Annotated in this window: 92 protein-coding genes, 1 pseudogene and 1 riboswitch (1 of these 94 cut by a window edge); of the genes and pseudogenes, 39 read left to right on the forward strand and 54 right to left on the reverse strand. The window is 56.8% G+C overall.

Annotated elements, in window-relative coordinates:
• The 8 genes from AC2FJE_RS05700 to dnaK form a co-directional block, all read right to left on the reverse strand.
• A protein-coding gene (locus AC2FJE_RS05700) for a HesA/MoeB/ThiF family protein (RefSeq protein WP_496760749.1) crosses the window boundary here: on the reverse strand, positions 1-464 show its beginning. It extends 499 nt beyond the left edge of the window; the window shows 464 of its 963 coding nt (coding positions 1-464); its start codon is at positions 462-464; its stop codon lies beyond the left edge, outside the window.
• Positions 461-1057 carry a thiamine phosphate synthase gene (locus AC2FJE_RS05705; RefSeq protein ID WP_496760750.1) on the reverse strand — a complete coding sequence of 199 codons (597 nt, stop codon included), beginning with the start codon at positions 1055-1057 and terminating at the stop codon, positions 461-463. The genes AC2FJE_RS05700 and AC2FJE_RS05705 overlap by 4 nt, the downstream gene beginning before the upstream one ends.
• The gene (locus AC2FJE_RS05710; RefSeq protein WP_282119762.1) at positions 1054-1818 is read right to left on the reverse strand and encodes a thiazole synthase; all 765 of its coding nucleotides are present in this window, start codon (positions 1816-1818) and stop codon (positions 1054-1056) included. Before AC2FJE_RS05710 ends, AC2FJE_RS05705 begins: the two co-directional genes overlap by 4 nt.
• 3 nt (positions 1819-1821) lie before the next feature.
• Positions 1822-2016, reverse strand: a complete 195-nt coding sequence (gene thiS, locus AC2FJE_RS05715; protein ID WP_282119763.1) for a sulfur carrier protein ThiS — start codon at positions 2014-2016, stop codon at positions 1822-1824.
• On the reverse strand, positions 2000-2977 hold the full coding sequence (locus AC2FJE_RS05720; RefSeq protein ID WP_496755485.1) for an FAD-dependent oxidoreductase: 978 nt from the start codon (positions 2975-2977) through the stop codon (positions 2000-2002). Before AC2FJE_RS05720 ends, thiS begins: the two co-directional genes overlap by 17 nt.
• Entirely contained in the window at positions 2974-3777 is an 804-nt protein-coding gene (gene thiD, locus AC2FJE_RS05725) for a bifunctional hydroxymethylpyrimidine kinase/phosphomethylpyrimidine kinase (RefSeq protein ID WP_496755486.1), read from the reverse strand. Before thiD ends, AC2FJE_RS05720 begins: the two co-directional genes overlap by 4 nt.
• Before the next feature lie 45 nt (positions 3778-3822).
• Positions 3823-3928, reverse strand: a riboswitch (TPP riboswitch).
• Between the two features lie 129 nt (positions 3929-4057).
• Positions 4058-5212, reverse strand: coding sequence for a molecular chaperone DnaJ (gene dnaJ / locus AC2FJE_RS05730; RefSeq protein ID WP_282119766.1), 1155 nt, complete (start codon positions 5210-5212; stop codon positions 4058-4060).
• 74 nt (positions 5213-5286) lie between these two features.
• Positions 5287-7197, reverse strand: coding sequence for a molecular chaperone DnaK (gene dnaK, locus AC2FJE_RS05735; RefSeq protein WP_058275103.1), 1911 nt, complete (start codon positions 7195-7197; stop codon positions 5287-5289).
• A gap of 212 nt (positions 7198-7409) precedes the next feature.
• On the opposite strand from dnaK, the gene AC2FJE_RS05740 reads away from it, so the two are divergent.
• A complete protein-coding gene (locus tag AC2FJE_RS05740; RefSeq protein WP_496760751.1) occupies positions 7410-8012 on the forward strand; it encodes an alpha-ketoglutarate-dependent dioxygenase AlkB family protein in 603 nt (200 codons plus the stop codon).
• Here AC2FJE_RS05740 and AC2FJE_RS05745 read toward each other — a convergent pair.
• The gene (locus AC2FJE_RS05745; protein ID WP_282170611.1) at positions 8009-8830 is read right to left on the reverse strand and encodes an ABC transporter permease; all 822 of its coding nucleotides are present in this window, start codon (positions 8828-8830) and stop codon (positions 8009-8011) included. The two genes, AC2FJE_RS05740 and AC2FJE_RS05745, sit on opposite strands and share 4 nt — an antisense overlap.
• A gap of 123 nt (positions 8831-8953) precedes the next feature.
• On the opposite strand from AC2FJE_RS05745, the gene cysQ reads away from it, so the two are divergent.
• The 7 genes from cysQ to AC2FJE_RS05780 all read left to right on the forward strand — a co-directional run bounded on the left by cysQ (position 8954) and on the right by AC2FJE_RS05780 (position 16952).
• Entirely contained in the window at positions 8954-9751 is a 798-nt protein-coding gene (cysQ, locus tag AC2FJE_RS05750) for a 3'(2'),5'-bisphosphate nucleotidase CysQ (protein ID WP_496755488.1), read from the forward strand.
• The gene (locus tag AC2FJE_RS05755) at positions 9751-10551 is read left to right on the forward strand and encodes a 3-deoxy-manno-octulosonate cytidylyltransferase (protein ID WP_472722525.1); all 801 of its coding nucleotides are present in this window, start codon (positions 9751-9753) and stop codon (positions 10549-10551) included. Before cysQ ends, AC2FJE_RS05755 begins: the two co-directional genes overlap by 1 nt.
• Before the next feature lie 68 nt (positions 10552-10619).
• On the forward strand, positions 10620-11603 hold the full coding sequence (gene galE, locus AC2FJE_RS05760; RefSeq protein WP_496755489.1) for a UDP-glucose 4-epimerase GalE: 984 nt from the start codon (positions 10620-10622) through the stop codon (positions 11601-11603).
• Between the two features lie 7 nt (positions 11604-11610).
• Positions 11611-12669, forward strand: coding sequence for a glycosyltransferase family 2 protein (locus AC2FJE_RS05765; protein WP_496760752.1), 1059 nt, complete (start codon positions 11611-11613; stop codon positions 12667-12669).
• Between the two features lie 147 nt (positions 12670-12816).
• Positions 12817-13803, forward strand: a complete 987-nt coding sequence (locus AC2FJE_RS05770) for a glycosyltransferase family 2 protein (RefSeq protein WP_496755490.1) — start codon at positions 12817-12819, stop codon at positions 13801-13803.
• Positions 13800-15500, forward strand: coding sequence for a DUF5927 domain-containing protein (locus AC2FJE_RS05775; protein ID WP_496755491.1), 1701 nt, complete (start codon positions 13800-13802; stop codon positions 15498-15500). Before AC2FJE_RS05770 ends, AC2FJE_RS05775 begins: the two co-directional genes overlap by 4 nt.
• Positions 15501-15506: 6 nt before the next feature.
• On the forward strand, positions 15507-16952 hold the full coding sequence (locus AC2FJE_RS05780) for a nodulation protein NodH (RefSeq protein ID WP_496755492.1): 1446 nt from the start codon (positions 15507-15509) through the stop codon (positions 16950-16952).
• Here the strand turns inward: AC2FJE_RS05780 and AC2FJE_RS05785 are convergent.
• From AC2FJE_RS05785 to hslO, 8 genes are all read right to left on the reverse strand, one after another.
• A complete protein-coding gene (locus AC2FJE_RS05785; RefSeq protein WP_058275258.1) occupies positions 16936-17454 on the reverse strand; it encodes a L,D-transpeptidase family protein in 519 nt (172 codons plus the stop codon). The genes AC2FJE_RS05780 and AC2FJE_RS05785 overlap by 17 nt on opposite strands.
• 57 nt (positions 17455-17511) lie before the next feature.
• Positions 17512-18297, reverse strand: coding sequence for an ion transporter (locus tag AC2FJE_RS05790; RefSeq protein ID WP_496755493.1), 786 nt, complete (start codon positions 18295-18297; stop codon positions 17512-17514).
• Positions 18298-18318: 21 nt separating this feature from the next.
• The gene (locus AC2FJE_RS05795; RefSeq protein WP_496755494.1) at positions 18319-19542 is read right to left on the reverse strand and encodes a class I SAM-dependent RNA methyltransferase; all 1224 of its coding nucleotides are present in this window, start codon (positions 19540-19542) and stop codon (positions 18319-18321) included.
• Between the two features lie 39 nt (positions 19543-19581).
• Entirely contained in the window at positions 19582-21414 is a 1833-nt protein-coding gene (locus AC2FJE_RS05800) for an ABC transporter ATP-binding protein (protein WP_496755495.1), read from the reverse strand.
• On the reverse strand, positions 21411-23249 hold the full coding sequence (locus tag AC2FJE_RS05805; protein WP_496760753.1) for an ABC transporter ATP-binding protein: 1839 nt from the start codon (positions 23247-23249) through the stop codon (positions 21411-21413). Before AC2FJE_RS05805 ends, AC2FJE_RS05800 begins: the two co-directional genes overlap by 4 nt.
• Before the next feature lie 190 nt (positions 23250-23439).
• A complete protein-coding gene (locus tag AC2FJE_RS05810; protein ID WP_496755497.1) occupies positions 23440-24594 on the reverse strand; it encodes a CCA tRNA nucleotidyltransferase in 1155 nt (384 codons plus the stop codon).
• Complete coding sequence (locus AC2FJE_RS05815) at positions 24591-25196, reverse strand: CoA pyrophosphatase (RefSeq protein ID WP_282170600.1); 606 nt, start codon at positions 25194-25196, stop codon at positions 24591-24593. The genes AC2FJE_RS05810 and AC2FJE_RS05815 overlap by 4 nt, the downstream gene beginning before the upstream one ends.
• Positions 25180-26157 carry an Hsp33 family molecular chaperone HslO gene (hslO, locus tag AC2FJE_RS05820; protein WP_496755498.1) on the reverse strand — a complete coding sequence of 326 codons (978 nt, stop codon included), beginning with the start codon at positions 26155-26157 and terminating at the stop codon, positions 25180-25182. The genes AC2FJE_RS05815 and hslO overlap by 17 nt, the downstream gene beginning before the upstream one ends.
• 76 nt (positions 26158-26233) lie before the next feature.
• On the opposite strand from hslO, the gene AC2FJE_RS05825 reads away from it, so the two are divergent.
• Positions 26234-26677 (forward strand): NUDIX hydrolase, encoded by a 444-nt coding sequence (locus AC2FJE_RS05825; RefSeq protein ID WP_058275119.1) that lies wholly within the window; start codon positions 26234-26236, stop codon positions 26675-26677.
• Here the strand turns inward: AC2FJE_RS05825 and AC2FJE_RS05830 are convergent.
• Entirely contained in the window at positions 26674-27945 is a 1272-nt protein-coding gene (locus AC2FJE_RS05830) for a PP2C family protein-serine/threonine phosphatase (RefSeq protein ID WP_496755499.1), read from the reverse strand. The two genes, AC2FJE_RS05825 and AC2FJE_RS05830, sit on opposite strands and share 4 nt — an antisense overlap.
• A 151-nt stretch (positions 27946-28096) precedes the next feature.
• On the opposite strand from AC2FJE_RS05830, the gene AC2FJE_RS05835 reads away from it, so the two are divergent.
• Complete coding sequence (locus AC2FJE_RS05835; RefSeq protein WP_058275121.1) at positions 28097-28420, forward strand: Hpt domain-containing protein; 324 nt, start codon at positions 28097-28099, stop codon at positions 28418-28420.
• A gap of 109 nt (positions 28421-28529) precedes the next feature.
• Here the strand turns inward: AC2FJE_RS05835 and ilvA are convergent, their stop codons facing one another.
• Together ilvA and AC2FJE_RS05845 are read right to left on the reverse strand one after the other, a co-directional pair.
• The gene (ilvA, locus tag AC2FJE_RS05840) at positions 28530-29756 is read right to left on the reverse strand and encodes a threonine ammonia-lyase IlvA (RefSeq protein ID WP_496755500.1); all 1227 of its coding nucleotides are present in this window, start codon (positions 29754-29756) and stop codon (positions 28530-28532) included.
• A gap of 58 nt (positions 29757-29814) precedes the next feature.
• The gene (locus AC2FJE_RS05845) at positions 29815-30519 is read right to left on the reverse strand and encodes a hypothetical protein (protein ID WP_496755501.1); all 705 of its coding nucleotides are present in this window, start codon (positions 30517-30519) and stop codon (positions 29815-29817) included.
• Between the two features lie 177 nt (positions 30520-30696).
• On the opposite strand from AC2FJE_RS05845, the gene AC2FJE_RS05850 reads away from it, so the two are divergent.
• From AC2FJE_RS05850 to msrA, 3 genes are all read left to right on the forward strand, one after another.
• Complete coding sequence (locus AC2FJE_RS05850; RefSeq protein ID WP_282119786.1) at positions 30697-31923, forward strand: argininosuccinate synthase; 1227 nt, start codon at positions 30697-30699, stop codon at positions 31921-31923.
• Positions 31924-32071: 148 nt separating this feature from the next.
• Positions 32072-32353 carry an SCP2 sterol-binding domain-containing protein gene (locus AC2FJE_RS05855; protein ID WP_496755502.1) on the forward strand — a complete coding sequence of 94 codons (282 nt, stop codon included), beginning with the start codon at positions 32072-32074 and terminating at the stop codon, positions 32351-32353.
• Positions 32354-32451: 98 nt separating this feature from the next.
• A complete protein-coding gene (msrA, locus tag AC2FJE_RS05860; RefSeq protein ID WP_058279255.1) occupies positions 32452-33123 on the forward strand; it encodes a peptide-methionine (S)-S-oxide reductase MsrA in 672 nt (223 codons plus the stop codon).
• Here msrA and AC2FJE_RS05865 read toward each other — a convergent pair.
• Both AC2FJE_RS05865 and AC2FJE_RS05870 read right to left on the reverse strand, forming a co-directional pair.
• Positions 33120-33992: a ribokinase gene (locus AC2FJE_RS05865; RefSeq protein WP_496755503.1), complete on the reverse strand. Its 873-nt coding sequence runs from the start codon at positions 33990-33992 to the stop codon at positions 33120-33122. The genes msrA and AC2FJE_RS05865 overlap by 4 nt on opposite strands.
• Positions 33993-33995: 3 nt before the next feature.
• The gene (locus AC2FJE_RS05870) at positions 33996-36251 is read right to left on the reverse strand and encodes an NADP-dependent malic enzyme (RefSeq protein ID WP_496755504.1); all 2256 of its coding nucleotides are present in this window, start codon (positions 36249-36251) and stop codon (positions 33996-33998) included.
• Between the two features lie 161 nt (positions 36252-36412).
• On the opposite strand from AC2FJE_RS05870, the gene mutS reads away from it, so the two are divergent.
• Positions 36413-39028: a DNA mismatch repair protein MutS gene (gene mutS, locus AC2FJE_RS05875; protein ID WP_496760769.1), complete on the forward strand. Its 2616-nt coding sequence runs from the start codon at positions 36413-36415 to the stop codon at positions 39026-39028.
• A 58-nt stretch (positions 39029-39086) separates the two neighbouring features.
• On the opposite strand, the gene AC2FJE_RS05880 is transcribed toward mutS, so the two are convergent.
• Positions 39087-39650, reverse strand: coding sequence for a nucleotide exchange factor GrpE (locus AC2FJE_RS05880; protein ID WP_058275130.1), 564 nt, complete (start codon positions 39648-39650; stop codon positions 39087-39089).
• Between the two features lie 10 nt (positions 39651-39660).
• The gene (gene hrcA, locus AC2FJE_RS05885; RefSeq protein WP_282119790.1) at positions 39661-40725 is read right to left on the reverse strand and encodes a heat-inducible transcriptional repressor HrcA; all 1065 of its coding nucleotides are present in this window, start codon (positions 40723-40725) and stop codon (positions 39661-39663) included.
• Between the two features lie 112 nt (positions 40726-40837).
• On the opposite strand from hrcA, the gene rph reads away from it, so the two are divergent.
• Genes rph through AC2FJE_RS05905 form a run of 4 tightly spaced genes read left to right on the forward strand, consistent with a single transcriptional unit; the run spans position 40838 to position 43663 of the window.
• Positions 40838-41551 carry a ribonuclease PH gene (gene rph, locus AC2FJE_RS05890; RefSeq protein ID WP_058279370.1) on the forward strand — a complete coding sequence of 238 codons (714 nt, stop codon included), beginning with the start codon at positions 40838-40840 and terminating at the stop codon, positions 41549-41551.
• Positions 41548-42162 carry an RdgB/HAM1 family non-canonical purine NTP pyrophosphatase gene (gene rdgB, locus AC2FJE_RS05895; RefSeq protein ID WP_282170591.1) on the forward strand — a complete coding sequence of 205 codons (615 nt, stop codon included), beginning with the start codon at positions 41548-41550 and terminating at the stop codon, positions 42160-42162. Before rph ends, rdgB begins: the two co-directional genes overlap by 4 nt.
• A complete protein-coding gene (hemW, locus tag AC2FJE_RS05900; RefSeq protein ID WP_109313872.1) occupies positions 42155-43306 on the forward strand; it encodes a radical SAM family heme chaperone HemW in 1152 nt (383 codons plus the stop codon). The genes rdgB and hemW overlap by 8 nt, the downstream gene beginning before the upstream one ends.
• 3 nt (positions 43307-43309) lie before the next feature.
• Positions 43310-43663 (forward strand): YbaN family protein, encoded by a 354-nt coding sequence (locus AC2FJE_RS05905; RefSeq protein WP_496760754.1) that lies wholly within the window; start codon positions 43310-43312, stop codon positions 43661-43663.
• Here AC2FJE_RS05905 and AC2FJE_RS05910 read toward each other — a convergent pair.
• The 7 genes from AC2FJE_RS05910 to AC2FJE_RS05940 form a co-directional block, all read right to left on the reverse strand.
• Positions 43653-44549: a ParB/RepB/Spo0J family partition protein gene (locus AC2FJE_RS05910; RefSeq protein ID WP_058275136.1), complete on the reverse strand. Its 897-nt coding sequence runs from the start codon at positions 44547-44549 to the stop codon at positions 43653-43655. The two genes, AC2FJE_RS05905 and AC2FJE_RS05910, sit on opposite strands and share 11 nt — an antisense overlap.
• 20 nt (positions 44550-44569) lie before the next feature.
• Positions 44570-45373 (reverse strand): ParA family protein, encoded by an 804-nt coding sequence (locus tag AC2FJE_RS05915; protein ID WP_058279264.1) that lies wholly within the window; start codon positions 45371-45373, stop codon positions 44570-44572.
• The gene (gene rsmG, locus AC2FJE_RS05920) at positions 45366-45980 is read right to left on the reverse strand and encodes a 16S rRNA (guanine(527)-N(7))-methyltransferase RsmG (protein WP_058275138.1); all 615 of its coding nucleotides are present in this window, start codon (positions 45978-45980) and stop codon (positions 45366-45368) included. The genes AC2FJE_RS05915 and rsmG overlap by 8 nt, the downstream gene beginning before the upstream one ends.
• Positions 45977-47845: a tRNA uridine-5-carboxymethylaminomethyl(34) synthesis enzyme MnmG gene (mnmG, locus tag AC2FJE_RS05925; protein WP_496755506.1), complete on the reverse strand. Its 1869-nt coding sequence runs from the start codon at positions 47843-47845 to the stop codon at positions 45977-45979. The genes rsmG and mnmG overlap by 4 nt, the downstream gene beginning before the upstream one ends.
• A 12-nt stretch (positions 47846-47857) precedes the next feature.
• On the reverse strand, positions 47858-49144 hold the full coding sequence (mnmE, locus tag AC2FJE_RS05930; protein ID WP_496755507.1) for a tRNA uridine-5-carboxymethylaminomethyl(34) synthesis GTPase MnmE: 1287 nt from the start codon (positions 49142-49144) through the stop codon (positions 47858-47860).
• Between the two features lie 30 nt (positions 49145-49174).
• Positions 49175-50446 carry a transcription termination factor Rho gene (gene rho, locus AC2FJE_RS05935; protein WP_058275260.1) on the reverse strand — a complete coding sequence of 424 codons (1272 nt, stop codon included), beginning with the start codon at positions 50444-50446 and terminating at the stop codon, positions 49175-49177.
• 122 nt (positions 50447-50568) lie between these two features.
• Entirely contained in the window at positions 50569-51018 is a 450-nt protein-coding gene (locus AC2FJE_RS05940) for a CopD family protein (RefSeq protein ID WP_282170586.1), read from the reverse strand.
• 403 nt (positions 51019-51421) lie between these two features.
• Between AC2FJE_RS05940 and AC2FJE_RS05945 the strand changes: the two genes are divergently transcribed.
• From AC2FJE_RS05945 to dnaQ, 4 genes are read left to right on the forward strand one after another with little or no spacing between them, the layout of a single operon-like run.
• Positions 51422-52021 carry a Maf family protein gene (locus tag AC2FJE_RS05945; protein ID WP_496697593.1) on the forward strand — a complete coding sequence of 200 codons (600 nt, stop codon included), beginning with the start codon at positions 51422-51424 and terminating at the stop codon, positions 52019-52021.
• Entirely contained in the window at positions 52018-52851 is an 834-nt protein-coding gene (locus AC2FJE_RS05950; RefSeq protein WP_496760755.1) for a shikimate dehydrogenase, read from the forward strand. The genes AC2FJE_RS05945 and AC2FJE_RS05950 overlap by 4 nt, the downstream gene beginning before the upstream one ends.
• Entirely contained in the window at positions 52848-53441 is a 594-nt protein-coding gene (coaE, locus tag AC2FJE_RS05955) for a dephospho-CoA kinase (protein WP_496760756.1), read from the forward strand. Before AC2FJE_RS05950 ends, coaE begins: the two co-directional genes overlap by 4 nt.
• The gene (gene dnaQ / locus AC2FJE_RS05960) at positions 53434-54156 is read left to right on the forward strand and encodes a DNA polymerase III subunit epsilon (protein WP_496760757.1); all 723 of its coding nucleotides are present in this window, start codon (positions 53434-53436) and stop codon (positions 54154-54156) included. The genes coaE and dnaQ overlap by 8 nt, the downstream gene beginning before the upstream one ends.
• A gap of 27 nt (positions 54157-54183) precedes the next feature.
• Here dnaQ and secB read toward each other — a convergent pair whose 3' ends face one another.
• Together secB and AC2FJE_RS05970 are read right to left on the reverse strand one after the other, a co-directional pair.
• On the reverse strand, positions 54184-54681 hold the full coding sequence (gene secB, locus AC2FJE_RS05965; protein ID WP_058275145.1) for a protein-export chaperone SecB: 498 nt from the start codon (positions 54679-54681) through the stop codon (positions 54184-54186).
• A 54-nt stretch (positions 54682-54735) separates the two neighbouring features.
• Positions 54736-55236 (reverse strand): FxsA family protein, encoded by a 501-nt coding sequence (locus AC2FJE_RS05970; protein WP_282170582.1) that lies wholly within the window; start codon positions 55234-55236, stop codon positions 54736-54738.
• Positions 55237-55343: 107 nt separating this feature from the next.
• Between AC2FJE_RS05970 and AC2FJE_RS05975 the strand changes: the two genes are divergently transcribed.
• From AC2FJE_RS05975 to AC2FJE_RS05985, 3 genes are read left to right on the forward strand one after another with little or no spacing between them, the layout of a single operon-like run.
• Entirely contained in the window at positions 55344-56003 is a 660-nt protein-coding gene (locus tag AC2FJE_RS05975; RefSeq protein WP_282119801.1) for a Tim44/TimA family putative adaptor protein, read from the forward strand.
• On the forward strand, positions 56000-57034 hold the full coding sequence (gene mltA, locus AC2FJE_RS05980) for a murein transglycosylase A (protein WP_282119802.1): 1035 nt from the start codon (positions 56000-56002) through the stop codon (positions 57032-57034). The genes AC2FJE_RS05975 and mltA overlap by 4 nt, the downstream gene beginning before the upstream one ends.
• The gene (locus AC2FJE_RS05985; RefSeq protein ID WP_472722492.1) at positions 57034-57621 is read left to right on the forward strand and encodes a Smr/MutS family protein; all 588 of its coding nucleotides are present in this window, start codon (positions 57034-57036) and stop codon (positions 57619-57621) included. Before mltA ends, AC2FJE_RS05985 begins: the two co-directional genes overlap by 1 nt.
• Here AC2FJE_RS05985 and AC2FJE_RS05990 read toward each other — a convergent pair.
• The 3 genes from AC2FJE_RS05990 to hslU form a co-directional block, all read right to left on the reverse strand.
• On the reverse strand, positions 57618-58838 hold the full coding sequence (locus AC2FJE_RS05990; RefSeq protein ID WP_496755510.1) for an MFS transporter: 1221 nt from the start codon (positions 58836-58838) through the stop codon (positions 57618-57620). The two genes, AC2FJE_RS05985 and AC2FJE_RS05990, sit on opposite strands and share 4 nt — an antisense overlap.
• The gene (locus AC2FJE_RS05995; protein ID WP_282119805.1) at positions 58835-59935 is read right to left on the reverse strand and encodes an alpha/beta hydrolase; all 1101 of its coding nucleotides are present in this window, start codon (positions 59933-59935) and stop codon (positions 58835-58837) included. Before AC2FJE_RS05995 ends, AC2FJE_RS05990 begins: the two co-directional genes overlap by 4 nt.
• 98 nt (positions 59936-60033) lie before the next feature.
• Positions 60034-61341 (reverse strand): ATP-dependent protease ATPase subunit HslU, encoded by a 1308-nt coding sequence (gene hslU / locus AC2FJE_RS06000; RefSeq protein WP_108860507.1) that lies wholly within the window; start codon positions 61339-61341, stop codon positions 60034-60036.
• 197 nt (positions 61342-61538) lie between these two features.
• On the opposite strand from hslU, the gene AC2FJE_RS06005 reads away from it, so the two are divergent.
• Positions 61539-61940 carry a DM13 domain-containing protein gene (locus AC2FJE_RS06005; RefSeq protein ID WP_058279372.1) on the forward strand — a complete coding sequence of 134 codons (402 nt, stop codon included), beginning with the start codon at positions 61539-61541 and terminating at the stop codon, positions 61938-61940.
• 116 nt (positions 61941-62056) lie between these two features.
• Positions 62057-63298 carry an MFS transporter gene (locus AC2FJE_RS06010; protein WP_058275153.1) on the forward strand — a complete coding sequence of 414 codons (1242 nt, stop codon included), beginning with the start codon at positions 62057-62059 and terminating at the stop codon, positions 63296-63298.
• A gap of 19 nt (positions 63299-63317) precedes the next feature.
• Here AC2FJE_RS06010 and AC2FJE_RS06015 read toward each other — a convergent pair whose 3' ends face one another.
• Positions 63318-63671, reverse strand: coding sequence for a hypothetical protein (locus AC2FJE_RS06015; protein WP_496755511.1), 354 nt, complete (start codon positions 63669-63671; stop codon positions 63318-63320).
• Positions 63668-64225, reverse strand: coding sequence for an ATP-dependent protease subunit HslV (hslV, locus tag AC2FJE_RS06020; protein WP_496755512.1), 558 nt, complete (start codon positions 64223-64225; stop codon positions 63668-63670). Before hslV ends, AC2FJE_RS06015 begins: the two co-directional genes overlap by 4 nt.
• A gap of 197 nt (positions 64226-64422) precedes the next feature.
• On the opposite strand from hslV, the gene AC2FJE_RS06025 reads away from it, so the two are divergent.
• On the forward strand, positions 64423-64617 hold the full coding sequence (locus AC2FJE_RS06025) for a DUF1127 domain-containing protein (RefSeq protein WP_496760758.1): 195 nt from the start codon (positions 64423-64425) through the stop codon (positions 64615-64617).
• Positions 64618-64678: 61 nt separating this feature from the next.
• On the opposite strand, the gene AC2FJE_RS06030 is transcribed toward AC2FJE_RS06025, so the two are convergent.
• The 10 genes from AC2FJE_RS06030 to regB form a co-directional block, all read right to left on the reverse strand.
• Positions 64679-65041, reverse strand: coding sequence for a Lin0512 family protein (locus AC2FJE_RS06030; protein WP_496760759.1), 363 nt, complete (start codon positions 65039-65041; stop codon positions 64679-64681).
• Positions 65038-65388: a Lin0512 family protein gene (locus tag AC2FJE_RS06035; RefSeq protein WP_496760760.1), complete on the reverse strand. Its 351-nt coding sequence runs from the start codon at positions 65386-65388 to the stop codon at positions 65038-65040. Before AC2FJE_RS06035 ends, AC2FJE_RS06030 begins: the two co-directional genes overlap by 4 nt.
• Before the next feature lie 91 nt (positions 65389-65479).
• The gene (trxA, locus tag AC2FJE_RS06040; protein ID WP_058275159.1) at positions 65480-65800 is read right to left on the reverse strand and encodes a thioredoxin; all 321 of its coding nucleotides are present in this window, start codon (positions 65798-65800) and stop codon (positions 65480-65482) included.
• Between the two features lie 59 nt (positions 65801-65859).
• On the reverse strand, positions 65860-69219 hold the full coding sequence (gene addA, locus AC2FJE_RS06045) for a double-strand break repair helicase AddA (protein ID WP_496755515.1): 3360 nt from the start codon (positions 69217-69219) through the stop codon (positions 65860-65862).
• A complete protein-coding gene (gene addB, locus AC2FJE_RS06050; protein WP_496760761.1) occupies positions 69216-72143 on the reverse strand; it encodes a double-strand break repair protein AddB in 2928 nt (975 codons plus the stop codon). The genes addA and addB overlap by 4 nt, the downstream gene beginning before the upstream one ends.
• The gene (locus AC2FJE_RS06055) at positions 72136-72822 is read right to left on the reverse strand and encodes a nucleotidyltransferase family protein (RefSeq protein ID WP_496760762.1); all 687 of its coding nucleotides are present in this window, start codon (positions 72820-72822) and stop codon (positions 72136-72138) included. Before AC2FJE_RS06055 ends, addB begins: the two co-directional genes overlap by 8 nt.
• A complete protein-coding gene (locus AC2FJE_RS06060) occupies positions 72819-73823 on the reverse strand; it encodes an aminoglycoside phosphotransferase family protein (RefSeq protein WP_496760763.1) in 1005 nt (334 codons plus the stop codon). Before AC2FJE_RS06060 ends, AC2FJE_RS06055 begins: the two co-directional genes overlap by 4 nt.
• A complete protein-coding gene (tsaE, locus tag AC2FJE_RS06065) occupies positions 73820-74293 on the reverse strand; it encodes a tRNA (adenosine(37)-N6)-threonylcarbamoyltransferase complex ATPase subunit type 1 TsaE (protein ID WP_496760764.1) in 474 nt (157 codons plus the stop codon). The genes AC2FJE_RS06060 and tsaE overlap by 4 nt, the downstream gene beginning before the upstream one ends.
• Before the next feature lie 41 nt (positions 74294-74334).
• On the reverse strand, positions 74335-75843 hold the full coding sequence (locus tag AC2FJE_RS06070) for a PAS-domain containing protein (protein WP_282119814.1): 1509 nt from the start codon (positions 75841-75843) through the stop codon (positions 74335-74337).
• 85 nt (positions 75844-75928) lie between these two features.
• Positions 75929-77326 (reverse strand): sensor histidine kinase RegB, encoded by a 1398-nt coding sequence (regB, locus tag AC2FJE_RS06075; protein WP_058275166.1) that lies wholly within the window; start codon positions 77324-77326, stop codon positions 75929-75931.
• Between the two features lie 92 nt (positions 77327-77418).
• Here regB and AC2FJE_RS06080 point away from each other — a divergent pair, with 92 nt between their 5' ends.
• From AC2FJE_RS06080 to AC2FJE_RS06100, 5 genes are all read left to right on the forward strand, one after another.
• A complete protein-coding gene (locus AC2FJE_RS06080; protein WP_496755520.1) occupies positions 77419-78039 on the forward strand; it encodes an SCO family protein in 621 nt (206 codons plus the stop codon).
• An 86-nt stretch (positions 78040-78125) separates the two neighbouring features.
• On the forward strand, positions 78126-78680 hold the full coding sequence (locus AC2FJE_RS06085; protein ID WP_496755521.1) for an ActR/PrrA/RegA family redox response regulator transcription factor: 555 nt from the start codon (positions 78126-78128) through the stop codon (positions 78678-78680).
• Positions 78681-78819: 139 nt separating this feature from the next.
• The gene (locus AC2FJE_RS06090; protein WP_058275168.1) at positions 78820-79314 is read left to right on the forward strand and encodes a lactoylglutathione lyase family protein; all 495 of its coding nucleotides are present in this window, start codon (positions 78820-78822) and stop codon (positions 79312-79314) included.
• A 92-nt stretch (positions 79315-79406) separates the two neighbouring features.
• Entirely contained in the window at positions 79407-79802 is a 396-nt protein-coding gene (locus AC2FJE_RS06095; RefSeq protein ID WP_282119815.1) for a DUF805 domain-containing protein, read from the forward strand.
• A 275-nt stretch (positions 79803-80077) separates the two neighbouring features.
• Positions 80078-80449: a VOC family protein gene (locus tag AC2FJE_RS06100; RefSeq protein ID WP_058275170.1), complete on the forward strand. Its 372-nt coding sequence runs from the start codon at positions 80078-80080 to the stop codon at positions 80447-80449.
• On the opposite strand, the gene AC2FJE_RS06105 is transcribed toward AC2FJE_RS06100, so the two are convergent.
• Positions 80446-81039, reverse strand: coding sequence for an HD domain-containing protein (locus AC2FJE_RS06105; protein ID WP_496760765.1), 594 nt, complete (start codon positions 81037-81039; stop codon positions 80446-80448). The two genes, AC2FJE_RS06100 and AC2FJE_RS06105, sit on opposite strands and share 4 nt — an antisense overlap.
• Positions 81040-81243: 204 nt before the next feature.
• Between AC2FJE_RS06105 and AC2FJE_RS06110 the strand changes: the two genes are divergently transcribed.
• From AC2FJE_RS06110 to AC2FJE_RS06120, 3 genes are all read left to right on the forward strand, one after another.
• Positions 81244-81558 (forward strand): hypothetical protein, encoded by a 315-nt coding sequence (locus AC2FJE_RS06110; RefSeq protein ID WP_282170565.1) that lies wholly within the window; start codon positions 81244-81246, stop codon positions 81556-81558.
• Positions 81559-81661: 103 nt separating this feature from the next.
• Positions 81662-83050, forward strand: coding sequence for an adenosylhomocysteinase (ahcY, locus tag AC2FJE_RS06115; RefSeq protein WP_496760766.1), 1389 nt, complete (start codon positions 81662-81664; stop codon positions 83048-83050).
• A gap of 14 nt (positions 83051-83064) precedes the next feature.
• Positions 83065-83814, forward strand: a complete 750-nt coding sequence (locus AC2FJE_RS06120) for an extensin-like domain-containing protein (protein ID WP_496755524.1) — start codon at positions 83065-83067, stop codon at positions 83812-83814.
• Between the two features lie 17 nt (positions 83815-83831).
• On the opposite strand, the gene AC2FJE_RS06125 is transcribed toward AC2FJE_RS06120, so the two are convergent.
• Positions 83832-84479, reverse strand: a complete 648-nt coding sequence (locus AC2FJE_RS06125; RefSeq protein ID WP_496755525.1) for a DUF899 family protein — start codon at positions 84477-84479, stop codon at positions 83832-83834.
• 198 nt (positions 84480-84677) lie between these two features.
• On the opposite strand from AC2FJE_RS06125, the gene AC2FJE_RS06130 reads away from it, so the two are divergent.
• Positions 84678-85019 carry a DUF2853 family protein gene (locus tag AC2FJE_RS06130; RefSeq protein ID WP_282153670.1) on the forward strand — a complete coding sequence of 114 codons (342 nt, stop codon included), beginning with the start codon at positions 84678-84680 and terminating at the stop codon, positions 85017-85019.
• A gap of 213 nt (positions 85020-85232) precedes the next feature.
• On the opposite strand, the gene AC2FJE_RS06135 is transcribed toward AC2FJE_RS06130, so the two are convergent.
• From AC2FJE_RS06135 to tsaD, 4 genes are read right to left on the reverse strand one after another with little or no spacing between them, the layout of a single operon-like run.
• On the reverse strand, positions 85233-85655 hold the full coding sequence (locus tag AC2FJE_RS06135; protein ID WP_109313844.1) for an EVE domain-containing protein: 423 nt from the start codon (positions 85653-85655) through the stop codon (positions 85233-85235).
• Positions 85655-85924, reverse strand: a complete 270-nt coding sequence (locus AC2FJE_RS06140; RefSeq protein WP_058275177.1) for a YciI family protein — start codon at positions 85922-85924, stop codon at positions 85655-85657. The genes AC2FJE_RS06135 and AC2FJE_RS06140 overlap by 1 nt, the downstream gene beginning before the upstream one ends.
• Before the next feature lies 1 nt (position 85925).
• Positions 85926-86888: an NAD(P)H-dependent glycerol-3-phosphate dehydrogenase gene (locus tag AC2FJE_RS06145; protein ID WP_472722472.1), complete on the reverse strand. Its 963-nt coding sequence runs from the start codon at positions 86886-86888 to the stop codon at positions 85926-85928.
• Entirely contained in the window at positions 86885-87982 is a 1098-nt protein-coding gene (tsaD, locus tag AC2FJE_RS06150) for a tRNA (adenosine(37)-N6)-threonylcarbamoyltransferase complex transferase subunit TsaD (RefSeq protein ID WP_496755527.1), read from the reverse strand. The genes AC2FJE_RS06145 and tsaD overlap by 4 nt, the downstream gene beginning before the upstream one ends.
• Before the next feature lie 96 nt (positions 87983-88078).
• On the opposite strand from tsaD, the gene AC2FJE_RS06155 reads away from it, so the two are divergent.
• Entirely contained in the window at positions 88079-88792 is a 714-nt protein-coding gene (locus AC2FJE_RS06155) for a uroporphyrinogen-III synthase (protein ID WP_496755528.1), read from the forward strand.
• 54 nt (positions 88793-88846) lie between these two features.
• Positions 88847-89056, forward strand: a pseudogene (locus AC2FJE_RS06160) (hypothetical protein); the annotation flags it as partial.

Raw genomic sequence — 89056 nt, forward strand, 5'->3', positions numbered from 1 at the left:
CCGCCGACATAACCAGACAACCCCAGGACCGAGGCACTTATCAACGGTTTGCCCAGCGCGTGACACGTATCCGACAGCGTATAGCTTGCGGCATAACTGTCCGCGCAATCGAGAATGACGTCGGCTTGTGAGACAAAACGTTGCGAATTTGAATTAGTTAGAGCTTGATTATTCGTAGAGATCGTAATTTCAGAGTTTAAGGCCTGACAACGCTCTGCCGCGACTTCGGCTTTGGGGCGGCCACAGTCCCCTTCGGCAAACAAGGTCTGGCGATGGAGGTTCGACAGGGCGACTTCATCGGGGTCTACGATGGTCAAATGTCCGACCCCTGCACCAGCCAGCAGAGGCAAAACCGGTGCTGCCAGCCCCCCGGCCCCCACCACAAGAACCCGCGCGCCGGACAGGCGGGCCTGTCCACGCGCGCCGACCTCCGGCAGGATCATCTGACGGGCGTAGCGGCTCATGTGGTGACCTCGATCCACGCACGTACGCGGGCTTCTGGGTCTGCATTCAAGGTGATGTCTGTCACGACTGAGACAATGTCCGCCCCGGCCTGCAACACACCCGGCACGCGCTCGACACTCATCCCGCCAATACCGACCAAAGGGACTTCCCCCACGCGCGCTTTCCATTCAGTGACACGCGGCAGGCCCTGTTGTTCCCATTTCATCTTTTTCAGGATCGTCGGGTAGACGGGACCAAGCGCGACATAGTCGGGGTTCATGGCCAAAACACGCTCAAGCTCGTCATCGTCATGGGTCGAGACACCCAGTTTCAGCCCTGCGCGTCGGATTGCCTTTAGATCTGCGTCATCCAGATCCTCTTGTCCCAAATGAATCCAGTCGCAGCCCGCCTCAATGGCAACCTGCCAATGGTCATTCACCACCAGAACAGCCCCATGCGCACGGCACAGATCCCGCGAAACCGCGATCTGTTCGCGTACCACCGTGTCCGGTTGATCCTTGATCCGCAACTGCACCAGTTTCACGCCCAAGGGCAGCATCCGGCGCAGCCAGTCGGAATGGTCGAAGATTGGATAAAACCGGTCGAGGTTCATGACAAAAACGCCTTTCCAATAACAGGGGTCGAGGGTTCGGCCATATCGCGCGCTTCGATCGGGTCGGCCTGATAGGCCAATCGCCCGGCCTCGATGGCCAGCTTCATCGCCTTGGCCATTGCGGCGGGATCGCCGGCCCGTGCCACCGCGGTGTTCAGCAGAACGGCATCATACCCAAGCTCCATCGCATGTGCGGCGTGGCTGGGCAGGCCGATACCAGCGTCAATCACCAGTGGTATTTCGGGAAACTCAGCGCGCATTGCGCGCAGGGCGTATTCGTTGTTCAGACCGCGGCCCGAACCAATCGGGGCCCCCCAAGGCATCAGAACTTCACACCCTGCCGCCAAAAGGCGCTCACCCACGATCAGGTCGTCCGTGGTGTACGGAAAAACCTCGAACCCGTCTTCGCTCAGAATGCGCGCGGCCTCGACCAATTGGAACACGTCGGGCTGCAGGCTGTCGGTATGCCCGATCAGTTCCAGCTTGATCCATTTGGTGTCAAACACCTCTCGCGCCATATGAGCGGTGGTCACAGCTTCTTTCACCGTATGGCAACCTGCTGTGTTGGGCAGGACAAGAACGCTCAGATCGCGGACCATCTGCCAGAAGGTTTGTCCTGCGCCTGCTTCGCGTCGCAAAGATACGGTGGCCACCCCGGCCCCGCTGTCCCGAAATGCCTCTTCCAAGATTGCGGGGCTTGGATATTGCGCGGTGCCCAGCATCAACGGGTTCGGCAGTGATGTGCCGTAGAAGGTCTTCATCGCTCAGCCCCCCTGCATCGGGGCGACGACTTCGATCCGATCGCCATCCTTGATATTGCGAGCTTTGCGCAGGCTTGAGGGCACAAAACCCTCGTTCACAGCCGTCGCCACCCGGCCCGAAAACCCACATTCCTGCAAAAGATCGGCAAGAGTTTCGGCCTGCACCTCGCGCTTTTCGCCATTAAGTACAATCTTCATCAACCATCTCCGAATGTTTGTTGTCCAACGCCAGGTCAGCCACGCCCTTTGCCAGTGCAGGGGCCAGCAGGTAGCCGTGGCGGTAGAGGCCGTTGGCGTAGATTGTCGGTCCCAGTCGCCGAATACGCGGCAGGTTGTCGGGGAAAGCGGGACGCAGATCGACGCCGATTTCCAACACTTCAGCCTCGCCAAAGGCGGGGTTCAGGGCGTAGGCTGCGCTCAGCAACTCAAGCATCGAGCGTGCGGTAATTCGGCTGCTGTCCTCGGATTCGATCATTGTTGCGCCCAGCATGTAGACGCCGTCGCCGCGTGGAACGATATACAGCGGCACGCGTGGATGAAGCAGTCGTATAGGCCGGGTCAGTGTCACGTCTGGGCACCGGATCACCAGCATCTCACCCTTTACGCCGCGCAAGTCCTGCAGGTTTTCGCGCGCGTGCAGACCTCGGCAATCAATAGCGTTGTCCAATCCCGTCGGAGCGCGCGCATGATGGAATTCAACACCGTGATCCTGAAGCTGGTGTGACAGATCCAACAAGGCTTGACGCGGGTTCAAATAGGCCTCGGCATCAAAGTAGAGACCCTTTCCGAAACCGTATAAATCAGGCTCTAATGCAGTTATTTCGTCGGCATCAACTTCGGAAAATCCCTCAGTCCTGCGGGCAAAGCGACGTAGATCCGGCAGGTCCCTTGGGTTAGCAACAACCAGTGTGCCACGCCTGTGGACCTGAGTACGCTTGGCCCACCAGTCGATTGCCAATTGCCCCAGACGCAGGACAGGTTCCTCGGCGTTTTCATACTCGCACCAAGGTGCCAACATTCCGCCCGCCCACCAGGAGCAACCATGCGGCCCCGGTGCACCGCCGGGATCAAACACCTGAACCTTGGCCCCGCGCGCGACAAGTTCGGACGCGACGGCCAACCCGGCCACACCTGCGCCTATGATCGACCAGACGGTCACGCGGGCCAAACCTGATGGAAGTGATGAACAGGTCCGTGACCTTGCCCGATGTTTAAAGCATCGGCCTGAGCGATGGCGCCCTGCAGATAGTCATGTGCTTGCGCTACGGCCTGGGGCAGCGAAAGGCCCTTAGCCAACCCGGCCGCTATGGATGAGGACAGGGTGCATCCGGTTCCGTGGGTGTTGCGGGTCTGTCGGCGCGGCGCTTGAAACTGAGCAATCACGCCCGAATGTGAGATCAATATGTCATGGCAGATGTCACTCTTGCCGTGACCGCCCTTCATCAGAACCGCACCAGCGCCAAGTGCACACAGATCTTGCCCTTGTGCGATCATCTGTTCGAGGCTGCCCGCAGACTCAGAGCCCAGCAGACAGGCTGCTTCGGGCAGGTTTGGCGTTAACACGGTCGCGCGTGGCAACAATACGTCGCGCAGGGTTTGCACCGCCTCTTCTGCCAACAACGCATCGCCGGATTTCGCAATCATGACCGGATCCAAAACTACCGGCCCGTCAAACTCGGCGATACTGTCTGAGACACATTGGATGATCTGAGGGGTCGCCAGCATTCCAATCTTGATCGCGCCAACATCGAGGTCGGTCAGAACAGCCTCGATCTGGGCTGCAATGACGTCCACAGGGATGCCATGCACCGCCGTAACTGCGCGAGTATTCTGCGCCGTCACTGCGGTAATCACACTGGCACCATAGACGCCAAGCGCCGACATGGCCTTGAGGTCTGCCTGAATTCCGGCCCCTCCGCCGCTGTCAGATCCTGCGATTGTTAAGGCAATGGGTGCCATGTCGTTGCTCCGGTTCAAAATGGGCAACGGGCATGGAAAACGTCTAAGCACTATAAGACCGTTCCCTACGCCGGTATTGCCCGGATCAGGTTCGATGGGTTAGCGCATTCACGCCTCTCAGCCCCCAAACAGGGCACCCCAACGGTTGGGGCGACACTCTCAGGGGATGGCGGGGGAATCAAGGGCCAATTTTGATGCAGATTACGGTCAAACTGGCCTTATGAAATGCAAAAGCCGGCCTCAACGGACCGGCTTCTGTTTGATGTTCAGGTGTGCAGGTTCAGCCCTTCATACCGTCCCAAAATGACTTGACTGACGAGAAAAAGCTTTTTGATTCCGGATGGTTATCTTCGCCCAGATCGTCGAACTCACGCAGAAGCTCTTTTTGACGGCTGGTCAGATTGACCGGGGTTTCGACGGCCAGTTCGATGAACATATCGCCAACGCCACCGCCGCGAAGGGCGGGCATGCCTTTGCTGCGCAAGCGCATCTGACGTCCTGACTGACTGCCAGCCGGAATTTGCACGCGACCACGGCCACCGTCGATGGTGGGCACTTCGATCGAACCGCCCAGCGCTGCCTTAGCCATGCTGACCGGAACGCGGCAATACAGGTTTACGCTGTCGCGCTCGAACAGCTTGTGGTCCGAAACTTCGACAAAAATATACAGGTCGCCCGGAGGACCACCGCGCATCCCGGCCTCACCTTCGCCCGCAAGACGGATGCGTGTGCCGGTTTCGACACCAGCTGGAATGTTGACCGACAGCGCGCGTTCTTTTTCGACGCGCCCGGCGCCGCCGCATGATTTACAGGGGTTCTTGATAATTTGACCCAGACCCGAACAAGTCGGACACGACCGTTCAACTGTGAAAAAGCCCTGTTGCGCCCGCACTTTTCCCATGCCCGAACAGGTCGGGCAGGTTGTGGGCTCAACCCCGCCTTCCGCACCCGAGCCGTCACAGGCCGAGCAGGCCACGGCAGCAGGCACGTTGATCGTCTTTTGCAGGCCAGAGAATGCTTCTTCCAAGCTTACACGCAGGTTGTAACGCAGGTCTGACCCGCGCGCGGCCCGTCGACCACCCCCGGTAGCACCGCGCTGACCACCCATAAAATCGCCGAACAGGTCATCGAACACGTCCGAGAAGGCACTGGAGAAATCGCCCTGTCCGCCAAATCCGCCGCCGGGACGGCCACCGCCGCCCATACCGTTTTCAAACGCGGCATGACCAAAACGGTCATACGCGGCCTTTTTTTCGGCATCGCGCAAGACGTCGTAAGCTTCGTTCGCTTCTTTGAACTGAGCCTCGGAATCCGGGTTGTCCTTGTTGCGGTCGGGATGCAATTCCTTGGCTTTCGTGCGAAAGCCCTTCTTGATCTCGTCCGCTGATGCGCCCTTGGACACGCCGAGCACATCATAGTAGTCGCGTTTTGACATCAGTATTTCCTTCTGCCGCAACGTAATCGGGCCGGCCCGGTGACCGGACCGGCCCGAATTGGCCCGGTTTCCCGTTACTTACGCTTTTCGTCGTCAAGATCTTCGAATTCGGCATCGACGATATCGTCTTCACCAGCCGGAGCGGCATCCGCCGCCGCTGGCTCATCCTCGGTCTCTTCAGACTGCGCCTTGTAGATGGCTTCGCCCAGCTTCATGGCGGCTTCGGTCACGTTCTGAATGCCTGACTTGATCTTGTCGGCATTCTCGGTTTCCAGCTCGTCCTTCAGCGCGACAATCGCCAGCTCGATGGCTTCGATGGTGGTCGGGTCGACCTTGTCGGCATGCTCTTCCATCGACTTCTCGGTCGAGTGGATGAGGCTTTCCGCCTGGTTCTTCGCCTCGATCAGCTCGCGGCGTTCCTTGTCCGCCTCGGCGTTCTCTTCGGCGTCCTTGACCATCTTGTCGATATCTTCGTCCGACAGACCACCCGATGCCTGGATGGTGATCTTCTGCTCTTTGCCGGTACCTTTGTCCTTGGCCGAAACCGAGACAATGCCGTTGGCGTCGATGTCAAAAGTCACCTCGATCTGAGGCATGCCGCGCGGTGCGGGCGGGATATCTTCAAGGTTGAACTGACCCAGGATCTTGTTATCCGCAGCCATTTCGCGCTCACCCTGGAAACAGCGGATGGTCACAGCGTTCTGGTTGTCCTCGGCGGTCGAGAAGACCTGAGACTTTTTCGTCGGGATCGTGGTGTTACGGTCGATAAGACGAGTGAACACGCCACCCAACGTCTCGATACCCAGCGAAAGCGGGGTTACGTCCAGCAGAACCACGTCTTTGACGTCGCCTTGCAGAACGCCGGCCTGAATGGCGGCACCCATGGCAACAACTTCGTCCGGGTTCACACCCTTGTGCGGTTCTTTACCGAAGAATTTGGTGACCTCTTCGATCACCTTCGGCATGCGGGTCATACCACCGACCAGAACAACCTCATCAATGTCGCCCGCCGACAGACCTGCGTCTTTCAATGCGGCCTGACAGGGTTTCATCGATTTCTTGATCAGATCGCCGACCAGCGATTCCAGCTTGGCACGGGTCAGTTTCATGACCATGTGCAGCGGCTGACCGTTGGCGCCCATCGAGATGAACGGCTGGTTGATCTCAGTCTGCGAGGTCGAGGACAGTTCGATCTTGGCTTTTTCCGCGGCTTCTTTCAGACGCTGCAGGGCCATCTTGTCGCTGGACAGATCGACACCGTGTTCCTTTTTGAACTCATCCGCCAGGTAGTTGACGATGCGCATGTCAAAGTCTTCACCACCCAGGAAGGTGTCGCCATTGGTCGATTTGACTTCGAACAGCCCGTCGTCGATTTCCAGAATGGTCACGTCGAACGTACCACCACCAAGGTCATAGACCGCGATGGTTTGGGTTTCTTCTTTGTCCAGACCATAGGCCAGCGCAGCCGCTGTCGGTTCGTTGATGATCCGCAGCACTTCTAGACCGGCGATTTTGCCTGCATCTTTGGTGGCCTGACGCTGAGCGTCATTGAAATACGCGGGAACGGTGATGACCGCCTGCGTAACTTCTTCACCCAGATAGCTTTCTGCGGTTTCCTTCATCTTGCCCAGAGTGAAGGCCGAAATCTGGCTTGGAGAGTATTTTTCACCGCGGGCTTCCACCCACGCGTCACCGTTGCCGCCATCCACGATGGCGTACGGCACCATTTTCTTGTCCTTCTGGACTTCTGCATCATCCACGCGACGACCGATCAGACGCTTGACGCCAAAGATCGTGTTGTCGGGGTTGGTGACCGCCTGACGTTTTGCAGGCTGACCGACCAGACGCTCATCTTCGGTGAAGGCGACGATCGAGGGCGTGGTCCGCGCCCCTTCTGCGTTTTCAATGACCTTTGGCTGAGAGCCGTCCATGATGGCCACACACGAGTTGGTGGTGCCGAGGTCAATACCGATTACTTTTCCCATATGTTCAATCCCTTTCTCTTCAAGGCGATGTCTCGAGGTCCGGACCCGTTATGGCATCCGGTCCCGATCTGGTTTGCGCAACAGCACTACACCATCGCGCGTCCCGGCGTATATAAGGGCGAGATCAGAGGCCTGCAAGCGGTGTAAAAGGCAGGTTTTCGGGAATCTGCGGCCTTTTTGGCAAGGTTTTGGCAAGGATTGGGGAATCTTCAATGGCGCGGCTGCTCTTGCGCGGATTTGACATCAGAAAATCCTATCTGGACGTTGCGGCACAAACGCAACTGATTGAGGCGTTGCGCCCGATTCTGAAATCGGCGCCGCTGTTCCGGCCGGTTACGCCCTCGGGCAAGGAAATGTCGGTGCGCATGACCTCAGCCGGAGCGTTTGGTTGGGTCACTGACAAAGGGGGCTACCGATATCAGGCGCGGCACCCTAAAGGAATGGTGTGGCCCGACATTCCTGATACGATACTGGGCATCTGGCGCAAGCTTGCCAGCATCCAACGCGATCCGGATTGCTGTCTGATCAACTATTACGGCGAAGGTGCGCGCATGGGGCTGCATCAAGACAAGGACGAGGCCGATTTTTCTTGGCCCGTCTTGTCGATATCCCTGGGCGACGACGCCCTTTTCCGCATCGGAAACGAAAGCCGGGGCGGCAAGACCGAGTCGATCTGGCTGAACTCCGGCGACGTTGTGGTCATGGGCGGCCCCGCCCGTCTGACCTATCACGGGGTAGACCGCATCCGTTTCGGATCATCCAAGCTGTTGCCCAAAGGCGGGCGGATCAACCTGACCCTACGGGTGGCGAGTTAGCGGCGCGCCCCCCAACTGGCCGACACATGCTGGCGGGTGTAAAAAATCCCCAGCAATCCAATTGTCAGCAAGGCCAACCCAACCCAAAGCGCGTATTCCCAACTGGAGTTACGTGGATAGTAGTTACGAAAGACAAAGCCACGGCATTGGTCAATTATGTGAAACAACGGGTTCCAGGCAAAGAAACTCAGCAAGAAGCCACCCAGCGCATTCCCTACAACCATTTTGCCCGAAAAAATCATGTTCATGCGTCGGTACAAGTTTCTGAGAATATCAGCAGTCCCGGGGAACCACGGTTTGAGCGCCATGAAAACAACACCCACCGCACATCCCGTAAACCAGGCCAGGATCAGCATATAGAACGCGCCGCCGGGCTCTTGGATCTCCAGCGGCTCAATTATGACGCTGTAGGCGAAGAGGATCACAAGGATCGAAACCAATTGCGTATAAAGCGATCCGAAGGCGGTCGCCAACAACGCGACCATCATATTCATCGGAGAGTGCAGCATCATCGGGTTGTTTCCTGTAGCCACGCCAGCGACGGTCGAGACGGCTTTGATGTGAGTCAGGAACAGAAAGACACCTGATAAGAGAAACAGGATAAAGTTACCCCGGATCTTGGCCACTCGTGTGCCCAACATCGACAAGATCAGATAAAAAACGGTCACAAGTGCGAGAATTTGCACGATATTGATGATGATCGCGATCACGGCATTCGCGTGTTTTGATCGTATCCCGTGCACAACCGCATGATAGATAAGCTCAGCGGTCGTGAAAGCGCTGCCCAAAAGCGTCTGTTTTCGCTTAAAATAAAACACTCAGTACACTCTTTCCCGCTGAACTGCCTGCAAACTGCCACGAAATTCTTGCCGTTCCGTAACCGCCGCATCATAAGGCCCACAAGGATTTCGATCAACAAACTACAGCAACGGAGCATTTTTGTGACCTACGACGCCCTTATTCCCGTAATCAGACGTCTGGCGCTGGAAGCCGGGGACACGATCATGCGGATCTACGAGGCGGATGATTTCGACGTCAAAGTCAAATCCGACGCCAGCCCCGTGACCGAAGCGGACGAGGCAGCCGATGCCCTGATATCGGCAGGCTTGCGCGCCGCGTTCCCGGATATTCTGCTGGTGACCGAAGAACAGGCCGCATCACATTCCGTAAAAGGCGACACATTCCTGATCGTCGATCCGCTGGACGGCACCAAGGAATTCATCAACCGGCGCGGTGATTTCACGGTGAACATCGCATTGGTCGAAAACGGAGTGCCAACTCGGGGCGTTGTGTATGCACCGGCCAAGGGGCGCATGTTCTACACGCAAGCAGACGGTCAATCGGTTGAAGAAACCGGCGCGCTGAACAAGGCACAGGCCGGTGACGTAACCCCGATTTCGGTGTCTGAACCAAACAATTCGGCACTTTTGATCGTCGCGTCAAAATCACACCGCGATCAGGCGACCGAAGATTACATCAACAAATATCAGGTCAAGGACAGCAAAAGCGCGGGCTCGTCCCTGAAATTCTGTCTGGTCGCAACAGGGGAAGCGGACCTCTATCCCCGCGTCGGGCGCACGATGGAGTGGGACACAGCCGCCGGTCACGCCGTTTTGGCGGGTGCGGGCGGCAAGGTTGTTCGTTTCGATGACCACTCGTCATTGACCTACGGCAAGGACGGCTATGCAAACCCGTTCTTTATCGCCTACGCTCCGGGCGTTGACCTGAAGGAGGCCTGATGTCCGTATTGATTGCCATCCCCGCCCGCTATGCCTCGACCCGCTACCCTGGCAAGCCGCTGGTTCCGCTGACCGGGGCAAGCGGCAACGCGATGACCCTGATCGAACGATCGTGGCGCGCCGCCTGTTCTGTGTCAGGTGTGGACAAGGTGGTTGTCGCCACCGATGACGACCGAATCCGCGACGTGGCCGAGCGGTTCGGGGCCGAGGTGGTAATGACATCCGAGACCTGCGGTAACGGCACCGAGCGCTGCGCCGAGGCCCATACTGCGCTGGGTGCGGGCTACGAGATCGTGGTGAACCTGCAAGGGGATGCACCACTGACACCACATTGGTTTGTCGAAGACCTGATCGCCGGTCTGCGCGCCGCGCCTGATGCCGGGGTCGCAACGCCAGTTCTGCGTTGTGACGGAGATGCTTTGAACAGCCTGCTGAATGATCGTAAAAACGGACGGGTCGGCGGCACAACAGCCGTATTTGCCACCGATCACAGCGCAATGTATTTCTCGAAAGAAGTCGTGCCTTTTACTGCCGAAACTTTTGCTGGCCCCGAACCGACACCGGTGTTTCACCATGTCGGCGTCTACGCCTATCGCCCCGATGCGCTGTCAGCCTATCCAACCTGGCCAGTGGGACCTTTGGAGCAATTGGAAGGGCTGGAACAGCTGCGCTTCATGGAAAATGGTCGCAAGGTTCTGTGCGTTGAGGTGGAGGCGAAGGGCCGCCAATTCTGGGAATTGAACAACCCACAAGATGTGCCGAAACTCGAAGAGATGATGGCCGCTATGGGGTTAGATTGACCCATTTTCACCTTAACCCCTTGCAAGACGGCGTCTAACCGGGCGTGGCACCGCAATTTGGAACGATCATGAAAAATATTCTTGTCACTGGCGGTGCCGGGTACATTGGATCTCATGCCTGTAAGGCGCTTTCTCAAGCCGGTTACACGCCTGTGACCTTCGACAATCTCGTTACCGGCTGGCAGGACGCGGTGAAGTTTGGTCCGTTCGAACAGGGCGATCTGCTGGATCGTGCTCGACTGGATGAGGTGTTCGCCAAATACGAACCCGTGGCCGTAATGCACTTTGCTGCCCTCAGCCAAGTGGGTGAGGCCATGTCCGAGCCCGGCAAATACTGGTCCAACAACGTGACCGGTTCGCTGAATTTGATCGAAGCCACGGTGGCCGCCGGATGTGAGAACTTTGTATTCTCGTCCACCTGCGCCACCTATGGCGAGCATGACAATGTGGTGCTGGACGAAGACACGCCGCAACTGCCGCTGAACGCATACGGCGCCTCAAAACGTGCCATCGAAGATATCCTGCGCGATTTCGAGGCCGCGCACGGGCTGAACCACGTGATCTTCCGGTATTTCAACGTGGCCGGTGCCGATCCCGATGGCGAGGTGGGCGAGTTCCACCGCCCGGAAACCCACCTTGTGCCGCTGATGCTGGACGCCATCGACGGCAAGCGCGACGGGCTGACCGTTTTTGGGACGGACTACGAAACACCAGACGGCACCTGCATCCGCGATTATGTGCATGTTTGCGATCTGGTCGATGCCCACGTTTTGGGATTGAACTGGTTGGAACAAGGCAAAGACAGCCGCGTCTTCAACCTGGGCACCGGATCGGGGTTTTCGGTGATGGAGGTGATCAGCCACTCCAACGCCGTCACCAACCGCGACGTGCCTTATGCAATCGGACCGCGCCGGGCTGGGGACTGCACAAAGTTGGTCTCTGGTTCTGTGCGCGCTGGCGAGGAACTTGGATGGTCGCCCAAAAGGTCCACATTAGAGACGATGATTGCCGATGCGTGGCGCTGGCATCAGAACGGTCACTACGAAAAATGAGCTTATTGTGACTGGTACAGGGGAAGATACGCTTCCGCCCATCTCATGGGTGCAAATGTACAAGTTGCGGCTAAAACGACAGCGGTTGTTGTGGCGGTCCTTTCGCAGCCGCCATCTATTGTCCAGTCTGAGCGACCGCACGGCGAACATTAAACCCGGTGGTATCCTGGCCTTCACCACGCTGCGCAATGAAATCACCCGCCTGCCCTGGTTCCTGCGCCATTATCGCGCATTGGGGGTTGATCACTTTCTGATCGTCGACAACGACAGCGACGATGGCTCGGCGCCCTTTCTCAAGGAACAGCCGGACGTGTCACTGTGGCAGACCCGGGGCAGCTATCGCACGTCGCGCTATGGGTTGGATTGGCTGACTTGGTTGCAAATGCGCTATGGGCACCACCACTGGACTCTGATGGTCGATGCGGATGAGTTGTTGATTTACCCCGATCATGACACCCGGCCCCTACCGGACCTGACGAAATGGTTAGATGATCAGGGACGTGTAGCGTTTGGCGCGCTGATGCTGGATCTTTATCCCAAAGGCCCGTTGGGGGAACAAGGCTACGATCCTGAAACCGACCCGACCGAGGTGGTGAGTTGGTTTGATGCCGCGCCTTACCGGACACAACGGCAAAGCCCGCTCGGCAACCTTTGGGTGCAGGGCGGCGCGCGCGAGCGTATGTTCTTTGCCGACGCCCCACGCCGATCCCCGACGCTTAACAAAATCCCGTTGGTCCGGTGGTCGCGGCGCTACGCCTATGTGAATTCGTGCCATTCCGCATTGCCACGACATCTGAACGCCAGTTACGGAGGGCCCGGCGGCACAGCACCATCTGGTGTCTTGTTACACACCAAATTCCTGCCCGAAGTTGTGGAAAAATCAAAGATCGAGAAAGAGCGTCGGCAACACTTTCACGATCCCGAACAGTTTGCAGACTACTATGACGGCATCACGGATCACCCGGTCATGTGGGCGCCAGAGTCCAAGCGATACACCGGTTGGAACTCATTGCAGCAACTGGGTCTGATGGGAACAATTGATTGGGAAAGCCACAACTCAAACTAACGGTTTTTAAAGTCGTTGCTTCGAAAGATGGAAAAATGGCATAAAACGGCAATTGTCCGGTACCACTCTGGCTTGTACAGCCTCCGGGCACGCTCGCGTAAATAACAAAGGTTGGGCAGTCGCGTGGGCCTATTGGATTCATACCGAATGAGATTGCGGCGCAAGCGCCGTATATTGCGTTGCCTTCGAAAGCGGCGCGACCTTGTTCCCGTTTCCGTAAATACAAATTCGATAACACGGAAAGACGTCCTGCTAGTCAGCGTCATACGGAATGAGAAAATTCGCCTGCCATATTTTCTGACCTACTACCGGCAGCTGGGCATCAACCATTTTCTGTTCGTTGATAACGCCAGCAATGACGGGTCACTGGAATATCTGGCGGGTCAACCCGATGTGTCGGTCTGGCGCGCTGATGCAAGCTATAGGCGTGCGTCGTTTGGGGTGGACTGGACAAACTATCTGTTGCGCAAATATGCGCACCGCCACTGGGTTCTGACCGTCGACCCGGACGAATTCTTCATCTATCCATTCTGCGATACCCGGCCGATCCGCGCCCTGACTGACTGGCTGGACGGCTGCGCCGTGCGCAGCTTCAGTGCAATGCTGATCGACATGTATCCCGAAGGGCCGGTCGAAGACGCCATCTATTCCGAGGGGCAAAACCCGTTCGAAATCGCCAAATGGTTTGATGCAGGAAATTATACTATCACAAAGAACCCGACCTACGGAAATCTCTGGATTCAAGGCGGACCCCGCGCGCGCGTGTTCTTTAAGGACACGCCGAAAAAAGCGCCTGCGCTGAACAAGATTCCGTTGGTGAAATGGGACAAGCGCTATGTCTATGTCAGCTCGACCCATGCGCTGCTGCCACGCGGGTTGAACCAGGTGTTTGATGAATGGGGTGGCGAAAAAGCAAGCGGCGCGTTGTTGCACGCCAAACTCATCAGCACATTGGGCGAGAAGGCCCAGGAAGAGATGGAGCGCGGCCAGCATTACCGCAGCTCTGGGGAATATCGCGCCTATGCCGAACATTTGGCGGACATGCCCGAGTTCTGGTGCGACAAGTCCGAAGCTTATATCAATTGGCGACAACTTGAGATTTTAGGCCTCATGTCAAAAGGAAACTGGGCATGAGTAATCTGGGCATCATTATGCTGGTTCACACCGCGCTGAACCGTGCCGGGCAAGTGGCCCGCCACTGGACGTCTTCGGGGTGCCCGGTGGTGATCCATGTGGACCGCAAAGTGCCAAACAATGTCTATGCGGAATTCGTTGCCGCCTGTGCGAATGACCCGCTGATCCGGTTTTCTGACCGTCATGTCTGCAACTGGGGGGGGTGGGGCATCGTTGCCGCCTCGCAGTCTGCCGCCGCACTGATGCTTGAAACATTTCCCGATGTCCGCCATGTTTTCCTGACTTCAGGATCCTGTCTTCCTTTGCGGCCAGTGGATGAACTGGTCAATTACCTCTCGGACAGGCCGCGCGTGGATTTCATCGAAAGCGCCACTACCTCTGATGTAAGCTGGACCATCGGAGGCTTGGATCAGGAACGCTTTACCCTGAGATTTCCGTTCTCGTGGCGAAAGAACCGCAAACTGTTTGACGCCTATGTGAAACTGCAACGCGCGTTGCGCATTCGACGCCACATACCCGAAGGGCTTGAACCGCATATGGGTAGCCAGTGGTGGTGTCTGACCCGCCAAACCCTGTCGGCTATATTGCAGGATCCAAAGCGCGAGACCTATGATCGGTATTTTCGGCGCGTCTGGATACCTGACGAAAGTTACTTCCAGACGCTGGCGCGCCTGTATTCCACCCATATCGAAAGCCGGTCTCTGACACTGTCCAAGTTCGACTATCAGGGTCGTCCGCATATTTTCTATGACGATCACCTGCAGCTACTGCGCAGGTCCGATTGTTTTGTTGCCCGCAAAGCCTGGCCCAACGCGGATCGACTGTATCAGGCTTTTCTGACCGATCAGGCAGGCGCCATGAAACCCACAGAGCCCAACCCAAGCAAAATTGACCGGGTGTTTTCCAAAGCGGTCGAACGGCGCACACGTGGGCGTGACGGGTTGTACATGCAAAGCCGGTTTCCACGGCACGGCAACGAAAACGGGCTGACGTCCTCTCCGTATTCGGTTTTTCAGGGCTTTTCCGAAGTGTTCGAAGATTTTGAACCCTGGTTGAGCAACATCACTGGCGCGCGTGTCCACGGGCATCTGTTTGACCCGAAGCGCGCTGAATTCGCCGGCGGAGAAACCATCGTCAACGGCGGCCTCAGCGATTGCGCAAAGCTGCGGGATTACAACCCAACGGCTTTCCTTTCGAACCTGATATGGAACACGCGTGGCGAAAAACAGTGTTTTCAGTTCGGCCCCGCTGACACGCAAGAGATCAACTGGCTCTTGGCTCGGGACAAGAATGCGCTGATTTCCGTCATAACCGGGGCCTGGGCAATCCCGCTGTTTAGGTCAAACCTGAACTTTGCCGATATCCGCGCCGAGGCCGCCCGGCTGCAGCAGATCGAAACCAAACAACTGGAAATCCTTTCTTCTGTCTGGACCAAGGCGCGGGTTCGCAGGTGGACGTTGGCAGAATTCGTTGAATCTCCGGTCGAGCCTTTACAGACCGCGGTCGAGGATACCGGAACCACCCAAACCAGCCACCTGACCGAAGCGCCAAAAATGGTGGATCTGTCCGGGTTTGGCCAGTTCCTGCAAAACCTGAAGAACCAGGGCATGCACCCTTACCTCATGGGCGATTTCCCACCGGACGACAGCTTTGCGGACCGGGTCCGGCCATATCGAAAACCCTATCTGGTGCAGTAAAGATAAATGACGCCCCAATTTGACTACTTTATCATTCTTGCAGCCATGCGGACCGGTTCCAACTTGCTAGAGGCGAACCTGAACGCCATCGAAGGGGTCACCAGCTATGGCGAGGCGTTCAATCCCCATTTCATCGGGCGCTTAAAATCCGACACTCTGCTGGGCATCTCGGTGGAAGAGCGGGATCGTGACCCTTCTACATTGCTTGAGGCAATCCGGCAGGCACCAGGAGAACTGAACGGGTTTCGCCTTTTTCAGGGACATGATCCACGTGTGTTAGAGCCTGCTTTGGGCGATCCGCGTTGCGCCAAGATCATTCTAACCCGAAACCCTCTGGACAGTTTCATCTCGTTGAAGATTGCGCGCGAAACCAAGCAGTGGCAGCTGAAAAACATTAAGCGTCGTCGTGAAGCACAGGTCGAATTCGATGCCGAAGCGTTCATGAAATACCTGAACCGGCAGCATGAATATCACCTGATGCTGTCGCAGCGTTTGCAGCAAAGCGGCCAGACCCCATTTTACATTGCTTATGAAGACCTGAACCAGGTGCACTTGTTGAATGGTCTTGCCGCTTGGCTGGGTGTGTCCGGCAGGCTGTCGGCAATCGACGAAACACTCAAACCGCAAAACCCCGAGCCGGCGCTGGCAAAGGTGACGAACCCTGATGAGATGGAGCAGACGTTGTCACAAATCGACAGCTTCAACCTGCACAGCACTCCGAATTTTGAGCCACGCCGACGTCCATTGGTGGCGAATTACGTTGCCGCACCAAAGACGCCGCTGATGTACATGCCGATCCGCGGGGGAATGGAAAGCCCGATAACAAGGTGGATGGCCGCGCTGGACCATGTTGATGTCGATCAATTGCTGACCAATCAGAACAGAAAGCAGACACGTCAGTGGTTTTTATCCAATCCCGGGCATCGAAAGTTCGCCGTGCTGCAACACCCAATGGCGCGCGCGCATCGGGCCTTTTGCAGACATATCCTCAACACAGGTTCCGGCGCCTATCCGAAAATCCGACACGTCCTGCGCAACCGGCTAAAGATTCCGATCCCCGGGCAATTGCGCGAAGGCAATTACCCGGTTGAGCAGCATTACGAGGCGTTTTCGGCGTTCCTGACATTCCTGCGTCAGAACCTTGCCCAACAGACCGCCATACGCGTGGATGCGGCATGGTGCAGTCAGTCGCATGCCCTTGAGGGGATGGCGCCCTTCGCATTGCCCGACCTGATCCTGAGGGAGGATGAGGTCACGACAGCCCTGCCCGATCTGGCGCGCCGGATGGGGCACAGCACACCGCCCCTACCCGAACTCAGTGAACCGGATACCCCGTTCACTCTGGCTGAGATTTATGACGACAAACTGGAAACGCTGGCCGCCCAGACCTACCAGCGTGACTATATGCAGTTCGGATTTGAGCCCTGGAAACCGATTAGGGACGCAGAGTAATCAGCGTTCCCCGGTTTACCATTGAATAGATCTCTTCGATCTCGTCATTCTTGACAGCGATGCAACCCGCAGTCCAATCCGACGTCTTTTTGGCGCGCTTACGCTCTTTGCGACGGTTCGGTTGTCCGTGGATAAAGATATCGCCGCCCGGATCGACACCCATAGCCTTCGCTTTCGCAACATCTTCAGAATTCGGGTACGAGATCCCCAGCGACAAATGATAGCGGCTGTTGGGATTGTGCCGATCAATCAGGTAGCTGCCTTCCGGTGTACGCCCGTCACCGCGCTTTGCTTTGGTGCCGTTGGGCGCAAATCCAAGATCAACCCTGTATTCTTTCAGGATCTTATCATTGTGCAGAAGATATAGTTTCCGCGAGCCCTTGTTGATGACCAGAGAGGTCACTTCGGGTCCGTTGTAAGTTAGAATTCTGGGGTTGGCCGAGGCACAAGCTGAGAGGCTCAGCGTTGCCATTGCACCCAATCCAAATGCTCGACGATCCATGTTCACTGCCTGCTGCTCTTTTTTTCTGTATTATGCCAGAAAATGTGAAAACTGAAATCACTTTTTGATGTTTTGCTGCTCTGTCAGGCGACGTTCGATGCTTTCAAGCCGCTCCAGCACTTCGTCACGATAGGCATCGGTTTTGACTTCGTCCTCGGCATGATGCGCATCCTGCATCGAATTTACGATCAAACCGACCAGCAGGTTTACCACCGCAAAAGTGGTCACCATGATGAACGGCACAAAGAACAGCCAGGCGTAAGGATAGATCTCCATTACCGGGCGCACGATCCCCATGGACCAGCTTTCCAGCGTCATGATCTGGAACAGCGTATAGGCTGAAAGGCCCAGATCGCCGAACCAGTCCGGGAAAGTCTGCGAGAACAGTTTGGTTGAAATCACCGCACCGATGTAAAACAGGATCGCCATAAGAAGGAACACGCTGGCCATGCCGGGCAAGGCCGAAATAAAACCCTCAACCACGCGGCGCAGGCGTGGCGCGACCGAGATAACGCGCAGCACCCGCAAAATCCGCAATGCCCGCAGCACCGAAAGGCCGGACCCACCCGGTACAAGAGCGATGCCGACAATCACAAAATCAAAGACATTCCAGCCGTTGGTGAAAAACCTGCGCCCCGTGGCCAGCAGTTTAATCGCAATTTCAACAACGAAAATGGTCAGGCAAAGGCTGTCCAGTGTTACGATCAATGGACCTGCAGCTTCCATAAGGGTGGGCGATGTCTCCATCCCTAGCAGCACGGCGTTGAAGATGATGACACCGGTAATGAACTTCCCGAAAGCTGGTGCTTCGATAAGGGTCAGCAGGCGTTGGGTGATCCCCATTCGGGTAGTCTCCTGTAAGTCTTAAGGGTTCAGTGTGAACCGTGCCGCAAGTTCGGTGTGTGACGACCATCGAAATTGGTCAACAACCTGTACCCATTCAAGGGTGTAGCCCGCATTAACAAGAATTTTCGCATCGCGGGCGAAGGTCACCGGGTTGCAGGACACATAAGCAATCACCGGGCGCAGGGCTTGCGCCAGTTCGGTCACTTGCGCCTCGGCCCCGGCGCGTGGCGGGTCGATCACCACAGCATCAAAAGACTTTAGCTCATCCGGCATCAGCGGTCGCCGAAACAGGTCCCGTGCTTCGGTCGTTATCCGTTTGAGGCCCTGCGCCCTACGCCATCCTTGATCCAGCGCTTGCGTCATCTCTGCTTCGCCCTCGACGGCGTGAACCTCGGCCCCCTCTGCCAGGGGCAAAGAGAATGTGCCGCTGCCAGCAAACAGATCCACAACGCGTTTGGATCCACCCACAGCTTCGGAAACCGCCTTTAATAGAGCCTGTTCTCCGTCCTTTGTCGCCTGTAGAAACGCGCCGGGCGGCGGAACAACATTTGCCTGGCCAAAACGCTGAACGGGTGGCTGGCGCATGGCAATTACTTCACCATCCCAGCTGAGCCGGGCAAGGCCGTGTTTCTCGGTCGCTTGTGCCAAAGCCAGCTCTAGCGGGCCGTCCAGCGGTTTGCCGCCTTTGACCGCCACATCAAGCCCGGCTTCGGACAAGGTTAGCGTCACCGCCAACTCGCCTTTACGGCTGCCACCCAGAATCGCCAGTGCTTCGGCCACCGGAATGGCCGCGATTAGGGCCGGGTCGAGCAAATGGCAATCCGGGATCTCAGTGATCGTGTCTGACGCACGGCCATGGAACCCGGCCAGAGTGCCCTTTTTGGTCCGTCGTACCGCGATCGTCGCGCGACGGCGGGACCGTTCTGGCGACGTATGGATCGGGCGCATCAACGCCTCCAACCCTTGCGCAGCCAGCGCGGTACGCACCACTTCGACTTTCCAATCTGCGACGAATCCATCTGCCGCGTGCTGCAACTGGCATCCACCACAGGACTTGTAGTGACGACACGGTGCCTTGATCCGCTGGTCCGAGGGCGTCTCGACGCGGATATCTGTCAGAAATTGATCCAGCAGCGTGCCGCTGACGACCTCACCCGGCAAGGTGCGCGGAGCGTAAACGGGGCCATCAGCGATGCCGTCGCCTTGATGACCAAGGCGGGTAATAGTGTAGGTTTGCGTCATGGGGTGCCTGATACCGGGGCTTGGCCGGCAACAAAACCCTTATTCCGCAGCTTCAGCCTGAATGAACCCGCCTGACTGACGATGCCAGAACCGGGCATATAGCCCGCCCTGGTCCAACAACGCGTCATGTGTGCCGGTTTCCACGATACGCCCTTGGTCCAGGACAATAATCCGGTCCATCTCGCTGAGTGTGGACAGACGGTGCGCGATAGCCAGAACCGTCTTGCCTTGCATCACCCGATGCAAAGCCGTCTGGATCGAGGCCTCAACCTCGGAATCCAGTGCCGAGGTTGCCTCATCCAGCACCAATATAGGCGCATCCTTCAAAATGGCGCGCGCCAGAGCAATCCGCTGACGCTGACCACCGCTAAGCTTCACTCCGCGCTCGCCCAGATGTGCGTCATAGCCGATGCGGCCGTGGGCATCCTGAAGGCTGAGGATGAATTCATGCGCCTCGGCCTTTTTGGCCGCCTCAATCATTTCCTCTTCCGAGGCGTCAGGGCGGCCGTAAAGAATATTCTCCCGCGCCGACCGATTGAACATTGCGGTTTCCTGCGTGACCATGCCGATCTGACGGCGCAAGCTGTCCTGCGTTACTCCGGATACGTCCTGACCATCTATCAAGATCGTGCCCTTTTCACCATCGTACAGGCGCAACAGCAGCGAAACCAAGGTTGATTTCCCTGCCCCCGAAGCGCCGACAATGCCCAGTTTCTCGCCGGCGTGCACGGTCATGTTCAGGCCTGATACACCGCCAACATCCCGACCGTAGGCAAAGCTGACATGGTCAAAGGTGATCTGGCCTTCGGGCACGGACAACTCCGCCGCGCCCGTTTGATCCTCAACCCGTTCACGCTTGGCCAGCGTATTCATGCCGTTCTCGATCTCGCCAACATTGGCGTATAGACCCATGAGGGTGAAACTGACCCAGCCAGTCATCTGGGCAATGCGGATCGAAATGGCACCCGCGGCCACAATGTCACCGGCTGTCGCAGACCCCGCTTGCCACAGCCACAGCGTTGCACCTATCAGCAAAACCGGCAGAACCCCGGCCAACAACATCAAGATAAAGCGGAAACTGGCCGACAGGCTTCCGAACGCCAACATCTTTTCTCGCAGATCAACCATGGAATTCCGCGCAGCATGATCTTCGAATTCCGAATGGGCGAACAGTTTAACGGTTTTGATATTGGTGATCGTGTCGACGACTTGCCCGGACACCATCGCGCGAGCGCCTGCCCGCGCCGCTGAGCGTTTACGGATGCGCGGCAGATACCAACGGACAAGCAGGAAATACACAACCAGCCAAGCCGCAAATGGCAACATAACCAACGGATGAATAGACCCTAACAAAAGCAATGAGCCCGCCAGCGAGGCCAAGGCAAACACGATCGCACTGATCGTCTCGGATACCACCGACGCCATCGCGTTGGATGTTTGCATCTGCTTCTGCGCGATCCGCCCGGCAAAATCGTCGTCGAAATATGTGACCGACTGGCCCAACGTCCACCGGTTCAGCTTGGCCAGAACCAACGGCGTGATATTAGGCATGACGATATAGTTGTTGGTCAACGACGAAAGCCCGAACAGGGTTGGCCGCAGTAGCATGAAAAACGCAACGACCCCAAGGATCATCCAGACGTTGTTGGCGGTCAGAAAGTTCTCGGGTCCGCTTGTGGTTGCTGCGTCAATGACCAGGCCCAGCATCCACGCAGTGCCCGCCTCCATCGCACCCGCAGTAGCCGAGAAAAACGCTGCGACGAAGATCATTGGCCATGCGCCAGACAGGCACCAGCGAATGAACGCCCCCAGCGTTTGCGGCGGGGGCGTTTCGATGTTTTTGAACGGGTTTATGAGGTCGGCAATCCTCATTCAGCGGCCTCCGGGTTCAGGAAGCCCCCAGATTGCCGTGCCCAGAACTGGGCGTAAAGCCCACCTTGCGCCAGCAGTTCCGAATGCCCGCCCTGTTCAACGATCCGACCACCATCCATGACCAGAATACGGTCCATCTGCGCGATGGTGCTCAGCCGGTGGGCGATGGCGATCACGGTTTTTCCTTGCATCATACCGTAGAGAGTTTCCTGAATTGACGCTTCGACCTCGGAATCTAGAGCGGATGTCGCCTCGTCCAACAGCAAAATGGGTGCGTCCTTCAGGATCACCCGCGCCAGCGTCACGCGCTGTCGCTGACCGCCGGACAGTTTCACACCCCGCTCGCCCACATGCGCATCATACCCCGTGCGCCCTTCTGGGTCTTGCAGATCAAGGATGAACTCATGCGCCTCAGCCTGTTTGGCGGCGGCGATCATCTGTTCTTCGGTGGCATCGGGGCGACCATAGAGGATGTTGTCACGCACCGACCGATGCAACAGGGCACTGTCTTGCTGAACCATACCGATATGGCTGCGCAAACTGTCCTGCGTGACCCTGGAAATGTCCTGATCGTCAATCAGGATTGCGCCCTGTTCAACGTCGTAAAACCGCAAAAGCAACTTAACTAGGGTCGATTTTCCTGCACCGGACCGCCCGATTAGACCGATCTTTTCGCCCGGATTGAGGGTCAGATTGATGTGATCCAGCCCGCCGGTCTTGCGACCGTAATGGTGTGACAGATCACGGATGTCGATCTGGCCCTTGCTCAGCTGCAAGGATTTGGCATTCGGTACATCCAACAGGTCAACGGGCTGGGCAATGGTCTGCATGCCTTCGGCCACGACACCAAGCTGACGGAAGAAGCTGGTCAGCGCCCACATGATCCATCCAGTCATCGCGTTCAGTCGCAGGGTCAAAGCAGTCGCCGCCGCAACGACACCCACAGATGCACTCCCTTGCATCCACAGGGAAATGGCCCAACCAACAACGCCGACGATCAGCAAACCGTTCAGAGCGACCAGAACCGCATCCATTATGGTGAAAATCCGCATTTCGACCTGAAAGGTACGACGCGTTTCTTCAATGGCTTCGCGGGCATAGTCCAACTCTTGTTCGTTATGGGCGAACATCTTGACCGAATGGATGTTGGTATAGCTGTCCACCACCCGACCCGTCACGGCCGAGCGCGCATCGGACGCAGCCTGCGAAGCCGGACCGACCCTTTTCACCGTCCAGCGCACCAGAATGGCGTAAAGCGCAAACCAGATCAGCAGTGGCAACAGCAACCGTGGATCCGCCGCCATCAACAGAATCGCAGCGCCAATCAGATAGGCAATCGAAAATGAGATGGCGTCAAACACCTGAAACACAGCCTCGCCTGCGGCAGGCGGCGTTTGCATGATCCGGTTGGCAATCCGACCGGCAAAGTCATTTTCGAACCACCCAACGGATTGGCGCAGAACGTGTTTGTGGGCACGCCAGCGGATCAAGGTGCCAAAGTTCGGCAGGATCGTGTTGTTTAACAACAGCACATCCACGACATGCAGTATCGGGCGCAGCAGCAGGACAAACGCCGCGACCAGGATAAATTCGGTGCCGTGGTTCTGCCAGACCTCGGCCGGAGGGCCCGACAGCAGGTCAACCACCCGGCCCATGTAGTAAATCAGGCCAACTTCAACTGCCGCAACAACGACAGAGATTAAACCAGCCCAGAAGAACACCCGCATGAAAGGTTGCGAGTAATCCAGCATGAATGGCCACAACCGCGTCGGCGGCGTGTCGGTTTCCTTGTAGGCAACAAAAGGGTCAACGAGGTTTTCGAAATAGCGAAACATGGAGAGTGCTCCGGTTGAGCAAAAAGTAAGTCATGCGAAGAAAGATGGCGCCAGAACACCACCCCTACGGGTCAAAGTGTTCCAGCCTTAGCTGTCCCAGATCCCGTAATACATTCGCATCCCTCCATTCATGTGACAGGGGCAAATAATCATAAACTCTTTTACTTGTCATCCCCTTTTGAGACTTCCTTTATCCGCCAAGCAGATCTTCGCGGCCCAGTGTGAACCCCGAGGCGATCCATTGCGCCTCAAGATCGGCCAGTTTCTGGCCCAGCGCAGGGCCGGTAAACTCGGGGATCAGATCGGTTGCCTTGATCGGGAAGGTCGCGCCCGCACCAACGTGGAGATCGTGCGTTATCGAGTCTAACCAAGGCTGTTCCAGAAAGGCACACCGCAATAGCGCTTCATGAAGCCCGTCTGCTTCACCGTACCGAAATCCCAATTCGGCAAAGCTAGCCGGGCTGGACGCCTCATCCCGCATTCGGGTCAGGCGCTGCAATTGCGCGCGACTCAGGCGCAGGGTTTTTGCGACTTCTGGCGGCGCAATCGCCGCCAGTCGCCGCACCGGTTCCGGATCAGCGCCTGCCTGCTGTTCCAATGCAATCAACGGGGCCAATGCACGATCATCAGCACCCGGCAATAGTTGCACCAGTACTCCGGCGCTGCGCATTGCGGCAACGGATGGCGCGGGGTCTGGTGCGCCCAGAAGCTTTAAAAGCTCAGCGCCCACGCGTTCGCGGGACAAGCCGGCCAGACCTTCCAAGTTGGACGCAATGGCAGCCAGAGCGTCGGGATCGAACCCTGCCTCGACATCGCCATACCAGGCGTGAAACCGGAAATAGCGCAGCGAACGCAGATAATCCTCGCGAATGCGGTTCGCGGCAGTGCCGATAAATCGGACGCGGCGCGCTTGCAAGTCTGGCAAACCGTTCAGAGGGTCCAAGATTCTCCCGTCGGGCCATGCATATATCGCGTTCATCGTGAAATCGCGACGTGCGGCATCCTCTTCGACCTTGTCCGAAAAGGCGACGACGGCGCGACGGCCATCCGTTTCAACATCACGGCGAAAGGTAGTGATCTCATGCGGGATACCCTGACTAACCACGGTGATTGTGCCGTGATCAATCCCTGTGGGTATAGCCTTAAGCCCTGCTTTCTGCGCCAGCTCGACCACTGTGTCGGGCCGCGCATTTGTGGCGATGTCGATATCCGATACCGGAGCGCCTAACAGCGCGTTGCGCACACATCCACCCACAAACAAGGCTTGGTATCCGGCATCGGTCAGGGCAGCACAAACCCGTTGCGTTGCAGGTTCCGTCACCCAGTCTTCTGAAATTTGCGTCATTCGTTGATCCGTGATGCCAATCCCCGCAGAATTCGGGCTGTTGCGCCCCAGATGTAATAAGGGCCGAATGGTACCGTGAAGTAATACCGCCTTTGTCCGCGCCAGCGGCGCGATTCAACGATATAATTCGCAGGGTTGAGCACATGTGCAAGTGGAACTGAAAACACCTCGGCCACTTCGCCCGGCTCAGGCACGGGTTGGAAAGGTTTCCGCAGGATCGCCACCACAGGTGTGACGGTGAATGAGGTCACTGTTTCATGCGTCGGTAGGTGGCCAAGAATTTCCGGCATTTCCTGCGGCAGTCCGATCTCTTCGCGCGCCTCACGCAATGCAGTGGCAGTCACGTCCGCATCGCCGTTATCCTGCTTACCACCTGGGAACGCTATCTGCCCCGGGTGATGCTTAAGCGCCGAGGATCGCTTGGTCAAAATCAAGCGCGGGGCACCATCTGCTACTGAAATCGGAACCAAAACACCGGCAGGGCGCAGTTTGCGACCCTCAGGTAGGGCAAAATCGGGATTCAGGTCAAAATCACTGGACCCGTTGCCGGGGCGACGCAAGGCCGCCCGCAGCTGATCAGTTGGATCAGGCGTTGTCAGCATCAAATCCGACCGTAGTAGGATCCAGCACGTAATGTGCACCGCAGAACTGACAATCAGCCGTCACGTCGCCTTCGGGCGTGGTCATCTTTTCGATGTCCTTGGCCGAATAGATCGACAGGCTCTGACGAACACGGTCTTCTGAACAGGTACAGCCGAATTGCACTGACTGCGCATCGTATACCCGCGGCTGTTCCTCGTGAAACAGCCGGACCAACAGATCCGTGGGTGCAATCGACGGACCGATCAGTTCCAAATCGTCGACCGTATCCAGCAGGATGTTGACGCGGCCCCAGTTTTCACCTTCTTCACCATCGACAAGGTCATCCGCCGTCAGGATGTTTCCGTCGCCCTCGCTGGATGCCACGAAGGGCGAAGCCTTAGGCATGTGCTGCAGCATGACACCACCGGCGCGCCAATGCTCGCCAACGCCGGGTTCGGTCGATTTGCCAAAGCTCAGCGAAAACCGGGTCGGTAACTGTTCCGACTGGGCGAAATACGCCTCGGCACAGGCACTCAGCGACCCACCGGCCAGGGGGGTGATCCCCTGATACGGCTGGGTCCCCTCACCCTGATCGATCATGATGGCAAAATACCCCTCACCCACTTGATCGAACGGCGCACCATCGGTCAGACGGTCGCGGTCAAAGCTGGCATAGGCGCGAATGCGGGCCGGCTCCCCCTCTTGCTGAGGCGCATAATAGTCGGTCGCAATCATGCGCACCGGACCTTTAGACTGAACCTGCAGGGACAGCTTCCAGCGCAGCGCAACAGTCTGGCCGATCAATGCAGTCAGCAGGGCCATCTCAGCCACCAGAGCCTCGACCTTTTCTGGATAGTCATGCTGGCTCAGGATGCCATCAAGCACACCATCCAGACGGGCCACGCGGCCGCGCATATCCGATACATCAAGTTGAAAGGGCAGGACGGTGTCGTCCCACGCGATTTTTGTTCCAAGAGACATGGGGTTTCCTTACACGCCACAGGTTGGCATACCGCCAGCATATAGGTCGAACTATTCGGGTTTTAAGGGGCCATACATGATCAGACGGTTTGGTGAAACCCCTCAGGCCGGGCGAACATATACACGCCGGGTGGGTGTTTATGCGTTGCTGCCCCGAGGCCGCAGCCTTTTGCTGACCTGTCAGACAGAACCCGGACCCGATCTGCAATTGCCCGGCGGCGGAATTGATCCGGGCGAATCACCCATCACTGCCCTGCACCGAGAAGTGTTCGAGGAAACCGGCTGGTTGATCGCGTCGCCCCGCCGCATCGGCGCTTTTCGTCGGTTCACTTATATGCCCGAATACGATTTGTGGGCCGAAAAGCTGTGCCATATCTATCGCGCGCGTCCCATCCAGCGCATGGGTCCACCGTCTGAGCCGTTCCATGAAGCCATATGGATGGACACCGCCGATGCGGTCCAATTGCTGGGCAATGACGGAGATCGCCACTTTGCCGGGCTGCATGAACAGCGGCTTTAGTGTCCATTGTATTCAAAGAAAACAGCCGAAACATCATCATCCATACCTCGGCCAGGTGCCATCGCTTGCGTCAGCCGCCAGAACATATCGTCCAGGAATTCCGTTCCGATCCGATCCGGCCCGCAATCCAGCGCCATCTGCCGCAAGCCATCCTCGTCCAGCAGGCCACCGTCGGCGAGACTGCATTCTGTGAACCCATCAGAATACAGCAATAGCCTGTCGCCGGGTTGCATGTAGAATTCGGTCCGCTGAAACGTGACGTCCGGCAGCAATCCAATAGGCAACCCGCCCTCGCCCAGAAATTCCGTTCTGCCGTCCTGACATAACAACAGCGGATGAGGGTGCCCGGCCTGCACCATTTTCACATGCCCGTTGCGCAAGTCTACGATGGCATAGACCATCGTGAAGTACTCTTCGATCCCCGTATCCGCCATCAGTCGCGAGTTCAGGGTTTCGGCAACTTCTTCCGGTGGCAGCAGAGCATAAAACTTGTCGAACCTCCGTGCCATCGCCACGTTCTGATCAAAATGATTGCTGGACAGATAGCCTCCCAAGCGTGCAGTCATCATCGCAGACGTGATGCCATGCCCGGACACATCGATACTGTAAAACCCAAGCCTGTTCACACCCGGAGAGAACATCCCCACCAGATCGCCGCCGATATGGCCGCAGGGTTTCAGCAGCATGCTGACCCGGGACTTGCCGAAATCGCGCGTCAGATCGGGTACTAGCGATTCCTGTATCTTGCGTGCCTGGATCAGGTCCTTGTCGATCGCGTCATGGGCGACGCGCAGTTCTTCAAGCGCGGTTTCGATCATCTGATTTTTCTTGGACAATTCACGCTGCATATCCAGAATACGCGCACCAGCTGATATACGCGCTCGCAGCTCATCTGCCTCAAGCGGTTTGATCAGAAAATCATCCGCACCGGCATCGAGACCACGCGCCACCTCTTGCTTTTCGCTTTTGGAGGTCAGAAGGATAAAATAGCTGTATTGCTTGTTGTCCAAGGCGCGGAACGCCTTGCAGAAATCCAGCCCGCTCATCCCCGGCATAACCCAATCGCTGAGGACAAGATCCGGCGCGTCCGCCCCGCACATTTCAATCGCAACGTCGCCGCTATCGGCCTCAAGCACGTCGAAGCCCCATTTTTTGAGCGAGGCGACCAGAATACGGCGCTGCAGGCGGCTGTCATCGACAACTAGCACCTTTTGGATCACACCAAAATCCAGATCTGATCCACTGTCTGCCTGACTGACCCTTGTCACCTTAACCCTCTACCCAGCGGCGCCTATCGGAATGGGAAGACCCTATCGCGCCGCAGTTTAACAATGGGTGAAAGCCGAAATTCATTCCGCTTAACCTGCTCTTTACCGGTTCCGCGGTACCAAATCCCCGGGCAGATAAAGCGAGGATGGCATGATCAACTGGTCCAGGGTCCGGCAACTAAGGGACGAGGTTGGCGCCAATGAGTTTGATGAAGTGGTGCAGATCTTCCTTGACGAGGTGAACGAAGCCCTTACCCGGCTTCGGAACGACACCGCCCGCACAGAGTTTGAACAAAACCTGCATTTCGTAAAAGGTAGCGCGCTGAGCCTTGGATTCGAGGCTGTGGCCAAGCTGTGTCAGGACGGGGAACGACAATCGGCACAAGGGGACAGCAAGGCGGTCGACTTTGCCAATATCCTCAGCATTTTTGAACGCTCAACCGCCGAATTTAAGGCGGGGCTCGGCAGTCTTTAGCGAATGTCAGCGTGGCTTCTTCCTGTTCGCGACGCTACATTTCCCGGCAATTCCAGAAATCGAAATGAGAATTGAACAGGCCGGAGAGACACACAAATTGATCGTGGCTTCAAATCACGAACTGCGCCAGCGTTTCGTCTTCGGTGATGTCGGTATAGGTAAAACCCGCATCATCAAGATGCGCAAACAGGCGCACAAAATTTTCAGGCTTTCGCGTTTCGATACCGATCAGCACAGACCCGAAATTGCGCGCCGACTTTTTCATGTATTCAAAGCGGGCAATATCGTCTTCGGGGCCCAGGATGCCCAGAAACTCTTTTAGTGCACCCGGACGTTGTGGCAGGCGCAGGATGAAGTATTTCTTGACGCCGGAATAACGCTGCGCCCGTTCCTTGACCTCAGGCAAGCGTTCGAAATCAAAGTTGCCGCCTGAGGTGACGCACACCACGGTTTTTCCCCGGATAAAACTCTGCACGTCGCCCACAGCCTCGACCGCCAAGGCCCCCGCTGGTTCCAGAACGATGCCCTCGACGTTCAGCATTTCGATCATGGTGGTACAGATGCGATCTTCGGACAGAACCAAGACGTCGGACAAATGGCGGGATTTCAACAGCTCAAACGGCTTTTCACCGATCCGACCTACTGCCGCGCCGTCGACAAATGTATCTACGTGATCCAGAGCCACCGGATGGCCCGCCGCCAAAGCCGCGCGCAGACAGGCGCCACCCGCCGGCTCCACGAACAGACAATGCGTCCGATCCCCGAACCATGCGGCCACGCCAGACGACATGCCACCACCACCCACTGGCAAGATGACATGATCGGGAACCCGTCCAAGCTGTCCTTCAATCTCAACCGCTAGGGACGCCTGACCTTCGATCACGTCCTCATCATCAAAGGGCGACAGAAAGTACCCACCTTGCCGGGCGCACCAGTCTTGCGCGGCGGCCAGCGTGTCATCGAAATAGTCTCCGGTCAGGTGAATCTCGATGTTGTCGCCGCCGAAAATCCGGGTCTTCTGGATTTTCTGCTGCGGCGTGGTCACAGGCATGAAAATGACACCGCGTACGTTCAGATGTTTGCACATATAGGCAACACCCTGCGCATGATTGCCCGCACTGGCGCAGACGAACAGATCCTGCCCTTGCTGCTTGCGCATGGCATTGAACGCGCCGCGGATCTTATAAGACCGCACCGGGCTGAGATCCTCACGCTTAAGCCAGATATCGGCGCCATAGCGGTCGGACAGATGGGCATTCCGTTGCAACGGCGTTGCCGGAAAAACAGAACGCATCACCTGTTCGGCGGCGCGGGCGCGGGTCATGAAATCGGTCATGAACGTTTCAGTGCCGCATCACCGCCGAAAGGGCAAGGAGTACATATGTGTACGCGAGTCAGGCGAGTTCGCGCTTTTCGACACAAAGACCGTACATGGTTGTCAGAACGCTCAGGCTTACCATTGCGATCATCCAATTTACGATGGCCTGAAGCGCATACCCTAATAGTGCCGAGAAGACCCCTAAGAACCCTACAACAAGACCAATAGCAAAACCAAACGCGCCCAAAATCGGGAAAACGATAAGAATTGCTGTCGCAATAGGCCGCGTAGCACGCCACGAGTCATCAAATCTGATCGGCTTTCCCACAGCGCTTGCGGGAAGAACCAGGCTCAGACGCTGAGTGACCCAAATAGTAAAAATCAGCCCGACACCCAATAGAACGCCGCCAAACAATGACAGCGATCCTGCTATAAAACCGCCGGCGGCGTAAACAACGGCGAACAATAGGGCTACCATACCTAAGAGGATCAACCCTAACAAAAGACCCCACCCGAAATACCCTAAAATGCGTGAAACATTAAAATCCGGGATTGTCTTTTCTGGATACTCTTCCATCAGACAGTAGCGATGCCAAGAAACAGCAACCCATAAGGTGGCAATGTAACTCAGAAGCCCAAGCAGCAAGACACCCTCGAACTGACCCTGTCCTCCGGTGACGTATTCCGACCCTTTTACGATGAAAAGCACAACCCCGAACAGGGAAACCGCTATTAACGGGGACGACACTCGCAACGCAGTACCAAAATCATTAAAAATCATGTTAAGCGCGTGCTTAAAAATTCTCCAACCCAACATCCGAAAACTGCCCTCTCAACCAATCCTTGTTTTATAGACGAACGTTTCACCTCAATTCCGGCGCCGGGTCAACGCAGATAACTTGCCCCCGCTCACAAAACCCGTTAGGGGCCAATCGTCTTATGAATAAGGGGAAGTCAGATGTCCGCGCCCAAGAAAGTTGTTCTGGCCTATTCCGGTGGCCTTGATACTTCGATCATCCTGAAATGGCTGCAGACCGAGTATGGTTGTGAGGTCGTAACCTTCACTGCCGATCTGGGTCAGGGTGAGGAACTTGAGCCAGCGCGCCAAAAGGCCGAGATGCTGGGAATCAAGCCCGAGAATATCTTTATTGAGGATGTCCGCGAGGAATTCGTCCGCGATTTTGTCTTCCCCATGTTCCGCGCCAATGCGCAGTATGAGGGCCTGTATCTGCTGGGCACCTCGATCGCGCGCCCGCTGATTTCGAAACGTCTGGTTGAGATTGCCGAAGCAACCGGTGCCGACGCGGTTGCCCACGGCGCAACCGGCAAGGGCAATGATCAGGTGCGGTTCGAACTCGCGGCTTACGCGCTGAACCCCGACATCAAGGTGATCGCGCCCTGGCGCGAATGGGACCTGACCAGCCGGACCAAGCTGTTGGAATTTGCCGAAGCGAACCAGATCCCGATCGCCAAGGACAAACGCGGCGAGGCACCCTTCTCGGTTGATGCCAACCTGCTGCACACCTCGTCCGAGGGTAAGGTTCTGGAAGACCCTGCCGATATGGCGCCCGACTATGTCTATCAGCGCACGGTTCACCCCGAGGATGCGCCGACCGAGCCTGAATTCATCGAGATTGGTTTCGAAAAAGGCGACGCGGTCAGCATCAATGGCGAAGCGATGAGCCCCGCAACCATTCTGACCAAGCTGAACGAATATGGCGGCAAACACGGCATTGGCCGTCTGGATCTGGTCGAGGGTCGCTTTGTTGGCATGAAATCGCGCGGCATCTATGAAACACCTGGCGGCACCGTCCTGCTGGAAGCGCACCGTGGTATCGAGTCGATCACCATGGACCGTGGCGCGATGCACCTGAAAGACCAGTTGATGCCGCAATATGCGGAAGCAATCTATAACGGCTTCTGGTACTCACCCGAACGCGAAATGCTGCAAGCTGCGATCGACAAGTCGCAGGAACACGTCACCGGCACCGTCCGCGTGAAACTGTACAAAGGTCTGGCATCGACCGTTGGCCGCTGGTCGGATCACTCGCTGTATTCAGAGGAACACGTGACCTTTGAAGACGATGCCGGGGCATATGATCAGAAAGACGCAGCCGGATTTATCCAGTTGAACGCCCTGCGGCTGAAATTGCTGGCCGCGCGCGAAAAGCGTCTGTCCAAGTAAGTCACGCCATTGTTGGATGACGAACCCGGTGTCCAAGAGGGCGCCGGGTTTTTCTTTGTCTTCGCTGACCAGTCAGTTCCAGTAGCGTCACCCTTGCCTGTTTCGTCCCTTTTTCTTTACGCAAGGGTCAACAGGGAAAGGGTAGACCATGCTTCAGGACATCGCTGACGGGATTCAAAAAGGTCTGAAAGACAAGACGTTTGACGGCTCTCTCAAGTTCGATTGCGGTGATGACGGGGTGATCGTGCTGATCGACAATCAAGCGACGACGCAAGATCAGGATACAGACTGCACAATACGAATTTCACAGGAAAACCTGACCAAACTGCTGACCGGCAAGCTGAACCCAATGACCGGCGTGGCATTGGGCAAGCTCAAGATCTCGGGCAATATGGGTGTGGCGATGAAACTGGGACAGTTGCTGGGGTAAGCGCCGATAAACTCGTCTCACCAGCGCGTGACAAACCATGTCAGCGGATTGCAACGGCAGAAAAGTAGGGGCAGCCTGATCTCAGAAGGAGATCTGCCATGACCCGGACCACATACCTCTGTTTCGTTAAACCGTCGCTTCTGTTTGTCCTGATCACACTGGCCGCGATGCTGCGTGCCCTGCCCGCGCCAGCTGCCGGCACTGAAACCCTGACCGTCGCCGGAGGGTGTTTTTGGTGTGTTGAATCCGATTTTGAATCGGTTCCCGGCGTGATTGGCGCCGTATCCGGCTTTACCGGCGGTAAGACAGCCAATCCGACTTATGACCAAGTGACGAAAGGTGGCACCGGACATTACGAGGCTGTTCAGATCACCTTCGACTCTTCGCGGGTTTCCCGTGAAACGCTGCTGAGCATGTTCTTCCGTTCCGTTGATCCAACCGATGCGGGTGGCCAATTCTGTGATCGCGGCAACAGCTATCGCACTGCTGTTTTTGTCTCTAACACAGGCGAAAAGGCGTTGGCGCAGAAAGCCAAAGCCAATGCGCAGCAGGCGCTGGGTCAAACCGTAGTTACCCCCATCTTGAACGCGGGCACCTTTTACCCGGCCGAAGCTTACCATCAGGATTACTATAAGGGCGACAAGCTGGTGCTTACCCGCTTTGGTCCGAAACGCCAGAAAAACGCATACAAAGCCTACCGCAAAGCCTGCGGTCGGGATGCGCGCGTCAAGCAGCTCTGGGGTAGCAACGCACCATTCGCCGGGTCCTAACCGAACCGGGCTTCCAGCACCTCTTTGAGGTCGGGAATAACATCTGCCGTGCCGTGCCGCGTGACCATCAGGGCCGCGGCACGATTTGCTTGTGCAATCGCCTGCGGCATCGGCAACCCGCGGTCCATTCCGGCCAGAACGTAACCGGTGAAGGTATCGCCTGCGCCGGTCGTGTCCACGGCTTTCACCTTGTGTGCCGAAATCTCAAGTGCCTCACCATCCTTGGGTAGGTAGCGCGCGCCTTTAGACCCCAACGTGACCAGTACATGCTTAACAGGTAATTCAGCGATGGATTGGCCCGTACTTTCGCGCAGCTGTTCTGCTTCGACTTCATTCAGGATCAGGAAGTCCAGATAAGGCAGCACCGCCTGCACGGCATCAGCCTGAAACGGCGCGGCGGCATAGCAGACGGTCAGTCCAAGATCACGGCCCATACGCGCGGCTTCGACCTGCGCGTTGGTCTCGTTCTGCATAACCAGCAGATCACCGGGAACAGCCTGCGATAAGGCCTGTCCCAGCTGATCCTGTTCGATGGCGTGGTTCGCGCCGGGATACAGAATGATCTGGTTCTCACCCAGCTCGTCCACCGCAATGATCGCGTGACCTGTAGGTACGTCGACCTCGGTAATGAACCGGGTGTCGACGCCATATTCGGTCATGCGATCCAGGGCCCAGCGCCCGTCCGGCCCAATGCCGCCGATATGCGCCACACGCGATCCGGCACGCGCCGCTGCAACGGACATGTTGGCCCCTTTGCCACCCAGAAACCGCTCCAAGTTCGAAGCGGCCAGGGTTTCACCGGCAGTGGGCAGATGCGGCAGGGCATAGACCATGTCCGCATTGATCGAGCCTAGGTTCCAGATCGTCACGGTTTATCCAATATCGCAAGAGGCCAGAATGGCCATGTTCAGAATGTCATTTGCTGTCGAGCCAGTCGAACAGATCTGAATCGGCTTATCGACACCGGTCAGGATCGGGCCAATGACGTTCGCGCCGCCCATCTCTTGCATCAGCTTGGTCGAGATCGAGGCCGAATGCCGTGCGGGTACAATCAAGATATTGGCTGGGCCCGTCAGACGCGAGAAGGGATAAGCCTCTTGCTGTTCCACGTTCAGCGCCACATCCACGGTCATCTCGCCATCATATTCGAAATCGACGCCGCGCTTATCCAGAATCTCGGGCGCTACGTGCATTTTCTCAGCCCGTTCAGATACCGGATAGCCGAAGGTGGAAAAGCTGACAAAGGCAACGCGTGGGTCTAGCCCCAAATGCCGCGCGACCGAGGCCGAACGTTCGGCGATATTGGCCAGATCATGCTCATCCGGCCATTCATGGACCAGCGTGTCACCAATCAGAACGATTTTACCCTTGTGCAACAGCGCCGTCACACCAACGGCCCCATGTTCGGCATCAGCGTCAAACACATGATTGATGCGTTCCAGCACATGTGCCGATTTCCGCGTTGCACCGGTGACCATGCCGTCGGCGTGACCATGCGCCAACATCAGGCAAGAGAACACATGGCGATCCCGCGCGGCCAGACGATGGATATCCTTGCGATCAAAACCACTGCGCTGCAGACGCTTGTAAAGGAAATCCTTATAGGCTTCGAGATGCGTGGTTGTGGAGGCGTTAATCACCTCCAGCTCGCGCACTGCGTCCTCCAGACCGGCGGCTTCCAGCTTTTCCTTCACATCGTCTGGACGACCAACAACCAGCGCCTTGCCAAAGCCCGATCGCTGATACATCACCGCCGCGCGCAAGACGCGTGGATCGTCGCCTTCGGCAAAGATCATCCGGCTTTGCGCCTGACGTGCGCGGGCGTTCAGGCCGCGCAGGATGCTGGCGGTCGGGTCCATGCGGGATTTCAGGCTCAGCTCATAGGCGTCCATATCAATGATCGGGCGTCGAGCTGCTCCGGTGTCCATCCCGGCCCTCGCCACGGCGGGCGGAATACGGTGGATCAGGCGTGGGTCGAACGGCGTCGGGATAATGTAATCCCGGCCAAAGGTCAGAGATTTGCCGTAGGCCATGGCAACCTCATCCGGCACATCCTCGCGCGCCAGATTGGCCAGTGCATGGGCGCAAGCGATCTTCATCTCGTCATTGATAGCGCGGGCGTGAATGTCCAGCGCGCCGCGGAACAAGTAAGGGAAGCCCAGAACGTTGTTCACCTGGTTCGGATAATCGCTGCGCCCGGTGGCGACGATGGCATCAACACGAACCTCATGCGCCTCTTCTGGCGTAATCTCCGGGTCCGGGTTTGCCATGGCGAAAATCACCGGATTGTCCGCCATGCTGGCAACCATATCCTGCGTCACTGCCCCTTTGACCGACACACCAAGGAATACGTCCGTGCCCCTCATCGCCTCTTCCAATGTGCGCAACTCGGTGGTGATCGCGTGGGCCGATTTCCACTGGTTCATGCCCTCGGTCCGGCCTTGGTAGATCACGCCCTTGGTGTCGCAGACGATGCAGTTCTCGTGTTTTGCGCCCATCGACTTGAGCAGCTCGATACAGGCGATACCCGCCGCACCCGCGCCGTTCAGCACGATTTTCACGTCTTCGATCTTTTTGCCCGAGATACGCAGCGCGTTCAGCAGACCCGCCGCACAGATCACCGCCGTGCCGTGTTGGTCGTCGTGGAAGACGGGGATGTCCATCTCTTCCTTCAGGCGCTGTTCGATGATGAAACACTCGGGCGCCTTGATGTCTTCCAGGTTGATACCGCCAAAGGTCGGTCCCATCAGACGCACAGCACGGCAGAATTCGTCCGGGTCTTCGGTATCCAGCTCGATATCGATCGAGTTCACATCAGCGAACCGTTTGAACAGGACTGATTTGCCCTCCATCACCGGTTTCGAACCCAGCGCACCCAGATTTCCAAGGCCCAGAACGGCCGTGCCGTTCGAGATCACCGCAACCAGATTGCCCTTGTTGGTGTAGTCGTAAGCAGTCTCTGGGTTTTCGGCGATAGCTTCACATGGAACAGCGACACCGGGGCTATAAGCCAGCGACAGATCGCGCTGCGTCGTCATGGGAACGGTGGCCTGAACCTCCCACTTGCCGGGTGTCGGGTCGAGGTGAAAGGCCAGCGCCTCTTCTTTGGTGATCTTCGCTTTGGGCATGTGATGGGTCGTTTCTTTACATCTGCGGGACTTTTGCCTCATAGCGCAGGCAGGCGCGCGCCTCAACGAGAATACTTTTCACCTTTCGTCGAGATGGGTGGATTTGTAAGGTCGCGACCGGAATACGCCAAAAGGGGTCAGCCTTGTCCACAGTCACGCCGATGATGGCGCAATATCTCGAAATCAAAGAGGCGCATGCCGATGCCTTGCTGTTTTACCGCATGGGCGACTTTTACGAGATGTTCTTTCAGGACGCCGTCAACGCCGCCGAAGCGCTGGACATCGCCTTGACCAAACGCGGAAAGCATAACGACACCGACATTCCGATGTGCGGCGTACCGGTCCATGCGGCCGAGGGGTATCTGCTGACGCTGATCCGGAAAGGGTTTCGCGTGGCCGTCTGCGAACAGATGGAAAGCCCGGCTGAAGCGAAGAAAAGAGGCTCTAAATCAGTCGTAAAGCGCGATGTCGTGCGCCTCGTAACGCCTGGCACTTTGACCGAAGATGCCCTGCTCGAGGCTCGCCGCCACAACTTCTTGGCCGCCTATGCCGAGGTTCGCGATGAGGCCGCGCTGGCTTGGGCCGATATCTCAACTGGCGCGTTTCACGTTATGCCTTTGACCTCAGTGCGCCTCAGTCCCGAACTGGCCCGGCTGGCACCATCCGAGTTGATCGTGGCCGATGGTGTGCAGGACAAACTGAACGAACCCGTTATGGATCTCGGTATCTCGCTGACCCCAATCGGGCGTGCCAGCTTCGACAGCACTGCGGCGGAAAAGCGCATATGCGGGCTGTTTCACGTGGGCGCACTGGACGCGTTTGGCAGTTTCGGCCGGGCTGAGATTTCCGCCATGGGCGCACTGATCGACTATCTGGAAATCACGCAAAAAGGCAAACTGCCGCTTCTGCAAACCCCACTGAAAGAATCTGAGGACCGAGTCGTTCAGATCGACGCTGCCACACGGCGCAATCTGGAACTGACCCGATCCCTGTCCGGTGGCCGCGCTGGTTCGCTGCTATCTGTGATGGATCGCACCGTCACACCGGGTGGCGCAAGGCTGTTGGATCAACGGCTTTCCAGCCCATCCCGCAATCTGGACGTCATCCATGGGCGGCTGGATGCTGTAACTTTTGCGGCCGAAGACAGCATGATCACATCAGACCTGCGCGAGGCTTTGCGCAAAACCCCGGATCTGGACCGGGCGCTGTCCCGCCTGTCACTGGATCGGGGTGGCCCACGGGATCTGACCGCCATTCGCAACGGTCTGACACAAGCCGCTGCAATCGCCGAACTCTGCGCGGGTCAAGACCTGCCGGTTCTTCTAGCCACCGCCCTGCAAAATCTGGTCGGTTTTGACGACCTGCTGAACCTGCTTGACGAAGCGCTTGTGGCCGAACCCCCATTGCTGGCCCGGGACGGCGGGTTCATCGCCCCGGGTTATGATGCCGAACTGGACGAAGCCCGCACCCTACGCGACGAAGGTCGTTCCGTCATTGCCGGGTTTCAGCAGAAATATGCGGAACACACCGGCATCACGTCACTGAAGATCAAGCATAACAATGTGCTGGGCTATTTCATCGAAACTACGGCCACCCATGCCGAGAAAATGCTGAACCCACCATTTTCTGAGACCTATATCCACCGTCAAACAACCGCCAACCAGGTCCGGTTCACGACCGTGGAGCTGTCCGAGATCGAGACCCGCATTCTAAACGCCGGAAACTTGGCGCTTGAGATCGAAAAACGGCTCTATGCAACGCTTTCTGGCGAAATTCTGGATAAGGCCGCACGTCTCAACCAAGCAGCGCGCGGTTTGGCTGAACTGGATCTGACCACTGCTCTGGCCGATCTGGCGCGTGGTGAAAACTGGTGTCGCCCGCAAGTTGATGCCTCACGCGCGTTCGATGTTCAGGGCGGAAGACACCCGGTGGTCGAACAGGCATTGCGCCAGCAAAACGGCGACGCCTTCATCGCCAATGATTGCGATCTCAGTGCTGACAAAGGCGCGGCGATCTGGCTGCTGACAGGTCCCAACATGGCCGGTAAATCGACCTTCCTACGCCAGAATGCCCTGATTGCCCTGCTTGCCCAGATGGGCAGTTACGTGCCTGCGGAACAGGCGCATGTCGGGCTAGTCAGCCAACTGTTCAGCCGCGTCGGAGCGTCGGATGATTTGGCTCGCGGACGCTCGACCTTTATGGTCGAAATGGTCGAAACCGCCGCCATCCTCAATCAGGCTGATGACCGCGCTCTTGTTATTCTTGATGAAATCGGTCGCGGTACGGCCACCTATGATGGCCTCTCCATCGCCTGGGCCACGCTGGAACATCTGCACGCCTCCAACAAATGTCGCGCCCTGTTCGCAACCCATTACCATGAACTCACCGCACTTGCCGGCAAACTGGAAGGCGTGGAAAACGCCACCGTTGCTGTCAAAGAATGGGAAGGCGAAGTGATCTTCCTGCACGAAGTTCACAAAGGCGCGGCTGACAGGTCCTATGGTGTCCAGGTCGCCCAATTGGCAGGACTGCCAGCTTCAGTCGTTGAACGTGCTCGTATCGTGCTGGACCAACTTGAAAAAACCGAACGTGAAGGGGGGAAGCAAAAGACCCTGATCGACGATCTGCCTTTGTTTTCAGCCGCCCCGCCACCGCCGCCACCAGCGCCCAAAGCTTCTCCGGTAACCGGCATGCTGGACGATATTCTGCCGGATGAGCTTACCCCGCGAGAAGCACTCGACCTGATCTACAAACTGAAAGAGGCGGCCAAAACCTGACCGCCCCTTCATCTTTTCAAAAATACTCTCGCCCAAGGCTTGGCTTCAACGAAGCCAATTAACTTGCCGGAGTAGACGACACCCCAACCTGCGCCGGCCGCAGCAGGCGATCATGCAACATGAAGCCTTCTGCGGACACCTGTATTATGTCACCTGCACGGGTACCCGGCACCGGGGCCTCGAACATCGCTTCATGCACGTTGGGATCAAACCGGTCGCCAACTTCGGGCGTGATCACTTCCATCCCATGCTTTTGGAACACGTCCTTCAGCGCACGCATGGTCAGTTCCACGCCTTCCAGAAGGGGTCCTGCCACTTCTTTCTGCTCATCGGTCGCGGCTTCAAGCGCACGTTTCATGTTGTCGTAAACCGGCAGCATGTCGCGGGCCAGTTTCGATCCGCCATATTGTTCCGCATCGCGGCGCGCCCGGTCACCCCGCTTGCGCGCGTTTTCCGCATCCGCCAGCGCGCGCATGAACTTGTCTTTGAAATCATCCCGCTCAGCACGCAGCGCATCAAGTTCCAGCGCTTCTTCACTGATCTCAGCAAATTCCTCGGCCAGCTCTTCCGCCTCGGCGGCTGCGATATCGTCCAGAAATTCTTCGTTTTTGGGCTCTGCCATCTCTTACCCTCTAGCTCCGGTCGGAAATCAGTTTGCCGACCAGTTGCGCCGTATAATCCACGATCGGCACGATCCGCCCATAATTCAGACGAGTGGGTCCGATGACCCCAACCGCACCAATTATCTTTCGATCAGCGTTCATATATGGAGACACCACCAAAGAGGAACCCGAAAGTGAGAAAAGTTTGTTCTCTGAGCCGATAAAAATGCGCACACCCTCGCCTTCTTCGGTCAATTCGAGGAATTCAGCAATGTCTTGCTTTCGCTCCAGGTCGTCAAACAACGTTCGGATTCGGTCCAATTCCTCGGCTTCGCCTGGCTCCCCCAGCAGATTCGCCCGCCCGCGCACGATCAAACGGGCCGAGTCTGTCCCGTCCCCATCCCAGGCCGCCATGCCGCTTTCGACCATCTCGCGCGCCAATACATCAATTTCCTGCCTGCGCGCGGTAATCTGGGTCTGCATCTGACGCAACACTTCGCTGAGCGTTCGTCCTTCGATCAGAGAGTTCAGAAAGTTCGCCGCCTCGCGCATCGAACTGGGTGTCTGTCCCGGCGGAGGCGTAAATAGCCGGTTTTCCACATGCCCGTCCGCAAAAACCAGAACCACCAAAGCGCGGTCATGGGCCAGAGACACGAACTCTATATGCTTGATCTCGGACTCTTGCTTGGGGGTCAGAACCAGCGATGCGCCATGTGTCACGTGTGACAAGGCCGAACCAACTCGGTCCAGCATCCCGCCCACATCACCCGCGTTAGAGCCTAGTGTTTCATCTAACTTCTGCCGATCGTCTACACCAAGATCACCCACTTCCAGCAACCCATCGACGAACATCCGCAGACCCATCTGCGTGGGCACCCGGCCTGCACTGACATGCGGGCTGTCGAGAAGACCCAAAAATTCGAGATCCTGCATTACATTGCGTACGGTGGCGGCGCTGACCTTTTCCGACAATGTGCGGGTCAGCGAGCGGCTTCCGACCGGTTCGCCGCTGTCCAGATAGCTCTCGACGATCAACCGGAACACCTCGCGTGACCGGTCATTCATTTCGTCCAGAACTCTACTTGCTTCGCTCATCGGCAATCCTCTGCTGGATTGGCATTAAATCGCAGACATCTGAAAGGTCAATCGGGGTTGCATCCTAAGGCACGGGGACGTTATCCCCAACCCAGCAAACAAAGGATTTTCCATGCGACCCTCAGGACGAGATTTAAGCGAAATGCGCGCCGTTTCAATCGAAACGGGGTTTACCAAACATGCCGAAGGTTCCTGCCTGATCAAAATAGGCGATACCCATGTCCTGTGCACCGCCACGATTGAGGATCGCGTGCCACCGTTCATCAAAGGCTCGGGCCTGGGATGGGTTACTGCCGAATACGGTATGTTGCCCCGCGCAACAAACACCCGCATGCGGCGCGAGGCGGCCAGTGGCAAGCAAGGCGGCCGTACCGTAGAAATTCAACGCCTGATCGGTCGTTCGCTACGCGCAGGCGTGGATCGGGTTGCGTTAGGTGAGCGTCAGATCACCGTGGACTGCGATGTTATCCAGGCTGATGGCGGCACCCGCTGCGCCTCGATCACAGGTGGTTGGGTGGCGCTGCGTCTGGCCGTGAACAAACTGATGAAAACCGGTGACGTCATTTCCGACCCGCTGGTCGATCCCGTCGCGGCCGTATCCTGCGGCATCTACGCGGGCCAACCTGTCCTGGACCTGGACTATCCCGAAGACAGCGAAGCTGGTGTTGACGGTAACTTCATCATGACCGGATCAGGCAAACTGATCGAAGTGCAGATGAGCGCCGAAGGCTCTGTTTTCAGCCGTGATCAAATGAACCAGCTGATGGATCTGGCAGAAAAAGGCGTGGGTGAGCTGGTTGCGGCCCAAAAGGCAGCCACGGCATGACCCGCAAGTTCGACGGCGACAGGCTGCTGGTGGCCACGCACAACAAAGGCAAGCTTGAGGAGATGACCCATCTCCTTGAGGCCTTCGGCGTGAAGGTTGTTGGCGCGGCAGAGATGAACCTGCCGGAACCGGAAGAAACCGAAGATACATTCGTCGGTAACGCCCGGATCAAGGCCCATGCGGCGGCACAAGCTACCGGCCTGCCTGCCCTGTCGGACGATTCCGGAATCACGATCGACGCGCTGGACGGCGCGCCCGGTGTCTACACCGCCGATTGGGCAGAAACCGGCAATGGCCGCGATTTCCTGATGGCGATGACCCGCGCACATGATGAGCTCGAGGCCGCACAGGCGCCTCATCCCCGCACTGCACAATTTCGCTGCACGCTGGTCCTGGCCTGGCCTGATGGTCATGACGAAGTGTTTGAGGGCGTCATGCCCGGTCAGCTTGTCTGGCCCATCCGTGGGGAAAACGGCTTCGGTTATGACCCGATGTTCCAACCGGACGGGCACGATGTGACCTGTGCGGAAATGGTTCCGGCGGAAAAACACAAAATCAGCCATCGCGGACGCGCCGTAAATGCCTTTGTTCAAGGCTGTTTCGGTGGATGACTGGCGGCATGGAGGTTTCGGCCTCTATGTGCACTGGCCTTTTTGCGAGGCTAAGTGCCCCTATTGCGATTTCAACAGCCATGTTTCGAAAAATATTGATCAAAAACAATGGCTTAAAGCTTATTTAGCTGAACTGCACCGCTCGGCATCTGAAACCCCAGATCGGGTTTTAAGCACGATCTTCTTTGGTGGCGGCACGCCGTCCCTTATGGCACCAGAAACGGTGGCAGCCATTATCGACGAGGCGCGCAAGCTTTGGCGCCCTGCAAATGACATGGAAGTCACGCTTGAGGCCAACCCCGGATCGGTCGAGGCAGGCCGGTTTGCCGCCTATCGCGATGCAGGTGTGAACCGAGTTTCCATGGGCGTTCAGGCCCTGAATGACGAGGACCTGCGCCGATTGGGTCGTATCCACACGGTCTCCGAGGCCCGCGCCGCATTTGATATCGCCCGCGACTGCTTTGACCGCGTCAGCTTTGACATGATTTACGCACGTCAGCATCAAACCCCGAAGGCCTGGCAAGCAGAACTGACCGAGGCGCTGTCGATGGCCATCGATCACCTCTCGCTCTATCAATTGACGATTGAGGAAGGCACCGCCTTTGGGGACCGGTATGCAGTTGGTAAGCTGCGTGGACTGCCCAAGGATGACCACGCCGCCGACATGTATCTGGCCACACAAGAGATCTGCGAAGCCCACGGCCTGCCCGCCTATGAGGTTTCCAACCATGCCCGTCCGGGGGCAGAATCCCGGCACAACTTGATCTATTGGCGTTACGGAGATTACGTCGGTGTCGGACCCGGCGCGCACGGGCGTATTACGCTGGACGGCCAGAAGATAGCGACAGAGACCTATCTGTCACCCAACGCCTGGCTCAGTGCTGTTGAAAAAGGAAACGGCGAGAAAGAAAGATCATTGCTATCTACGCAAGATCAGGCAAGTGAATACCTTATGATGGGTATGAGAATTTCTGAAGGACTAGATGTTGATCGTTTCAATGCACTTTCCGATCTCACACTGCCAGAAAACAAACTGAGAGACCTGGAAGAGCTGGGTATGATACACCGATCAAACGGCCGATTGATCGCCACCAAAGATGGTCGCGCAGTCCTGAATGCGGTCATTCGAGAGTTATTGGGATAAGCGATGCAGTACCTCTGGGCCGCAATGGGATTGATCTGCGTCGGGTTGGCTGTTGTCGGCATTGTGTTGCCGCTGCTGCCGACGGTCCCGTTTCTTTTGCTAGCCGCGTTCTTTTTTGCCCGATCTTCCTCCCGACTGCACACTTGGCTGGTCAGTCATAGAACCTTCGGGCCGATGATCTTGGATTGGCAACGCTCGGGCGCCATTCGTCCGGCCGCAAAAAAGGCGGCCACCCTGTCGGTTGCCGCCGTTTTTGGATTGTCTGTCGTTCTTGCGCTTCCAAGCCACGTCCTGATCATTCAGGCAGTTGTCCTTAGCGGGGTTATGATTTTTATCTGGACCCGCCCTAACGGCTGAGCTTGGCGCAAAGATCGTCCAATTGATCAAGGTTTTCGTAGGTCAGCACGACCTGCCCCGTTTCCGATCCCGCTTTGTGGTTGATGGCTACTTTCATCGCCAGAATGGCCGAAAGATCCTTCTCCAACGCGCGCGTATCCGCATCCTTGCCAGCATTCAGATTTCTGGACCGCGGCGCCGCCTGAGGAGCATCCCCCTGCTGTTGTTTTTTCACCAGCGCTTCAGTCGCACGCACGCTCAGCCCGTCCTTGACGACGATCTTCGCCAACTCAGAGGGGTCTTCAGCTGTGATTAGCGCCCGGGCATGACCGGCAGACAGTTTTCCTTCAACAACAAGCTTCTGAACGTCCATAGGCAATGACAGCAAACGTAAAAGGTTCGCAATATGGCTGCGACTCTTACCCAATGCCTCGGCCAGCTTTTCCTGTGTATGACCAAAACGGTCCATCAACTGCTTGTAACCCGCGGCCTCTTCGACAGCATTCAGGTCTGCGCGTTGAATATTCTCGATAATGGCGACTTCCAGAACTTCGGTGTCGTCAAAATCCCGCACGATAACCGGGATATCATGCAGCTGCGCCATCTGAGCCGCTCGCCAGCGGCGTTCGCCCGCCACGATTTCATAGTCGCCGCCGCGAACCTCACGCACGATCAGCGGCTGAATGATGCCCTTTTCCTTGACCGAGGCCGCAAGTTCATCCAATCGCTCTTGCTGAAAGGTTCTACGTGGCTGGTTCGGGTTCGCTCGCAGTTTTTCAATCGGGACTTTCATATCCGGACGGCGCGGGTCTGTGGGCATAAGCCCCCCGGTATCCTGCGTCACATCCGCCATCAAAGCGGAAAGCCCCCGGCCCAAACCTCTGGGTTTTGTTTTTTTGGCGGCCACGGTGCCCTCCTCACTGTCGCTTAGGCGGCGACTTTCTTGTTCTTGTGCATGACTTCCCGGGCCAGGTGCCGGTAAGCCATCGCCCCCAGTGATCCCGAGTCGTATTGCAAAACCGGCAACGCGTAAGACGGAGCCTCGCTGACCCGCACATTTCTGGGTATCTTGGTTTTAAATACCATCTCGCCCAGATTGTCACGCGCGTCTTTTTCGACCTGACGGGACAAGTTGTTGCGGTTGTCATACATGGTCAACACAACACCTTCGATTCTAAGGTCCGGATTCGCGGTTTGGCGCACCTCTCGGATGGTCAGCATCAATTGCGATAATCCTTCCAACGCAAAGAACTCACTTTGCAACGGAACCAGGACAGAATGTGCAGCAACCATAGCGTTGACGGTCAGAAGGTTTAGTGAAGGCGGGCAGTCGATTAGCACGAAATCCAAGTCAAACTTGTCGATTGCGGTTTGCCGCAGTGCGTCATGCAACAGATAGCTGCGTTTTTCATTGGATATCAGCTCAATATCCGCCGAGCTTAGATCAACCGTCGCCGGGACAACAAACAACCCCTCGATTTCGGTTTCCTGAACGACCGCCTCTAAAGGCGCGTCATCCAGTATCAGATCATACGTCGTCCAATCCCGATCTTCGACCCCCAATCCGGTGGACGCGTTCCCCTGAGGATCAAGATCGACAACCAGCACTTTGCATCCAGCCTCAGCCAGGCCGGCCGCAAGGTTGATCGCTGTTGTGGTTTTCCCAACCCCGCCCTTCTGATTGGCTACCGCAATAATCCGGGGCCCTGAGGGACGAGACAAATCAACCACGTGATACTCCTTTGATTTTAAGGATAACGGCCTGAGGCTCAGTTAAACTTGTAATCGGGTCAACGTCGAAATTCCATTCTTCCTGCGCCTCTTCCAGCTCTTTTTTCCACCTTTCGCCTTTCGGCAACAGCGCCAGCCCCTTTTTGCTCAAATGTCTGTCGCAAAAGGACAATAGCGTAGGAAGATCAGCAAGAGCCCGCGCAGAAAGGATATCAGCGCTCAACGGTTCAACCACTTCGATTCGCTTGGAAACAACAGTGCATTTCGCGCCGCACTCGCGTGCAACGTTGCGCAGAAAGGCGGACTTTCGTTGGTCACTTTCAATAAAGGTGAACTGGGCATCTGGTGCGTCTTCAATGGCCATTATGGCACAAACCATCCCGGGGAATCCGCCTCCGCTACCCAAATCCACCCAGTTTTCGAATGGGCCTGCGCTTTTATAAACTTGTACGGAATCCTTTATGTGTCGAACCCAGATGTCATCCAAGCTTTTCCGTGAAACAAGATTAATCTTCGGGTTCCACCGCTTCACAAGCTCTACATAGGTTGTGAGACGCTCGAATGTTTCACGTGAAACATCCAAATCATCAATAGTGGTCCCATTCATACCTTGCGGACCTTCTGATCGCGTCGAAGCTTAGCCAATAACAACGTCAGTGCCGCAGGGGTAACTCCTTCGACACGCCCCGCCTGTGCAATGTTCTCCGGCTTTGCATTTGAAAGCTTTTGCTTCATTTCAGAAGATAGCCCTTCCATCGAAAAATAGTCGAAACCCCGTGGAATCTCATATGATTCATCGCGTTTCATTGCCTCAACATCTTTTTGTTGCCGGGCAATGTAGTTTGCGTACAAAGCGTCCCGCTCTACTTGCAGACGGATCTCCTCCTCAACACTCTCAATCTCGGGCATCAGAGGAACAAGATCACCAAAGTGAACATCCGGGAATGCCAGAATAGCCATCCCGTCCCTGCGGTTTCCATCTTGATTGACATTGATACCAGCTGCTCGAACTTCTTTTGGAGTATAGGTTTTTTCTGTCAGCTGGGACTTTGCGGCGGACAACCTCTCCATCTTGCTTGAAAACATGCTGCGCCGCTCACCGCCAACACAGCCGATTTCCAGCCCAATTGGCGTAAGGCGCTGGTCTGCATTATCCGCACGTAGTGACAAACGGAATTCTGCGCGTGACGTGAACATGCGATAAGGTTCCACAACACCGCGTGTTGTCAGGTCGTCGATCATCACGCCGATATAACTGTCAGCACGTGTAAAATGCAGCGGTTCCCGGTCAAGCACCTTTAGCGCAGCATTCAACCCCGCAACCAAGCCTTGCGCAGCTGCCTCCTCATATCCTGTGGTTCCGTTTATTTGCCCTGCTAGATATAGTCCTTCGACATCTGGTAGTGCGAGAGTCGATGTCAAAACACGCGGATCCACATAGTCATACTCAATCGCATAACCGGGCTGCAGGATCTCTGCCACCTCGAGACCTTTGATTGAACGCACATACTCAAGCTGCACGTCCTGAGGTAAAGAGGTCGAAATCCCGTTCGGATAGATCGTGTGATCATCGACACCTTCGGGCTCCAGGAAAATCTGATGTGATTCCTTATCAGCAAAACGTACGATCTTATCTTCGATGGATGGGCAATACCTGGGGCCCACCCCATCAATATGTCCGCCATACATCGCCGATCGAGACAAGTTTTTTTCAATGATTTTGTGCGTCCGCGCGTTTGTATGCGTGATTCCGCAGGAAATCTGTGGGGCTATCACCTTTGTTGACAAGAATGAAAACAAGGTTGGGTCATCATCCCCGTCTTGCTGTTCCAGATCACTCCAATCAATCGTCCGACCATCCAGCCTCGGCGGTGTTCCTGTTTTCAAACGCCCCAGGGGTAGCTCGAAACTGTCGAGCCGTTCTGCCAATTTGACTGACGGGCGATCACCCATACGACCGCCGGGCCGAGATACATCACCAATATGAATGACACCGCGCAAGAAGGTTCCCGACGTCAGGATAACCGTTTTACTCTTGATTTCAGAACCGTCGGCCAGTTTCACACCTGAAACTTGGTTCCCGTCCATCAGGAAATCGACAACTTCCCCGGTAACGACGAAAAGATTTGTCTGTTTTTTCGTCTCTTTCTGCATGGCCGCGCGGTATAGCGCACGATCTGCCTGTGTTCTGGGACCTTGAACGGCTGGTCCTTTGCGTCGATTAAGCAAGCGGAATTGAATGCCGGCCTGATCGGCAACACGTCCCATGACACCATCCAGGGCATCAATTTCACGGACCAAATGGCCTTTACCCAGCCCACCAATTGCCGGGTTACAAGACATGACGCCTATATCTGACGCGGACAATGTGACCAGTGCTGTCTTAACACCCATACGCGCTGCCGCATGAGCTGCTTCTGTACCCGCATGGCCAGCGCCAATTACAATCACGTCGAAATCTGAATGTTTCACGTGAAACACTCCTTACTTACCCAGGCAGAAACTCGAGAAGATCTCATCCAAAAGGTCTTCAACACCGATTCTGCCAACCAAGGTTTCTAGGGCACGGATCGCCGTGCGTAATTCTTCTGCTGCGATATCATACAAGTCTGGACCTGATTCCAGAACCGCCATAGCAGAACTCAGGGATTCTCGCGATTTGATCAAGGCAATCCGGTGCCTTTCCCGCGTCGCAATACCACTGCTTGTAGTTCGGGTACTAAGTACATCCGAAATCTGGGAAATGAGTTGATCAATACCCTGCCCGGTTTTTCCGGATATTCCACCTTCGGATGGATCTCGAAGATCAGATTTCGGCAAAACCTGTATATCGCCATTCATCATCTGAACACCCAGGTCCTTCGGGTCATCTGTCAGAAACACACGCAAATCAGCTAAATCGGCGCGCTTTCTTGCCAGTTCGATTCCCAAGCTTTCGACGTGATCCTCAGTTTCCCGCAATCCTGCGGTGTCCAGCAACGTGACCGGAAGTCCTGCAAGATCCATTCGAACCTCGATCACATCGCGAGTAGTTCCGGCATATTCCGAAGTAATCGCTGCCTCTCGCCCTGCCAAAGCATTTAGCAAGGTTGATTTACCGGCATTCGGAAGACCAACAATCGCGACTTCAAACCCTGTTCGAATGCGCTCTGCAATCTTTACGCCATCTGCTTCACGTTGCAGATCAGCCATGACACCCGTCACAAGGGATTTAACCTCGGGTGTAACATCTGTTGGAATGTCCTCATCCGCGAAATCAATGACGGCTTCCAGCAAGGATGCAGCACGTATCAGATCGCGTCGCCACCGTTCCGCCAGTACACCCAAATCACCAGCCAGAATTGTTTGCGCTTGTTTGCGCTGCGCCTCGGTTTCTGCATCAATCAGGTCGGCAAGACCTTCGACCTGCGTCAGGTCCATCTTGCCGTTTTCCAGCGCGCGTCGGGTGAACTCACCAGGCTCCGCCAGCCGCAGCCCGTCCATATCGGACAGGCACCGCATCACTGCGTTCACCGAAGCAGTGCTACCATGGATCTGCAGTTCGGCCACGTCTTCGCCGGTAAAACTGGCCGGCGCCTGAAAGGTCAGAACCAGCCCGTCATCCAACCTTGCGCCATCCGCGGCATATAACGACCGGACCCGCATACCACGGGACGGCAGCGGGCTTCCGGTTAAGCTGGCAGCTGCGGAATGCGCGTGTGGTCCCGAGAGGCGGATGACCGCCACCCCGGCTTTGCCCTGCGCGCTGGCCAAGGCGAATATCGTATCCATTCGAAGGCCTCGCGTCGTTTAAGACCTGTGTCAGGTGTTCATCGAATCGAAGAACTCACCGTTCGTCTTGGTCTGTTTCAACTTGGACAACAGGAACTCGACCGCGTCGGTTGTGCCCATCGGATTGAGGATACGACGCAAGACGAATGTCTTGGCCAGATCGCCCTTGTCGACCAGCAGATCCTCTTTCCGGGTGCCGGACTTGAGGATGTCGATGGCCGGGAACACGCGCTTATCTGCGATCTTGCGATCCAGAACGATTTCCGAGTTACCGGTGCCTTTGAATTCTTCAAAGATCACTTCGTCCATCCGGCTACCAGTGTCGATCAGCGCTGTGGCGATGATAGTCAGCGAGCCACCCTCTTCGATATTCCGCGCAGCACCAAAGAACCGCTTGGGCCGTTGCAAAGCATTCGCGTCCACACCACCGGTCAGAACTTTACCCGAAGATGGTACCACAGTGTTGAAGGCCCTACCAAGTCTTGTGATCGAGTCGAGAAGAATAACAACATCTCGTTTATGCTCGACCAAACGCTTGGCTTTTTCGATCACCATCTCAGACACGGCCACGTGGCGCGTTGCGGGTTCGTCGAAGGTTGAAGATACAACTTCCCCCTTCACCGAACGCTGCATGTCGGTCACCTCTTCGGGGCGTTCGTCGATCAGCAGAACGATCAGATAGCACTCTGGGTGGTTCTGTTCGATCGAATGCGCGATGTTCTGCAGGATCACAGTTTTACCGGTCCGCGGCGGCGCCACAATCAGCGATCGCTGGCCTTTACCGATCGGGGCCACCAGATCGATCACACGCGCCGACTTGTCCTTGATGGTGGGATCCTCGATCTCCATCTTCAGGCGTTCATCGGGATAGAGCGGCGTCAGGTTGTCAAACGCGATCTTGTGTCTGGCTTTTTCCGGTTCTTCAAAGTTGATCTTGGTGACCTTGATAAGCGCAAAGTAACGCTCATTGTCATCAGGCGCTTTGATATCCCCTTCGACCGTATCACCGGTGCGCAAGGAATGCTGGCGGATCATGTCGGGTGAGACATAGATATCATCCGGACCTGGCAAATAGTTCGCCTCGGGCGAGCGCAGAAAGCCAAAGCCGTCTTGCAGCACTTCCAGCACGCCGTCGCCGCCAACGGTCCAGCCTTCATCCGCGCGTTCGCGCAGAATCTGGAACATCATTTCGCCTTTCCGCATGGTCGAGGCGTTTTCGATCTCCAGCTCTTCGGCCATCGCCAGAAGGTCTTTGGGGCTTTTGGCCTTCAGGTCGGCCAGATTCAGGGATTCAGTGGACATGATATATACCTTCGCCGCTGACATTGCGGCACGAAGTGGAATTTCAGTACGGAAGATACGCCGCCCGGACGGGCGTGTTGATCCCTACATAAGCGCGCGGGCCGTCGGAGTCAAACAGGCCCTCAGAACTTCACAACGACCGCCAGAACGATGATAACCATCAGAACGGTGGGAACCTCGTTCATCATGCGAAACTGCCGTCCAGTGAGCTTGTTTCGGCCTTCCAGGAAATCCCTACGTCTCGCCATCAACCAATGATGGAACCAGGTCATGCCAATTACGGCAGCACCCTTGATCCAGGGCCAGGACCAATCCCACCCGACAATGCCGGGCGTGAACACCATGATCAACCCGCAAAGCCAGGCTACATACATCGCGGGTCGCATGATCACACGCAGCAGCTTCTCTTCCATCTCAAAGAAGATGGTTTCTGCGCCTTCGACCTTTTGGGCTTTCTCAACGTGATAGACGTACAGTCTGGGCAAATAGAACAAACCTGCCATCCATGAGATCACAGCCATGATGTGCAATGACTTCACCCACGGGTAAATCGTGAAAAGAAGATCGGTCATTCTGGCTCCGGACGTTGGTTGGAACCCTCCCTAATAAAAAAATAGGAAAAGAAAAAGGATGATGGTTTTGTAGGGTGAGTAAATTCCGTGGATTACTTTTTTACGCAAGTGTTTTCCCCAGGTGGATAGAATTGTGCCGCGAATGGGTGATTCTGTTGATTTTAATTTTTATGATTTAAATTCAGTGTCTTAGGCAAAAATCATTCAAATTTATCTGGGGATAACTCGTTGGGTAAGACAGGAAATCCCAGTTTTCCCGCGCAGCAAAGTTATCCTTGTCCCAAAAGGACGGTCTTCGAACGACTCAGGGAAGTTTCAGGCGAAATTCCCGGGGTTGCGTGTCAACCGGAAAACCATACAAACCATCCTAGAACGCTCAACGATTTGCTCAGGGGTTTTCCACATGTCTGTCCCCATCATCCTTGCCTCGGGGTCATCTATCCGTGCGCAGCTTTTGCGCAATGCGGGCGTGCCGTTCACGGTGGAAACCGCGCGCGTGGATGAGGATACTGCCAAACGCGCCCTGTTGGCCGAAGACGCTCCCCCTCGGGATATCGCAGACACTTTGGCCGAAATGAAGGCCCGCAAGGTTAGCGACAAGAACCCGGACGCGATGGTTCTGGGCTGTGATCAGGTGCTGGACTTCGATGGCCAGCTTTTGTCGAAACCAGAAACGCCCCAAGACGCGCTGGCGCAGTTGAAGGGAATGCGGGGCAAGCGACATATGCTGTTGTCTGCGGCCGTGATTTATCAGAACGGTGAACCGATCTGGCGCCATGTTGGTCAGGTACGTCTGCGCATGCGGATGAGTTCCGATGCCTATCTACGTGACTACATAGATCGCAACTGGGACAGCATTCGCCATGCGGTCGGGGCTTATAAGCTTGAGGAAGAAGGTGTGCGCCTTTTCGCGACCATTGACGGCGACTATTTTAATGTTTTGGGTATGCCCCTGTTGGAGTTGCTGAATTTTCTAGCTGTTAAAGGGGTGATTGATCAATGACGGATAACCAAATTCCTTTGGCCGGCGTAATTGGGCATCCGATTGGACATTCAAAATCCCCTAAACTGCATGGACATTGGCTAAAGACCTATGGGCTGCCCGGGCACTATGTCCCTATGGATGTCGCACCCGAGGATTTGGAGAGTGTTCTGCGGACCCTGCCCAAAGCCGGGTATGTCGGTGCAAATGTAACCGTCCCCCATAAAGAAGCCGCCTTGCAGATTGCGGATCACGTGTCAGATCGGGCGGCAAAGATTGGTGCGGCGAATACACTTGTCTTTCAGCCTGATGGCTCGATCCATGCAGATAACACCGACGGCTACGGATTTATGGAAAACCTGCTTGCAGGGGCGCCCGACTGGAACCCGCAGGACGGGCCAGCCGTGGTTTTCGGCGCGGGCGGTGCTGCGCGCGCCGTTTTACAGGCCCTGGTAGATGCCGGAGTGCCCGAGATTATGCTAACCAACCGCACGTGTGCCCGGGCCGACCAATTGAAAGAAGAATTTGGGCCGCGCATAACCGTGATTGATTGGGTCAAGGCCGGCAATGTGATCGAGAATGCGGAACTGGTGGTGAACACCACATCGCTGGGTATGCAGGGACAGCCCGAATTGCGGGTGCCGTTAGATGGGTTGCAGCCGGGCGCTGTGGTTACCGACCTTGTCTACGCCCCTCTGAAAACCAAACTTCTGCAAGCGGCCGAAGAGGCCGGGTGCACAACAGTCGATGGTCTGGGCATGTTGTTGCACCAGGCGGTTCCGGGCTTTGAGCGTTGGTTTGGTAAGCGACCCGAGGTAACGGATGAGTTGCGCGCCACGGTGCTGGGATGAGTTTTGCTCTTGGCCTGACAGGCTCGATCGGAATGGGCAAAAGCACCACGGCGCAAATGTTCGTGGACGAAGGCTGTGCGCTGTGGGATGCGGATGCAGCTGTGCATCGGCTGTATTCAGCGGGCGGCGCTGCGGTAGAACTGATGCGCGATGCGTTTCCTGAGGCAATTGTTGATGGCGCGGTCAGCCGGGATGCCGTGAAACAAGCCATATCCTTGGATCCGGCGGCATTGAAAGTGATCGAAAGCATCGTGCACCCTTTGGTGGCCACCGACCGGGCGGGTTTTCGGGATAGCGCCACGGCGGACATTCTGGTTTTCGACATACCCTTGTTGTTTGAAACAGGCGGCAATGCGACGATGGATGCGGTTGCTTGTGTTCAGATCCCGGCGGACGAGCAAAAGCGACGTGTGATGGAGCGCGGAACGATGACTGAGGCGCAGTTCGAACAGATCCGCGCCAAGCAGATGCCCAATGACGAAAAATGCGCGCGGTCGGACTTTGTGATCGTGACGGACACACTGGACCACGCCCGCGCACAGGTGCAGGATGTGGTCAGGCAGATACGGGCGGGGATGGCTAATGCGTGAAATTGTACTCGATACCGAAACCACGGGGTTTGATCCCGAAAGCGGTGACCGGATCGTAGAAATCGGCGCAGTCGAACTGTGGAACCATATGGCCACGGGTGAGACCTATCACGTCTACATCAACCCCGAGCGTTCGATGCCCGAAGAGGCATTTGGTGTGCACGGTATCGGTCCCGACCTGCTGGACATTCCGCGCCCCCCGGAAAAGGGTGAGGTCACGCTGAAAGACAAGCCGGTTTTTGCCAAGGTGGGTCAGGGCTTCCTTGATTTCATTCAGGATTCCAAACTGGTAATCCACAACGCATCCTTCGACATGAAATTCCTGAATGCGGAACTCAGATGGATGGGATTGCCCCAGCTGCCGATGGATCAGGCAATGGACACGTTGGCAATTGCGCGCAAACGGTTTCCCGGCTCACCCGCGTCTCTGGATGCATTGTGCCGTCGGTTCAACATCGACAATACGAACCGGGTGCTGCACGGGGCGCTGCTCGACTCGGAAATTCTGGCCGAGGTTTACCTGGAACTGATTGGCGGGCGACAGCCAGACTTTGGCCTGTCCACCAGCGCGGCTACTGCCGGTGGCGGAGGGAGCGATTGGCGGCCAACATCGCGCCCGACGCCGCTGGCGTCGAAAATCACCGCGGAAGAACGCGCGGCACATGAAACATTTGTGGAGAAGCTGGGCGAAAACGCCCTGTGGACCCGCGCCTGAGCCCCTGCCCGGCGCGGGTCGTACCGATTAGGCTTCGGTTTTTTCGGTTTCGGCCTGACGGCGCATCAGCTCGTTGCGGTACAGCGCAACAAAGTCGATATTGTCCAGGTTGACCGGCGGGAAACCACCGTCACGGGTGATGTCGCTGACAATGCGGCGCAGGAACGGGAACAGCATGCGCGGGCATTCGATCATCAGGAATGGGTGCAACTGGTCTTCTGCCACGCCTTCGATGTGGAACAGGCCGCAATAATCAAGTTCGCACAGGAACAGAACGTCTTCCATGCCCTTAGCTTTGGAGGTCAGGTTCAGTTTGACGGCAACTTCGTACTGATGCTCGGTCGGGCGCTTTTTGGCGTCCAGGTTCACCTGAACGGCAATCTCGGGCTGAACGTCACCAGACACGCCTTTTTGCGCCATCACGTTTTCAAAAGACATATCGCGAATGAACTGTCCCAGAACGCGCATCTGGATCTGAGGGGCGGTCTGTGCCGCGGTGTTTTCTGCAGGGCTTTCGTCAGCCATGGATCTACTCCGAAAATGAAATTTGCCACTGCTTAGCAAGTTGGGCGCGGCACCTCAATGCTGGGGTGGACCTTCGACCCATTTGGATGGCTTTGAGGGGTTCTGACGCGGGCGAACTTCGGTAAAATCTCCGTCGATCACGTCATCCTGATCAAACGGGGTGGGACCAGTGCGGAACTGCGCGCCGGTGCCCATCTGGAACTGTGTGATGGTCGCCTTGGATTTCAGGTATTTGAATACGGCCACCCGAATACCCGGAACAAGCAGTGCAAAGCCAACGGCATCGGTGAAAAATCCCGGCGTCAGCAGCAAAACACCAGACAGCAAGATCATCGCGCCATGGGCCAAAGGCTCGGTCGGGTCATCCAGTTCAGAAAAGGATCGCTGCAAATTGACCAGTGCCATGCGACCTTGTGTCCTGACCATAAAGGTGCCGATAACGGCCGTCAGAACGACGATCGCCAGCGTAGGCCACAGGCCAATCAGGCCGCCGACCTGTATGAACAGGGCGATCTCGATGATCGGCACCAACAAAAATGCCAAGAACAGGTACATCTGCGTTATCCTTTCCCTTAGGCCGGGCTGTGGACTTGCCACGATCTGTCACCTACATAGTGGCATGAGGCCGCGTATACAAAGTCGCGGTCTGAAAAGAGGATGAAATGAACGAACCGATGATCCAGTTGCTGGTCCTGGCCGGAATTGCCGTTTTCCTGATCCTGCGCCTGAAAAGCGTGCTGGGTACACGTGAGGGTTTTGAGAAACCCCCTGTTCAACAGCAACCCGAGGCGGACAAGTCGCGTCGCGGCTTCGAGGTGATCGAAGGCGGGCCGGATCATGACATCACAGACCATGTCGCCGAAGACAGCGAACAGGCGAAAACGCTGGCCGCGATGAAGCGGGTCGAGCCCGAATTCTCTGTTGGTGAATTCGTGCAGGGTGCCCGCGGAGCCTATGAGATGATCGTCATGGGGTTCGAAAAGGGCAATCTGGATGAAATCCAGCCCTTCCTGTCCGAAGAGGTGTTTGACACATTCGTTTCAGTCGTGGCGGCCCGCGAAGATCAGGGTCTGACCATCGAGGCTGAGTTTGTCGGCGTGCGCGAAACCGCGCTGGCGGATGCGACCTTCGACAAAGACACAAACCAGGCGGAAATCACCATGCGGTTTGTGGGTGAGCTGACCTCGGTCGTGCGTGATCGTGGCGGTGATATCATCGAAGGCAACCCAAACACTATTAAACGCCAAAAGGACAGCTGGACCTTTGCCCGTGTCATGGGCGCTGATGATCCAAACTGGCTGCTTGTTGCCACGGACGCATGATTGGCGCGCTCCGGTCGCTATTTCTGGTGGCAGTTATGACCACTGCCGCCAGCGCTGAACCGACGCGATCAATTCTTTCCTTTGACGATCTGGATGGATGGGCTGCCGACGATCACGGGGCGGCCCTTTCGGTATTTCTGAACACCTGCGGCGATCTGGACGATCCGGATTGGCAGGCATTGTGTCGCGTTGCCCGAACCTACGACGCAGACGCGGCGCGGTCGTTTTTTGAGCTGTTCTTTCGTCCAGTTCTGGTCGAGGACGGAGAAGAGGCCCTGTTCACCGGTTATTTCGAACCTGAACTAGACGGGTCCAAAACCCGGACCGACCGGTTCAAATACCCGATCTACAAAATGCCGCCGGAGGCGCGGGCCGAAGGGCTTTGGCTCAGCCGCCGTGAAATCCTGACGGGCGACGCGATGCAGGGCCGCGGCCTTGAGATCGCCTGGGTGGATGACCCGGTCGAGTTGTTCTTTCTGCAAATCCAGGGCTCGGGACGTGTGCGCCTTCCAGACGGCAGTGCCTTGCGCGTCGGCTATGGCGGCGCGAACGGTCACCCCTATCGTTCCATCGGGACCGAGCTGATTCGTCAGGGTGCGCTGGGTGCGCATGAGGTTAGTGCTCAGATGATCCGCGCATGGGTCCGCAAAAATCCCGAAGCAGGGGCCGAGTTGCTGTTTCACAACCCTTCTTACGTGTTCTTCCGCGAGGTCTCGCGCGTTGCGCCCGAGCTTGGGCCGTTGGGTGCCATGAACCGGTCGGTCACCACGATGCGCAGTATTGCAGCTGATCCGGCTCATACGCCGCTGGGTGCCCCTGTTTGGGTGGAAAAGGACGGCAAGACCCCGTTGCGAAGGTTGATGATTGCGCAGGACACCGGTGCCGCGATCAAAGGGGCGCAGCGCGCGGATATCTTCTTTGGCACGGGGGACGAGGCGGGAAAGGCTGCCGGGCGCCTCAGGGATCCGGGGCGGATGGTGTTGCTGCTGCCGATCCAGCGGGCCTATGCCCTGTTGCCGGATGAATTCTGATGTCCCGACGCAAATTGACGGCAGACGAGGTCGAGCTGTGGCGCAAGGTTGCCAAACAGGCTGAGCGGCTGCATCCCGAAATTCCACAATCGGTCCACCCGGTCACACTGCCCAAACCCAAGCCGAACAAACCCCCAAAACCCCGGTTTGAGGCATTCGAGGTCGGACAAAACGCGCCCGGTAAACCCGTGCGAAATGCGTTAAAGCCCTCGATCAGTGAAAATTTGCGTACCAGCCCGGTGCAAATGGACACCAAGGCATTTGGCCGTATGAAACGCGGCAAGATCAAGCCTGAAGGAAAACTGGACTTGCATGGCATGCGCATGGACACCGCGTATCCGGCGCTGACCCGGTTTATTCTGACGGCCCAGGCGTCAGGTAAGCGCCTTGTTCTGGTTGTCACCGGAAAGGGCAAGGACAGGGATGAACCCGGCCCAATCCCAACTCCACGCGGCGTATTGCGCAATCAGGTGCCGCAGTGGTTGGCCTTGCCGCCGCTTGCACAGGCGGTTCTGCAGGTGACCCCGGCCCATATCAGCCACGGTGGGGAAGGGGCCTATTACGTCTATCTGCGCCGGACGCGTTAAAGCGTGCGCACAGCGCGCGTAATTCCGATTTTAGCCGACAGGCATACAAGAATGAAAACACCGCCGATCCACAGGAACTGTGTGCTCAGCGGTATACCGGCGTCGATCAATATCCCGGTAAGGCCGGGGCCGATTGCTGATCCTAAAACCATAACTGCTGTGGCCATCGCCTTGATCGCCCCGATGTGCCTGGTGCCGTAGAATTCAGCCCAAAAGGCGCTTGGTAGCGTGTTGTTTGCTCCAACCGTCAGGCCCAGAAAGATCATTGCAATCAGGGCCCCGCCGATCGAGTTTGTCATTCCTGCGATCACAAAACCAATTGCGATCGGGATTTGGTAAAAAGGCATCAGCCTCGCGGTGCCCCATTTGTCCAGCGCCCAGCCAGCCGCAAACATCCCAATCAAGGATACGCCGGTGAAAACCGGAAACAGGGCGACCAGTTCGATATGCTGCCAGCCCTTGACTTGGGCAAGATGCACCTGATGAAAGAAAAACGCGGTGATAAAGGCCGATGGGGCCAGTATAGTCGGGGCCATGAACCAGAACAGCGGATGAAACAACGCGTCTTTCCGGGTCCAATGGCGGCCCTGCATCCCTGTCGCTGAATAGGCATCCGCCAGACTCTGCGGCGTGCGCTCCTGACGCAAAAGCCGTGTCAGAACGGGTATCCCCATCAGGACGAACACTGCGGACAGCACCCACAGCCATCGCCAGTCCAGAAACGCCATCGCAGCCACAAATGCCAGCGGCAGCAGTGCTTCACCAATCGCGTAGCCGACCGATGCAATCGACAAGGCTTTGCCACGTGTAACGATGAACCATCGCGCCATGGCGACCTGTGCCAGATGGACACTCATCCCCTGTCCGAACAGGCGCAATAAAAAGACCACCAGCGGCAACAGGACAAGCCAGCTGTTCACAGCCATGGCAACTGCCGCCACGGCCAGACCGGCCAGAACGGCGGGCCCCAATACGCGGACGCGGAAAGCATCTGTCAGCCCGCCAGCCCAGATCATAACGATGGCCGAAACGGTGGTGCCCAAAGAGTAAAGACCGCCCCACGCGCCGTGCCCAAGACCAAATTCGGCGCGGATGTTTCCAGCGAAGATCGAGATGAAGAAGGTCTGCCCAAAGCTGGACAGAAAGGTCAGCAAAACCCCGGCGCCAAGCCAAGCCGCATTGTCCTGCAGGTACTGACGCAGGCTGAACCGCGTCACGGGGTAGTGACCTGAGCCTGCCCTGTTTCGGTCAGAACGATTTCCGTGGCGCCGTCTGGATTACGCTCGCTGGGCGGCACCAGTATATCGATGCCTGGCCTGTCTTCGCGACCAAAGGTATTATTGACGCGTCGCAACGAACTGAGAATTGACAAGAGTGCCGGAGAAGTGGCGGCAACGAAATGCGAAGACTCGGCGTCTTTGTTGAACGCAGTTGTATCAATCACGTTTATCGGGAACTCTTCGAGTGCTTCCAGCGAACTGATCCTGCCCAATCTCTCGCCCTCATCCGTTCCGCGAAGGCGAGCGGAGATATTCAAAATTTTGTCTTTTTGCGAAACCATAACCAGGAAAGGATCTGGTGGGTTCTTAATACGCTTCATCTGCGACCGAAACACGTCGACATCCAGATCAGGGGAAATCAAGATGACCCCTTCGATGTTCCTGTTGGCCCAGCCCGGTTCTTGTAGTTCAGCCTGTCGCATCATCTCCATTGACAGGGCACCACCCATTGAATGCGCGACCAGAATAATGCGTTTGACACCCATTGATTTCAGGTTTCGGATCGTCTGCTCCAACCCGTCTCGTGCGAACAACATACTGTCGAGATCGTAGGCATATCCATACCCTGTCGCGCGGCTAGGCCAGGAGTAAACCAGCGTGGAGCCGGGAAGACCAATGTCATGGGTCAGCTGGGCTGCGCGGAAAATCGTCTCGGTTTGGGTCGAGTTGTAGCCGTGTACAAAAATCGTAACATCGTCTTCGCCGCGCAAATGTTCGCGTAAACCCTTTGGCCCGCCCAGTTCGGTAACATTTGTAAGAACAAATTCTTTTTTCGGGTTCGGATTCGCATAAGAGAATTTCAATGTTCCTGGTGTGTGTGATGGCGGGATCGACACTGTTGTTTCCAAAAACTTCAGCGCTTCCCCACGCTTGAATCCATAAGTTCCATCTGCTTCACGCGCTCGCGTCGTGGCTGCGAATATCTTTTCAGGCGTTCCGACAGTTACGGCCGATGGAACAATCTCGGTTACTGTCCGATCGACACAGGCACTTAGCGGCAGGGATGTAATCAGAATTATTAAATAGCGCAGCACTGGTCAGCCCTCTGGGTGAATTGCGACTACGCTATCTCATTCTGGCCCGGCGTCCAGCGGCACAACGCTGCCAAAGCGGCAAAAACCGGCTGGCGATGTTACAGAACGTAACGGCTGAGGTCAGTGGATTTGGTCAATTCGCCCAGATTGTCGTCCACGAATTGGGCATCAACTGTGATCGAGATTCCGGCCTGATCGGGCGCGGTAAAGGACAGTTCTTCGAACACGCGCTCCATCACCGTGTACAAACGACGCGCACCGATGTTTTCGACGCTTTGGTTCACATCAGCTGCGATACGCGCAAGGGCCGCGATTCCGTCATCGGTAAAGCTGACCGTGACCTCTTCGGTGCCCATCAAAGCGGTGTATTGACGGGTCAGCGCGTTGTCGGTTTCTGTCAGGATGCGCACGAAATCTTCTTCGGTCAGCGCGCGCAATTCCACGCGGATCGGTAGGCGGCCCTGCAGTTCCGGCAGCAGGTCCGACGGTTTGGCGATATGGAACGCACCCGACGCGATGAACAGGATATGGTCGGTTTTGACCGGGCCGTGCTTGGTGGATACTGTCGTGCCTTCGATCAAAGGCAACAGGTCGCGCTGTACCCCTTCGCGGCTGACATCGCCGCCCCGCGCGTCAGTGCGGGCACAGACCTTGTCGATCTCATCCAGGAACACGATGCCGTTCTGTTCAACGGATTCCAGCGCGATGCGGTTAACGATCTCATCATCCAACAGCTTGTCGGCCTCTTCCCCGATCAGCGCTTCATAGCTTTCCGAGACGGTCATTTTGCGTTTCACGGTACGCCCGCCAAAGGCCTTGCCGAAGATATCGCCCAGATTCATCATCCCCATCTGGCTACCGGGCTGGCCGGGAATATCGAACATTGGCATCGGGTTCGACGAGTCGGACAGCTCCAGCTCGATCTCCGTATCATCCAGCTCGCCCGCTTTCAGCTTTTTGCGGAACATCTCGCGTGTGCCTTCGCGGGCATCGGTGCCTGCAATGGCCTCGATCACGCGGTCTTCGGCGGCTTGATGCGCCTTGGCTTTGACATCCTCGCGCATATATTCGCGGGTTTGCAGGATCGCGGCGTCCGCCAGATCGCGCACGATCTGTTCCACGTCACGACCGACATAACCCACTTCGGTAAACTTGGTGGCTTCGACCTTGATAAAGGGCGCGCGGGCCAGTTTCGCCAGGCGGCGGCTGATCTCGGTCTTGCCGACACCGGTGGGGCCGATCATCAGGATGTTTTTCGGATAGACCTCGTCCCGGATGTCGTCGGCCAACTGCTTGCGCCGCCAGCGGTTGCGCAACGCAACGGCCACCGCGCGTTTGGCATCCTTTTGCCCGATGATGAAACGGTCCAGTTCCGAGACGATCTCGCGCGGGGTCAGGTCGGTCATGTGAGTTCTATCCAATTGTTTCGCACCGGAACCTAATCATAAGCCACAAAAACACAAGCTGATCACGAAAAACTCACGCCAACACACGGTCTGCACACGGAAAATCGTGGTGATGTGAATCGCCAGACAGAAAATAGCTGCGCATAGTCTGCGTCGACGGGCAAGTTCGCCTGCACTTTGAAATGGAGACCCACATCATGATGACTCGTCGTTCGCTCTTTTTGAATGCCGCTGCAACGGGCGCCGCTCTGACTCTGGCCAGTGCCAATGTCGCTGCCGCCGGCGGTGCCAAGAAAAAGGGCACATTCGAGGGCCGCTCGAAACATATCACCACCGGTTCGGTCAAAGTGGTCAAAGACGGTGAGCGCTATATCGTTGAGCTGGGTGATGACTTTTCGCTGGATAACGGTCCGGACCCGCGCGTGGCCTTCGGCAAAGACGGCACCTATGACCCGAACTCGAAACTGGGGGCGTTGCTGAACCTGAAAGGCAAGCAGTCTTATGCGGTACCGCCGACCATGGATATCTCGGGCTATAACGAAGTTTACATCTGGTGTGACGTTGCCGGCGTTCCGCTGGGCGTTGCAGCGCTTTCGTAACCCAACGACGAATTGCGCCCGGAGGCCGGTAAATTACCGGCCTCTGACAAGGCGTTAGGTGCCATTGCGCCTGTCTGTTACACTCACCTTAAGGAACTAGTTCCAAGGTGTGTATCATGACGAAGATTGCCAAGATTACGTTGTTGTTCGTGGTATTTGTAGATCTGATCGGACAAGGGCTGGTCTTTCCCATCATCAACTCTTTGATCATGGAAACAAAATCCGGGTTCCTGCCGGAAAGCACATCTATGGGCCAGCGCCATTTCTACTATGGGTTGGTGATCGGGTGTTTCTTTCTGTCGTGGTTTTTGGGTGTGGTCTATGTCTCGAAAGTGTCGGACTCCATCGGGCGTAAGAATGCTTTGTTGGTGTGTTTAGGTGGGGCGCTGGCCGGTTATGCCATCACCATCACGGCACTTTACCTTAACAGTTTGCTTCTGCTGATCGTTGGTCGGTCGATCACCGGCTTTACGGCGGGTAATCAGCCCATTGCACAAGCGGCGATGATTGACGGCAGCACCGATGCCGCCGACCGCGACCGAAACATGGGGTATATCATCACCGGCGTCAGCTTTGGTCTGGTCGGCGGCCCGATTATCGGGGCTGTTCTGTCCGATGCAGCGATACTGGGCAGCTATGCCACGCTCAAGATGCCGTTCTACGGCGCGTTTGTTCTGGTGATGATCGCCATCTTCCTGGTGAGTTTTTTCTTCAAGGACACCCGCACCGAGCGCGCGGCATTTGTCTTTCGCCCACGCGATATCACCGACAGTCTGATCGCGGTACGTGAACACCCGTTGGTTCTGAAAATCCTGCCCGTCTATGCGCTGTTCATGATTGCCAATGTCACGTTCTACGTATTCGTCGATAATTTCCTGACCAGTGCATGGGGCTACGGCGTCATCGGTGGCAGCATGGCTATGGTGGTCATCGGTTTTGCCTTGGCGTTTTCCAGCACATTCCTCGTGAAACCAGCGCAAGAGAGGTTCAGCAAGCATTCCATCATCCATACCTCATTGGTGGTGATGGTGATCTGCGGCTTTGGCTTCGCCTTCAGCCCCAGCGGCGTACTGAGCTATGTTCCGGTCTTCTTCTTCTATTTCTTCTTTGGCGTCGCCTACCCGACCCTGCTGGGTCTGTTTTCGTCCAGCGTTGGCGAAGCGGATCAAGGTTGGGTCATGGGCGTTACGACGGCGGTCTTCTGTCTTGCCGGCGGTGTCATGTCCCTGGTCGGCGGCGGATTGATGAGTATCGACATCCGCCTGCCCTATTACATCGTCATAGCAACCGCCCTGCTTGGGCTGGTCGGTATGTACCGGCGTTGGAAGGGAAAAGAAATCTCGGCGCTGTTGGCCTAAGCTTCATAATGTAGAGCCATCAAGGCTGATCTTCTTCGAGCTCTTCTTCTTCCAGATTGCGCACGTCTTCCTTTAGCGGCGCTCTGTCAATCAGGACCCAACCCTCTTTTTTGGACTTCCTCAGGATCGTTCCGCGTGCACCAAGTTCAATCAACAGCGATCGGGTGTCATCCTCGGTGCAACCGATAGTGCGGCTGAGTCGTTCTAGAGATTTGAACTTGAATTTGGGGTCCAAGAGCATGGACTTCAGGAGCTCTTTACGAGGTTCCTTCCAGTCTTTTTGGTGTTTCCACGACCTATACTCTTCAAAAATGATCGGCCCCAATATCCCGCCAATAACACCGCCGAATATTGCGGCCAGAACCTCGCTCATGATGTGATCGTTTCAACCGTCAGATTGCCATTGGTATAGACGCAGATGTCAGCGGCAATCGCCATAGCTTCACGCGCGACCTCTTCGGCGGGTTTATCGCTGCCCATCATCGCGCGTGCTGCGGCCAGGGCAAAGTTCCCGCCCGATCCGATGGCCGCCACGTTGTGTTCAGGCTCCAACACATCCCCAGCCCCAGTGATGACCAACAGGTCTTTGCCGTCAGTGACGATCAGCATTGCCTCAAGCTTTTGCAGGTACTTGTCGGTGCGCCAGTCCTTGGCCAGCTCGACCGAGGCACGGGCCAGTTGACCGGGTGTTGCTTCCAGTTTTGCCTCAAGCCGTTCCAGCAGGGTAAACGCATCTGCGGTTGATCCCGCAAACCCGGCGACAACTTCAAATCCGCCCGGCGACAGACGACGCACTTTGCGCGCAGTGCCTTTGATCACGGTCTGGCCCAGGCTGACCTGTCCGTCCCCGGCAATAACGACTTGCCCGTCTTTTTTGACACCAATGATCGTGGTCCCGTGCCATCCGGGAAAATCGCTGTCCGCCATGAAAGCCTCCGTGTTCTCAGTCGCTATATATGGGCCGGGCGCGGGATCGGCGCAACCCGTTGCACAACTGCCCAAAAGATATGCACAAAACGCAAACCGGGGTTACCAGACCAGCAATTGTGAGTCCCCGCCCGTGGGACTACATGAGGCTCACAACCGACAACGGGTCGGCTGTTTCAGATACAAGGACTGGGAACATGGCAACAACTGCAAACATCCATGCCCCACTCGGAGCAGCTACCATCCTGCACGTAGTGGATGCATTCATCAATGTCTTCGACTCCGCTGTTGAGCGGTACGAAAACCGCAAGACGCGCAAGATTCTGTCGGGTCTGAGCAACGCACAGCTGGAAGACATCGGTCTGGCGCGCGCGGACATCGCAAAAATCTGATCCCGCAATCAGAACCAGAATTTGAAGCAGCCGCCCGGGTATCCGAGCGGCTTTTTCTTTGTCAGCTTTGCACGTATTTACCAGCCTGATCCGGCAAAAACGCCTCGATCGCGGCTGTGGCGATGACATGGCGCGTGCCAGCGGCGTCATCCACGACATCCAACCCGCCCTTGACGGCCCGCACTTCGGCGCGGCCCCTTGGCAGATCAGCGGCGACCTTGTCACAGTCAACCTCATCAGGTTGTTGAACGGCAATGGTCACCTGAACCCGCATCTCCTTGTGATCGATTCCAAGCTTGGAAAACAGCGTGATCGACGAATGATGCAGCGCGTCCTGCACGGCGCGACAGGCGGCTTTGGTGTAGTCCTGACCATAAAGATCGTTGCCGGTGCCCATTTCCAGAATGATGCGTTTTTCGGTCATTGGGCGGGCTCCATATCGAATGAAACGATGACGGCGGCGTTGGCGATCACGGTGCGGCCATCGGTGTGGGGTTTATCAATATCCAATCCGCCCTTGGTCACAGTGATGTTAGGCTGGCCATAGGGAAAGATCGCCTTCAGCGCCTCGGTGTCGACCTTGTCGGGCTGCTGTACACCCACTTCGGCGTCAATGATCATCGCCTCTTTCGGAAAGTCGAACAGCTCGGCCATGTTTACTGAGTTGTGCCACAGCGCATCCTTGATAGCCCGCAGCGCAGCCTCGGTATAATCCTCGCGCCGCAGGGATGTGCCCATCCCGAATTCCACCAGAACCCGTGTTTTCGCCATTTGCTTTCCCTGTATTGATGGCCCAATTGAGCCAGTCACAAATAAGGGCGCCCGAATTCGGACGCCCTTGTTCAATACCGATCACATCGGATCAGATGGATTCGTCGATCCAGCTTTGCAGTGCGGCTTTGGGGGCCGCACCGGCGCGGTTCGACACAACCTGACCGTCCTTGAAGATGAACAGAGCAGGAATGCCACGCACACCCATGGCGGCAGCGGCGTTCGGGTTGCTGTCCACGTCTACCTTGGCAATTTTGATTTTGCCGCCGTATTCGTTGGCCAGTTCTTCCAGAGCGGGGCCGATTTGTTTACAGGGGCCACACCATTCGGCCCAGAAATCCACCACAACGGGGACATCAGAGTTTTTGACTTCGGCGTCAAAGGTATCGTCGGTAACGGCAACGGTCGACATATTCTGTCTCCTGAATGGGGTATCTCGGGAACAGAACGTAGGGGCCGGGCAATCCAAGGTCAAGATATCTGGGTGCGCGACAGGGCGTGCGTCACAAGATCGTGTGGCAGCCACATCAGATCTGCTTTTCTGGTCCATAGGATCGCGGTGCGGATTTCGTGGTTCGGATAGACCTGCGACAAGGCGTTGGCATACGCCCCCATCTGTCGCAAAAGCCCCTCAGGGCATGTCTCTGCACTGTTGGGAACCGTTGCATTTGTTTTGAAATCAATGACCTGAACCTCGGTATCGGTGACGATCAATCGGTCGATCACCCCGTGCATGCGGCGTCCGTTCAGGTCGGCTGTCACGGGCACCTCAGCCAAGGCGCCGGCGGCAAAGACAGGCCGAAGATGCGCCGCAGTCAAAACGTCGCATGCCTCATCCATCAGCTCTTGCCGTTCCGCGTTCTGCATATCGGGCAGAACCCGCGCGCAAAGCTGCGGCCAGTCTTCCCGCGTGACCGAAGGCAAGTGTTCCAGCAGCAGGTGCAATCGTGTGCCGCGCAACTTTGCCACTTCTTCGTCGTGACCTGCATCGCCGGGCAAAGCCTTGGCGCCGCCCAGATCTGAAGGGCTGAGCGTTTCCGCTTCGGGCTCTGGTGGTGTGGCGGGAGACAGGAACGGGGCTGGCAGGTCCGTCACGGCAGTTGAGGTCTTTGCGGATTCAATAATCGGTGATGCATCCCAATCCCCGTGCGACAATCGCAGAGAATCTGAGCCGGGAAGCGCCACCGCCCCTGCCCGTTCCATCGCAGCCTGAACCATCTGATACCAGCTGGTCCCATCCTTACCGACATCGCCGGCAGCCGCCACGACTAACCACTTTTCAGCTCGTGTTAGAGCCACATAGAGCAAACGAAGCCGCTCATTTTCTTCCCGCGTTCGGGCTTCGTCGCGCGCACGCGCAATCAACGCCGGGGACACGTCAGCCGGAACTTTCCAAAGCGGTGTGCCTTCGGCCACCATGACCTCGGCATCACGCGGAGCTTGCCGTTTGCCCGTATCCGGCAGGATCACAATCGGCGCCTCCAACCCCTTGGAGCCATGCACGGTCATCACCCGGATCATGTTGCCCACACCGCTCATCTGCCGTTTGATTTCCAGATCGTCAGTCTGCATCCAGACCAGAAAGCCTGTCAGGCTTGGGATATCCGTGCGCTCATAGGCCAGCGCCTGCGACAGCAACGCGTTGATCCCGTCTTCAGCCTCGGCTCCCAGCCTGCCCAGCAGTTTGCGCCGCCCGTCGTGGCGGGTCAGGATACGTTCAATCAGATCGTAGGGGCGCAGAAAGTCGATCTGCCCGCGCAAGTCGTGCAGAACAGCCAGTGTTTCAGGGTACTCTTCGGCGCGTTGACGCAGAGCGGCCCAAAGGAACTGTTCCTTGCGCCGATGCGCCAGGTCGAACAGCTGCTGCTCGGCCCAACCGAACAGCGGGGATTTCAGCACAGTAGCCAGCGACAGGCTGTCCTCGGGCGTGGCCAGAAAGCTCAATAGCGCGGCCAGATCTTTGACCGCCAATTCCGCGCCGACCTTAAGCCGGTCTGCCCCGGCGATCGGTAGGTCAGCGGCCTTGCAGGCCCGGATGATCTCGGCAAACAAGTCCGAACGGCGCTGAACGAGGATCAGGAAGTCCCCCGGCTGAACCTTCCGCCGTACAAATGTGCCGGGCGTTTCGCCATCCTCAGGGATCGTTTCGCCCTGTTCGATCATTGCCTTGATCGACTGCGCCACCTTCTCGGCCAGAATGACAGTGTGATGCCGCGCGCCAGGCCGATCTACTGGATCGGTCCAGTCAGCATCGTCATCCTCTTCAACCTTTTCGACCACGGGCCACAGGTCCACGCGGCCCGGCAGATCCGCCTTGAACGCGCGGTGCTGGCTTTCCTTGTGAAATCCGGCTTTCGCTCGGTTTTCGAACAGGATGTCGACCAAGGACAAGATCGCGCTGGAGGATCGGAATGAGTATTCTAACGTGGAATCCCACAATTTAGAGCCTGATTCAGAGAGCTTCCGCCCAAACTCTGCCTGCATCAGATCGAATGCCTGCGGATCGGCACCCTGAAACGAATAGATCGACTGCTTTTTGTCACCGACCACGAAAATCGTGCGTTCAACCCCGGACCGGGCCCCTTCTCCGCTGGTAAATTCCTGCGCCAGTTTTTCTACCACGTCCCACTGATCGGGACTGGTATCCTGCGCTTCGTCCACCAGAATGTGGTCGATGCCGCCATCCAGTCGGTACAACACCCATTCGGCAACCGCCGGATCATTCAACACCTGCCGTGCACGTAAGATCAGGTCGTCAAAGTCTAGCCATCCGCGCAGTTGCTTGCGCCGCTCATATTCCGGCAAAAACGCCGTCGCGAAGCGATGCAGCACCATTGTCTTGCGCGCGGCCACCAGGGCCAGCCGATGTTCGCGCGCGGCCTCCACCCGCAACATCAACGCTTCGAGCTGGGGCATCTTGCCCACCAGCGCCCCTTCGCGCAGGGCTTTGGTCGGGAAACTGTTGATTTTAGCCGTGAAGGGTTCTTTGGCGGATTTTCCGGTCAAAAGCACGCTTTCCAAAATAGGTAAGCTGCTAACCCGGGCCTCGGTAAATGCCGCAAGCTTGTCGGCCGCCTTGGCGTTATTGCCGCCACTTTCGGAAAGCACCGGCAGAATCGACCTGATCAATTCCACCTCGCCGCCCAGAAACACACGTCCTATTAAAGCGTCTTCATCGAACCCGTCGGCCAGTTCAAACCGTTGCAGCACATCGGCCCATTCCAGCGGCTGCGCAAACAGGTTGCGTTTCTGGGTGATGGCCGCGGTAAGTTTGTCGAACCCGGTATCGGTGACAAACCGGGCGACATCTTCGATCAGATACGCCTGCGGACCTGCGGCGAAATCTTCGACAATCTCTTCACGCAAAAGGGCCGCCGCGCGGTCCTCCATCTCTGAAAATTGCGGGCTGACCCTGGCTTCAAGCGGGAAACGCCGTAGCAGTGAAGCGCAGAACGAGTGGATCGTCTGGATCTTCAGGCCACCGGGTGTTTCGATGGCGCGCGCAAACAACGTTCTGGCCTGTGCCAGCCGTTCGGGGTCGATAACACCCGGAACACCCAGATCGGTCAGTTGGGAAAGAAGGCCGACATCATCCTTCATTGCCCATTGTCCGAGGCGATCAAACAACCGGTTTTGCATCTCGCTGGCGGCGGCCTTGGTGTATGTCAGACAAAGGATATGCTGTGGCTGCACGCCGCCCAACAACAGACGCGCCACCCGATCAGTCAGAACCCGCGTTTTTCCAGAGCCTGCATTGGCCGCCAACCAGGTCGAGGCGTCGGGCCGCGCGGCCTGTACCTGCCGCTCGGTTGCGTCGTTGCGAGCGCTCATGTCAGGTCCTCAGGCGTTGTGTCATCAGTGCGGTCCCATTCCCCGAACCGCGCCAGTTGATCGTAGTCACCCACATCCGAATCCTTGTGCAACATTCGACGGGATGAAAACCCTTGATCAGGCTCTAAATAGGCAGAAACCAACTCTTTGAGCTCGGCCAGAACCTTGTCTGGCGGCTCTTTCGCCAGCGGTGCGGGTACTTCTTTGTAAGTGCCGCCCATACCAATGAAAATCGCCTCGGCCACGGGAGAAGGGTCGAAACCGTCGATACCGCCCTCTTCGGCCATCGCGGCTTCGATAAGCAACTGTTTGTCGAACTTGGATTGCTGGCTTTCCGTTGGGGGCGCCCCTGTCTTGTAGTCAACTATCCGTAATGCACCGCGCTTGTTGCGATCTATCCTGTCGGCGCGCCCCACGATGGTGAAATCCAGAGGCGTTAGCAAAAGTTTCACCGCCGCCTCGAAGGCGACTGGTCCCCCGTCCCCTCGCCGCGCGATTTCAGCGGCCAGAAAGTCATCCGCGATGCGTTCCAAACGCGCCAGCCACAATTTACGCGCTGTGGGCCACGCAACGTGTTGATCCAACAAGGTTTCCGCGCGTTTCAAAAAGTTTTCGCGGGTCAACAAGGCGGTGTCCAGAACACTGTCTTTGACGAAATGTTCCAGAATTTCGTGGATCACGATCCCGCGCAACAAGGCATCCGGCGCTTGCACCAAAGGGTCCAGCGGTTTCAGGCGCAGCACATGTTTGGCGTAAATCGCATAAGGATCGCGAATCAGTCGTTTGATTTCCGTCACGCTCAACCGGTTCGGGCGCGATGCCACTGGCGGCCGCGGAGATGGGCGCGTAGCCGGTTCGATATGCGGCGCGATTTCAAGCTGTTCCGCCCATTGCAGCCATTGCCGGCCTTTGTTGCGCATTTCTGACAATGCCTCAGGCCCGCCCTGCCCTGGCAAGCCGTGCAGCAAGTTCGAAAGGCGGTTCAGCCAGCGTGACGGAACGGTTTCTGCGTCATCGGACCGCTTGGCGCGGGTCAGCCAGACCTCGGGCGCGCCGATGGCTTGTTGAAAGTCATGTGCCGACAGGCCGATCCGCCGTTCGGGCAGCAAAAGCCCGGCCTTGTCGCGCATCTGGCGGTTCAGCCAGGGGTCTGGCGCGGCGGCCTCGGGCCAGCTGCCTTCATTTAGGCCGCCCAAGATAAGCAAATCTGCCCCTTGCACGCGCGCCTCGAGCGTGCCCCAGATCATGATGTGTGGATGCGGGGCGTCGCGATCCCGGACCTCCTCGCCCGCGAGCAAAGCACCCAACAGGTCGGCGAAATCATGGGCGGTCATCGGGCCGCCGTGTTGTGCCTCTTTTTCCAGTGCGCTTAGGACGCCTTGCGCCTTTTGGCCTGCGTTCTTGTCCCAGAGCGTGCCTGTTTCCCCTGACGCGCCCGCCGAAATCGCCTCGGCCAAGATGCGCAGCCTGGCAACCCAATCCGTCAATGGGAGTTGGCCCGCGATCTGTTGATCGCAGAAATGGGAGTTTAGCCAACGTACCCAGCCCTCGGGAACTTCTTTGCGGATTGCAAAAGCGGTCAGGCTGGCGCTGTCCGGGAAAGGCGGGCCATGTCGGCGCAAATCTAGTTCAAGGTCCCGCGTATGCAGCAAATGCGCGCCGCGCTCGTCACCATCATGACACAGCGGGTGTTTCAGAAGGGTCAGCAATGCCTCGCCATCCAGACGCCGTGCGAAAAGCCCCGCCACGTGACGCAGAAACCGGCCGGGCGGCGATAGTTGCAGCGGTAGACCAGCGCTGTCATCGGGAAGGATGTTCCAGTGATCTAAAGCAGCGCTGACTTGGCGGGTCAGCATCCTGTCAGGTGTGATTAGCGCGGCAGTTTGGCCGGTTTCGGCTGCCTGGCGAAGGCGCAGTGCGATGGCCAGGGCCTCGGACCTGGGCGATTGCGCCTCGACCAGTGTCACGTCCTTTGTGGCGCCATCCAGATCGGTCAGTTGCGGGCCTTCGGACATCCAGGCATCCGTGATCGGCGCTGGGCGTAAAGCCAGCGAAACCAAGCGGTTGCGAGCAGGCGAGGGTGGTTGATCACCCGTCCAAGGCATGACCTGATCCGGCTCTAAGCCAAGCTGAGACATCAGTTTGCGGAACCGGTACTGCGGGTGATCTTCCGATGTCAGCGCATCGTCCAACCCGCGCCAAACGCGGTCGGGCTGATCGAAATCGTAACCCGGCAGGATCAACGCGCCTTGCGGCAGGCGCGCGACCGCCTCCATCAGCATCAGAGTGGTTCCGCGAGACCCGGTTGACCCGGCAAGGATAACCGGATGCTGCGGCGGAGCGACTTGCCAACGTTCTATCAGGTTTTCCACCACAAGCCGCTGCCGGGCCTGAACATCCAGCGCATCTGGGCCTGAATCTATGATTTGATCGGCAATTCCGATGAACTTTTGCGCCCTTTCCCAATGCCCGGACATGTCACTGACATCCAAATTCCGGATCGCGTCGGGCGAAACACCTTCGCCCTGCATCTCATCAATCAACGCGGCTAGGCTGTCGGACAAGTCAAAAAGTGAAGACCGTGCAGCCAGATCAGGCTGTTGTTCCAACAGCTTAGAGATCAACTGCGTCAACTCTAACCTGCGCCGCAGCGGTGGAATCGCCGGAGGTATCTGCGAAAGATCGACGCTTTCCCCCAGATCGGTAACCAGTGAAAGACGCGGCAATAGGCACGCCGGGCCTTGGTCAAACAGGTCGCGGACGCGCCGGGCCATACGCCTTGTATTGACGACCAGTTGAACGCGCGCCAGCATCTCGGGCGGATGCGCTGCACTGCGATCTTGCAGCCCCTGAACCAGCATTTTTGGGAAGTCCGAACCGGGCGGAACGGCAAAAACGCGCGGAGCTGGGCTGGGTTCAAACATCGGCAATCAACCCCTCGGCTAGTGCAATCCCTTCGGGGTGGCCGACATCGCACCAGCGACCGGGATAGGTGAGGGCAAACAGACGATCCTGCCGCTGCAACTGGTCCCATAGCACGTTAAGTGAGAACGCTTTCTCAGGGATATCCATCAACCCTTCGGATTTCATGATCTGCGCACCGCCATAGATCAAATTGCCGCCGCGCACGATCCGTCCGTTCTCATCTGCTGTGAAGTCGCCTTTGCCGATGTGCCCGACAGTCTGATCCACCGGTACACACATCAACAGCGCGTCCATGTGATCGGGATTCCACGCCTCGCGGAGCATCGTCAAAGGGTTCGGTCCTGACCAGATCGCGTCTGGGTTCAGGGTGTAAACCGGGTGCGATCCAAGCAGGGGCAAAGCGGCGCGTATTCCGCCGCCAGTCTCAAGAATCTCCGGCGTTTCATGGGAAAGCAGAACACCTTTTGGGACTAGATGAGCTTCGAGCTGATCTGGCAGATAATGTAGGTTGGCCACGATACGCTTTGGTTGCAGGGCATTCACCAAATCCAAAGCGTGATCAATCAGAGGCCGGCCGGCGACCTTGATCAGTGGTTTGGGCCGATTTTCGGTCAATGCGCCCATACGGGTGCCAAACCCGGCTGCAAACAGCATGACGGCTTCGGGGTCTTGGGTCATTTCTGTCGGAGCCTGTCCAGATTTTCAGGGGTGGGTGCGGGCAAGGCCTCGCGCAACAGATTGGCGATGGTTACCAGTGCGGGATGTTCCAGATCCCGCATCAGGTGGGCCCAAGTCGCCGGAATCAGATCGACATAGCTGGGCTTGCCGTATTCGGTTGCCAGCCGGGCAAAGACGCCCAGAATGCGCAGATTTCGCTGAGCACCCAACACCGCATAGGCGGTGCGGAAGTCATGATCATTCACCCCAGTCGCCACGATATAGCGATTCACCATTTGCATCTCGGTTCCGAGTGACACATCGCGACGCACATCCTGCAACAAAGATACCAGATCATAGGCCGGATGGCCCAGCATGGCGGTTTGAAAGTCCAACAAACCAGCGCGCTGAACCCCGTCGCGATCCGGCAACCAGATCAAGTTTTCAGCGTGGTAATCGCGCAGCACAACAACTTTGGACCCCGAAGTTTCCCGGTGCAGAATGTCCGAGAACCGGTTTTCAAATCGGTTACGCGCATCGGCGTCGTGCGTGCCCTGCACGGCCTGCGCGTATTTGGTAAAGGACAACGCGGCCAGCTCGGTCATCAAACTCGGATCATAGGATCGCAAAGAAAGGCTTGGCGCGTTGTACAGGTCGATCAGAACATCCGTCGCGACCTCATAAAGCGCACGCTCCATGCTGGGGGTCTGCGCAAGCACGCGCGCGAAGAGGTCATCGCCGAGATCTTCGAGCAGCAGAAAGCCGTAATGCGTATCCTCGGCATAAATCTCGGGCGCGCTCAGACCAAGGGACCGCAGGTATTCGGCCATGCGGGCAAAATCTTCGACATTTTCTGCCTTGCCCGGAGGTGAATCCATTAACACCGCCGTTTTGCCGGTTTCCGGATCGGTTAGCCGCTCGTACCGACGGTTCGAGGCATCCCCAGCCAGCGGCGCGTGCTTTGCATTTGACCATTTGGTCTGCGCGATCAACGCTTCGGCCAATACCGCGCGGTTTGTCATGCGGGAATCCTTAGTTTCACGGGCCATTTCGGGTCTGACCAGCGAAGGGTCAGATGGCGTGCTTCTGTCATGTTGGGGTCTGTTTCGAAGGATATCTTCGCCGCAGACTCCGGCATCAGCGGGCCCAGTTTATCCGGCCATTCAATCAGACAGATTGCGGTTTCGAAAGCCTCGGTCAGGCCCAGTTCTTCGACCTCCTCAACCGCGCTCAGGCGGTACAGGTCACAGTGCCAGATTTCCCCGACCGGCGTGTCATAAGCCTGAACCAAGGTGAAAGTCGGCGAAGGCACATCTTCGGGCTCGATCATCAGCGATTGGATCAGGCTGCGGGCAAAATGGGTCTTTCCGCTGCCGATCTCGCCCTCAAGCAACAAGATGTCTCCAGATCTCAATTCCGCACCGAGGCGGGCAGCGAATTCTGCTGTTTCCTCGGGCGAATTCAAAGTGATCGTGCAGGGCGAATTGGTCATGGCGCCACAATGGCCTTGCGCCCGGTTGGCTGCAACCCGGTTCAGGCGCTGATTTGCTGCGCCTCTTGCCGCATCAATGCATCCCGATCCACCGAGAAACGAACTATGGTGGCCCCGTTCTGCATTGGGCTGACCGTGCACAACACCTGGATACCGTTTCGCAGATAGATCACGCCCGACCATTCCGCGCGATTTTCCCGCGCCTCTACAAAATCGCGAATTTCGCCAAGGATCGGTGTCGCGGTGCAATGTTCCTGCCAGCTTTTGGTCACCTCAAGAACGGAGTCCGCGTCAAAGCCTGCGTCGCCTGTATCACCCCAAAGCTGTTGGTAGGCGAAATTGGTAAAAGCCAGCGTACCATCGTCACTGAAGACGGCGATGGCATCGGCCAGTTTGTCCAGAATGGATTGCATCAGATCCATTTCTGACCGGAACCGGCGGGTCAGAGTGATCTCGGCAGTGATGTCCTCAAACAAAAAGGCAACTGCTCCGTCCGGGTGCGGGCGCCCACTGACCGAGTAAACCGAGCCGGAGGGCAGGGACCAAGTTTCTTGATAGTTCCCGTCCTCTGCCGCTTCTAGAAGGTCGTTCATCTGACTACGCCAGCTGCGGTAATTCTTGGGCTCGGGCATCATGTGCTGATCCCGCAAGCGATCGAAAAAGCTGGACAGGCTGGGGCGGCAGCTTAGGAAATCCGGGGGCAGGGTGGTCAGGTCGATCAGGGCCGGGTTGAACAATGCCAGTTGGCGGTTGCGGTCAAAAATAGCCAGCCCGATGGGCAATTGCGCGAAGGTCTTGGTCATGGTCTGAACGAATTTGCGCTGCGCCACCTCCGCCTCGACGATTGCGTTGATGTCCACGGCATAAGACAAGTGCCCTTCGGGGTGATCTACTAACGTCAGATCGAACCACAGCTTGTTTTCACTGAACTCGGAGGAAATTGAGACCCGCGCCTTTGCACTTAGCCGTTGGTCGGCATCGGGGACCGGAAACAATGGTGCGGTCAGGTCCGTGTCCTGATCCCGTACTTTGCGCACCAGCGAAACATAAGCAGCATTGCACCAGCGCACATCGCCCTGATGATCCAACAGCCAGACAGGGTAGGGCGCTTTTTCCATGGCAAGGCGGTTTGGATCATTTGATGCGATTTGAGTTATCGAGGGGCAATCGGTACGGTCGCGCAGCTGAACGCGTACAATTCCGTCTATCCATTCGCACAGAACATCGCGTTCAACCGTGCAATCGATGGCCGGGATGACCAGGTTGCCTTCACGCCGGACCTGATCAGGTGTTTCGGGGAATGTTGGAAAATCTCTGTGCAGCAGCCGGCACAGATCGGCCCAATCACGGACCTGCTCGAACCCTTCCAACGCGATGTCCGAGTGACTGATAAGCCGGTCACCATCAAACAGGAATGCCGCATCAAACAAGGAGGCAGGTGAGGACAGCCCAAAGTTGTCCCCCCGTTCCCGCCTGCGCGGCAACAGCCACTGAACGGCAAGACTTGCTGAAACAAGGCCGATGATGGCCAGAATGATCCAGTCGACCATGCGCCCTCCGGTGCGCGAAACCAAGAAGCGGTACTATGCGCCTTAATAGTTAACGGGGTCTTAACCAGTGTTAGCTCGTGTCAGATCAGGTTTGGAAACGCTGGTTTACACCCGAAGGCACAGGCGTATCACCGGTTTGCGCATCCACAAGGTTACGGGGCCAGGTCACCTTGACGATCGCACCCCGGCGTTCGGGGTTATCCGACAGGGTTTGGTATGGGTCCGATCCGTTGGCGAAATCCAGCTCTGCTCCGCTGCGTTCAAGCAGCGTTTTGGCAATGAAAAGACCCAGACCCATGCCTTCATATTCCGGACGGGTCCTTTTTTCGGTCTCGCTGCGGCGGCGGCGCATGAAGGGATCGCCGATCCGGCCGATCATCTGCGACGGATATCCACGACCGTCATCCATGATGCTGACGGTGATCTGTTTGGTGGACCATTCCGCCTCGACCCAGACATTTCCGCGCGAAAAATCCACCGCGTTCTGGATCAGGTTGCGCAGGCCGTGAATGATCTCGGGCTTGCGCAGGATCGAGGGCTGCTGCACATCGCCATCCTCGGCCGGGCCTTCGAAGAAATGAACGGTCTTGCCTCGGTTGATATGCGGCTCGGCGGCTTCATGCACCACGGTAGAAAGCGGGGCTTGACGCAGATGCAGGTCGTCTTTGCCCGCCCGGCCCATGTCTCGCAGGATATCGCGGCAACGGTTCGCCTGTTCGCGGATCAGGGCGGCGTCCTCGATAAGGTCGGGCCGGTCATCCAATTCCTCAATCAACTCGGAGCTCGCCAGTTTGATCGTTGCCAGCGGCGTGCCCAGCTCATGCGCGGCGGCGGCGACCACGCCGCCTAGATCGGTCAGCTTCTGTTCGCGTGCAAGCGCCATATGGGTGGCGGCCAGCGCTTCGGACATAGATTGTACCTCTGAGCTGACGCGATGCGAATACGCGCCCAGAAAGACAATTGCGATGACGATTGCGGCCCAGTTTCCGAACAGTAGAATATCTGGGATGTCCAGTTCTGCCCCCAATGCGGTGCGCAAAGGCAGGTGGAATTCGGCCAGAAGAGTTGTCAAGGCAATGGCAACGCCGCCGATTATCAGGGTTGACCGGGTGCTCATGACGCTCGCGGATATCGTGACAGGCCCCACCAGCAACAGCGCAAACGGGTTGTTCAGCCCGCCTGTAAGGTACAGCAAAATGGTCAGCTGCAGCAGGTCGAACAGCACCATCAGGAAGTTCTCGAACTCGGACAGGCGCTTGTTGCGGGGAAACAGCAGAATTGCAGTCAGATTCCCCATGACCGAGACGCCAATCGCCAGATAACAAAGCGTTGCGTCCAGCTGGATGTCATAAGTTTGCTGCGCGACGGTGATCGCTGTGATCTGGCCGAAAATGGCCACCCAGCGCAACAGGATCAGGGTGCGCAGCCGAATCCAGCTGCTGCGTTCCTGACCGCGCCATAATGTGATGTTGGAATTTGCCATCGGTCGATTATGTCCTGTTGCATCGGCTGAACTTCTTGATAGGTGTCCCGGCCGAAACGATCAACAACCCCTCTTACGTCAGGATTGATGTCATGGTCCGTCTTTATGCCATCCTCGCAACCGTTGTTCTTGCCGTGGGCCTGGGGGCCATGTGGCTGCTGACGCGCGGTGCCGGATCAGATGACAAGTTCGCACAATGCCGGACCAGTCAGATTGCTGGCGGAACGGCGGCCATCGGCGGGCCATTTGAACTGCTCAACGGCAGGGGCGAAACGGTCACCGACACCGATGTTATCACCGAACCGACGCTGGTATATTTCGGCTATACCTTCTGCCCCGACGTCTGCCCGTTCGATATGTCACGCAATGCCGAGGCCGTGGACATTCTGGCCGAGCGTGGCCAGTCCGTGACGCCCTTGTTCATTTCAATTGACCCGGATCGCGATACGACCGAAGTGATGGCCGATTATGCCTTTAACCTGGGCGGTAAGACTATCGCGCTGACCGGCACGCCTGAGCAGGTCAAGGCCGCCAGCAAGGCCTACAAAACTTACTACAAGGCCCATGACAAAAGCGATGAGTACTATCTGGTAGACCACTCGACCTTTACCTATCTTGTCACGCCCGAGGATGGGTTCATCGAATTCTTCAACCGGGACGACACCGCCGAGCAGATGGCCGACAAGGTTGAGTGTTTCCTCGACAAAATCTAGAAAACGACGGGTTGTTTGACCTTTGGGATGGCGCTGCTATTACTCATGGTTAAGCCAAAGGCGTGAAATAGCGGAAAGAACAGAATATGGCGGACAGCTCTGAACTCGACATCGGCCCCGATAAAACGCTGCTTTTGGTGGACGATGACGAACCGTTTCTGAGACGTCTGGCAAAAGCGATGGAAAAACGCGGGTTCGAGGTTGAAACCGCAGGTTCCGTCGCCGCAGGCCGCGCCATTTCCACCGCCCGCCCGCCCGCCTACGCGGTCGTTGACCTGCGTCTCGAAGATGGCAACGGTCTGGATGTGGTCGAAGTTCTGCGCGAAAAGCGCCCCGACAGCCGGGTTGTGGTCCTGACCGGATACGGTGCGATTGCCACCGCCGTTGCTGCGGTCAAGATCGGCGCCACGGATTACCTGTCGAAACCCGCCGACGCCACGGACATCACCAACGCGCTGCTGGCCAAGGGCGATGAACTGCCCCCACCACCAGAAAACCCCATGAGTGCGGACCGCGTCCGTTGGGAGCATATCCAGCGGGTCTATGAGCTGTGCGACCGGAACGTGTCCGAAACCGCACGGCGCCTGAACATGCACCGTCGGACATTGCAACGGATATTGGCGAAGCGCAGTCCGCGTTAAATCTCTTCTGGTCGGACCAAAGCGGATCTTTGCTTCGCTCTGGACGTGGAGACAGAAACAAGCGCACTATTTCGGGGGTATCGGCAAGGGTTGCTGATGCCCTTTGTCTTGTTTGCTGCGGAACGAGGAGTCTCTAAAAATGTCTGCACTAACCTTTTCACACATCGGAGTAACCGTTCCAGACCTGGAAAAAGCGGTAGAATTCTATTCTAAGGCATTTGGACTCTATGTGCTTATGGAGCCCACCGAAGTGCTGCATGACGATAGTGCCATAGGTCAGATGTGTGACGATGTTTTTGGAGAAGGCTGGGGTTCATTTCGGATTGCTCATCTTTCGATGGGGGATGGAATAGGTATTGAACTCTTCGAGTTTCCAAACACGATCGAAGAAGAGAGGCCGTTCGAATATTGGCGTCGCGGGTTGTTCCATTTTTGTGTTCAGGACGACAACCTTGAAGAACGGGTCAAGATCATCGAAGAGCTTGGTGGAAAACAGCGAATGAAGCAGGTTCGCAAATACTATCCTGGCGATAAACCCTATCGCATGGTCTACATGGAAGATCCGTTTGGAAACGTATTTGAGCTATACAGTCATTCTTATGAACTAACCTATTCGGCCGGGGCATACGCGTGACTTGTTTGTTGGCAGACCACCAACCTGGTAGTTTCCGTGTTAAATAATTTGAAATAGTGATATGTGAATGCCGTCCAATTGCGGAGGATTGCATGAACAATCTCACGACTGCATTTCGAAGGGCTCTGTCAAACTACGCCAAATTCAATGGGCGTTCTTCGCGACCGACATTTTGGTGGTGGGTTCTGGCCGTTCTTCTCGTTCTTCTGGTGACGCGAATAATTGATGGCGCTTTGATCGCTCCGATGCTCGGATTTGGGGTGTTTGAGCCGAACGCCGGACAACCGCTTTCCGTTTTGGTTTCGCTTGGGCTTTTGCTTCCCAATCTGGCAATTGGAGCCAGACGTTTGCACGACATCGGACGAACTGGTTGGTGGCTGTTGATTGGCTTGATTCCGATAATCGGAACTCTGGTCCTGTTGTACTTCTACATTCAGCCAAGTGAGAGTGGTTCAAACCAGTTTGGAGAACCCGACGTCTTCCCCTGATTTGAGGGGTGAAAGTCGTCGTTTCAGGCTACAGTTTCAACAGCAGTTCTTCGTGCCGTTCAGTGTATGCCTGCCACACCTCTGTCGGCGGGCGCAACGTGATCCCCAACCCCTCCATCAGCGCTTTGTCCGGCCGCCCAAAACCCTTGAATGCCCTGGCCCAGGAAAAGTCTGCAATAGTGCGCCGGTCCTGACAGTTTAGTTACTTGATACCAGTTCCACTTTGACCGAGGTTCGGGCAGGGAATTCATCTTTCGTCACAATGGAGTAAATCAATGATCGGCTATGTGACCATCGGCGTTTCAGATTTGGAGCGTGCCAAAAGTTTTTATACGACACTGTTTGCCGACAAGGGCGCAAAGGTTGTGATCGACGCTGGGCGCATCGCTTTCATCGGCAATGACCCATCAGCGCCAATGCTCGCCGTTTGCACACCCTACGATGGCGAAGCCTGCGAGACCGGTAATGGCGGAATGGTTGCATTTGCAGCTGACTCTAAGGATGAGGCTAAGGCGCTTTACGAGAAGGCAATCAGCCTTGGTGCCACAGATGAAGGAGAACCTGGCCAGCGCGTCCCTGATCGGTTCTACGGCGCTTATGCTCGCGATCTGGACGGCAATAAGCTGTGTTTTTACGTCTTCGGCTAAAGCTGCGTCAGCAGAACCATATGACGTTCCATATACGCCCGCCGCACATCAATCGGCGGGCGTAACGTGATCGCCAACCCCTCCATCACTGCTTTATCTGGCCGACCAAAGAATTTGGTCGCCTCAGCCTCAGAAAACCCAGCAATCTGTGTCGCCTCCATCCAGGCGCTGATCTTGTCGGCTTTTTTGATCTGCCGTTTCACTGTTTTCGGCACCTTCGCCGGCAGGCCGAACCGAATGTGGATGGCCGCTGCCAGCCGGTCATCCAGCGCGCCGTAATCCGGGCCAACGGCGGATTTTACGGGCGAGATCATATCTCCGATCACATATTCCGGCGCATCGTGTAACAGCGCGGCCAATCGCCATTTTACCGGGGCTTTGGGTGCAATCCGGCCGAAAAGCTCTTCAACCAGAAGGGAGTGCTCGGCCACGGAATAGGCAAAATTACCTGCTGTCTGACCGTTCCAGCGGGCCACAAAGGCCAGACCGTGCGCGATATCTTCGATCTCGATATCCACGGGCGTCGGGTCCAGCAAATCCAGTCTGCGACCGGAAAGCATTCGCTGCCATGCTCTGGGTTGTGTTGCCATTCTGCCATGCCTTGTGAAGTAGGACACGTTAACTTCGCGCTTTTGTGCTATGATGTACCTGTCTGGATCACAGGCTGCCAACAATTTCTTGAGCTTTCGTGCTTTGAACCTGCACGTTTTGATCCCGACATATGGACTGAGGGGGGCGTACTCCTTTCAGTTGTGCCCCTCTCGTACTGAAACGCGTATCGAAAGGAGCATGTTATGTTCAAACGTCTATTTGCTATAACCCTGACCTTCGGCATGGCCGCCACTGCGCCGCCTGCCTTCGCCAAAAGCTGTGCACAGCGCGAACATGTGATCGCCAAACTGCAGGACAGTTATTCAGAAGAACTGGTCTTTGGCGGATTGCAGAAAACGCGGGGCGCACGGGCTGTTATGGAGGTTTGGACCTCGAAGACAACCGGAAGCTATACTGTTCTGGTGACCCAGGCGAACGGCATTAGTTGTATTGTCGCCGTTGGCACAGATTTTTTTGAAGCGATACCAAAGATAGAGCTAAAGGGTGAACCAAGTTGATTTAGACGGACTGTTTATCCCCTTTCCGGCCATCCACGTTGCCACCTGCCCCTAGGAGTGCTAGGGGCTGCCCGGACTGTGATTTACCGGAATGGAGCACCTGATGGCCGGGGACTATATCGTCAAAGACATTACATTGGCCGGGTTTGGCCGTAAGGAACTGGACATCGCCGAAACCGAGATGCCGGGCCTGATGGCTTTGCGCGCGGAATACGGTGAAAGCAAGCCGTTGAGCGGCGCGCGTATCGTCGGTTCGCTGCACATGACCATCCAAACGGCTGTTCTGATCGAAACACTGGTCGCGCTGGGCGCGGATGTGCGCTGGGCGTCGTGCAACATTTTCTCGACTCAGGACCACGCGGCGGCAGCAATTGCCGAGGCTGGCATTCCTGTCTTTGCCATCAAGGGCCAGACGCTGGAAGAGCATTGGGATTATCTGGACAAATCCTTCCTGTTCGACGATGGCCCAAACATGATCCTGGACGATGGCGGCGACGCGACATTGTACATTCTTCTGGGTGCACGTGCCGAGGCGGGTGAGGACATCATCGCTGTTCCGACATCCGAAGAAGAAGAAGTCATCAAAGCGCAGATCGCCAAACGTTTGGCGGCATCCCCCGGCTGGTTCACCAAGATGCGCGACCAGATTCAGGGCGTGTCCGAGGAAACCACCACCGGCGTGAACCGCCTGTATCAACTGGTGAAAGACGGCCAACTGCCGTTCCCGGCGATCAATGTGAACGACTCGGTCACCAAGTCGAAGTTTGACAACAAATACGGCTGCAAGGAATCGCTGGTTGACGGCATCCGCCGCGCCACTGACACCATGATGGCTGGCAAGGTTGCCGTGGTTTGCGGTTACGGTGACGTTGGCAAAGGCTCGGCCGCGTCGCTGCGCGGTGCTGGTGCCCGTGTGAAAGTGACCGAAGTTGACCCGATTTGCGCCCTGCAGGCCGCGATGGACGGTTTCGAAGTCACGTTGCTGGAAGACGAAGTCGCATCGGCCGACATCTTTATAACCACCACCGGCAACAAGGACGTGATCCGCATCGAGCATATGCGCGAGATGAAGGACATGGCCATCGTCGGCAATATTGGTCACTTCGACAACGAAATTCAGGTGGCCAGCCTGAAGAACCACAAGTGGACCAATATCAAGGAACAGGTGGACATGATCGAACTGCCCTCGGGCAATCGCATCATCCTGCTGTCCGAAGGCCGCCTGCTGAACCTCGGCAATGCGACCGGTCACCCGTCTTTCGTGATGTCAGCCTCGTTCACCAACCAGGTTCTGGCGCAGATCGAACTGTTCACCAAGGGCGATCAGTACAACAACGACGTCTACATCCTGCCCAAGCATCTGGATGAGAAGGTCGCGCGTTTGCATCTGGATCGCATCGGCGTGAAGCTGACCAAGATGGATAACGAGCAGGCATCTTACATTGGTGTGAAGCCCGAAGGCCCCTACAAGCCGGAACACTACCGTTATTGAGTGCGAAAGAACGCATGAGCAAACACACCGGACGCCGCCGATTCCTGTTATCGGCGGCGTCTTTTGTTTTTAGTATCGCCGTTGTAGCCATCCTGTTCGGAGGGGGCGGATGGTGGTTGTTGGCGCACCCGGAAACACCCGTGCCATCGCATTGGAACCCTTTGCGAGAGCTGAAAATCACCGCGCCGGTCACGCCAATTACCCGGTTTCAGTTTAATCGCGCGCTGGCGAATGAAGTACAGTGCCGCGCCGCCTTGGCCGACGCCGGCGCAAACTTTGAAGCGATGGATGATCTGATCGTGGATGAGAATTGCGGCATCGCCGGGCGCGGTCTGTTGTCCGCGCTGGTGACATCGGGTGTAAATGCGGTTGAAACCAGTTGCGCGACCACTTTGCGGCTGGCCATGTGGGAACATCATGTCGTTCAACCCACTGCGAGAGATCTTTTGGGCACGCAGGTCAGCCGATTGCGGCATGTGGGCAGTTACAATTGCCGCCAGATGCGTACCGCTCAGGGTCAGAGCAGTGGTTGGAGCAGCCATGCCAAGGCGGATTCCATTGATATTGTTGGTTTGCAATTTGCTGATGGGCGCAGTCTGACCTTGCTATCCGATTGGGGCGCCGAAGGACCTGAGGGTCAATTTTTGCGTCAGATCTGGCGCGGCGCATGTGATTGGTTTCGTGTGGTATTGGGTCCTGATTTCAATCACTTGCACGCGGACCACTTTCATCTGCAGGGTCCCGGTTGGGGTTATTGCCGATAGGTCACCTTGACGGGTATTTAACGCAGGGACGGAAAGAAATCTCCGCGTCCTTGTGGTGTGAAATCCAGAATATTCCACAGGGGCCACGCCGCATCCACATGCCGCGGATGCCAGTCACTGGGTTCGAAGAACAACTCGGAACTCCAGAAATGGCTTATGCCGTCCGCATCGCGCTGAAAGACGTTCAGGATCGGCAGTTGGCTTCCATCCTCGGCCTCGGCCAGATAGTCGCGCTGATAGTCTGTGCCCAATGCAGAATAAAGCGGCAGATCATCCCACGACATTTCCGCTTTCAGCGCTGCCAGCCTTTCACAGGTGTTTTGCGCCACGACCGCAAAGGCGATTTTCTGCGATAAATGGGCGACCTGTCCATTCAACCCGTCCAGAAAGGCAGAACACATCGGGCAAGGTGCCTCTGCATCCGGCCCGTACATAAGCGAGTATATAGCCAAGGTGTCATGTGATCCGAACAAAGACGACAGCGGTGTCGGCGCACCCTTGTCTGACCGGAATGCATAGTCCCGCGGAACTGCCCCGCCTTTGGGCAAACCGCGGCGCAGCTTTGCAACATTTTCAATCTGAGCCCGCAGTTCAGCCTCAGCCGACAGCAAGGTGTTTCGTGCGGTTCTGTATTGCGAAGTTTCGTTGGGTAGCGACACAGGCATTGTAGCCTCCTGGTTCTGGAACAAGTAACATATTTAACCTTATTGTTAAATAAAGGGCCATCAAAATCAAGCCTCAGATCAGACCGGCAGGGTTTAGGGGGAATGCCGCTAATTTTTCCCTTTGTGCAAATTCCCGCTCCCGTTACCGTGTCTGCGGCGCTGGTATGGCCAAAAACGAGTTTCAACCGGGAGATAACCATGGGAAAACGCGACGACCTGATCGCTAAATATGCCGAGGACCTGAAGTCCAAATGCGGTATGGACGCAGATATGGATCTGCTGACCAAAGTCACAATCGGCTGTGGCCCTGCAATTTATGACGCCGACGCATCGACTGTCGCGGCAACTCAGGAAGGTGAGTTGGAAACGGTCAAGAACAACTTCCTCATCAAAAAGCTGGGCCTGTCGGACGGACCGGAACTGATGGAAGCGATCAACAAGGCACTGGAAACCTATGGCATGTCCGAGCGTAACAAATACCGCGCCGTCGTGTATTACATGCTGACCAAGCACTTCGGCAAAGAGGCTGTTTACGGCTGATCCCGCCACACCTTTTTTGCGGCGCCCGTCAGATCCCTGGCGGGCGTTTCCAATTTTAAATACTTGCCGTTTGAACTGCGCCGTAATGATCGATTAGTGTCAGCATGTGACCAGGACGGTCAGAGCCAAAATTTCCATACGCGTGTGGTGAGTCGGGAGCACGCGGGGTAGGGAAGGTTCTGCATCTGTCAGGGCCTTCCCTTTAATCTGTTATTAAGTAGCCTGCGTGCCGCCCAGATCGCAGATCACCTGCCATTCCGCCTCGCTGACCGGCTGAACGGACAGGCGAGAGTTTTTGACCAACACCATTTCCCCCAAACGCTCGTCAGCCTTGATCTGGTCCAGCGTGACGGGGGTTGCAAACGGGCGAACGGCCTTGATGTCCACGCATTCCCAACGCTCATCATCCGTGGTGCTGTCGGGATGCGCCTCGGCGCAGACCTCGACAATTCCGACAATCGCCTTGTCCTTTTGCGAGTGGTAAAAGAACCCGCGATCGCCAACTGCCATCTGACGCATGAAATTGCGCGCCTGATAGTTGCGCACGCCGTCCCATTCTTCGCCCGCATCCCCTTTTGCAACCTGCTGGTCCCAGCCCCAGGTCGATGGTTCGGATTTGAACAGCCAGTACGCCATCAGCCTATGACCTTTTTCCACGCAATCAGGTCAACCGATTGGAACAACCCGGCTTTTGCATAAGGATCGTTGTCCGCCCAGTTTTGCGCTGCGGCCATGTCTTCGACCTCCAGAATGATCAACGAGCCGATCATTGCGTCGCCGTCCAGCAGCGGACCCGCCTGCGCAACGACACCCGTTTCCTCAATATAGGCCAGGTGGGCAGCGCGATTGTCCAGCCGGGTTTGCAGCGCGCCGTCTTTGTCACGGGCGATGAGAGCGATCAGCATATTATTCCTCCTTCAGGGGTCGGTTGAGCAGGGCTCGGATAGCTTCGGTCACACTGTAGGCGCCACTGCTAAGGTCCGCCACCGTTGTACTGATTGGCATGTCCAGCCCCTCAGCAGTGGCAATTTCCGTCATGGCCCGCGCGGTGGCGACCCCTTCAACGGTGGTGTGGGTATCGAACTGGATATTCCGACCCAACGACAGGCCAAAGCGATAGTTTCGGGACAGTTCAGACGAACAAGTCAGGACCAGATCCCCCAATCCAGACAATCCCATCAGAGTGTCAGGTCGCGCCCCGCGCATCAGCGCAAAGCGCTGCATTTCTGCAAACCCGCGTGTCATTAAAGCGGCGCGTGCGCTGTCGCCCAACCCGGCCCCGATTGCAGCGCCGCATCCGATGGCCATTACGTTCTTCAAGGCGCCGCCAAGTTCCGCCCCAATCATGTCGGTGGTTCGATAAAGGCGCAGGTTGGCAGTGGTCAGGTCGTGTTGCAGCGTCAGACTCAGCGAGTCATCTGCGCAGGCCAAGGTTAGCGCCGTTGGTAGTCCGCGTGCAATGTCGTCGGCAAAGCTGGGCCCGGTCAGCAGGGCGGGTCGCGCATCCGGGATCGTTTGCTGGATCACTGAAATCGGCCCAAGCCCGGACGATAGCTCGATACCCTTGCAGCACGCCACCAAGGTTTTTCCGGCCAGATCAGAGGCCTGCGCTTGCAAGGCATCGCGCAATTTTTGCATGGGGACAGCTATCAGCAGAACATCAGCCTTGGTCGCCTGATCGATGTTCGATGTCACCGTGATATCAGCAGGTAAAGCCACGCCAGGCAAACGCTGAGTGTTTTCACGTTCTGTCTGTATGTGCCGGGCCTGATCCGGATCCCGTGACCACAGCGTAACCGGCCCGTTCCCGGCCAGTGAAATGGCCAGGCTCGTTCCGAATGCGCCAGATCCCAGAACCGAAACGCTCATGCCTTGGCGCCTTTCTTGCCGCCGCCCAGCATTGCGGGGCTGGTTTTATCCAGCGGCCAGCGTGGACGGGCCGTCAGGTCCAGCCCGTCGCGTGCGCCCATGCGAAACCGTTCCATCCCGGCATAGGCGATCATGGCGGCATTGTCGGTGCAAAGGTTGAGTGGTGGTGCGGTAAAGCGCGCGCCTTTTTCTGCGCAAACAGTCTCTAATGCGGACCGAATGGCGGTATTGGCGGCCACACCACCTGCGACGGCAATAACCGGCTCTGTAGGGTTTTCCTCAAGATACCTGTCAATCGCACGGCGGGTTTTCTCGGCCAGAGTATCGACGATGGCTTGCTGAAATCCGGCACACAGATCAGCGCGGTCCTGACGGGTCAGGCCGCCCTTTTCGGCAACAATCTGATCCCGCATCCGCATCAACGCGGTTTTCAGCCCCGAAAAGGAGAGATCACATCCCGGCCGATCCAGCAGAGGTCGGGGAAACCGGAAACGCTTGGGATCGCCAGAACATGCTTCGGCCTCCACAGAGGGACCGCCGGGTTGCGACAGGCCCAGCAGGCGGGCGGTTTTGTCGAACGCCTCGCCGGGGGCATCGTCGATTGTGCCGCCAAGGCGGGTAAATTGCTCGGGCCCGTGCGCGATAAGGTACTGGCAATGCCCGCCTGAAACCAGCAGCATCAGGTAGGGAAAGGCGATGCCATCCGTTAATCGGGGCGTCAGCGCATGACCCGCCAGATGGTTTACGCCGATCAGAGGAAGCCCGGTCGCGGCACTCAGCCCCTTGGCGCACATGACGCCGGACATGACCCCGCCGATCAGGCCGGGACCCGCAGTGACGGCGATCGCATCCATATCGGCCAGTGTCAGTCCTGCAGCCTCTAACGCCTGCACCGCGCAAATATCCAGTTTTTCGGCATGGGCCCGCGCTGCGATTTCGGGCACGACCCCGCCGAATGCGCTGTGCAGCTCGGTTTGACCGTGAACAATAGACGACAGAACCTCGGCACCCGCACCATCGGATTGGCGCACAACAGCAGCGGCCGTGTCATCACAGCTGCTTTCCAATCCAAGAACGGTAAGTGTTTGCACCATAGGCCTGATCCGTTGCATCATGACACTCAAGCGGGGTATCACCCTGCGCGGACGCAAACAATCCCAAGGCCGAAGGCCCCGCCATTGTATTTGTTGATGACCCGCCCTCGCGCCGCCTCTGAAAGGTTTGTGGCACAGCTGTCGGACCGCGTCAGGTCGCGGGTGGATGTCATCTATTCTCCGATCCTGGAAATCCGACCCCTGAGGGTTGCGGTCGAAACGGACGGAATTCGCGGATTGATCTTTACTTCGGCCAGCTCGGTCAATGCCGCCGCGTCGTTGGGCGTTAAACCCGATCTGCCCGCCTATTGTGTTGGTCCGGCGACCACTGGAACCGCCAAAGGGGCTGGATGGGATGCATTGATGGTGGGTAATACCGCCGAAGAACTGGTGGCCTACCTGTTGAAGCACCGGCCTGAAAGCCCATTGCTGCATCTCAGGGGTGAACATACGCGGGGAAATGTTGCCGGGCGTCTGACCGAATCGGGGCTGACGGTTCACGAACAGATTGTTTATCAACAGCGTTTGTTACCGCTGACATCCGAAGCGGTTGCGGCCACATCCGGTGACAGACCTGTTCTCGCACCGCTGTTTTCGCCCCGAACGGCGCGACAATTTGCCGAAATTTGGACCGGAACCGCGCCCTTGTGGCTGGTTGCCATTAGCGAAGCCACGGCCGAGCCCCTTTATTCCTTGGACTATGAGCGCCTGAAGATCGCCAAAGAGCCGACACCCAAGAAAATGCGGAAAGCCGTGAAAAAGCTTGTCAAACACGCGATGCGGGTTGAGCGTGGAGAGACCACTGATTAACTTAGAGCGGTCTGTTATTCATATGAAATTGGATTCGATAAGGGGAACGTCGCGGTGGCTCGTAAGAAAAAAACCGATCAAAAGCCGGTGGAAGACCCCAAGTCGGACGAAACAGTTGAATTCACCTCGCAGCGTGATGAGACAGTCGTTGACGCGGATGAGCCGCTAGAAAAGGCCCTTTCCGAAGCCGAAGCCGAAGCCGAAGCCGAAGCCGAAGCCGAAGCCGAAGCCGAAGCCGAAGCCGAAGCCGAAGCCGAAGCCGAA

The sequence above is a fragment of the Ruegeria sp. CDSC002 genome, assembly GCF_059610905.1.

What these genes read in the sequence shown, in the direction of transcription:
- AC2FJE_RS05850 (WP_282119786.1), top strand. Translation starts at nt 30,697, where the DNA reads ATGTCCGCGCCCAAGAAAGTTGTTCTGGCCTATTCCGGTGGCCTTGAT.
- coaE (WP_496760756.1), top strand. Translation starts at nt 52,848, where the DNA reads ATGAGTTTTGCTCTTGGCCTGACAGGCTCGATCGGAATGGGCAAAAGC.
- AC2FJE_RS05740 (WP_496760751.1), top strand. Translation starts at nt 7,410, where the DNA reads ATGGCGCGGCTGCTCTTGCGCGGATTTGACATCAGAAAATCCTATCTG.
- AC2FJE_RS06155 (WP_496755528.1), top strand. Translation starts at nt 88,079, where the DNA reads ATGACCCGCCCTCGCGCCGCCTCTGAAAGGTTTGTGGCACAGCTGTCG.
- AC2FJE_RS05985 (WP_472722492.1), top strand. Translation starts at nt 57,034, where the DNA reads ATGTCCCGACGCAAATTGACGGCAGACGAGGTCGAGCTGTGGCGCAAG.
- AC2FJE_RS05945 (WP_496697593.1), top strand. Translation starts at nt 51,422, where the DNA reads ATGTCTGTCCCCATCATCCTTGCCTCGGGGTCATCTATCCGTGCGCAG.
- AC2FJE_RS05975 (WP_282119801.1), top strand. Translation starts at nt 55,344, where the DNA reads ATGAACGAACCGATGATCCAGTTGCTGGTCCTGGCCGGAATTGCCGTT.
- AC2FJE_RS06140 (WP_058275177.1), bottom strand. Translation starts at nt 85,924, where the DNA reads ATGCTGATCGCTCTCATCGCCCGTGACAAAGACGGCGCGCTGCAAACC.
- AC2FJE_RS06005 (WP_058279372.1), top strand. Translation starts at nt 61,539, where the DNA reads ATGATGACTCGTCGTTCGCTCTTTTTGAATGCCGCTGCAACGGGCGCC.
- regB (WP_058275166.1), bottom strand. Translation starts at nt 77,326, where the DNA reads ATGGCAAATTCCAACATCACATTATGGCGCGGTCAGGAACGCAGCAGC.
- hslV (WP_496755512.1), bottom strand. Translation starts at nt 64,225, where the DNA reads ATGGCGGACAGCGATTTTCCCGGATGGCACGGGACCACGATCATTGGT.
- AC2FJE_RS06015 (WP_496755511.1), bottom strand. Translation starts at nt 63,671, where the DNA reads ATGAGCGAGGTTCTGGCCGCAATATTCGGCGGTGTTATTGGCGGGATA.
- rho (WP_058275260.1), bottom strand. Translation starts at nt 50,446, where the DNA reads ATGTCCACTGAATCCCTGAATCTGGCCGACCTGAAGGCCAAAAGCCCC.
- AC2FJE_RS06035 (WP_496760760.1), bottom strand. Translation starts at nt 65,388, where the DNA reads ATGGCGAAAACACGGGTTCTGGTGGAATTCGGGATGGGCACATCCCTG.
- AC2FJE_RS06060 (WP_496760763.1), bottom strand. Translation starts at nt 73,823, where the DNA reads ATGACAAACCGCGCGGTATTGGCCGAAGCGTTGATCGCGCAGACCAAA.
- AC2FJE_RS06085 (WP_496755521.1), top strand. Translation starts at nt 78,126, where the DNA reads ATGGCGGACAGCTCTGAACTCGACATCGGCCCCGATAAAACGCTGCTT.
- secB (WP_058275145.1), bottom strand. Translation starts at nt 54,681, where the DNA reads ATGGCTGACGAAAGCCCTGCAGAAAACACCGCGGCACAGACCGCCCCT.
- ahcY (WP_496760766.1), top strand. Translation starts at nt 81,662, where the DNA reads ATGGCCGGGGACTATATCGTCAAAGACATTACATTGGCCGGGTTTGGC.
- tsaD (WP_496755527.1), bottom strand. Translation starts at nt 87,982, where the DNA reads ATGGTGCAAACACTTACCGTTCTTGGATTGGAAAGCAGCTGTGATGAC.
- AC2FJE_RS06070 (WP_282119814.1), bottom strand. Translation starts at nt 75,843, where the DNA reads ATGGTCGACTGGATCATTCTGGCCATCATCGGCCTTGTTTCAGCAAGT.
- AC2FJE_RS05705 (WP_496760750.1), bottom strand. Translation starts at nt 1,057, where the DNA reads ATGAACCTCGACCGGTTTTATCCAATCTTCGACCATTCCGACTGGCTG.
- AC2FJE_RS05710 (WP_282119762.1), bottom strand. Translation starts at nt 1,818, where the DNA reads ATGAAGACCTTCTACGGCACATCACTGCCGAACCCGTTGATGCTGGGC.
- AC2FJE_RS06090 (WP_058275168.1), top strand. Translation starts at nt 78,820, where the DNA reads ATGTCTGCACTAACCTTTTCACACATCGGAGTAACCGTTCCAGACCTG.
- AC2FJE_RS05810 (WP_496755497.1), bottom strand. Translation starts at nt 24,594, where the DNA reads ATGACGCAAATTTCAGAAGACTGGGTGACGGAACCTGCAACGCAACGG.
- rph (WP_058279370.1), top strand. Translation starts at nt 40,838, where the DNA reads ATGCGACCCTCAGGACGAGATTTAAGCGAAATGCGCGCCGTTTCAATC.
- galE (WP_496755489.1), top strand. Translation starts at nt 10,620, where the DNA reads ATGAAAAATATTCTTGTCACTGGCGGTGCCGGGTACATTGGATCTCAT.
- AC2FJE_RS05805 (WP_496760753.1), bottom strand. Translation starts at nt 23,249, where the DNA reads ATGTTTCGCTATTTCGAAAACCTCGTTGACCCTTTTGTTGCCTACAAG.
- hslU (WP_108860507.1), bottom strand. Translation starts at nt 61,341, where the DNA reads ATGACCGACCTGACCCCGCGCGAGATCGTCTCGGAACTGGACCGTTTC.
- AC2FJE_RS05845 (WP_496755501.1), bottom strand. Translation starts at nt 30,519, where the DNA reads ATGATTTTTAATGATTTTGGTACTGCGTTGCGAGTGTCGTCCCCGTTA.
- AC2FJE_RS05780 (WP_496755492.1), top strand. Translation starts at nt 15,507, where the DNA reads ATGACGCCCCAATTTGACTACTTTATCATTCTTGCAGCCATGCGGACC.
- AC2FJE_RS05775 (WP_496755491.1), top strand. Translation starts at nt 13,800, where the DNA reads ATGAGTAATCTGGGCATCATTATGCTGGTTCACACCGCGCTGAACCGT.
- AC2FJE_RS05940 (WP_282170586.1), bottom strand. Translation starts at nt 51,018, where the DNA reads ATGACCGATCTTCTTTTCACGATTTACCCGTGGGTGAAGTCATTGCAC.
- AC2FJE_RS05770 (WP_496755490.1), top strand. Translation starts at nt 12,817, where the DNA reads ATGAGATTGCGGCGCAAGCGCCGTATATTGCGTTGCCTTCGAAAGCGG.
- AC2FJE_RS06110 (WP_282170565.1), top strand. Translation starts at nt 81,244, where the DNA reads ATGTTCAAACGTCTATTTGCTATAACCCTGACCTTCGGCATGGCCGCC.
- dnaK (WP_058275103.1), bottom strand. Translation starts at nt 7,197, where the DNA reads ATGGGAAAAGTAATCGGTATTGACCTCGGCACCACCAACTCGTGTGTG.
- AC2FJE_RS06055 (WP_496760762.1), bottom strand. Translation starts at nt 72,822, where the DNA reads ATGACCCAAGACCCCGAAGCCGTCATGCTGTTTGCAGCCGGGTTTGGC.
- AC2FJE_RS05950 (WP_496760755.1), top strand. Translation starts at nt 52,018, where the DNA reads ATGACGGATAACCAAATTCCTTTGGCCGGCGTAATTGGGCATCCGATT.
- AC2FJE_RS06120 (WP_496755524.1), top strand. Translation starts at nt 83,065, where the DNA reads ATGAGCAAACACACCGGACGCCGCCGATTCCTGTTATCGGCGGCGTCT.
- AC2FJE_RS05835 (WP_058275121.1), top strand. Translation starts at nt 28,097, where the DNA reads ATGATCAACTGGTCCAGGGTCCGGCAACTAAGGGACGAGGTTGGCGCC.
- addA (WP_496755515.1), bottom strand. Translation starts at nt 69,219, where the DNA reads ATGAGCGCTCGCAACGACGCAACCGAGCGGCAGGTACAGGCCGCGCGG.
- AC2FJE_RS05825 (WP_058275119.1), top strand. Translation starts at nt 26,234, where the DNA reads ATGATCAGACGGTTTGGTGAAACCCCTCAGGCCGGGCGAACATATACA.
- hslO (WP_496755498.1), bottom strand. Translation starts at nt 26,157, where the DNA reads ATGTCTCTTGGAACAAAAATCGCGTGGGACGACACCGTCCTGCCCTTT.
- mltA (WP_282119802.1), top strand. Translation starts at nt 56,000, where the DNA reads ATGATTGGCGCGCTCCGGTCGCTATTTCTGGTGGCAGTTATGACCACT.
- AC2FJE_RS05855 (WP_496755502.1), top strand. Translation starts at nt 32,072, where the DNA reads ATGCTTCAGGACATCGCTGACGGGATTCAAAAAGGTCTGAAAGACAAG.
- thiD (WP_496755486.1), bottom strand. Translation starts at nt 3,777, where the DNA reads ATGGCACCCATTGCCTTAACAATCGCAGGATCTGACAGCGGCGGAGGG.
- AC2FJE_RS05870 (WP_496755504.1), bottom strand. Translation starts at nt 36,251, where the DNA reads ATGCCCAAAGCGAAGATCACCAAAGAAGAGGCGCTGGCCTTTCACCTC.
- AC2FJE_RS06010 (WP_058275153.1), top strand. Translation starts at nt 62,057, where the DNA reads ATGACGAAGATTGCCAAGATTACGTTGTTGTTCGTGGTATTTGTAGAT.
- AC2FJE_RS06130 (WP_282153670.1), top strand. Translation starts at nt 84,678, where the DNA reads ATGGGAAAACGCGACGACCTGATCGCTAAATATGCCGAGGACCTGAAG.
- AC2FJE_RS05880 (WP_058275130.1), bottom strand. Translation starts at nt 39,650, where the DNA reads ATGGCAGAGCCCAAAAACGAAGAATTTCTGGACGATATCGCAGCCGCC.
- AC2FJE_RS06145 (WP_472722472.1), bottom strand. Translation starts at nt 86,888, where the DNA reads ATGAGCGTTTCGGTTCTGGGATCTGGCGCATTCGGAACGAGCCTGGCC.
- rdgB (WP_282170591.1), top strand. Translation starts at nt 41,548, where the DNA reads ATGACCCGCAAGTTCGACGGCGACAGGCTGCTGGTGGCCACGCACAAC.
- mnmE (WP_496755507.1), bottom strand. Translation starts at nt 49,144, where the DNA reads ATGGATACGATATTCGCCTTGGCCAGCGCGCAGGGCAAAGCCGGGGTG.
- AC2FJE_RS05755 (WP_472722525.1), top strand. Translation starts at nt 9,751, where the DNA reads ATGTCCGTATTGATTGCCATCCCCGCCCGCTATGCCTCGACCCGCTAC.
- tsaE (WP_496760764.1), bottom strand. Translation starts at nt 74,293, where the DNA reads ATGACCAATTCGCCCTGCACGATCACTTTGAATTCGCCCGAGGAAACA.
- AC2FJE_RS05785 (WP_058275258.1), bottom strand. Translation starts at nt 17,454, where the DNA reads ATGGATCGTCGAGCATTTGGATTGGGTGCAATGGCAACGCTGAGCCTC.
- trxA (WP_058275159.1), bottom strand. Translation starts at nt 65,800, where the DNA reads ATGTCGACCGTTGCCGTTACCGACGATACCTTTGACGCCGAAGTCAAA.
- thiS (WP_282119763.1), bottom strand. Translation starts at nt 2,016, where the DNA reads ATGAAGATTGTACTTAATGGCGAAAAGCGCGAGGTGCAGGCCGAAACT.
- AC2FJE_RS05795 (WP_496755494.1), bottom strand. Translation starts at nt 19,542, where the DNA reads ATGACGCAAACCTACACTATTACCCGCCTTGGTCATCAAGGCGACGGC.
- hrcA (WP_282119790.1), bottom strand. Translation starts at nt 40,725, where the DNA reads ATGAGCGAAGCAAGTAGAGTTCTGGACGAAATGAATGACCGGTCACGC.
- AC2FJE_RS06030 (WP_496760759.1), bottom strand. Translation starts at nt 65,041, where the DNA reads ATGACCGAAAAACGCATCATTCTGGAAATGGGCACCGGCAACGATCTT.
- AC2FJE_RS06095 (WP_282119815.1), top strand. Translation starts at nt 79,407, where the DNA reads ATGAACAATCTCACGACTGCATTTCGAAGGGCTCTGTCAAACTACGCC.
- AC2FJE_RS06080 (WP_496755520.1), top strand. Translation starts at nt 77,419, where the DNA reads ATGGTCCGTCTTTATGCCATCCTCGCAACCGTTGTTCTTGCCGTGGGC.
- dnaQ (WP_496760757.1), top strand. Translation starts at nt 53,434, where the DNA reads ATGCGTGAAATTGTACTCGATACCGAAACCACGGGGTTTGATCCCGAA.
- ilvA (WP_496755500.1), bottom strand. Translation starts at nt 29,756, where the DNA reads ATGACCGATTTCATGACCCGCGCCCGCGCCGCCGAACAGGTGATGCGT.
- AC2FJE_RS06025 (WP_496760758.1), top strand. Translation starts at nt 64,423, where the DNA reads ATGGCAACAACTGCAAACATCCATGCCCCACTCGGAGCAGCTACCATC.
- AC2FJE_RS05790 (WP_496755493.1), bottom strand. Translation starts at nt 18,297, where the DNA reads ATGGGGATCACCCAACGCCTGCTGACCCTTATCGAAGCACCAGCTTTC.
- AC2FJE_RS06105 (WP_496760765.1), bottom strand. Translation starts at nt 81,039, where the DNA reads ATGGCAACACAACCCAGAGCATGGCAGCGAATGCTTTCCGGTCGCAGA.
- msrA (WP_058279255.1), top strand. Translation starts at nt 32,452, where the DNA reads ATGACCCGGACCACATACCTCTGTTTCGTTAAACCGTCGCTTCTGTTT.
- dnaJ (WP_282119766.1), bottom strand. Translation starts at nt 5,212, where the DNA reads ATGTCAAAACGCGACTACTATGATGTGCTCGGCGTGTCCAAGGGCGCA.
- addB (WP_496760761.1), bottom strand. Translation starts at nt 72,143, where the DNA reads ATGTTTGAACCCAGCCCAGCTCCGCGCGTTTTTGCCGTTCCGCCCGGT.
- AC2FJE_RS05800 (WP_496755495.1), bottom strand. Translation starts at nt 21,414, where the DNA reads ATGAGGATTGCCGACCTCATAAACCCGTTCAAAAACATCGAAACGCCC.
- AC2FJE_RS06125 (WP_496755525.1), bottom strand. Translation starts at nt 84,479, where the DNA reads ATGCCTGTGTCGCTACCCAACGAAACTTCGCAATACAGAACCGCACGA.
- mutS (WP_496760769.1), top strand. Translation starts at nt 36,413, where the DNA reads ATGATGGCGCAATATCTCGAAATCAAAGAGGCGCATGCCGATGCCTTG.
- AC2FJE_RS05815 (WP_282170600.1), bottom strand. Translation starts at nt 25,196, where the DNA reads ATGCTGACAACGCCTGATCCAACTGATCAGCTGCGGGCGGCCTTGCGT.
- rsmG (WP_058275138.1), bottom strand. Translation starts at nt 45,980, where the DNA reads ATGAATGGGACCACTATTGATGATTTGGATGTTTCACGTGAAACATTC.
- AC2FJE_RS06100 (WP_058275170.1), top strand. Translation starts at nt 80,078, where the DNA reads ATGATCGGCTATGTGACCATCGGCGTTTCAGATTTGGAGCGTGCCAAA.
- AC2FJE_RS05970 (WP_282170582.1), bottom strand. Translation starts at nt 55,236, where the DNA reads ATGTACCTGTTCTTGGCATTTTTGTTGGTGCCGATCATCGAGATCGCC.
- AC2FJE_RS05905 (WP_496760754.1), top strand. Translation starts at nt 43,310, where the DNA reads ATGCAGTACCTCTGGGCCGCAATGGGATTGATCTGCGTCGGGTTGGCT.
- AC2FJE_RS06135 (WP_109313844.1), bottom strand. Translation starts at nt 85,655, where the DNA reads ATGGCGTACTGGCTGTTCAAATCCGAACCATCGACCTGGGGCTGGGAC.